The 109,422-nt window shown below is 63.0% G+C and carries 115 protein-coding genes and 2 tRNA genes (2 of these 117 running past the window's edge); 72 read left to right on the top strand and 45 right to left on the bottom strand.

All coding sequences use genetic code 11. From position 1 onward, the window contains the following. Positions 1-358: the 3' portion of a type II toxin-antitoxin system RatA family toxin gene (locus AC4FWB_RS01400; protein ID WP_491024009.1), read on the top strand. It extends 98 nt beyond the left edge of the window; the window shows 358 of its 456 coding nt (coding positions 99-456); its start codon lies beyond the left edge, outside the window; the stop codon is at positions 356-358. A 12-nt stretch (positions 359-370) separates the two neighbouring features. Here the strand turns inward: AC4FWB_RS01400 and AC4FWB_RS01395 are convergent, their stop codons facing one another. Both AC4FWB_RS01395 and AC4FWB_RS01390 read right to left on the bottom strand, forming a co-directional pair. Next, on the bottom strand, positions 371-853 hold the full coding sequence (locus AC4FWB_RS01395; protein WP_491024008.1) for a CinA family protein: 483 nt from the start codon (positions 851-853) through the stop codon (positions 371-373). Beyond that, on the bottom strand, positions 850-2,079 hold the full coding sequence (locus AC4FWB_RS01390; RefSeq protein WP_491024007.1) for a bifunctional 2-C-methyl-D-erythritol 4-phosphate cytidylyltransferase/2-C-methyl-D-erythritol 2,4-cyclodiphosphate synthase: 1,230 nt from the start codon (positions 2,077-2,079) through the stop codon (positions 850-852). Before AC4FWB_RS01390 ends, AC4FWB_RS01395 begins: the two co-directional genes overlap by 4 nt. A 139-nt stretch (positions 2,080-2,218) precedes the next feature. On the opposite strand from AC4FWB_RS01390, the gene dusB reads away from it, so the two are divergent. The 8 genes from dusB (at position 2,219) to hflX (ending at position 12,404) form a co-directional block, all read left to right on the top strand. Beyond that, on the top strand, positions 2,219-3,247 hold the full coding sequence (gene dusB, locus AC4FWB_RS01385) for a tRNA dihydrouridine synthase DusB (protein ID WP_491024006.1): 1,029 nt from the start codon (positions 2,219-2,221) through the stop codon (positions 3,245-3,247). Next, positions 3,244-4,386, top strand: coding sequence for a two-component system sensor histidine kinase NtrB (locus AC4FWB_RS01380; RefSeq protein ID WP_491024005.1), 1,143 nt, complete (start codon positions 3,244-3,246; stop codon positions 4,384-4,386). The genes dusB and AC4FWB_RS01380 overlap by 4 nt, the downstream gene beginning before the upstream one ends. Continuing rightward, positions 4,383-5,843, top strand: a complete 1,461-nt coding sequence (gene ntrC, locus AC4FWB_RS01375; protein WP_491024004.1) for a nitrogen regulation protein NR(I) — start codon at positions 4,383-4,385, stop codon at positions 5,841-5,843. The genes AC4FWB_RS01380 and ntrC overlap by 4 nt, the downstream gene beginning before the upstream one ends. 137 nt (positions 5,844-5,980) lie before the next feature. Then, positions 5,981-8,272, top strand: coding sequence for a sensor histidine kinase NtrY-like (locus tag AC4FWB_RS01370; protein ID WP_491024003.1), 2,292 nt, complete (start codon positions 5,981-5,983; stop codon positions 8,270-8,272). After that, positions 8,262-9,623 (top strand): nitrogen assimilation response regulator NtrX, encoded by a 1,362-nt coding sequence (gene ntrX / locus AC4FWB_RS01365; RefSeq protein ID WP_292302777.1) that lies wholly within the window; start codon positions 8,262-8,264, stop codon positions 9,621-9,623. The genes AC4FWB_RS01370 and ntrX overlap by 11 nt, the downstream gene beginning before the upstream one ends. A 139-nt stretch (positions 9,624-9,762) precedes the next feature. Then, positions 9,763-10,626 (top strand): D-amino-acid transaminase, encoded by an 864-nt coding sequence (locus AC4FWB_RS01360; RefSeq protein ID WP_491024002.1) that lies wholly within the window; start codon positions 9,763-9,765, stop codon positions 10,624-10,626. 143 nt (positions 10,627-10,769) lie between these two features. Next, positions 10,770-11,015 (top strand): RNA chaperone Hfq, encoded by a 246-nt coding sequence (hfq, locus tag AC4FWB_RS01355; RefSeq protein WP_006202172.1) that lies wholly within the window; start codon positions 10,770-10,772, stop codon positions 11,013-11,015. Then, positions 11,016-12,404, top strand: coding sequence for a GTPase HflX (hflX, locus tag AC4FWB_RS01350; RefSeq protein WP_491024001.1), 1,389 nt, complete (start codon positions 11,016-11,018; stop codon positions 12,402-12,404). 8 nt (positions 12,405-12,412) lie between these two features. On the opposite strand, the gene mazG is transcribed toward hflX, so the two are convergent. Both mazG and AC4FWB_RS01340 read right to left on the bottom strand, forming a co-directional pair. Then, the gene (gene mazG, locus AC4FWB_RS01345; RefSeq protein WP_491024000.1) at positions 12,413-13,237 is read right to left on the bottom strand and encodes a nucleoside triphosphate pyrophosphohydrolase; all 825 of its coding nucleotides are present in this window, start codon (positions 13,235-13,237) and stop codon (positions 12,413-12,415) included. Positions 13,238-13,322: 85 nt separating this feature from the next. Beyond that, complete coding sequence (locus tag AC4FWB_RS01340; RefSeq protein ID WP_491023999.1) at positions 13,323-14,507, bottom strand: amino acid aminotransferase; 1,185 nt, start codon at positions 14,505-14,507, stop codon at positions 13,323-13,325. A 173-nt stretch (positions 14,508-14,680) separates the two neighbouring features. Here AC4FWB_RS01340 and AC4FWB_RS01335 point away from each other — a divergent pair, with 173 nt between their 5' ends. The 5 genes from AC4FWB_RS01335 (at position 14,681) to AC4FWB_RS01315 (ending at position 18,199) form a co-directional block, all read left to right on the top strand. After that, on the top strand, positions 14,681-15,202 hold the full coding sequence (locus tag AC4FWB_RS01335) for a sigma-70 family RNA polymerase sigma factor (RefSeq protein ID WP_491023998.1): 522 nt from the start codon (positions 14,681-14,683) through the stop codon (positions 15,200-15,202). Next, positions 15,199-15,972 carry an anti-sigma factor family protein gene (locus tag AC4FWB_RS01330; RefSeq protein ID WP_491023997.1) on the top strand — a complete coding sequence of 258 codons (774 nt, stop codon included), beginning with the start codon at positions 15,199-15,201 and terminating at the stop codon, positions 15,970-15,972. Before AC4FWB_RS01335 ends, AC4FWB_RS01330 begins: the two co-directional genes overlap by 4 nt. 24 nt (positions 15,973-15,996) lie before the next feature. After that, the gene (locus tag AC4FWB_RS01325) at positions 15,997-16,713 is read left to right on the top strand and encodes a Bax inhibitor-1/YccA family protein (RefSeq protein ID WP_491023996.1); all 717 of its coding nucleotides are present in this window, start codon (positions 15,997-15,999) and stop codon (positions 16,711-16,713) included. 190 nt (positions 16,714-16,903) lie between these two features. Beyond that, positions 16,904-17,785 (top strand): aldose 1-epimerase family protein, encoded by an 882-nt coding sequence (locus AC4FWB_RS01320; protein WP_491023995.1) that lies wholly within the window; start codon positions 16,904-16,906, stop codon positions 17,783-17,785. A gap of 3 nt (positions 17,786-17,788) precedes the next feature. After that, positions 17,789-18,199 carry a hypothetical protein gene (locus tag AC4FWB_RS01315; RefSeq protein WP_491023994.1) on the top strand — a complete coding sequence of 137 codons (411 nt, stop codon included), beginning with the start codon at positions 17,789-17,791 and terminating at the stop codon, positions 18,197-18,199. A gap of 1 nt (position 18,200) precedes the next feature. Here the strand turns inward: AC4FWB_RS01315 and AC4FWB_RS01310 are convergent, their stop codons facing one another. Continuing rightward, positions 18,201-18,503 carry a class I SAM-dependent methyltransferase gene (locus AC4FWB_RS01310; RefSeq protein WP_491024328.1) on the bottom strand — a complete coding sequence of 101 codons (303 nt, stop codon included), beginning with the start codon at positions 18,501-18,503 and terminating at the stop codon, positions 18,201-18,203. 262 nt (positions 18,504-18,765) lie between these two features. Between AC4FWB_RS01310 and AC4FWB_RS01305 the strand changes: the two genes are divergently transcribed. Continuing rightward, positions 18,766-19,158 (top strand): GFA family protein, encoded by a 393-nt coding sequence (locus tag AC4FWB_RS01305; RefSeq protein WP_491023993.1) that lies wholly within the window; start codon positions 18,766-18,768, stop codon positions 19,156-19,158. Positions 19,159-19,212: 54 nt separating this feature from the next. On the opposite strand, the gene AC4FWB_RS01300 is transcribed toward AC4FWB_RS01305, so the two are convergent. Then, positions 19,213-20,730, bottom strand: coding sequence for a winged helix-turn-helix domain-containing tetratricopeptide repeat protein (locus AC4FWB_RS01300; RefSeq protein ID WP_491023992.1), 1,518 nt, complete (start codon positions 20,728-20,730; stop codon positions 19,213-19,215). A gap of 266 nt (positions 20,731-20,996) precedes the next feature. Between AC4FWB_RS01300 and AC4FWB_RS01295 the strand changes: the two genes are divergently transcribed. Further along, positions 20,997-21,233 carry a DUF1127 domain-containing protein gene (locus tag AC4FWB_RS01295; RefSeq protein ID WP_491023990.1) on the top strand — a complete coding sequence of 79 codons (237 nt, stop codon included), beginning with the start codon at positions 20,997-20,999 and terminating at the stop codon, positions 21,231-21,233. Positions 21,234-21,321: 88 nt separating this feature from the next. Here the strand turns inward: AC4FWB_RS01295 and AC4FWB_RS01290 are convergent, their stop codons facing one another. Further along, positions 21,322-22,233 (bottom strand): agmatinase, encoded by a 912-nt coding sequence (locus AC4FWB_RS01290; RefSeq protein ID WP_491023989.1) that lies wholly within the window; start codon positions 22,231-22,233, stop codon positions 21,322-21,324. 117 nt (positions 22,234-22,350) lie between these two features. On the opposite strand from AC4FWB_RS01290, the gene AC4FWB_RS01285 reads away from it, so the two are divergent. The 3 genes from AC4FWB_RS01285 to AC4FWB_RS01275 all read left to right on the top strand — a co-directional run bounded on the left by AC4FWB_RS01285 (position 22,351) and on the right by AC4FWB_RS01275 (position 23,704). Continuing rightward, complete coding sequence (locus tag AC4FWB_RS01285; protein ID WP_491023987.1) at positions 22,351-22,911, top strand: lysozyme inhibitor LprI family protein; 561 nt, start codon at positions 22,351-22,353, stop codon at positions 22,909-22,911. 64 nt (positions 22,912-22,975) lie between these two features. After that, entirely contained in the window at positions 22,976-23,407 is a 432-nt protein-coding gene (gene nudI / locus AC4FWB_RS01280) for a nucleoside triphosphatase NudI (RefSeq protein ID WP_491023986.1), read from the top strand. 72 nt (positions 23,408-23,479) lie between these two features. Then, on the top strand, positions 23,480-23,704 hold the full coding sequence (locus AC4FWB_RS01275) for a hypothetical protein (RefSeq protein WP_491024341.1): 225 nt from the start codon (positions 23,480-23,482) through the stop codon (positions 23,702-23,704). Between the two features lie 88 nt (positions 23,705-23,792). On the opposite strand, the gene AC4FWB_RS01270 is transcribed toward AC4FWB_RS01275, so the two are convergent. Beyond that, positions 23,793-24,092 carry a hypothetical protein gene (locus AC4FWB_RS01270; protein ID WP_491023985.1) on the bottom strand — a complete coding sequence of 100 codons (300 nt, stop codon included), beginning with the start codon at positions 24,090-24,092 and terminating at the stop codon, positions 23,793-23,795. A gap of 153 nt (positions 24,093-24,245) precedes the next feature. On the opposite strand from AC4FWB_RS01270, the gene AC4FWB_RS01265 reads away from it, so the two are divergent. Next, positions 24,246-24,830: a TetR/AcrR family transcriptional regulator gene (locus tag AC4FWB_RS01265; protein WP_491023984.1), complete on the top strand. Its 585-nt coding sequence runs from the start codon at positions 24,246-24,248 to the stop codon at positions 24,828-24,830. Positions 24,831-24,840: 10 nt separating this feature from the next. Here the strand turns inward: AC4FWB_RS01265 and AC4FWB_RS01260 are convergent, their stop codons facing one another. The 7 genes from AC4FWB_RS01260 to AC4FWB_RS01230 form a co-directional block, all read right to left on the bottom strand. Further along, positions 24,841-25,662, bottom strand: coding sequence for an MBL fold metallo-hydrolase (locus tag AC4FWB_RS01260; protein WP_491023983.1), 822 nt, complete (start codon positions 25,660-25,662; stop codon positions 24,841-24,843). 3 nt (positions 25,663-25,665) lie between these two features. After that, on the bottom strand, positions 25,666-26,460 hold the full coding sequence (locus tag AC4FWB_RS01255; protein ID WP_491023982.1) for a TatD family hydrolase: 795 nt from the start codon (positions 26,458-26,460) through the stop codon (positions 25,666-25,668). Beyond that, positions 26,460-28,010, bottom strand: coding sequence for a methionine--tRNA ligase (metG, locus tag AC4FWB_RS01250; RefSeq protein WP_491023980.1), 1,551 nt, complete (start codon positions 28,008-28,010; stop codon positions 26,460-26,462). The genes AC4FWB_RS01255 and metG overlap by 1 nt, the downstream gene beginning before the upstream one ends. Positions 28,011-28,137: 127 nt before the next feature. Further along, on the bottom strand, positions 28,138-29,193 hold the full coding sequence (locus tag AC4FWB_RS01245) for a DNA polymerase III subunit delta' (protein WP_491023979.1): 1,056 nt from the start codon (positions 29,191-29,193) through the stop codon (positions 28,138-28,140). Next, positions 29,190-29,864, bottom strand: coding sequence for a dTMP kinase (gene tmk, locus AC4FWB_RS01240; protein WP_491024327.1), 675 nt, complete (start codon positions 29,862-29,864; stop codon positions 29,190-29,192). Before tmk ends, AC4FWB_RS01245 begins: the two co-directional genes overlap by 4 nt. Before the next feature lie 72 nt (positions 29,865-29,936). Beyond that, the gene (locus AC4FWB_RS01235) at positions 29,937-31,118 is read right to left on the bottom strand and encodes a D-alanyl-D-alanine carboxypeptidase family protein (protein WP_491023978.1); all 1,182 of its coding nucleotides are present in this window, start codon (positions 31,116-31,118) and stop codon (positions 29,937-29,939) included. Between the two features lie 82 nt (positions 31,119-31,200). Then, the gene (locus tag AC4FWB_RS01230; RefSeq protein ID WP_491023977.1) at positions 31,201-32,466 is read right to left on the bottom strand and encodes a septal ring lytic transglycosylase RlpA family protein; all 1,266 of its coding nucleotides are present in this window, start codon (positions 32,464-32,466) and stop codon (positions 31,201-31,203) included. Between the two features lie 528 nt (positions 32,467-32,994). On the opposite strand from AC4FWB_RS01230, the gene AC4FWB_RS01225 reads away from it, so the two are divergent. The 4 genes from AC4FWB_RS01225 (at position 32,995) to AC4FWB_RS01210 (ending at position 33,945) form a co-directional block, all read left to right on the top strand. Further along, entirely contained in the window at positions 32,995-33,126 is a 132-nt protein-coding gene (locus AC4FWB_RS01225) for a hypothetical protein (RefSeq protein ID WP_491023976.1), read from the top strand. Between the two features lie 220 nt (positions 33,127-33,346). Continuing rightward, positions 33,347-33,436 (top strand) — tRNA-Ser (locus AC4FWB_RS01220). A 155-nt stretch (positions 33,437-33,591) separates the two neighbouring features. Next, positions 33,592-33,717 carry a hypothetical protein gene (locus tag AC4FWB_RS01215; RefSeq protein ID WP_491023975.1) on the top strand — a complete coding sequence of 42 codons (126 nt, stop codon included), beginning with the start codon at positions 33,592-33,594 and terminating at the stop codon, positions 33,715-33,717. Between the two features lie 18 nt (positions 33,718-33,735). After that, complete coding sequence (locus AC4FWB_RS01210; protein ID WP_491023974.1) at positions 33,736-33,945, top strand: Rap1a/Tai family immunity protein; 210 nt, start codon at positions 33,736-33,738, stop codon at positions 33,943-33,945. Positions 33,946-35,197: 1,252 nt separating this feature from the next. On the opposite strand, the gene AC4FWB_RS01205 is transcribed toward AC4FWB_RS01210, so the two are convergent. Further along, entirely contained in the window at positions 35,198-35,623 is a 426-nt protein-coding gene (locus AC4FWB_RS01205) for a hypothetical protein (protein ID WP_491023973.1), read from the bottom strand. 724 nt (positions 35,624-36,347) lie between these two features. Between AC4FWB_RS01205 and AC4FWB_RS01200 the strand changes: the two genes are divergently transcribed. From AC4FWB_RS01200 to rimO, 6 genes are all read left to right on the top strand, one after another. Further along, on the top strand, positions 36,348-36,506 hold the full coding sequence (locus tag AC4FWB_RS01200; protein WP_491023972.1) for a hypothetical protein: 159 nt from the start codon (positions 36,348-36,350) through the stop codon (positions 36,504-36,506). Between the two features lie 224 nt (positions 36,507-36,730). After that, positions 36,731-36,910 carry a hypothetical protein gene (locus AC4FWB_RS01195; RefSeq protein ID WP_491023970.1) on the top strand — a complete coding sequence of 60 codons (180 nt, stop codon included), beginning with the start codon at positions 36,731-36,733 and terminating at the stop codon, positions 36,908-36,910. A gap of 97 nt (positions 36,911-37,007) precedes the next feature. Next, positions 37,008-37,169 carry a hypothetical protein gene (locus tag AC4FWB_RS01190; RefSeq protein WP_491023969.1) on the top strand — a complete coding sequence of 54 codons (162 nt, stop codon included), beginning with the start codon at positions 37,008-37,010 and terminating at the stop codon, positions 37,167-37,169. A gap of 957 nt (positions 37,170-38,126) precedes the next feature. Beyond that, on the top strand, positions 38,127-38,534 hold the full coding sequence (locus AC4FWB_RS01185) for a DUF930 domain-containing protein (protein WP_167524373.1): 408 nt from the start codon (positions 38,127-38,129) through the stop codon (positions 38,532-38,534). A 190-nt stretch (positions 38,535-38,724) separates the two neighbouring features. After that, positions 38,725-39,384, top strand: coding sequence for a TerC family protein (locus AC4FWB_RS01180; protein ID WP_491023968.1), 660 nt, complete (start codon positions 38,725-38,727; stop codon positions 39,382-39,384). A gap of 140 nt (positions 39,385-39,524) precedes the next feature. Next, positions 39,525-40,838, top strand: coding sequence for a 30S ribosomal protein S12 methylthiotransferase RimO (rimO, locus tag AC4FWB_RS01175; protein WP_491023967.1), 1,314 nt, complete (start codon positions 39,525-39,527; stop codon positions 40,836-40,838). A 251-nt stretch (positions 40,839-41,089) separates the two neighbouring features. On the opposite strand, the gene AC4FWB_RS01170 is transcribed toward rimO, so the two are convergent. The 9 genes from AC4FWB_RS01170 to AC4FWB_RS01130 form a co-directional block, all read right to left on the bottom strand. Then, positions 41,090-41,527 (bottom strand): hypothetical protein, encoded by a 438-nt coding sequence (locus AC4FWB_RS01170; RefSeq protein ID WP_491023966.1) that lies wholly within the window; start codon positions 41,525-41,527, stop codon positions 41,090-41,092. 365 nt (positions 41,528-41,892) lie between these two features. Continuing rightward, entirely contained in the window at positions 41,893-42,960 is a 1,068-nt protein-coding gene (locus AC4FWB_RS01165; RefSeq protein ID WP_491023965.1) for a BMP family ABC transporter substrate-binding protein, read from the bottom strand. A 51-nt stretch (positions 42,961-43,011) separates the two neighbouring features. Then, positions 43,012-43,932 (bottom strand): ABC transporter permease, encoded by a 921-nt coding sequence (locus AC4FWB_RS01160; RefSeq protein WP_491023964.1) that lies wholly within the window; start codon positions 43,930-43,932, stop codon positions 43,012-43,014. Then, complete coding sequence (locus AC4FWB_RS01155; RefSeq protein ID WP_491023963.1) at positions 43,932-45,044, bottom strand: ABC transporter permease; 1,113 nt, start codon at positions 45,042-45,044, stop codon at positions 43,932-43,934. Before AC4FWB_RS01155 ends, AC4FWB_RS01160 begins: the two co-directional genes overlap by 1 nt. Then, on the bottom strand, positions 45,041-46,618 hold the full coding sequence (locus tag AC4FWB_RS01150) for an ABC transporter ATP-binding protein (RefSeq protein ID WP_491023962.1): 1,578 nt from the start codon (positions 46,616-46,618) through the stop codon (positions 45,041-45,043). The genes AC4FWB_RS01155 and AC4FWB_RS01150 overlap by 4 nt, the downstream gene beginning before the upstream one ends. Positions 46,619-46,945: 327 nt before the next feature. Next, the gene (locus AC4FWB_RS01145) at positions 46,946-47,923 is read right to left on the bottom strand and encodes a quinone oxidoreductase family protein (RefSeq protein ID WP_491023961.1); all 978 of its coding nucleotides are present in this window, start codon (positions 47,921-47,923) and stop codon (positions 46,946-46,948) included. A gap of 37 nt (positions 47,924-47,960) precedes the next feature. Beyond that, positions 47,961-48,809, bottom strand: coding sequence for a phosphatidylcholine synthase (pcsA, locus tag AC4FWB_RS01140; RefSeq protein WP_491023960.1), 849 nt, complete (start codon positions 48,807-48,809; stop codon positions 47,961-47,963). Further along, the gene (locus tag AC4FWB_RS01135) at positions 48,782-49,396 is read right to left on the bottom strand and encodes a DUF1326 domain-containing protein (RefSeq protein WP_491023959.1); all 615 of its coding nucleotides are present in this window, start codon (positions 49,394-49,396) and stop codon (positions 48,782-48,784) included. Before AC4FWB_RS01135 ends, pcsA begins: the two co-directional genes overlap by 28 nt. A 12-nt stretch (positions 49,397-49,408) precedes the next feature. Continuing rightward, complete coding sequence (locus AC4FWB_RS01130) at positions 49,409-50,302, bottom strand: DUF2182 domain-containing protein (RefSeq protein ID WP_491024326.1); 894 nt, start codon at positions 50,300-50,302, stop codon at positions 49,409-49,411. A 101-nt stretch (positions 50,303-50,403) separates the two neighbouring features. Between AC4FWB_RS01130 and AC4FWB_RS01125 the strand changes: the two genes are divergently transcribed. Both AC4FWB_RS01125 and hspQ read left to right on the top strand, forming a co-directional pair. Further along, a complete protein-coding gene (locus tag AC4FWB_RS01125; protein ID WP_491023958.1) occupies positions 50,404-51,615 on the top strand; it encodes a UbiH/UbiF family hydroxylase in 1,212 nt (403 codons plus the stop codon). Positions 51,616-51,817: 202 nt separating this feature from the next. Continuing rightward, positions 51,818-52,141, top strand: a complete 324-nt coding sequence (hspQ, locus tag AC4FWB_RS01120; protein WP_491023957.1) for a heat shock protein HspQ — start codon at positions 51,818-51,820, stop codon at positions 52,139-52,141. 73 nt (positions 52,142-52,214) lie between these two features. On the opposite strand, the gene AC4FWB_RS01115 is transcribed toward hspQ, so the two are convergent. Next, positions 52,215-52,835 carry an invasion associated locus B family protein gene (locus AC4FWB_RS01115; RefSeq protein WP_059188586.1) on the bottom strand — a complete coding sequence of 207 codons (621 nt, stop codon included), beginning with the start codon at positions 52,833-52,835 and terminating at the stop codon, positions 52,215-52,217. Positions 52,836-53,131: 296 nt separating this feature from the next. Here AC4FWB_RS01115 and AC4FWB_RS01110 point away from each other — a divergent pair, with 296 nt between their 5' ends. Next, entirely contained in the window at positions 53,132-54,952 is a 1,821-nt protein-coding gene (locus AC4FWB_RS01110; protein WP_491023956.1) for an extracellular solute-binding protein, read from the top strand. Positions 54,953-54,983: 31 nt separating this feature from the next. Next, entirely contained in the window at positions 54,984-55,664 is a 681-nt protein-coding gene (locus AC4FWB_RS01105; protein ID WP_491023955.1) for a DsbA family oxidoreductase, read from the top strand. 7 nt (positions 55,665-55,671) lie between these two features. Here AC4FWB_RS01105 and AC4FWB_RS01100 read toward each other — a convergent pair whose 3' ends face one another. After that, a complete protein-coding gene (locus AC4FWB_RS01100; protein ID WP_491023954.1) occupies positions 55,672-56,106 on the bottom strand; it encodes a hypothetical protein in 435 nt (144 codons plus the stop codon). A 603-nt stretch (positions 56,107-56,709) separates the two neighbouring features. Here AC4FWB_RS01100 and AC4FWB_RS01095 point away from each other — a divergent pair. Both AC4FWB_RS01095 and mgtE read left to right on the top strand, forming a co-directional pair. Then, the gene (locus AC4FWB_RS01095; protein ID WP_491023953.1) at positions 56,710-58,602 is read left to right on the top strand and encodes an ABC transporter ATP-binding protein/permease; all 1,893 of its coding nucleotides are present in this window, start codon (positions 56,710-56,712) and stop codon (positions 58,600-58,602) included. A 281-nt stretch (positions 58,603-58,883) separates the two neighbouring features. Further along, on the top strand, positions 58,884-60,248 hold the full coding sequence (gene mgtE, locus AC4FWB_RS01090; protein WP_491023952.1) for a magnesium transporter: 1,365 nt from the start codon (positions 58,884-58,886) through the stop codon (positions 60,246-60,248). Between the two features lie 51 nt (positions 60,249-60,299). Here mgtE and gor read toward each other — a convergent pair whose 3' ends face one another. The 3 genes from gor to rpiA form a co-directional block, all read right to left on the bottom strand. After that, entirely contained in the window at positions 60,300-61,688 is a 1,389-nt protein-coding gene (gene gor / locus AC4FWB_RS01085) for a glutathione-disulfide reductase (RefSeq protein WP_491023951.1), read from the bottom strand. 126 nt (positions 61,689-61,814) lie between these two features. Then, positions 61,815-62,414, bottom strand: a complete 600-nt coding sequence (locus tag AC4FWB_RS01080; RefSeq protein WP_491023950.1) for a DUF2059 domain-containing protein — start codon at positions 62,412-62,414, stop codon at positions 61,815-61,817. Then, a complete protein-coding gene (rpiA, locus tag AC4FWB_RS01075) occupies positions 62,401-63,132 on the bottom strand; it encodes a ribose-5-phosphate isomerase RpiA (protein WP_491023949.1) in 732 nt (243 codons plus the stop codon). Before rpiA ends, AC4FWB_RS01080 begins: the two co-directional genes overlap by 14 nt. A 153-nt stretch (positions 63,133-63,285) precedes the next feature. Between rpiA and AC4FWB_RS01070 the strand changes: the two genes are divergently transcribed. The 4 genes from AC4FWB_RS01070 to AC4FWB_RS01055 all read left to right on the top strand — a co-directional run bounded on the left by AC4FWB_RS01070 (position 63,286) and on the right by AC4FWB_RS01055 (position 65,768). Beyond that, positions 63,286-63,966 carry a phosphoglycolate phosphatase gene (locus tag AC4FWB_RS01070; protein WP_491023948.1) on the top strand — a complete coding sequence of 227 codons (681 nt, stop codon included), beginning with the start codon at positions 63,286-63,288 and terminating at the stop codon, positions 63,964-63,966. A 128-nt stretch (positions 63,967-64,094) separates the two neighbouring features. After that, positions 64,095-64,169, top strand: a tRNA-Val gene (locus tag AC4FWB_RS01065). Positions 64,170-64,402: 233 nt separating this feature from the next. Then, positions 64,403-65,569, top strand: a complete 1,167-nt coding sequence (locus AC4FWB_RS01060; RefSeq protein WP_491023947.1) for a fasciclin domain-containing protein — start codon at positions 64,403-64,405, stop codon at positions 65,567-65,569. Between the two features lie 4 nt (positions 65,570-65,573). Beyond that, positions 65,574-65,768, top strand: a complete 195-nt coding sequence (locus AC4FWB_RS01055) for a hypothetical protein (RefSeq protein WP_491023946.1) — start codon at positions 65,574-65,576, stop codon at positions 65,766-65,768. Positions 65,769-65,805: 37 nt separating this feature from the next. On the opposite strand, the gene AC4FWB_RS01050 is transcribed toward AC4FWB_RS01055, so the two are convergent. From AC4FWB_RS01050 to AC4FWB_RS01040, 3 genes are all read right to left on the bottom strand, one after another. Next, complete coding sequence (locus tag AC4FWB_RS01050) at positions 65,806-65,976, bottom strand: hypothetical protein (protein WP_320277070.1); 171 nt, start codon at positions 65,974-65,976, stop codon at positions 65,806-65,808. A gap of 140 nt (positions 65,977-66,116) precedes the next feature. Further along, positions 66,117-67,643 (bottom strand): MBL fold metallo-hydrolase, encoded by a 1,527-nt coding sequence (locus AC4FWB_RS01045; RefSeq protein ID WP_491023945.1) that lies wholly within the window; start codon positions 67,641-67,643, stop codon positions 66,117-66,119. Beyond that, entirely contained in the window at positions 67,636-71,307 is a 3,672-nt protein-coding gene (locus AC4FWB_RS01040) for a S8 family serine peptidase (protein ID WP_491023944.1), read from the bottom strand. The genes AC4FWB_RS01045 and AC4FWB_RS01040 overlap by 8 nt, the downstream gene beginning before the upstream one ends. Before the next feature lie 604 nt (positions 71,308-71,911). Between AC4FWB_RS01040 and AC4FWB_RS01035 the strand changes: the two genes are divergently transcribed. Further along, a complete protein-coding gene (locus AC4FWB_RS01035) occupies positions 71,912-72,598 on the top strand; it encodes a Crp/Fnr family transcriptional regulator (RefSeq protein WP_491023943.1) in 687 nt (228 codons plus the stop codon). 17 nt (positions 72,599-72,615) lie between these two features. Here AC4FWB_RS01035 and AC4FWB_RS01030 read toward each other — a convergent pair whose 3' ends face one another. Together AC4FWB_RS01030 and AC4FWB_RS01025 are read right to left on the bottom strand one after the other, a co-directional pair. Beyond that, positions 72,616-76,893 carry a cytochrome P450 gene (locus AC4FWB_RS01030; RefSeq protein WP_491023942.1) on the bottom strand — a complete coding sequence of 1,426 codons (4,278 nt, stop codon included), beginning with the start codon at positions 76,891-76,893 and terminating at the stop codon, positions 72,616-72,618. 119 nt (positions 76,894-77,012) lie between these two features. Next, positions 77,013-78,794, bottom strand: coding sequence for an adenylate/guanylate cyclase domain-containing protein (locus AC4FWB_RS01025; protein WP_491023941.1), 1,782 nt, complete (start codon positions 78,792-78,794; stop codon positions 77,013-77,015). A 408-nt stretch (positions 78,795-79,202) separates the two neighbouring features. Between AC4FWB_RS01025 and AC4FWB_RS01020 the strand changes: the two genes are divergently transcribed. Both AC4FWB_RS01020 and AC4FWB_RS01015 read left to right on the top strand, forming a co-directional pair. After that, positions 79,203-79,463, top strand: a complete 261-nt coding sequence (locus AC4FWB_RS01020; protein WP_491023940.1) for a PepSY domain-containing protein — start codon at positions 79,203-79,205, stop codon at positions 79,461-79,463. Between the two features lie 143 nt (positions 79,464-79,606). Further along, complete coding sequence (locus AC4FWB_RS01015) at positions 79,607-80,035, top strand: hypothetical protein (protein WP_491024325.1); 429 nt, start codon at positions 79,607-79,609, stop codon at positions 80,033-80,035. A 61-nt stretch (positions 80,036-80,096) separates the two neighbouring features. Here AC4FWB_RS01015 and AC4FWB_RS01010 read toward each other — a convergent pair whose 3' ends face one another. Further along, positions 80,097-81,965: a L,D-transpeptidase family protein gene (locus AC4FWB_RS01010; RefSeq protein WP_491023939.1), complete on the bottom strand. Its 1,869-nt coding sequence runs from the start codon at positions 81,963-81,965 to the stop codon at positions 80,097-80,099. A 301-nt stretch (positions 81,966-82,266) separates the two neighbouring features. On the opposite strand from AC4FWB_RS01010, the gene AC4FWB_RS01005 reads away from it, so the two are divergent. Then, complete coding sequence (locus AC4FWB_RS01005) at positions 82,267-82,668, top strand: rhodanese-like domain-containing protein (RefSeq protein WP_491023938.1); 402 nt, start codon at positions 82,267-82,269, stop codon at positions 82,666-82,668. Between the two features lie 31 nt (positions 82,669-82,699). Here the strand turns inward: AC4FWB_RS01005 and AC4FWB_RS01000 are convergent, their stop codons facing one another. Further along, positions 82,700-83,608 carry an alpha/beta fold hydrolase gene (locus tag AC4FWB_RS01000; protein ID WP_491023937.1) on the bottom strand — a complete coding sequence of 303 codons (909 nt, stop codon included), beginning with the start codon at positions 83,606-83,608 and terminating at the stop codon, positions 82,700-82,702. Between the two features lie 47 nt (positions 83,609-83,655). Here AC4FWB_RS01000 and AC4FWB_RS00995 point away from each other — a divergent pair, with 47 nt between their 5' ends. Further along, positions 83,656-84,108 (top strand): MarR family winged helix-turn-helix transcriptional regulator, encoded by a 453-nt coding sequence (locus tag AC4FWB_RS00995; protein WP_491023936.1) that lies wholly within the window; start codon positions 83,656-83,658, stop codon positions 84,106-84,108. A gap of 57 nt (positions 84,109-84,165) precedes the next feature. Here AC4FWB_RS00995 and AC4FWB_RS00990 read toward each other — a convergent pair whose 3' ends face one another. Together AC4FWB_RS00990 and AC4FWB_RS00985 are read right to left on the bottom strand one after the other, a co-directional pair. Then, the gene (locus tag AC4FWB_RS00990) at positions 84,166-84,777 is read right to left on the bottom strand and encodes a pyridoxamine 5'-phosphate oxidase family protein (RefSeq protein WP_491023935.1); all 612 of its coding nucleotides are present in this window, start codon (positions 84,775-84,777) and stop codon (positions 84,166-84,168) included. Positions 84,778-84,870: 93 nt separating this feature from the next. Further along, positions 84,871-85,224, bottom strand: a complete 354-nt coding sequence (locus tag AC4FWB_RS00985) for a gamma-butyrobetaine hydroxylase family protein (RefSeq protein WP_491023934.1) — start codon at positions 85,222-85,224, stop codon at positions 84,871-84,873. A gap of 195 nt (positions 85,225-85,419) precedes the next feature. Here AC4FWB_RS00985 and moaA point away from each other — a divergent pair, with 195 nt between their 5' ends. From moaA to AC4FWB_RS00920, 13 genes are all read left to right on the top strand, one after another. Next, positions 85,420-86,415 (top strand): GTP 3',8-cyclase MoaA, encoded by a 996-nt coding sequence (moaA, locus tag AC4FWB_RS00980; protein WP_491023933.1) that lies wholly within the window; start codon positions 85,420-85,422, stop codon positions 86,413-86,415. 53 nt (positions 86,416-86,468) lie between these two features. Then, entirely contained in the window at positions 86,469-86,963 is a 495-nt protein-coding gene (locus tag AC4FWB_RS00975) for a hypothetical protein (RefSeq protein WP_491023932.1), read from the top strand. A gap of 112 nt (positions 86,964-87,075) precedes the next feature. Then, the gene (locus tag AC4FWB_RS00970) at positions 87,076-87,432 is read left to right on the top strand and encodes a hypothetical protein (protein WP_491023931.1); all 357 of its coding nucleotides are present in this window, start codon (positions 87,076-87,078) and stop codon (positions 87,430-87,432) included. Between the two features lie 120 nt (positions 87,433-87,552). Beyond that, a complete protein-coding gene (locus AC4FWB_RS00965; RefSeq protein ID WP_491023930.1) occupies positions 87,553-88,473 on the top strand; it encodes a DMT family transporter in 921 nt (306 codons plus the stop codon). A 5-nt stretch (positions 88,474-88,478) separates the two neighbouring features. Further along, entirely contained in the window at positions 88,479-89,111 is a 633-nt protein-coding gene (mobA, locus tag AC4FWB_RS00960; RefSeq protein WP_491023929.1) for a molybdenum cofactor guanylyltransferase MobA, read from the top strand. After that, positions 89,108-89,623, top strand: a complete 516-nt coding sequence (gene mobB, locus AC4FWB_RS00955; protein WP_491023928.1) for a molybdopterin-guanine dinucleotide biosynthesis protein B — start codon at positions 89,108-89,110, stop codon at positions 89,621-89,623. Before mobA ends, mobB begins: the two co-directional genes overlap by 4 nt. Before the next feature lie 148 nt (positions 89,624-89,771). Next, positions 89,772-90,557, top strand: coding sequence for an ABC transporter substrate-binding protein (locus AC4FWB_RS00950; RefSeq protein ID WP_491023927.1), 786 nt, complete (start codon positions 89,772-89,774; stop codon positions 90,555-90,557). A gap of 78 nt (positions 90,558-90,635) precedes the next feature. Further along, positions 90,636-91,352, top strand: coding sequence for an ABC transporter permease (locus AC4FWB_RS00945; RefSeq protein WP_491023926.1), 717 nt, complete (start codon positions 90,636-90,638; stop codon positions 91,350-91,352). After that, positions 91,349-92,176: an ABC transporter permease gene (locus AC4FWB_RS00940; RefSeq protein WP_491023925.1), complete on the top strand. Its 828-nt coding sequence runs from the start codon at positions 91,349-91,351 to the stop codon at positions 92,174-92,176. Before AC4FWB_RS00945 ends, AC4FWB_RS00940 begins: the two co-directional genes overlap by 4 nt. Positions 92,177-92,289: 113 nt before the next feature. Next, complete coding sequence (locus AC4FWB_RS00935) at positions 92,290-93,159, top strand: NAD(P)-dependent oxidoreductase (protein ID WP_491023924.1); 870 nt, start codon at positions 92,290-92,292, stop codon at positions 93,157-93,159. Between the two features lie 6 nt (positions 93,160-93,165). After that, a complete protein-coding gene (locus AC4FWB_RS00930) occupies positions 93,166-93,870 on the top strand; it encodes a DNA alkylation repair protein (protein WP_491023923.1) in 705 nt (234 codons plus the stop codon). Continuing rightward, positions 93,830-94,408 (top strand): GNAT family N-acetyltransferase, encoded by a 579-nt coding sequence (locus AC4FWB_RS00925; protein WP_491023922.1) that lies wholly within the window; start codon positions 93,830-93,832, stop codon positions 94,406-94,408. The genes AC4FWB_RS00930 and AC4FWB_RS00925 overlap by 41 nt, the downstream gene beginning before the upstream one ends. A 63-nt stretch (positions 94,409-94,471) precedes the next feature. After that, entirely contained in the window at positions 94,472-95,044 is a 573-nt protein-coding gene (locus tag AC4FWB_RS00920; RefSeq protein ID WP_491023921.1) for a DUF3299 domain-containing protein, read from the top strand. 44 nt (positions 95,045-95,088) lie between these two features. Here AC4FWB_RS00920 and AC4FWB_RS00915 read toward each other — a convergent pair whose 3' ends face one another. The 4 genes from AC4FWB_RS00915 to AC4FWB_RS00900 all read right to left on the bottom strand — a co-directional run bounded on the left by AC4FWB_RS00915 (position 95,089) and on the right by AC4FWB_RS00900 (position 97,685). Further along, entirely contained in the window at positions 95,089-95,580 is a 492-nt protein-coding gene (locus AC4FWB_RS00915; protein WP_126100371.1) for an Lrp/AsnC family transcriptional regulator, read from the bottom strand. Between the two features lie 108 nt (positions 95,581-95,688). After that, a complete protein-coding gene (locus AC4FWB_RS00910) occupies positions 95,689-96,393 on the bottom strand; it encodes a uracil-DNA glycosylase family protein (protein WP_491023920.1) in 705 nt (234 codons plus the stop codon). Continuing rightward, positions 96,333-96,944, bottom strand: a complete 612-nt coding sequence (locus AC4FWB_RS00905; RefSeq protein ID WP_491023919.1) for a glutathione S-transferase — start codon at positions 96,942-96,944, stop codon at positions 96,333-96,335. Before AC4FWB_RS00905 ends, AC4FWB_RS00910 begins: the two co-directional genes overlap by 61 nt. 117 nt (positions 96,945-97,061) lie before the next feature. Beyond that, on the bottom strand, positions 97,062-97,685 hold the full coding sequence (locus AC4FWB_RS00900; RefSeq protein WP_491023918.1) for a thermonuclease family protein: 624 nt from the start codon (positions 97,683-97,685) through the stop codon (positions 97,062-97,064). A 76-nt stretch (positions 97,686-97,761) separates the two neighbouring features. Between AC4FWB_RS00900 and AC4FWB_RS00895 the strand changes: the two genes are divergently transcribed. Together AC4FWB_RS00895 and AC4FWB_RS00890 are read left to right on the top strand one after the other, a co-directional pair. Further along, positions 97,762-99,282, top strand: coding sequence for a sensor histidine kinase (locus tag AC4FWB_RS00895; RefSeq protein ID WP_491023917.1), 1,521 nt, complete (start codon positions 97,762-97,764; stop codon positions 99,280-99,282). Between the two features lie 32 nt (positions 99,283-99,314). Then, on the top strand, positions 99,315-99,845 hold the full coding sequence (locus AC4FWB_RS00890; protein ID WP_491023916.1) for a GNAT family N-acetyltransferase: 531 nt from the start codon (positions 99,315-99,317) through the stop codon (positions 99,843-99,845). Between the two features lie 132 nt (positions 99,846-99,977). Here the strand turns inward: AC4FWB_RS00890 and AC4FWB_RS00885 are convergent, their stop codons facing one another. Further along, positions 99,978-100,973, bottom strand: a complete 996-nt coding sequence (locus AC4FWB_RS00885; protein ID WP_491023915.1) for a nicotinate-nucleotide--dimethylbenzimidazole phosphoribosyltransferase — start codon at positions 100,971-100,973, stop codon at positions 99,978-99,980. A 156-nt stretch (positions 100,974-101,129) separates the two neighbouring features. Between AC4FWB_RS00885 and AC4FWB_RS00880 the strand changes: the two genes are divergently transcribed. From AC4FWB_RS00880 to AC4FWB_RS00830, 11 genes are all read left to right on the top strand, one after another. Next, positions 101,130-101,360 carry a DUF1289 domain-containing protein gene (locus AC4FWB_RS00880; RefSeq protein ID WP_491023914.1) on the top strand — a complete coding sequence of 77 codons (231 nt, stop codon included), beginning with the start codon at positions 101,130-101,132 and terminating at the stop codon, positions 101,358-101,360. A 24-nt stretch (positions 101,361-101,384) separates the two neighbouring features. After that, positions 101,385-102,089, top strand: a complete 705-nt coding sequence (locus AC4FWB_RS00875; protein ID WP_491023913.1) for a TIGR02281 family clan AA aspartic protease — start codon at positions 101,385-101,387, stop codon at positions 102,087-102,089. 225 nt (positions 102,090-102,314) lie between these two features. Then, positions 102,315-102,647 (top strand): BufA1 family periplasmic bufferin-type metallophore, encoded by a 333-nt coding sequence (locus tag AC4FWB_RS00870; protein WP_491023912.1) that lies wholly within the window; start codon positions 102,315-102,317, stop codon positions 102,645-102,647. A gap of 67 nt (positions 102,648-102,714) precedes the next feature. After that, positions 102,715-103,578: an MNIO family bufferin maturase gene (bufB, locus tag AC4FWB_RS00865; RefSeq protein WP_491023911.1), complete on the top strand. Its 864-nt coding sequence runs from the start codon at positions 102,715-102,717 to the stop codon at positions 103,576-103,578. After that, positions 103,562-104,356 (top strand): HvfC/BufC N-terminal domain-containing protein, encoded by a 795-nt coding sequence (locus AC4FWB_RS00860; protein WP_491023910.1) that lies wholly within the window; start codon positions 103,562-103,564, stop codon positions 104,354-104,356. The genes bufB and AC4FWB_RS00860 overlap by 17 nt, the downstream gene beginning before the upstream one ends. Next, on the top strand, positions 104,353-104,835 hold the full coding sequence (locus AC4FWB_RS00855) for a DoxX family protein (protein ID WP_491023909.1): 483 nt from the start codon (positions 104,353-104,355) through the stop codon (positions 104,833-104,835). Before AC4FWB_RS00860 ends, AC4FWB_RS00855 begins: the two co-directional genes overlap by 4 nt. Further along, entirely contained in the window at positions 104,832-105,437 is a 606-nt protein-coding gene (locus AC4FWB_RS00850) for a sigma-70 family RNA polymerase sigma factor (RefSeq protein WP_491023908.1), read from the top strand. The genes AC4FWB_RS00855 and AC4FWB_RS00850 overlap by 4 nt, the downstream gene beginning before the upstream one ends. Continuing rightward, the gene (locus AC4FWB_RS00845) at positions 105,434-106,090 is read left to right on the top strand and encodes an NrsF family protein (protein WP_491023907.1); all 657 of its coding nucleotides are present in this window, start codon (positions 105,434-105,436) and stop codon (positions 106,088-106,090) included. Before AC4FWB_RS00850 ends, AC4FWB_RS00845 begins: the two co-directional genes overlap by 4 nt. Beyond that, on the top strand, positions 106,087-106,467 hold the full coding sequence (locus tag AC4FWB_RS00840; protein ID WP_491023906.1) for a mercuric transporter MerT family protein: 381 nt from the start codon (positions 106,087-106,089) through the stop codon (positions 106,465-106,467). The genes AC4FWB_RS00845 and AC4FWB_RS00840 overlap by 4 nt, the downstream gene beginning before the upstream one ends. A gap of 11 nt (positions 106,468-106,478) precedes the next feature. After that, entirely contained in the window at positions 106,479-106,760 is a 282-nt protein-coding gene (locus AC4FWB_RS00835) for a cation transporter (RefSeq protein WP_491023905.1), read from the top strand. Next, entirely contained in the window at positions 106,760-106,984 is a 225-nt protein-coding gene (locus tag AC4FWB_RS00830; RefSeq protein WP_491024324.1) for a GDCCVxC domain-containing (seleno)protein, read from the top strand. Before AC4FWB_RS00835 ends, AC4FWB_RS00830 begins: the two co-directional genes overlap by 1 nt. Before the next feature lie 56 nt (positions 106,985-107,040). Here AC4FWB_RS00830 and dusA read toward each other — a convergent pair whose 3' ends face one another. Continuing rightward, positions 107,041-108,027: a tRNA dihydrouridine(20/20a) synthase DusA gene (gene dusA, locus AC4FWB_RS00825; RefSeq protein WP_491023904.1), complete on the bottom strand. Its 987-nt coding sequence runs from the start codon at positions 108,025-108,027 to the stop codon at positions 107,041-107,043. Positions 108,028-108,558: 531 nt separating this feature from the next. On the opposite strand from dusA, the gene AC4FWB_RS00820 reads away from it, so the two are divergent. Next, positions 108,559-109,422 carry the 5' end (the start) of a T1SS-143 repeat domain-containing protein gene (locus AC4FWB_RS00820; protein WP_491023903.1) on the top strand. 2,577 nt of this gene lie beyond the right edge of the window, so the window shows 864 of its 3,441 coding nt (coding positions 1-864); it begins with the start codon at positions 108,559-108,561; its stop codon lies beyond the right edge, outside the window.

The raw sequence follows: 109,422 nt of genomic DNA, 5'->3' as shown, positions 1-109,422 counted from the left end.
TTGCGAGGCGCTGACGGTGCGCTCGCGCAAGGAGCGCGACGGCCGCACCATCCTCATCGCCGATATGAGCATCGGCTACAAGGCGATCCGCGAGACTTTTACCACCCAGGTGCTGCTGAAGCCCGACGAGAACGCCATCGACGTCAAATACATCGATGGCCCGTTCAAATATCTAAGCAATATCTGGCGCTTCGACCCGGCCGTTGGCGGCTGCGAAGTCCACTTCTTCATCGATTACGAGTTCAAGAGCCGCATCCTCGGCGCGCTGATGGGCACGATGTTCGACCGTGCCTTCCGCATGTTCTCCGAAGCCTTCGAGAAACGGGCGGACGTGATCTACGGCGCCAAGATGGCCTGATCCCTTGATAGTCTAAGCGAGGGCGCGCAGCCCGAGCTGCAACGCGTGCCTAACCGTCTCGTGGCGGATGAACTCCCTGCCCTTGTGGCCAAACAGCTGGCGCTCGGCGACGACCGGCCGGCCGGCCAGCGCAACGCCGAACCAGACGAGGCCGACCGGCTTTTCCGCCGACCCGCCGCTCGGGCCGGCGATGCCGGTGACGGCAAGGGAGAGGCTCGCGCGCGAATGCGCCAGCGCGCCGGCCGCCATCTCGAGCACCGTCTCGCGCGAGACTGCGCCATGCGCATCGAGCGTTGCGGCGGAGACGCCAAGCATCTCCATCTTGGCTTCGTTGGAATAGGTGATGAAGCCGCGGTCGACCACGGCGGAAGAGCCGGCAATGTCGGTCAGTGCCGCGATGATCATGCCGCCGGTGCAGCTTTCGGCCGTCGCCAGCATGATGCCGCGTTGCTGGCAGGCCTGGAGCAAGGCGTCGGCGAGTTCGGCGTTGCTCATTCAGGCACCTCTCCCGGATAGACGACGCTGGCGGTGGCAATCGCCGCTATGCCTTCGCCGCGCCCGACAAAGCCGAGCTTTTCGTTGGTCGTCGCCTTGATCGAAATACGCTCCGGCGCAATGCCGAGCATCGCCGCGAGCGCCGCCGTCATCGCCGCGCGGTGCGGCCCGACGCGGGGCGCCTCGCAGATCAGCGTGACATCGGCATTGGCTATGCGGCCGCCGCGCTCGCGCACCAGCCTGGCCGCATGCTCGACGAAGATATTCGAGGCAACGCCCTTCCACTGTGGATCCGACGGCGGGAAATGCGTGCCGATATCGCCGGCGCCGCAGGTGGCGAGCAGCGCGTCTGTAAGCGCATGGAGTCCGACATCGGCGTCCGAATGGCCGGAGAGTTTTCGGTCATACGGAATGGCGACGCCGCACAGCGTGACATGGTCGCCGGGCTCGAAGGCGTGCACATCGTAACCATTGCCGGTGCGGATGTCCGGAAAGCGCGGCAGTCCGCTGGAAAGCCGCTGGTCGGCCATCGCAATATCCCTTGCCCAGGTGAGTTTGATGTTGTCCGGCGAGCCGGTGACGATCTTGACCGGAATATGCGCCCATTCGGCGATGGCCGCATCGTCGGTGAATTCGGTCTTGCCCAGATGATGTGCTTTCTCGTGGGCGGCGAGCAGCGGCCAGAACGGAAAGCCCTGCGGCGTTTGCGCGGCGTGAAGGCCTGCCCTCGACACCGTCTCCTCGATCGTGCCGTCGACCGATTCCCGTTTGAGCGTGTCGGCGACGGGCAGCGCGGGCAGCGCGCCCTGGCGCTCGCTAATGGCTTCGATGGTGCGATCGATCAGTCCGTCGTCGACGAAGGGGCGTACTGCGTCATGCACCAGCACTTTTGCCGGCGCCTGCTCCCTGAGCGCCAGGAGCCCGAGCCGGACGGAAGCCTGGCGGGACGCGCCGCCGGTGACCGCGACGACGCGCCCGGCATTGGCTCCCACCGCGCGTTCGAACAGCTCGCGGTCATCGGCATGGATCGCCACGACCACCGGCCCGACACTGGGATGCGACAGGAATCTCTCCAGCGTATGCGCGATGACGGCACGGCCGCCGATGCGCTGATACTGCTTCGGTCCATCGGCCTGCCCGGCGCGCGCGCCGCGACCGGCCGCGACGATGACCACGCCGACCTGGCCTTCCGTACCCGAACCCTGATCTTCACTTGCGTTAGTCATGGCGAGAGGCTTAGTCGGGGCTCGAAGGGAAGGCCAGCATTTTCCAAAATGCGCCTTAATGTGACGTCATTGCGCGTTGCACAATGGGTTGCATCTGGCTAGAGAATGTGCAGCAATCGAACATGCTTGGTTTTTGTGCATGCCTGAATTGACCACATTGGCTTCGCCACTTGATGTCGGCAGCGTGAGGATCCGCAACCGCGTGTTCCTTGCGCCGATGTCGGGCATCACCGACGAGCCGTTTCGGCAGCGCGCCCATGCGCATGGCGCCGGGCTGGTCGTCTCGGAAATGGTGGCGAGCGGTGAACTGGCCAAGGGCAGGGCAGGCTGCGACTTGCGCATCCGCCATTCCGGGCTGCCCGTCCACATGGTCCAACTTGCCGGCCGCGAGGCCGCGCATATGGCCGAAGGTGCGCGAATCGCAGCGGGCGAGGGCGCCGACATCATCGACATCAACATGGGCTGCCCGGCAAAGAAGGTAACGGGCGGCTATGCCGGCTCGGCGCTGATGCGCGATCTCGACCATGCGCTGTCGCTGATCGAAGCGGTGGTGGGCGTCGTTTCAGTGCCGGTGACCGTCAAGATGCGGCTCGGCTGGGACGAAAGCGCGCTCAATGCGCCGATGCTGGCGCGCCGCGCCGAAGAGGCCGGCGTCAAGATGGTGACCGTGCATGGCCGCACGCGCTGCCAGTTCTACCAGGGTAAGGCCGACTGGCGCGCGATCGCGCGCGTCAGGCAAGCGGTCTCGATCCCGGTGGTGGCCAATGGCGATGTCAGCTCCCCGCAAGAGGCAGCCGCAATCCTGGAGCAGTCGGGCGCCGACGCGGTTATGATCGGCCGCGCCCATTACGGCGCGCCGTGGACCGCGGGCGGCGTCGCGACCGCCGCCGCTGGCATATCTGCGCCAGGCATTCCCGAAACGCCGCAAGCGATCGCCGACTACGTCGTTGCGCATTACGAAGATATGCTTTCGCTCTACGGCATCGAAAGCGGGCTGCGCCAGGCGCGCAAGCATCTCGGCTGGTATCTCGACCGACACGCGGCCGGTGTTTCGGCGGAGCAGCGCAAGCGCGTCCTCACCTCTTTCGAGCCGGCTGAAGTCATCCGTGGATTGCGCGAGGCCCTTGCCGACATTGGCCTGTCGACTGAACTCCGGAGCGCTGCATGAAGGCCAGTGTCCCACAAGAGGCCGATATGGCGGACGCGGCCAACATCGTGTTGAACACGATCCGCCGGCCGGTAATCATGGTCGATCCCGACGGGTTCATCACCTTCGCCAACGCGGACGCCGAAGATTTCTTCCGCTCCAGCGCCACCATGCTTGCCCGCAACACGCTCTCCAAGCTGGTGCCCTTCGGCAGTCCGCTGCTGACGCTGGTCGATCAGGTGCGCGAGCGCCGCGCGCCGGTCAACGAATACCGTGTCGATGTCTCGTCGCCGCGCCTCGGCATCGAGAAGATGGTCGACCTCTATGTCGCGCCGGTGCCGGAGTTCCCAGGCTCGGTCGTGGTTATGTTCCAGGAACGGTCGATGGCCGACAAGATCGACCGCCAGATGACGCATCGGGGTGCTGCCCGTTCCGTCACCGGCCTGGCCGCCATGCTGGCGCATGAGATCAAGAACCCGCTCTCCGGCATCCGCGGCGCCGCCCAGTTGCTCGAGCTCTCAGCCTCCGACGAGGACCGCGCGCTCACCCGGCTGATCACCGACGAGACCGACCGCATCGTGTCGCTGGTCGACCGCATGGAGGTGTTTTCCGACGAGCGGCCGATCGAGCGCTTCCCCGTCAACATCCATGTCGTGCTCGATCATGTAAAGGCGATCGCCAAGAACGGTTTTGCCAGGCGGATCAAGATGTTGGAGGAATATGATCCATCGCTTCCTCCGGTCTTCGCCAATCGCGACCAGCTGATCCAGGTGTTCCTCAACCTGGTGAAAAACGCTGCCGAGGCGATCGGCGCCGACCCGCAGGGCGAGATCGTGCTGTCGACGGCCTTCCGGCCCGGCATCCGCGTTTCCGTGCCGGGGACGCAGGACCGCGTCTCGCTGCCGCTGGAATTCTGCGTGCACGACAACGGCCCCGGTGTTTCCGAGGACATCCTGCCGATCCTGTTCGACCCGTTCATCACCACCAAGCCGAACGGCTCGGGCCTCGGACTGGCGCTGGTCGCCAAGATCGTCGGCGAGCACGGCGGCATCATCGAATGCGATTCGACGCCGCGCGGAACCACGTTCCGCGTCCTGATGCCGGCCTGGAAGGAGACTTCGCCCGGCGCCGGCGACGAAGCAGAAGGAGACCGCAAATGACCGTTCGCGGCAATATTCTCGTCGCCGACGACGATGCGGCCATCCGCACCGTGCTCAACCAGGCGCTGTCGCGCGTCGGCCACGAGGTGCGTGTGACCTCGAACGCCTCGACGCTGTGGCGCTGGGTGGCGGCGGGCGAGGGCGATCTCGTCATCACCGACGTGGTGATGCCGGATGAAAACGCCTTCGACATGCTGCCGCGCATCAAGAAGGCGCGGCCGGAACTGCCGGTCATCGTCATGAGCGCGCAGAACACTTTCATGACCGCCATCCGCGCTTCAGAAACGGGCGCTTACGAGTATCTGCCGAAGCCCTTCGACCTCACCGAACTGCTCAACATCGTCAACCGGGCGCTGGCCGAGCCGAAGCGGCCGAAGCTCGATTCGCGCGCCGACGAGCAGCCGGAGACGATGCCCTTGGTCGGCCGCTCGGCCGCCATGCAGGACATCTACCGCATGCTGGCGCGCATGATGCAGACCGACCTGACGGTGATGATCAGCGGCGAGTCAGGCACCGGCAAGGAGCTGGTGGCGCGCGCGCTGCATGAATATGGCCGCCGCCGCGGCGGGCCGTTCGTGGCGATCAACATGGCGGCGATCCCGCGCGACCTGATCGAATCGGAGCTGTTCGGCCATGAGAAGGGCGCCTTCACCGGCGCCCAGAACCGCTCCACCGGCCGCTTCGAGCAGGCCGAAGGCGGCACGCTGTTCCTCGACGAGATCGGCGACATGCCGATGGAGGCGCAAACGCGACTGCTGCGCGTGCTGCAGCAGGGCGAATATACGACGGTCGGCGGCCGCACGCCGATCAAGACCGACGTGCGCATCGTCGCCGCCACCAACAAGGATTTGCGGACGCTGATCAACCAGGGCCTGTTCCGCGAAGACCTGTTCTACCGCCTGAACGTCGTGCCGCTGAGGCTGCCGGCGTTGCGCGAGCGCTCTGAAGACGTTCCCGACCTGGTGCGGCATTTCTTCAAGCAGGGCGCCAGCGAAGGCCTGCAGACCAAGCGCATTTCCGCGGGCGGCATCGAGCTGATGAAGCGCTACCCGTGGCCCGGCAATGTGCGCGAGCTGGAAAACCTGGTGCGCAGGCTCGCCGCGCTCTATTCGCAGGACGAGATTTCGGCCGAGATCATCGAGACGGAGCTCAAGACCGGCGAAAGGCCCGTTGTGCCGGGCGCCGGACCGCTCATCCCCGACGATCTGTCGATCAGCCAGGCGGTCGAGCATTTCCTGCAGCGTTATTTTGCTTCCTTCGCCGGCGAACTGCCGCCATCGGGGCTTTACCAGCGCATCCTCGCCGAGGTCGAATACCCGCTGGTGCTGGCCTCGATGACGGCGACGCGCGGCAACCAGATCAAGGCGGCCGAGCTTTTGGGCCTCAACCGCAACACCCTGCGCAAGAAGATCCGCGAGCTTGGCGTCAACGTCTATAAGGCTGCCAGGCAGCCCTAATTCAGCGTAACGCGCTTTGTTGGGCTTCACCTTTTGGGGATGAGCCGGGGAAAGATTTCCGTCGCGGCCACACTTGTTGCATAATCGCCACAATGCGTTGCATACATCCGACGCAATGACCGACTCTAGACGGCGATATGGCTGCTGAGGCTCCAACACTGAACCAACCGCTTTTCAGCCGGGCCGGCGTTCGCGACGGTCGCCGGTTGCTGGCGCTGCCCGGCGTGGTCGCGATCGTGGGCGCCATGATCACGGCTGCGATCTCGTTCGCGATCCTGGTCGGCGCGACGCCGATCGCTCCGAACGCCAATACGACGTGGGCGCTGATCGCGCTCAATGCTGTCTTCGTCCTGTTCCTAATCGCGCTGGTCGCCCGCGAGGTGCGTCGCATCGTCATGGCCCGGCGGCACGGCAGGGCTGCCTCGCGGCTGCATGTGCGCATTGTCGCCATGTTCGCGCTGGTCGCCGCCATCCCGGCGATCATGGTGGCGATCATCGCCTCGATAACGCTCGATATCGGCCTCGACCGCTGGTTCGAGATCCGCACCAAGACCATCGTCAATTCGTCGCTGTCGATCGCGGACGCCTATGTCCAGGAAAATGCGCGCAACCTGCAGGGCACGACCCTGTCGATGGCCTATGATCTCGACGCCTCGCGCACGCTCTATGGCCTCGACCGCACCGGGTTCCTCGACCTCATGAACAAGGAAGCCGTCGGCCGCGGGTTGGCGCATGCGGCGCTGATCAAGCCCGACGGTTCTTTCGTCATGAGCGCCAAGACCGACACTGATTTCGCCATGCCCGAACCGCCGCCGGGCGCTGTCGAAACCGCCGCCGACGGCAAGCCGGTGCTGATCGAGCCGCGCACCCGCAACATCATGGGCGCTATCGTCAAGCTGCGCGAGATCGAGGGCCTTTACCTCTATACCATCCGGCTGGTCGACCCCGAGGTGATCAGGGCGCGCCAGATCGTCAAATCCAACACCGACGAATACCGCAATCTCGAAGACAACCGCCGCACCTCCCAGGTGGCCTTCGCGCTGCCTTACCTGTCGCTGACGCTGATCATCATCCTGTCGGCGATCTGGACCGGCATTGCGGTCGCCGACCGGCTGGTGCGGCCGATCCGCCAGCTGATCGGCGCGGCGGACGAAGTGGCGACCGGCAATCTCGACGTCGCTGTTCCCGTGCGTCAGTCCGACGGCGACGTCGCCTCGCTTGGCGAAACCTTCAACAACATGATCCTCGAGCTCAAGTCGCAGCGCAACGAGCTTCTCTCGGCCAAGGATCTGATCGACGAGCGGCGGCGCTTCTCGGAAGCTGTGCTTGCCGGCGTCACGGCCGGCGTCATCGGCGTCGATCCCTACGGCATCATCACCATCGTCAATCGCTCGGCCGAAACCATGCTCGCGATCTCGGCAAGCGCGGCACTCGGGCAGAATCTTTCGACGATCCTGCCGCATGTCGGCCGCGTCTTCGAGATCGGCCGCCAATCCGGCAAACCGGTCTATCGCGAGCAGGTGACGTTCTTCCGCACCGGCATGGAACGGACGTTCAATGTCCAGATCACCGTCGAGGCCGGAGACGACGGCTCGGAAGAGAAATCCTATGTCGTTACCGTCGACGACATCACCGATCTGGTCCAGGCGCAGCGCTCGTCGGCCTGGGCGGACGTAGCGCGGCGCATCGCTCACGAGATCAAGAATCCGCTGACGCCGATCCAGCTCTCGGCGGAGCGCATCAGGCGCCGCTACGGCAAGGTCATCACCGAGGACCGCGAGGTCTTCGATCAGTGCACCGACACCATCATCCGCCAGGTCGAGGACATCGGCCGCATGGTCGACGAATTCTCGGCCTTCGCCCGCATGCCGAAGCCGGAGATGAAAGTCATCGATCTGCGCGAATCGCTGCGCGAGGCATCGTTCCTGGTGGAAGTCAGCCGCTCCGACATTGCCTTCCAGCGCGATTTCGGCAATGAGCCGCTCAAGGGCACCTTCGACAGCCGCCTGATGGCGCAGGCCTTCGGCAACGTCATCAAGAACGCCGCCGAGGCCATTGACGGACTTGATGCGAAAGACCGTTCCGACGGCACAATCCGGATTCAAGCCGGGCGCCAAGATGGCGCCATAAGAATCGACGTTATCGACAACGGCAAAGGGCTGCCGCGCGAGAATCGGCAGAGGCTGCTCGAGCCCTATATGACGACGCGCGAAAAAGGCACCGGCCTTGGCCTCGCTATCGTCAAGAAGATCGTGGAGGACCATGGCGGCCGGCTCGAATTGCACGACGCGCCGCCGGATTTCCACGGTGGCCGGGGCGCGATGATCTCGATCATCCTGCCGCCGGCGGCGGTCGTTGCCGCGCCGCCACGCGGCGAAGGCCGCAACGAACACGAACGAGAAACTGAAAAGGTCGGTAATGGCGTCTGACATTCTCATCGTCGATGACGAGGAAGACATCCGCGAACTCGTCGCCGGTATCCTGAGCGACGAAGGTCATGAAACCCGCACGGCACACGATGCCGACAGCGCGCTTGCAGCAATTGCTGATAGGGCGCCGCGGTTGATTTTCCTCGATATCTGGCTGCAGGGCTCGCGCCTCGATGGCCTGGCGCTGCTCGACGAGATCAAGACGATGCATCCGAACATGCCGGTGGTGATGATCTCCGGCCATGGCAACATCGAAACGGCGGTCTCGGCCATCCGGCGCGGCGCCTATGATTTCATCGAGAAGCCGTTCAAGGCCGATCGCCTCATCCTGATCGCCGAACGCGCGCTGGAGACATCCAAACTGCGGCGCGAGGTCTCCGACCTCAAGCTGCGCAGCGGCGAGACTTTCGACCTGATCGGCATGTCGTCGGCGATGAGCCAGTTGCGGCAGACCATCGAGCGCGTCGCGCCGACCAACAGCCGCGTCATGATCATCGGTCCGTCCGGCTCCGGCAAGGAACTGACGGCGCGCGCCATCCACACACTGTCGGCGCGCAAGGCAGGACCGTTCGTGACGCTGAGCGCCGCGACCATCACGCCCGAGCGCATGGAGATCGAGCTGTTCGGCACCGAATCGAACGGTACCGAGCGCAAGGTGGGCGCGCTGGAAGAAGCGCATCGCGGCATCCTCTACATCGATGAAGTCGCCGACATGCCGCGCGAGACGCAGAACAAGATCCTGCGCGTCCTGGTCGAGCAGCAGTTCGAGCGGGTAGGGGGTACCAAGCGGGTCAAGGTCGACGTCCGCATCATCTCCTCGACGGCGCAGAACCTGGAGGCGATGATCGCCGACGGCCGCTTCCGCGAGGACCTCTATCATCGCCTGGCGGTGGTTCCGGTGACGGTGCCGGGCCTTGCCGAGCGGCGCGAGGATATCCCGTATCTCGTCGACAATTTCATGAAGCAGATCGCGCGCCAGGCCGGCATCAAGCCGCGCCGCATCGGCGATGACGCTTTAGCCGTGCTGCAGGCGCATAACTGGCCCGGCAACGTCCGCCAACTCCGCAACAATGTCGAGCGGCTGATGATCCTGGCGCGCGGCGGCGACGCGGATGCGCCGATCACCGCCGACCTTCTGCCCTCCGAGATCGGCGACGTCATGCCGCGCACGCCCAACCAGTCGGACCAGCACATCATGGCGCTGCCGCTGCGCGAGGCGCGCGAACAGTTCGAGAAGGATTATCTGATCGCCCAGATCAACCGCTTCGGCGGCAACATTTCAAAGACCGCCGAGTTCATCGGCATGGAGCGCTCGGCCTTGCACCGCAAGCTGAAGTCGCTGGGCGTCTAAAGCAATTCCAGGAAAAGTGCGCAGCGGTTTTCCGTCCGGAATTGCGTAAAGACTCCAGCGACTATTGGTCCACCCGATTGTTCATTACGGCAGCGGCGGAATCGCCTAAGAAAGCCGGACATTTCCCCTGAGGTGTTCCATGCCGCGCATTGCCTATGTCAACGGGCGCTACGTCGCCCATGCTGAAGCCCGCGTCCATATCGAGGATCGGGGTTACCAGTTCGCCGACGGCGTCTATGAGGTCTGCGAGGTGGCGCGCGGCTTTATCGTCGACATGCCGCGCCATCTTGCCCGTCTCAAGCGCTCGCTGAAGGAGCTGTCAATTGCCTGGCCGGTCTCGGAAGGCGTCCTGCCGATGCTTCTGCGCGAGGTAGTTCGCCGCAACCATGTCGTCAACGGCCTCGTCTATGTCCAGGTGACGCGCGGCGTCGCCAGCCGTGAATTCGTCTTCCCGGCAGCCGGTATCAGGTCAGCCCTGGTGATAACCGCCCGGAAAGCCGATCCCGCCGCCGCTGCCACGCGTGTCGAGACCGGCATCAAGGTCATCACTGTCCCTGAGAATCGCTGGGACCGCGTCGACATCAAGAGCACCGGCCTCTTGCCCAATGTGCTCGCCAAGCAGAAGGCCAAGGAGGCCGGCGCGCAGGAGGCCTGGTTCGTCGATACGGATGGCACAGTCAAGGAAGGCGGTTCGTCCAACGCCTGGATCATCACCGGGGACGGCGTTCTGGTGACGCGGCCGGCCGAGCACGGCATCCTGCGCGGCATCACCCGCACGACGCTGTTCGATGTCGCCGCCAAGCTCGGTCTGAAGATCGAGGAACGCGGGTTTTCGGTCGCCGAAGCCAAGGCCGCACGCGAGGCTTTCATCAGCTCCGCGACGACGATCGCCATGCCGGTGGTCGAGATCGACGGCGCGCCGATCGCAAACGGCCACCCCGGCTCCATGACACTTTCGTTGCGGCAGGCATTTTTTGACATTGCGGAAAAAAGTCCAGCCTGATAACCGCAAAGGTGGAATGAACCTCAACTATCTCGTTCTGCTTGTCGTTTAGGCGGCAAGAGGGGGTTTGCGCGCTTGACAGTCGCCGCGTAATTTGGCGCATTGGCCTGCAGACCGAAGGGGATCGGCGAAAGACAAAAACAATGGCGGAACGATCGCAAAATCTTCAGGACCTGTTCCTGAATTCAGTTCGCAAGAGCAAAAATCCACTTACCATCTTCCTCATCAACGGCGTGAAGCTGACCGGCGTCGTCACTTCGTTCGACAATTTCTGTGTGTTGTTGCGGCGCGACGGGCATTCCCAGCTCGTCTACAAGCACGCCATTTCCACGATCATGCCGAGCCAGCCGGTTCAGATGTTCGATGGCGAGGAAAGCCAGGGCGCCTGATTGGCACGTGAGAAGGACGCGGACCGCAGCGTTCGCGGGAAACAAGGACACCAGCTCGGGCCGGAAGCCAAGGATCCGACCCGGGCCGTTGTCATTGTGCCTGTGCTTGCCCGCCAGCCGCGCGGCGATGACGATTTGAGTCGTCCGCGCCTAAGCCGCTCGGCCGATGCCCGCCACGACGAGGCGGTCGGCCTTGCCAGCGCCATCGACCTCGATCCGGTGCACACGGCTGTGGTGACGGTCGCCGATCCACGCCCGGCAACGCTGCTCGGCAGCGGCAAGGTGGCGGAGTTCGCCGACATCGTGAAGGAGCGCAAGGCGGAGCTGGTCATCGTCGACCATCCGTTGACGCCGGTGCAGCAGCGCAATCTCGAGAAGGAACTGAACGCCAAGGTGCTCGACCGCACCGGGCTGATTCTCGAGATCTTCGGCGAGCGCGCCAGGACCAAGGAAGGCACGCTCCAGGTCGAGCTGGCGCATCTCAACTACCAGAAGGGCCGGCTGGTTCGCAGCTGGACCCACCTCGAACGGCAACGCGGCGGCGCCGGTTTCCTCGGCGGTCCCGGCGAGACGCAGATCGAATCGGACCGGCGCATCCTCCAGGACAAGATCACCAAGCTGAAGCATGAGCTGGAGACGGTTCGGCGCACGCGCGACCTGCACCGCGCCAAGCGCAAGAAGGTGCCATTCCCAGTGGTGGCGATCGTCGGCTACACCAATGCCGGCAAGTCGACGCTGTTCAACCGGCTGACCGGGGCAGGGGTGCTGGCCGAGGACATGCTGTTCGCGACGCTCGACCCGACTTTGCGCCGCGTGCGGCTGCCGCATGGCACGCCGGTCATCCTGTCGGACACGGTCGGTTTCATCTCCGACCTGCCGACGCATCTGGTCGCGGCTTTCCGGGCGACGCTGGAAGAGGTCGTCGAGGCCGATCTCGTGCTGCATCTGCGCGACATTTCCGATCCCGACACCGCCGCCCAGGCGGAGGATGTCGAGCGCATCCTTGGCGATCTCGGCGTCGATGCCGCCGACACCGGCCGCGTGATCGAGGTGTGGAACAAGATCGACCTGCTCGACGAAGGCAATCGCGAGCGCCTGCTTGCCGAGAGCGCCGGCGGCAAGGCACCGCCGATCGCGATATCGGCGGCGACCGGCGAGGGTATCGACGCGTTGAAGGCGCTCATCGAAACCAGGGTTTCCGGCGAGCTTGAAACGATGACTGTCACGCTGAGCCCTGCCCAGCTTGGCCAGGTCGACTGGCTTTACCGCAATGGCGACGTCGTCTCGCGAGCCGACAATGAGGATGGCAGCGTCACCATCTCGTTGACCGCAACGCACAGCGCGAGGCAGGAAATCGAGAGCCGGCTCCACCGCAAGACAGGCAGCTAAGCCGCTGCTTATTTTTCGCTTTTGGCCTGCTGCCAGAGCGCTTCCATCTCGTCCAGCGTCGCCTTTTCCAAAGAACTGCCGGAAGCCTCCAATGCCCTCTCGACATAGTGGAATCGCGAGCGGAATTTCTCATTGGTGCCGCTGAGCGCGGCTTCGGCGTCGAGCTTCAGATGGCGGCCGAGATTGACGACGGCAAACAGCATGTCGCCGAATTCGTCCTTGATCGGTGCCGCATCGCCAGTGGCGAGCGCCTCGCGCAACTCGCCGATCTCTTCCTCTATTTTGTCGAGGATAGGTGCTGCCTCGCTCCAGTCGAAACCGACGCGAGCTGCCTTCTCCTGCAGCTTGAGCGCGCGGGTCAGGGCAGGGAGCGCAACCGGCACGCTGTCGAGAAAACCCTTGCCGTGATCTTCCGGATCGAGGCCGCGCGCGATGCGGGCGTTGCGCTTATCGGCCTTCTCAGTCGCCTTGATCTTCTCCCACATGCCCTTGGCCATGCCGGCGCTGCGCGCCTTCTCTTCGCCGAAGACATGCGGGTGGCGGCGGATCATCTTGGTGGTGATGGCCTCGACGACGTCGCCGAACGCGAACTCGCCGGCCTCTTCAGCCATCTGCGCGTGGTAGACGACCTGCAGCAGCAGATCGCCCAGTTCCTCGCGCAGATCGTCGAGGTCGCCGCGCGCAATGGCGTCAGCGACCTCGTAAGCTTCCTCGACCGTATAAGGCGCGATGGTCGAAAAATTCTGCTCGATGTCCCATGGACAGCCGGTCTTCGGCGCCCTGAGCGCGGCCATGATCTCGATCAGCCGGGAAATGTCTTTCGAGGGTTTCATGCCGTAAACCCTAGCGCGCATAGCGGCGGGCGACCAATCCCGCCGGCTGGCAAAAGCCTATTGTCCACAGCCGCGCGGGCTGTTCTCAGTCGAGCACCGAGACGATCGCCTTGGCGAGATCGTCCATGCCGTCCTCCGGCAGGCCGGCCACGTTGATGCGGCTGTCGCCCACCATATAGACGGCGTGCTCGGTGCGCAGGCGCTCGACCTGTGCCTCCGTCAGCCCCAGGCGTGAAAACATACCGCGATGGCTGGCGACGAAATCGAAGCGGTCGGAGTTGGACTGCCGGCGCAGCGCCTCGGCGAAGGCGACGCGCAGCCTGAGCATCCGCAGCCGCATCTCTTCGAGTTCCGTCTCCCAATCCTTCTTCAGGCCGGCGTCTTCGAGCACCATGCGCACGGCCGCCGCGCCATGGTCCGGCGGCATCGAATAAAGCGCGCGCGCCGCGGCCAGCATCTGGCTCATCGCTACATCCGCCTGCGCGCCGTCCTTGGCCACGATCATCGCGGCGCCGACGCGGTCGCGATAGACGGCAAAATTCTTCGAGCAGCTCGAGGCGACGACCATTTCCGGGACTTTGTCGGCAAGCAGCCGCAGGCCGGCGGCGTCGGCATCGAGGCCTTCGCCAAAGCCCTGATAGGCGATGTCGACGAAGGGCAGCAGGCCGCGTTCCAAGAGGACGTCGGCCACCTTGGCCCATTGCGCGGCATCGAGGTTGGCGCCGGTCGGATTGTGGCAGCAGCCATGTAGCAGCACGACATCGCCGCTGTTGGCGGTTTTCAGCGCGGCCAGCATGTCGTCGAAGCGGACGGCGCCGGAAACGGCGTCGAAATAAGGATAATCGCGCACCTGCAGGCCGGCGGCGCGCATTACCGGCAGATGGTTCGGCCAGGTCGGGTCGGAGAGCCACACCGTCGCGCCGGCACGCGTGCGCTGCAGAAGCTCGGCCACAAGCCGGAGCGCGCCCGATCCGCCAGGCGCCTGCGCTGCGCGAATGCGCGAAAGGTCGGCCCTCTCGCCGAAGGCAAGCTTGATCATTGCGGCGTTGAAGCCCGTATCGCCGGCAAGGCCGAGATAGGTCTTGGTGTCCTGGCTTGCAAGCAGCCGCTTCTCCGCCTCGCGCACCGCGCGCATCACCGGCGTCCTGCCGTCGCGATCCTTGTAGACGCCGACGCCAAGGTCGACCTTGCCGGGGCGCGTGTCGGCGCGATAGAGGCCGATCAAGGCGAGGATCTTGTCGGCGGGCGCGGGCTGCAGGGTTTCGAACATCGATCAGGCTCCAATGGCGGCGGAGTGATACGCAAATCGGCCGTGGTGCGCCAGCGGTTTCCTTCCGGCAGCCGGCACTAGACGCAAAGAGCGAGGGCTTGCCGCCGCAGAAAACTACCTGTCGTCGGGATTAAAACCTTGCCCGGCTCCGTAAACAGGGCATGAAACGGTCGATGGCACGCTTCGATATCGTCGGGCAGTTGGGGTCGCTGAGGCGCTATGCGCGCTCCCTGACGCGCGACGGCGCCGACGCCGAGGATCTGGTGCACGATGCGCTGGTGCGCGCCTATGAGCGCCGCGCAACCTTTCGCACCGGCGGCAACCCGCGCGCCTGGCTGCTGGCGATCGTGCACAACATCTTCATCGACCGCATGCGCTCGCGCCGGTCGGAAGCGGCTCGCATCGAGCAGGCCGGCCATCTCGCCGATCAGAGCGTAGCGGCATCCCAGGACCATTCGGTGCGCTTGGCGCAGGTGCGGGAAGCCTTCCTGGCGCTGCCGGAAGAACAGCGTTCCGCCCTGCATCTCGTCGCAATCGAAGGCCTGAGCTACGCAGAGGCCGCCGAGGTCAGCGGTGTGCCGCTTGGAACCCTGATGTCGCGCATCGGCCGCGCGCGTGCTGCGCTGCGCGAGATGGAGGAGGGCGCTCCCGCGCGCGGCAAAAATCACTTGAGGATCGTGGGAGGTGAATCATGACCGCTATCGTCGATCCCGTGACCGATGCGGATATCGATGCCTATGTCGACGATCAGCTCGACGTCGCCCGCCGCATAGAGGTCGAGGCCTTTCTTTCCACGCGCCCGGAAGTGGCGGCCCGCGTGATGTCCGATCTCAGGACGCGTGACGAGCTGCGGGTGGCGCTTGCGAGCCCCGTTGGCATGGCGCGCCCGGCAACGACCGAGGCTGCGCGGCGGCTGGAGAGGGCGCTTGCCAGGGATCGTGTCTTTTCCGTGCTGCAGCGCGCCGCGGCCGCCGCCGTGCTGGTGGCGGCGGGTTGGCTTGCGAACGGCGTCTTCGGGCCGATCGCCGTCACCAAGGTGGTCGCCTCGACGCAGCCGCCCGCCTATGTCGAGGAAGCGGTGAGCGCGCACCGGACGACGCTGGTGCGCGAGACGATGCCATCGCAGACAGAAGCCCCGGGCTACAATGCCGACGAAATCCGCGCCGCGACGGCAATCGTCATGCCTTCATTGCCCGACGATTGGAAGATCCGCGACGTGCAGGTCTATCCGTCGCGGTTTGGGCCGAGCGTCGAGATGGCGGTCGAAACGAAGGATCTCGGCCTGGTGTCGCTGTTTGCGATCAGGCCGGGCACGTTCGACGTGGTGAAGCCCACCGTCGCCCCCTCTGGCGACATCTCATCCGCCTATTTCCAGATCGGCGAGGTCGCTTACGCCGTCGTCGGACGAAGCGATGCCGGCGATCTCGATCGTGCCGCCGAAAAGCTGGCCCGGACGCTTTACTGAGACATCCAACCAAGGAGAACCCGAATGAACAGCCCCAATCTCGGATACCGAATGGGCACCGGCGTCCAGGCCGGAGCGGTCTATGACGAGGGCCTGCGCAAGCACATGCTGCGCGTCTACAACTATATGGGCCTCGGCCTTGTCGTTACCGGCCTTGTCGCCCTTTTCGTGGCCTCGACGCCGGCGCTCTATGTGCCGATCTTCTCCAGCCCGTTGAAATGGGTGGTGATGCTGGCGCCGCTCGCCTTCGTCATGCTCTTCTCGTTCAAGATGCAGACGATGTCGGCGGCGAGCGCGCAGGCCATGTTCTGGGCCTTCTGCGCCGTCATGGGCCTGTCGCTCGCTTCGGTGTTCCTGGTCTTCACCGGCACCAGCATCGCGCGCACCTTCTTCATCGCCGCGACGATGTTCGGCGCCACCAGCCTCTACGGCTACACGACCAGGCGCGACCTGACGCAGTTCTCGTCCTTCCTGATCATGGGCCTGATCGGCGTGGTGATCGCCAGCCTGGTCAACCTGTTCCTCGGCTCGACCGCGCTGCAGTTCGCCATCTCGGTGATCGGCATCGCCGTCTTCATCGGCCTGACCGCCTGGGACACGCAGACGATCAAGGAGCAGTATGCCGAGAACTTCGACGCGGAATCGCAGCAGAAGCTTGCCGTCTTCGGCGCCTTCTCGCTCTATCTGAACTTCATCAACATCTTCCAGCTGCTGCTGAATTTCACCGGCGAGCGCGAATAGTCCGGACCGTAGCAGGCAACACTGCCGACCTTGACGTGGCTGGAGGGAAACCTCCGGCCACTTTTTTCGTTCGAGACAACAACTCAAGGCAAGGATTACCCCGTTTGAAGCGTGGCATGGCCTGCCGCTCTTGAGTTCACACAAAGCCATTTGCTAGCCTGCCGTCCACACAGCCAGCCGCGAGGACCCCATGGAACAGGAAAGCCTCACTCTTCACGGCGAAGGCATCTCCGCGACCATCGTCGGGCAGGGGGCCGAGTTGGTCTCGCTGCGCGACGCCGACGGGACCGAGCTTTTGTGGCAGGCAGGGCCCGCCTGGCGGCGCCATTCGCCGGTCCTGTTTCCGATCGTCGGCCGGCTCAAGGGCGACCAGTTGCGCCATCGCGGCCAAAACTATCCGATGACGCAGCACGGTTTCGCCCGCGACAGGCGTTTTGACTGGGCGGAGCAGGGGCCTTCCTCCTGCACCCTGGTCTTGACCGACGACGCGGACAGTCGTGTCCGCTACCCGTTCGCTTTCCGCCTGGCCATACGCTACAGCCTCGCACTTCGGCAGCTTGGCGTGACCTTCGAGGTTACCAACACAGGCGACGAGGTGATGCCGGCCTCGATCGGCGCTCACCCGGCCTTCAACTGGCCGCTGCTGCCGGAACTGCCCAAGGAAGCGTATCGGTTGACCTTTGCCGGCAATGAGACCGCGCCGATCCGCCGCCTGAAAGACGGGCTCATGCTGCCACAGCCGCAACCCACGCCGATCGAAGGCAAGACGCTCGCGCTCTCCGAGCGGCTGTTCGACGACGACGCCGTCATTCTGGACCGGCCGTCCAGCACCAGCGTGCGCTATGCCGCCGAGCACGGGCCCGCGATCGAAATGTCGTGGCAGGGTTTCAACGAGTTGGGCATCTGGTCCAAGCCGGGCGGCGCGCCGTTCCTGTGCATCGAGCCCTGGCATGGCATCGCCAGCCCGGTCGATTTTGACGGCGAATTTGCCGACAAGCCGGGCGTGATGCTGGTCGAGCCGAGCGCGACGCGCACGCTGACCTACCGGATCGCCATCGACCGGGAGCCGTAAGGCATGGCCTTTGCGATCAAGGCCGAGGTCAAGGATCCGCGCGCGGAGACGTTTTCATTCGCCGCCCAGAAAACCATGTATGGCGGCAAGCATATCGCCGATGGCGACGCGATCTTCGTGTTCGCCAGCGAAAACGAAGGCGGGCAGGGGCTTGTCGCGCGTGGCATCGTCACGTCGTCCGAGGCCGTTCCCAGAAGGCTCGATCTCGAACGGCAGACGCCACGCGTCAGCGTTTCGATCCGTCGCACCGCATTGGCCGCGCGGCGATTGGGCCGAGACGAGCTCAAGCGATTCAAGGACTGGAAGGATAGCCGGCCGGAGACCGAGCTCAACTTCAAATTCTATCGCCAGGCGACGAACAAGATCGTCGGCATCTCGGACGAGACGGCTGCGTTTCTCAACGGATTTTTCTAGACTAGGACGGCAAGTCACGGCCCAAATCGATCTCCTTCAACGGGTCGCCGCCGTCGATGAAGAGCCTGCCGCCTGCTTTCAGGGCCGCGTTGATGCGCGTCAACGCCGCCCGGCCAGCCTCGGGGTGACGCCCGTCGAGCGCGCCGACCCGCATGGCAAAGGCGATGTCAAAGAAGGCATCGCCGGAACTCAATGCAAAGTCCTCGATTGCCACGTGCCTGAAATCAAGACTGCCCAAAGCCATCTCATCGGCCGAACCCGCTCGCGCCAATCGGATTGCCTTTTCCGAACGGTCGATCGCCAGAACGAAGCCGTTGCCGATACGGCGAGCAACAGCGCGAGCGGCAACGCCGGGGCCCGCAGCCGATCTCCAGGACGCGAAGTCCCGGTTTCAACGGTAGCGCTTCGACGAAGGCGGATATCCGCTCGGAGATCCCGGCAGCCATGAGATGCGTTATGCATCTCGGTTCGTGGGCAAGGCAAGCGAGGTTGACGCAGCTTTCATGGACGGCCCGGCGCGGTTCGTTGTAAACATCCGGCCCGCCTGATCTTGGAGGAGACGCAACATGGACCGATTCACCGGTGGTTGCCTGTGCGGCGACGTCCGGATTGTGGCGTCGGGTCGCCCGTACCGGGTCGGCATTTGCCACTGTCTCGACTGCCGCAAGCATCATGGCGCCCTTTTTTATGCTTCGGCGATATTCCCCCAGGATGCGGTGACGATCGATGGCGAAACACGCGACTATGCCGGGCGGTTTTTCTGCCCGCGCTGCGGCTCGTCCGTTTTCGCGCGCACCGGGGACGAAATCGAAGTGCATCTTGGCTCCCTGGACGCCCCTGACCAGCTGAAGCCGACTTATGAAAGCTGGATTATCCGTCGCGAGTCCTGGCTGCCGCCATTTCCGCTCACGAGACGATACGAGCGCGATCGTGAGGCCGAGGGCCGCTTCGAGGAGTAGCGTGCGACCATCCGCTTCCGGATCGAATGCCCACTTGGAAGTTTGCGCCGGCCGTCAATCCGGAAGGCCGGCTTTGTGGAAGCCGTCGACGAAATGCTCGAGCGTCGCGTTGTCTCGGAACGGCTCGGTCCAGACCCAATGGCGGGTCGTGAAATGCGGATTGCTGACGAGGAACAGCTCGACCTCCGCGCGCGCCTCGTCGAACCGGCCGAGCTGGGCAAGGCTCGCCGCCAGGAAACGACGCGAGCTTGTGCGATAGGTCTCGTCCCGGCGCAGCGTCTCGACGGCGGCCTCGTAATCGCCGGCGGCATATTGCGCCTGGCCGAGCGTCAGATAGTACCAGCTTGTCGGATAAGGGTTCAGCCGAAACGCCTTGCGAATGTGCTCGAGGCCTTCCTCGATCCGCCCGGCCAGGACCTCGATGTCGGACAATGTCGCCCAGGCGTCGGCGTCGTTCGGATCGAGCTCGAACGCCTTGGCGAATTCCGCATCGGCCTCGTCGAAGCGGCGCTCATAGGCAAGCAGGTTGGCCAGCACCCAGTGGCAGCCGGCATCGTTGGGGTCGATCGCCACGGCTTTGCGGGCCAGTTCCAAGGCAAGGTTGCGGTTGGGTTCGATGGGTTCGCCCCAATGCACCCATCCCATCCAGTGGTTCATGGCGAGCCAGCGATAGGCCTCGGCGTATTCCGGATCGAGCGAAACCGCGCGCGTCAGCATCAGATGCGCTTCTCGCGCCGTCTGCGGCGAGTCGTCTATAAGCTTGCGCGCCCGTACGCAGAGATCGTAGGCCTCGATATTCTTCGGCCGATTGCGCGGCGGCGGTGTGCGCAGCCGGCCGAGCAGCGCCTCCACGATCTTGGCCGTCACCTCGTCCTGAACGGCGAAGATATCTTCCAGGCTGCGATCGAAGCGTTCCGCCCACAAATGCTCGCCGGTCACCGCGTCGACCAACTGGGCGTTGATGCGCACGCGCCCGGCGGCGCGCCTTGCGCTTCCCTCCAGAAGGTAGCGCACGCCAAGATCCTGCGCGATCTCGCGCACATCCATCGCCTTTCCCTTGTAGGCAAAGACCGAGTTGCGCGCGATGACGAACAGGCCAGCGTTCCTGGACAGATCGGTGATCAGGTCCTCGGTCAGCCCATCCGCGAAGGAGTCCTGCTCGGGATCGTTGCTGAAATTGACGAAGGGCAGCACGGCGATCGACGGTTTGCCGGGCAGCGGCAAAGGTTTTCGCTTCGCCTCGCCGAGCTGTTCGATAACCCCCGTGAAGCGGTAGCCGACGCGCGGAACGGTGGCGATCCATTCACCGCCGTCGGCGGCCGGGCCGAGCAGTTTGCGCAACTGCGCGATCTGGACGGTGAGGTTGCCTTCCTCGACAGCCGTGCCCGGCCATGCTGCGTCCATCAGCTCGGCTTTGCCGAGGATTTCACCCGGACGTCCGACGAGCGCCGCAAGCAGCTTTGTCCCGCGGTAGCCGACGGAAACGGGGACATCGTCCCGAAGCAGCGTTCCCGCAGCCGGATCAAGCACGAACGGACCAAAGGCAAAGCGCGATCCCTGCATGCGGCGCATCTATAGAGCAATTCCAGGAAAAGTGTGAAACGGTTTGGCGCGGCGACTTCGCCGTAGCCTCCGTCCGGATTGCGTCAAACAAAGAGATAGAGCGGTTCGTCGTTCTCCTCAAACCGATGAACTGCTCGAACCCATTTGGAAGTTTTGAGAACTATTTGGGCGGGCTTAATTACGGCGCTCTCCGCGTCCTGCAGAATTCAACCTCTTTCAGGTCGACGGGTCCCAACTCCCAACGATGTGGACCCTCAACCCATATGGAGGTTGCGATGAACAAGACCCTTGCATCAGCCCCGCATCAGGCAGTGCGGCCAGGGCGGACATCGCCTCGGCGCTACAGCCTGGCGACCCTGCAAAACACAATCGCGGCATGGCGCGAGCAGACACGCTTTCGCTGGGATATCAAGCGAATGTCGGAGGCAAGTCCGCATCTGATCGACGATATCGGCCTGACGAGAAGGCAGGCCGAGGAAGAGATCGCCAAGTTGCCCTTCTGGCAACGATAGGGCGAGTGTTGCCACGTCCACATCGGTGCCGATGGCGTCGAGTTATCGAACGATTCCAAAAGGGTAGGGGTTGCCTACCAGACAGGGCTCAAGCCTGTCGGACGATGGTGCCGATCGCATTGACGAGAAGCCGGGCGGCGGTCAGCGCCGACAGGCCGTCAATGTCGGCGGGAGGATAGAGTTCGACAAGATCGAATCCCGCGATCCTGGCCCGCTTGCCGAGGCCCGCGATCAGATCGATCGCCTGCGTGTAAGTGAGGCCGCCGGGTGTGCGCGCCGCCACGCCTGGCATGATGCTGGGGTCGAGGCTGTCGCAGTCGAGGGTGACGACGACCCGCGCACCTTCCGGTATATGGCTCAGGGCGGCTTCGACGCCCTGGGCGTGAACCTCGCGCGCGGTCACGAAGCGGCTGCCATAGCGCTTTGCCGCTTCGATTTCGGTAAGGCGCGCGCTGCCGACGCTGCGGAGGCCAACCTGCACCATGCCGGCGACATGCGGCATCTCACTCGCCCGGCGCATCGGGCTCGAATAGCCGTAGCGTTCTCCGTTCACCTCGTCGCGCCAGTCGATATGGGCGTCGATCTGCAGGATCCAGACCGGCTGGTGATCGGCAAAACCGGCAAGGAAGGGGATGACCACGGAATCGTCGCCGCCAAGCAGGATCGGCACGGCCGGCAGCGCCAAGACCTCGCGCGTCTTCGCTTCGACCCGGGCCCGGTTGGCGGCATTGTCATGCATGATGGTCAACACCTCGCCTGCGTCGACACAGCAGACCGGCTTGCCGTCGAACAGCGGCCCGCCGAGGTCGAAATCCCAATGCTCGACCAGCGGAGCGTCGTCCTGGCTCGCGGCCCGGATGGCGTCTGCGGCCAGGACATAGCCGCCGCTGTCCTTGCCCGGATAGGTGCTGCCGTGACCGGCGCCGAAGATCACCGCACGCGGGATGCGCTCGTCGGCGAGGCGATCGGGAAAGCCGAGAAAGGATGGCGAGGCGGTCATTTTCTGGATGCCTTCATTGTTGCGTCCCAGCCCGACGGCAGCTTGGGGCAGGGTAGTTACTTCAGCCCGGAGTTTTGCGACAATTCGCGTCTCGGGCAACAAAATGGGGCTACAGCGATGAAGAGTGTTCTAATGCTGGCGGTTTGTGGTTTGCTCTTCGCCACCTTGTCGTCTGCGGTGGCCGAAGAGAAAGTACGTGCCTCAGACAAGGCGGCGCTTGCCGAATGCCTGAAATATGTCAGCGATTTTCCTGGCGACGTTCCCGGAGTGAACGATAAGCCGACGCCGGCCGTCCATATCGACAACGCTATCAAGCTCGCCGGACACGAGCCCGCCTCGTGCATCAACTACGTGACCGAGATTTGCTCTTTTGAAAGCGACGACGGCCAGTCACAGCTAGGGTTGATCGATTGCGCCAACCGTGAGGTAAGTGTGTGGGAGGATCGTCTCAACACGACCTATGAGGCGCTGATGGCCAAGGCCGCACCCAAGGCACGGGAAAGCTATCGCAAGATGCAGCGCGCTTGGATCGCCTACCGCGATGCGCGATGCGCGGCAGAAGCATCCGCCGAAACCATCAATACCGATCGTCAGAGCAATATCATCGTCAGCTGCGCGCTCGATGCGACGGCCCGGCAGGCACTCATCCTCGATGACGAGCTATCGGATTTGCAGTGATCCGGTCGCCTTGACGCATTGAGCTTGCTAGAGTGGGCAATCGTCAGAAATTCCGGGGACCGCAATGAAGCAGAGGATTATCGTCTGTTCGCTTATCGAGAATGACGGCGCATATCTGCTTTGCAAAATGCCGAGCGACCGTGGCGTGTTTCCCGGCCAATGGGCTCTGTCCGGTGGCGGAATGGAAGCCGGCGAGAACATAGAAGACGCGCTTCGCCGCGAGATACGTGAGGAACTTGGCGAGAAGCTCGAGATCGCGCAGGCCACCCCCTGGACCTTTCGCGACGATATCCGAGTCAAGACCTATGCGGATGGGTCGACCGAAGAGATCTACATGATCTACCTCATCTTCGACTGCCGTGCCGCCAACCGGATGGTGGAACTCAACGATGAATTCGAGGACCACGCCTGGGTCCGGGCAGGCGAGTTCGGTTCTTACGACCTGAACGCGGCCACACGGATAACGTTGGCGGCAAAGGGCCTGATCCAAGCCTGATTCCTTGGCCGGTGTCGGACGCCCATTTGCCACAAGCAGTTTGGCTGGCGGATAAGTCGCATAAGATAGATTATGGAACTAATGCGGCAGGCTGGCGCCATCATTCCGTCGCGCGACTATGTAGCCAAGGCCCTTGGTTCCGACGTCGCCTTGCTCAAGGATGACGAATCCGGATTTGGCGAGATCGGCTGCGATCTTGTCCAGATCGACATGGCCATGGCGGTGGAGCCGGAACCTGCGCGACTGGCGCGGGGGTTTTGCAAAGTCGACAACGAGCCAACGACCGCCCGGCTTTAGGACGCGGAAACTTTCCCGGCCGAACTCTTTGCGGCCTGCCTTCGGCAGATGATGGAACATCAGCGTACTGAGGATGACGTCGAACTCCTCATCCTTGTAAGGCACTGGCCGAGTGAAGCAGGATGCCGATATGGGGTGTCTTCGGCCGGTCCTTCTCCGGCTTCTGGGTTTTGGCGGATATGGAACGGTGCGCGCTTTGCCATATCATCAGGCCCACAATGGCCGCCAACCCGGCAACATGAATCAGCACAATGGGAATCCCTAGGGAAAACAAGGCATTGGCGTTTGCGAGCAAGATGAGAGCCACGAGCATGAGCGCCAACTTGGCGGCTATGAGCGCGGGCGCGGCGCGCTTTCCGTGAAGCGTTGCGAGAGGACCTCGGTGCATTGCAGATTCTCCCTGTCAGCCAGTCTCGACTGAGACCGTCGTTGGAGCATAGATATTGGACAGGGTGTCCAGTATCGCTTTTGGTAGCCGCGACATGCAGTTGCGTCCGCTACTGGACGCTGGTCCGTCACTTGACCAGGAAAGGATGCAGCCATGGCTGCCGGATCGATTGATCGCCGTGTCGCCAGGACGCGCCGGCTCTTGCAGGAGGCGCTTGTCGAACTGACTGCGGAAAAAGGATATGCGCCGGTCACGGTCGAGGAAATTTGCAGCCGAGCGGATGTTGGCCGCTCGACCTTTTATACGCACTACCCCGACAAGGACTGCCTGAGAAAGGCGGCGATCGAGGAGCATCTCGACGCCATACGCAGGCAAAATCCGCGACCGAACGCCGCTGGCTTCGCATTCAGCGGGTTCGCATTCGCGCACGCTGCCGCCACCCGGAACATGCACCGCGCGCTGCTGGGTGGCAACCAGCGCGAAATACCGGCGGAGATCCGTGATTGGATCGGCAGACAGGTTCGGCGTGAACTGGCGGAAATCGCCGGCGGAGACGGGGGGCGGCTTGAGCTTGCTACCCGCTTCATGACCGGCGCATTCTTCGAGGTGATGCACTGGTGGCTCGAAGCGGATACCGGGCTTCCTCCGGAGGAGGTCGACAGGCTGTTTCAGATGCTCGCCAGCGACGGAGTGAAGAAGACATTGGTGGCGCCGCAAGGACGACCGCCGACGCTTTAGCAATTCGCGGTCAAGCCATTGAAAGATCTGCGACTTCAATCACCATGCCATCATAAGCCGGCACTACGTGGTCCGGCGTCTCGCGCATCACCGTGGCATAATCCAGCGGCACATGCATATGCGTCAGCACGGCGCTTTTCGGCGCCAGCTTCTCGATCCAGGCCAGAGCCTCACCGAGCGACAGATGGCTGGGATGCGTGTTGTACTGCAGCGCGTCGATCACCAGCACGTCGAGGTCGCGCAGCCGCTCGGCGGTGGCGGGCGGAAAGTCGCTGATGTCGGGGCAATACGCCAGGCTGCCGACACGGAAACCCAGCGAGATGATGTCGCCATGGATCTGTGGCAGCGGCTCAAGGGTGAGGGGACCCCCCTCGCCTTCGATCACCACCGGCCTGGCATGGTCGATGAGATGCGGCTTGACGATCGGCGGATAGGAACTGCCGGGCGGCGTCTCGAAGCAATAACCGAACGCCTGGCGCAGCCGTCCCATCGTCGGCTCGTCGGCATGGATGTCGATGCGGTGGCGCTGTTCGTGCACATAGCCGCGCAGATCGTCGATGCCGTGGATGTGGTCGGCATGCGGATGCGTGTAGACGACCGCGTCGATGCGCCTGACCGAGGCGAGCAGCATCTGCTCGCGGAAATCCGGTCCGGTGTCGATGACGACCGTGGTGCGGGCGCCATTGGCGGCAATCCGCTCCACGAGGGCCGCCGTGCGCATGCGCCGGTTCCTCGGATTGGTCGGGTCGCAATTGCCCCAGTCGCCGGTGATGCGCGGCGTGCCGGGCGATGAGCCGCAGCCGAGAATGGTAAGGCGCAGCCGGTCGGGCATATCTCAGTTGGTCGCCACGTCTGGACGCGGCATCTTGGTGAACAGCCGGAAGACGTTTTCGGTGGTGATGTCGGCAATCTCCGTCTCGCTGACGCCGATGGTTTCGGCCAGCACCTTCGCCGTGTTCGCAACATAGGCGGGCTCGTTGCGCTTGCCGCGGAACGGGATCGGCGCAAGGTAGGGCGCGTCGGTCTCGACCAGTAGCCGGTCGTGCGGCACGTCGGCGGCGACGGCGCGCAATTCGGCCGAGTTCTTGAAGGTCAGGATACCCGAGAAAGAGACATAGCCGCCCAGCGCCACGCCGACCTCGGCCAGCCTGCGCCCGGACGAAAAACAATGCAGAATGAAGGGGAAGGCGCCCTTCCCTGTCTCATCCTCGAGGATCGCCGCCATGTCATCGTCGGCGTCGCGCGAATGGATGACCAGCGGCAGGCCCGTCCGGCGTGCTGCCGCGATGTGGGTGCGAAACCCTTGTGCCTGCGCCTCGCGCGGCGCGCGGTCATAGAAATAGTCGAGCCCGGCTTCGCCGATCGCCACTACCTTGGGATGGCCTGAAAGCCGCACCAGCTCGTCCGCGGTCACGTCAAGTTCTTCCTCCGCATTGTGCGGATGGGTACCAACCGAGCAATAGACCTCGTTGAAAGTTTCAGAGATTTCAAGGATTTGCTGAAAGCGCTTCACACGCGTCGAGATCGTCACCATGCGGCCGATCCCGGCAGCGAGGGCGCGGGCGACGATGGCCGCCCGCTCCTCGGCGAAGTCTGGAAAGTCGAGATGGCAGTGGCTGTCGACGAGCATCAGGCTTTGGTGTCCTGCTCGACGTAACGCGGAAACACGCCCTCGGGCGCCGGCAGTGCTGTACCGGGCACCAGCGCGTGCTCCGCGTGGACATGCGCGAAATTGCGCTTGTCCGTGGGCACGGCCAGGAGATCGAGCAGCTTTGCGGCCGATCCCGGAATGAAGGGCTGGCAGAGCACCGTCACCCGCCGCACGACTTCGGCGGTCGTCCACAGCACCGTCTCCATGCGCTCCGGATTGGTCTTCCTGAGCGCCCAAGGCTCTTGCGACGCGAAGTAGCGGTCGGCTTCGGCCACCACGCCGAAGATTGCCGCCAACGCCAGATGGATGCCCTGCTCCGCCATTGCCTTGCGGGAAACGGCAAGCGCTTCCACCGTCTGGTCGAGGATTGCCTTGTCGGCTTCCGCCAGTTCGCCGCGCTGCGGCACCGCGCCGCCGCAGTTCTTGGCGATCATCGACAGCGAGCGCTGCGCCAGATTGCCCAGGCCGTTGGCGAGATCGGCGTTGGTGCGGTTGACGATCGCTTCATGGCTGTAATTGCCGTCCTGGCCGAACGGCACCTCGCGCAGGAAGAAATAGCGCACCTGGTCGACGCCGTAATGCTCCACCATGGTGAACGGGTCGATGACGTTGCCGACCGACTTCGACATCTTCTCGCCGCGGTTGAACAGGAAGCCGTGGCCGAAGACGCGCTTCGGCAGCGGGATCCCCGCCGACATCAGGAAGGCCGGCCAATAGATGGCATGGAAGCGCACGATGTCCTTGCCGATGATGTGCGCGTCCGCAGGCCAGAAGCGCCATTTCTCAGCATTTTCATCGGGATAGCCGATACCGGTGATGTAGTTGGTCAAGGCGTCGACCCACACATACATCACATGCTTCTCATCACCGGGAACGGGCACGCCCCAATCAAAGGTGGTGCGTGAGATCGACAGGTCCTTCAGGCCCGACTTGACGAATTTCATCACCTCGTTGCGGCGCTCGGCCGGGCCGATGAAATCGGGCTGGCTTTCGTAGAGCGCGACAAGCTTGTCCTGATAGGCCGAAAGCCGGAAGAAATAGCTCTCTTCCTCGACCCACTCGACCGGCGTTCCCTGCGGCCCGTAGCGGACATTGTCGGCCCGGACCTCGGTTTCCTCCTCGCCGTAATAGGCTTCGTCGCGCACCGAATACCAGCCGGCATAACCGCCCTTGTAGATGTCGCCATTGGCGGCCATCGCCTTCCAGATCGCCTGCGAGGACGCGTAGTGCCGCTCTTCGGTGGTGCGGATGAAGTCGTCGTTCGAGGCGTTGAGCGCGCTCGCCATGCGCTTGAACTCGGCCGCGTTGCGGTCGGCGAGCTCGCGCGGCGAAATCCCATCCTTGCGCGCCGTCTGCAGCATCTTGATGCCATGCTCGTCGGTGCCGGTCAGGAAGAAGACGTCCTTGCCATCCAGCCGCTGGAAGCGAGCAAGCGCGTCGGTGGCGATCAGCTCGTAGGCATGGCCGATATGCGGCTTGCCGTTCGGGTAGGAGATCGCGGTCGTTATGTAGAATGTGTCGCGTGACATGAATGAACCGTCATGAATATCTGAATGTGAGTTGTGGCGGTGGATATCGCATCGGAACGTCGATTGCCATCCCGAGGCCAATGCATGCCGCCCAAAAGTGGGCCAACTGCATGCACCAGAGAAGCCGTCACATTCGCATCGCAGAATTCAGGCGGTCGATCATGGTCAGGGCGTGCTGCTTCTTGTCGAGATTGTAGGTCTCGGCCTCAGATATCGTGTTCAGCGCCTCGTGCCAAGCCTCGGACAGCGTTTTGGCCCTGGCGAGATCACCGGCTAAAGCCGCTTCGCTGGCCGCCGCCGACAAAAGATCGAGCGCGCGGCGGTTGAAGATATCGAACTGGATCGCCTGGTCGCGGCCGGCGACGGCTTCGGCCAGGCGGTGCGCGCTGGCAATATCCGGCTTGCTCGCTGCCACCAGGGCATCGAGCGCGCCGGCAATCTCCAGCCCGCCATACTGGGTAAGCAGGATCGCGTTGCGGGCGCTGCCCCCTGCCCGCTCGGCCAGTGCCGCGCGCGCCGCCGGATCGTCGGGCGGCGGTGGCTCGACATTTTCCAGCACGGCCATCAGCTCGTCAGGCGCAAGAGGCGTCAGCCGCACCATCTGGCAGCGCGAGCGGATCGTCGGCAAAAGGCTACCCGGCGCATGCACGATGAGGATGAACAGGGTGTGCGCCGGCGGCTCCTCGAGATTCTTGAGCAAGGCATTGGCGGCGTTGGTGTTCATGTCGTCAGCCGGGTCGACGATGACGACGCGGTAACTGCCATCGTGCGAGGTCATCGACAGGAAGCGGCTGACCTTGCGGATCTCATCGACGGTGAGCACCGTCTTGAAGCTCTTGGTCTTGTCGTTGGCGGGACGCGTGAGATGCAGCACCGAAGGATGCGCGCCGGTGGCGATCTGGCGAAACAGCGACGACGCCGGATCGGGGACCGCGAGCGTTTCGGGCGCGGCCGCGAAGTCCGGATGTTTGAGAAGGTGATGCGCCAGGTGGAAGGCAAGCGTCGCCTTGCCGATGCCGTGCGGCCCGGCGAGGATCAGCGCGTGCGGCAGCTTGCCGGCGCGGTAGGCGGAGGCAAGCATGCCTGCCGCCTGCGCATGGCCGATAAGCCGCGGCGTTTCCGATGGCTCGGGAACGCCGTCCAGCGTGTCGTGCTGTTCGGGAGCGATGCGTTCGAAGATCATGCCGGCGCCGTCTGCCTGCTTTGCGTCGGCATCCGCTTTTCCAGCACCGCGAACACGGCCGCGGTGACGACGTTTTCAACCGTTTCGGGATCGGCCGACGCATCGACAACGATGCAGCGATCCGGTTCTGCCTCGGCGATCGCCAAAAAGGCCTCGCGCCGGCGCCGGTGGACGGCGAGCGTCTCCTTCTCGAAGCGGTCGGCGCTGTCGCCGGCGCCGCGACGTGCCGCCGCGCGCTTCAGGCCTTCGGCCGGATCGATATCGAAGATCAGCGTCATGTCGGGAACCATACCGTTGATGGCGACTGCCTCCAGTGCTTCCATGAAATCCGGATCGAGCCCTCCGGTAACGCCTTGATAGACGCGGGAGGAATCGATGAACCGGTCGCAAAGCACGATCGAGCCGCGCTCGACCGCCGGCCGGATCACCTGCTCGACATGGTCGGATCGTGCGGCGGCGAACAGGATTGCTTCCATCTTGGGGCCGAACGGTTCGGCCGCGCCCGACAAAAGCACATGTCTCACCGCCTCGGCGCCCGGCGAGCCGCCCGGCTCGCGCGTCACCAGAACCTCGTATTTCTTGGCGCGCATGCGCCGCGCCAGCCGCTCGATCTGCGTCGACTTGCCCGCTCCTTCGCCGCCTTCGAAGGTGATGAAAAATCCGCTCGCCAATCGAGAATGCCTTTGCCCGCGCTGGCCGCTGTCATAGCTGTCGTCCGACAAAAGGTCCACGCGCCTGCCCGATCACAAATGCTTCTGACGCAGCCAGCCGACAGCCAGTTCCTTGGCGGCGTCGAGCGCGCGCTGCGGCAGCGTGCCCACTTTCACCGACTCCGCGGCGAACAGCGGCGTTCGCTGGCTCAGCGTGTCGCCTATCCAAACGCGCAACTCCCCGACCGGTTGCCCCTCCTCCACCGGCGCCGCCACCGGACCTTCATAGACGATCCTGGCGGTCAGCTTGTCGCGATTGGCTATCGGCAGAAAGATGTCCACCGGACCCTTGGCTTTCAAGGCCACGCCGGATTTGGCGCCGCCAAAAACCTGGGCTTCGCCGACCACCTCGTCCTTGGCGAATATCTCCGTCTTCTGGAATGACCGCGACCCCCAATCGAGCAGCTTGCGCGCCTCTTCGGAGCGTTCGCGATCGCTGGCCAGCCCGCTCAGGGCGGCGATCACGCGGATGCCGTTGTGGCTGACCGTGCCGACGATGCCGAAGCCGGCGGATTCGCTTGCGCCTGCCACAAAGCCGTCGGCATCGATGCCCATGGCCAGCAGCGGGTTGCGGTTCCTCTGCGAGATCTTGTTCCAGGTGAAATCCGGCTGGCCGTAATAATGGAAGAACTCCGGATAGTCGCGCCAGACATGCAGCGCCAGCATCGTCAACTCGCGCACCGTGGTCTGCTGGCCGTCAGCCGGCAGTCCGGTCGAGTTGACGAAGGTCGATTTCGCGAGGCCGATCTCGCGGGCACGCTCGGTCATCTGCGCGGCGAAATTCGCTTCCGAGCCCGCCATGCCTTCGGCGAGCACGATGCAGCCGTCATTGGCGGCCTGCACCGTCACGCCCTGGATCAGATCCTCGACGCGGACCGCTGACTTGAGCTTGGCGAACATGGTCGAGGTGCCGGACGGCGCGCCGCCGGTGCGCCAGGCGTTCTCGCTGACCACGAAAGTGTCGTCGAGCGTGATCCGCTTCGACTTGATGGCGTTGAACACCACTTCCATCGTCATCAGCTTGGCCATGGAAGCCGGCGGGATCGGCTCGTCGGCATCCTTGGCAAACAGCACCGTGCCGGTATCGGCGTCGATCATGAAGGCCTGGGCGGCTTTGGTCTCGAAAAGCTGAGCGCTCGCCGGTACGGCGCAAAGCAGCATCAACGCCAACCCCAGAAGAAGTCCGGCGAAAGGCGGAAGAGCGCGGAACTGCATGAAATATCGACCCGTTAGCCGCATTGGCCCGGTCAAGCTATCAGGGTTTTTTCGGCCGGATCAACGGCGCGCTCGAAATTGATCAGTTTCGCACAACCAATGCATCCGGCGCCCCGTGCGACCATGCCGCCTGCAGCAGGTCGTCGATGCTGCCATGGCCATCCGGATAGACGTTGACGGCATACCAGTCGTTGCCGTCGAGCTCGGTCCGCTGGATTTCAGTCTTGCCGAACGGCTCCAGTGCCGTCGCCACGCGCTTTGCCTCGGCGGCGTCGTCGAAGGAGCCGGCCGCGACATAGTCCAAGGCCGACGTCTGTTCCTGCCGGTTCGATTTCTTCCACGACTGCAGGATGTCGGCCGGCGACATGCCGCTACCATCGAGCGCGGCAAAGACGTCGGCGCGATTGACGCGCTCATCCGCGTAGGACAGCGAGGCCATGGCAAAAGGCGAGTTCGGCGGCAGCCTGAACTCCGGCCGCTCCGGCACAATCGGCCCGAAATCCGGCAATGTGACGTCGCTGGCGCCCGGCGCCTGCGCCGACATCGCCGGTTGCGCGGTCGGCTGCTCCGACAGACCCGGCTGCGCGGTGAACGCCTGGCCCGAATTGGTCAACTGGCCAGGGAACGGCACGGCGGCTGGAGGCGCGTCCGTCTGCATGCTGGGCGACGGGCCATTCATGGCGACCATAACGCCGGTCGGCAGGCCGTCGGACGGATCAGGCCGCCGATTGCCCGGATGGTAGGAGGCCATCAGATACTGGTCGTCATTGCCATCGAGCGGTGCCCGGCCGACATATTCGACCTTCACCTCTGCGGTGCCGACCTTGTCATAGTCGAGCATTTGTGCGGCTCGCTCCGAGACGTCGATGATACGGCCCTCATGATATGGGCCGCGGTCGTTGACGCGCACGATGACCGAGCTGCCGGTGTCGAGGTTGGTAACGCGGGCGTAGCTCGGCAGCGGCATGGTCGGATGCGCCGCCGTGAGCTGGGCCGTGTCATAGACTTCACCATTGGCGGTCAGCCGGCCATGGAAGGCATCGCCATACCAGGAGGCCAGGCCGACCTTGGCGTAGCGCTTGTCTTCCTTCGGGTAATACCACTTGCCGCGCACCTGATACGGCTTGCCGAGCTGATCACGGCCACCGCCGCGCCGCATGAAGTTGACGCGCGGGCTCGCCTTCACGCCATATTCGGATTCGGCGAAATATTCCTTGGAGCGCGGCCGCTTGTCGACCATCGCCTTAGGTTGCGGCGTGGAGGTGCAGGCGGCAAGCAGCACCGCCGACAGGGCGCACAGCACAAAAGCAGGAGCGCGACGAAGACGCGGGCGCGCCGAGGTCTGCATGTTTTCGATTGTCCCCTACAGTCTTGCCGCCACCAGTCGGGGCCAAAGCGCCCGCGAATGCCAGCAACACCTTGATCCCCAATCCCTTTGTGCACAGGAATTGTTTATCACGATGTTAATCGATTATGGCCGGAACCCGGCGAGATTATGGCGAGACCTGCCAGCGCGGAACGAACCCTGCATGGATGAGCGCCGGATGGAGGGGCAGCTTTTTGGAGGGGGGACTTCCTTTTTCCAACCGGCGCTCATGGCGCTGGAATTCCCCGCGCCGAGCAAGAGCCTAGCACGAGCCTGCGCAGGGATTTCCTAGATCGAACGGATAATTCGGCTCATCTATATTAGCTATCGCTTTGATAATCCATAAGCCGCGCGGCGTTGCGTCGGCCAAGCCGCGCTTCCAGCGTTCCGTGCAGCTCACGGCGTCCCAAGGTTGGCTTGCGCATTATATTAGCAATAGCTTGTATTTGAAGCGAAGCAGGATCATATTGAAGGTTCAATGTATCGGGAACCTCTGAGGGAGGGCTTTCGATGCGCACGATCATGTTCCTGATCGCGCTGGCGGCCTGCTTCGCCGTATGGGATCGTTTGGCGAACGACGGCGCCTACACCGCGGCAATGGAGCATAGCATCCAGGGCGCGGCACAGCGGCTCCCGGGGTGATTGGCTCCGTCAGCAAACATCCTTCTCGATCCCGCGGAAACATTTACGCACATCTTCTGCCCGGACAGCAGGAAGGCGCCGCCGCGATGGTTGACGCAGCCCTGACCGCCGCACTACAGGAGAAGCGCGAACCGGTCGGGAACGCCTCCGGCGCCAACTCGGCGCCAACCATTTGAGATCGACCGATAGCGATAGTCCTAAGTGGTTGAAATACCACGATGGAGGGATGGCCGAGCGGTTTAAGGCACCGGTCTTGAAAACCGGCGTGGGCGCAAGTTCACCGTGGGTTCGAATCCCACTCCCTCCGCCACAATGGCAATAAATTCAAATACTTAAGTTCTGCTTTAGGGCCGTGACATAACTTTTGCCCTTCCCCAAAAAACACCGGTAGCTGAACCAGTCGGGCCAATTGCAGCGCCAACGCTTTCCTGCAACTATCAATGGATGAAGGACAGGGGGGAAGGAATGGCGAAATGGCAATTGGCCTTTGCCCTCATAGCTGCATCGAGTCCTGCGGCACAGGCCGGTTTCTTCAGCGGAAATGAACTCTATGGCTTCTGCACGGAAAGCCCGGAGGTCGCGCTCGGCTAAGTTATGGGCGTCGGCGACATGGAAGGGCTCAACATGGGCGTGATCGACGCGCAAAGCGGCAGGAGCGTCATGCCAAAGCAGTTCATTTGTATTCCCGAGCACGCGACCGGTCGTCAGATCAAAGACCTAGCTTGCAAATACCTTACGGATCACTCTGGGGAGCGACAAATGCAGGCGGTCATTCTCGTCTACAAAGCGATGCTCGATGCATGGCGGTGTTCGTCGTAGAAAAGGCCCGGAAGCCCGAAGCCGCTGTTGAACTTGCTTTTGAGGATCGCTGATTGCGTGAAAGCGCCCGCTACGTTGCCGCAACGGGCGCTTCCAGTGGCCTCGCTCTGCCCCCCCTCGCCGACAAGACGGTAGGCCTCGCCTTGCTGGACAATAAGCACGCGTCAGTTGAGACGCTGCATATTCGAGTTGCGTGATCTTTCTGCCACAGAGACAAAAAGGGCCCGGAAGCCGAAGGCGCCGACGGGAATGTGAGCTGTCTGACATACATTGCGACCTCATCCTGATTGGGTTTCGGAATGGGGGTTGAAGCAATGCACAATCAATCGTGGAAGACATCCGTTGAACTCGACCACGTCGGGGATGCGGCGTTCGTGCGCGTCATCGAGGACGGGGTTGTAAGGATCAAGACATTCAAGTCAGAAACAGAAGCCAAAGCGTTCGCCAACAGTGAAAAGGTTCGGCTGGGCCTAGCTTCCGATAAACGCTAAAAAGCCCGGCCACCTGAGCAGCCGAGACCGAGCCGAGATATTTTAGAGACCACTAACCAATGTGAGTTTTGTCACAGACGCATCGACGCATCGGTCTAGCTTGCAGCGTCTAGTTCCTGCAGCGGTGAAGGAAAGGAGTAACTCCGATGCTCGTGAACCTTCCTATGCTTATGAACCTTCCTCTTGTCGTAGCTGGTCCCCTTGTCGATTGGCTCGGTCGCCGAGCCGATCAGAAGGCGCTGTTGAAGGCAATGGACGAGCTGAGCGGGTCACCGGCCGACATGCTCAGCGACATCGGGATTTCCCGTGACGACATTGAGACCGCGCGCGGGCGGTCCAGCCGGAGGGTGGGCTAATTAAAAAGGCCCGGAAGCCGAAGCCTCAGAGCCCATTTTCAAATCGCAAATTTGCGACTTGGTCAGCGCCTCAACACCGCGACGTGCCCGACCTCGTGATTGATCAGGACTTGGAATTCCGCGCCATGGATGGCTTGCATCTTCTCAGTAAGGATGCGGGCCTGCGCAGCCAGATCATCTATGACTAAGCGCAGAGCAGGTTCGTCCTTTTGGATGCGTTACGAGCATATTAGCAATGGCGTATATTTAGCGTCAGGCCGGTTCTTGGCGTTCTCCTTCCAAGTCCCGCCCGGTCAGGCCCGGTGGCAGCCCACCCGAAAGCTAGCTGCCGGGCCGCTCCCATTCATGGACATGTCCAACGCCGCTTGTGGCCTGGGCAAGCGCTAACTCCCGCGGCGTGTGACTTTATGCGACCCTCAGGTTAATGACGCGCATCACTGCGACCACTGTTCCGTTGTTCGTAGCAGCCTCTTTCGTACTGCCCTTGCCGCAGCTCCAAACGTCGCCTTCCTTGGCCGTGAACTTCATATCGCCGGCCGTAACTTCCAGCTCGCCTTCAGTGACCGTGCAGACCATGTCGTCGGTCATCACATCCCCCAGCGGGCTAGTTCCTTTTGGCTGATAAATCACGTCTTCCATGACGATTTTCTTGTACCCCTTGATATGGGAGTCGCGTGTCCCCCGTTCGACTAGCCGAACGCCAGGAAAAATCTCTTTGCCCTCGGTCGGGCCGTAGGTCTTGGCCGCTACCGGAGTGGACTTTGCGGCCAATAGCGGGACGGCCAACGAGGTGGCACCAAGGGCGAGAGCATTACGTCGATTCATCTTCATAACATCCTCCCTGAGTTAGTCCGCCCGGCTGGGCGAACCTGATATTTTACGCGCCTGAGAAACCAAACAGTCAAAGCACAATTGAACAGGCCGCCCGGTTCGTTTACCGCCGCCAACGAGATTAAGGCGCAGGGCTACCTTAGACAGCACCTCAGCTCACGCCGGCCTGCAGGCTATCGGTTTAGTGGGTCCTCGGCCATGACGTGGTAGAGGAGCAGGTACGCTAGCAGGGACACGAAGCCGCCTAATAGGTCCTGGCCCGTCAGACCGAAATTGTACGCGAGATCAAATGCCAGCACCGCCATTTGCTCCGCCTATCTCCGATGGAAATAGAACCGTTAGACAGAGCTAATGTTCCCATAGGTGGCCTCGGACAGAAGGCCCTGCGGCACGGTCCGCACATCCGGCAGGATGGCCGATGCCAATATTCATGATTGCTAATTTAACGAATCGTTGACCGCGCTGTCTCATATTAGGACAGCGCGGTCCTAGCCACCCACTGGCCCGCGCAGGCGGCTCCGGCGCCTCTGCCGCAACGCCCCAAGTCGGAGCCGCCACCTTTCGCCTATATACCAGCAATGGTTGAATGAACGGTTACGACACGTGCTTTCTAATACGCTTTCCCGATCGCTCGACTTTGATGGATTGCTCTGAGCGAAGGGGATTCACAACTTGCGAGATCTGATTTACTCTATGAGCAATCAATGATCGCAAGGTGGCAACCGTGGAAGCGATTTTCGATGACATCGCCAGCGCTTTGAAGGCCCAACAGACAAGCCTGCGAGATCGCTACGGAACCTTTGCCACGCGCCTGCTTGAACATGCAGCGTTAGGCGTCGCAATCGGCTTTGGCATCGCGTTGGGCCGTCTGCTGACCGGCTAAGAGCCCGCTCTGTCTCATTTCAGGACTGCAATGCTGGCACCGGTCTTGCATCGACGAGTTTGCCGGCTGGTCCCGGCCCCGGTCGCATTCCCAATCGGGTTGCAAATTCGTCGGGCTTGAGGTGGCGGGGCCTCGCCTGGCGGGTTTGCCATTACATTAGCGATTGCTTGTAAAGCGAACGAAGTAGGCGGATAATTGCACCGGGACTTAAGGGGAAGGTTCCGATGCGCATGATCCTGCTTCTGATCGCCGTCGCCGCCTGCTTTTTTCTATGGGACCACTACGCAAACGATGGGCGTTATACAGGTGACGTCGAGCGCAGCTTCAGGCAGGCTGCAGCCGATCTGCCAACTGGCGGCCGCCCTCCTGCCATCACCTTCAACCGCAATCTGCTAAAGCGCTGACTCTGCTGGAACCAGATTCCCGCGATTGAGACCGAGACGTCCCTGGTGGACAAGGCAACGTGACGGCCATACTCTCACTCCGAGGGAGTGAAGGGCGATGCAACTCAACATCGGTGCCGACGACGCTGATCGTTGGCGGAAAAATCTGAAGCGGGCGCGCAGGCGCCGCTGGCGCCTGACGAGTAATGCAATGATATGGGCCTTGATCGTCATGGCGATGGCGATCTCGATCACCCTGTTAGCGCTGAAGGCTCTCTAAAAGCCCGTCTTCCCTGACATGGTTGGGGGCGGCGCGCCACTTCGTCGTCCGTCGGTGTCGGTGATTCTGTTTTGCCCATCCCACTACCCAAATCGAAAGTTTCGCATGGTCATATCCGATACGAGGCCGTCGGCCGCTGCATCTATTGTGCAGACACGAACATATAGTCCCAGAAGGCCTTGGGGGGACATGGATTCTTGAAAAGGCCAGTTGCCCAAAGTGCCAGAAAGAGACCTGCAACTTTGAGGGCGTCGTTCAAGGCCACATGATGGGGAACTATCGGGTCTACGTTGGCCTCTCCAAATCTAAGAAGAAACAAGAAACCATAAGGGTTATTTCCCTCGACAAGGATAAAAACGAAATCGAAGTCGACCTTTCGAAGTCGGAGGCACCTGTTGGCCTATCTCTGCCTGTGTTTCACCCGGCTGATGCCGGCGCGGCAACGTTAATTAGCAACCACTGAATTCCACAAGGTTGGCACCAGCCAGCCGTGTTAAATGGCGGCGGTCATCCACCTGGAGCGCAGTCATGACTTCTCCCATTGGAAACCAGCACGGCGCTGGCGCCGTGCAGCGTACGACCAAGCTTCCGACATCACCCGAGGCAACCTTTCCCGGCAAGAGCGCCGAGAGCGTTGGTCATCTTGCAAAAGCCTCTGTTTTGGAGACGGGAGACAGTGAGCCAGGCGCTCAAGGTCGGGCAGCATCGAGAATCGCCCGGATGGACGTCACGGTGCTTCCCTCGCCCGGTTCGGAGGATAGCCAGGCGCCGGACACCGGAACCGGCAGCGATGGGCCGACGGACCAGAGTGCCGGTGAGAATGCCCTGGAATAGCCCGGCAGTCGGTGCAATCGCTGGCCGCGCCGACCCCGACTATGGCGCCGAACAAATGCTGGTGAGCTGAAGTCGGCGCCAATCTCACAAGCGCGTGCGGTTGGTTGATTTCTCAGACAAGATATGCTGCTTGTCGCGCCCATGAAAAAGCTCTGCCTGATGGCTCTGGCGTCCCTGACGCTGGCCTGGCCGGCCAAGGCGATGGACAACGCACTGCGCGCCGGCCTGCTGAAACTCGATCCGCAGACTCGTCTCGAGCAGCGTTGCGATGCGGAAGTGCTCGACCGGATCAGCCATGACGACCGCAACTACAAGGCCGACCGCGTCGTGGCCTACGCCTTCGCCACGCCGCAGATGAGCGCCGATGCGATCAGGAGTCCCGGCGCCGCCTTTCGCAGCAAAGGTCAATGGTACCGGCTGAAGTTCAAATGCCAGACCGCGCCCGACCACATGCAGGTGCTGCAGTTCCGCTACAAGATCGGCGACGAAATCCCGGAAACCGACTGGGCAAAATACAATCTTTACGACTGACGGATTGCCGTCGGTAGGCTGCGCCAAAGTCAGCCTTTTCGGCTGCAGACTCCATATGGATTCCGGTGGAACAACACGATGCGCAAGCGCTTGCTCCGGCTGGTTCTCTTGACGTGCGGGAACGATACACGTTAGGGCGTCGGCATATTCGACGACCGGCACTCGGCGAACAGCAAAGGGCTTCCAGACGATGGACATTTTCAGCGCCGCAAGCCTGAGCGCCCTTCTTCAGGTCATCGCGATCGACCTGGTGCTTGCCGGCGACAATGCCATCGTCATCGGGCTCGCCGCTGCCGGACTGCCCTCCGACCAGCGCAAGAAGGCGATCCTCGTCGGTGTCCTTGCAGCGACCGTGCTGCGCATCCTGTTTGCCGCTGTCACCGTCAAGCTGCTCGCCATCGTCGGCCTGTTGCTGGCAGGCGGCATCCTGCTGTTGTGGGTCTGCTGGAAGATGTATCGCGAGCTTCGCACCTCGCATGCGGACGAGGAGGAGGCCACGGAAGCGCTGGCCAACTCCGACCTCAATATGGACAAGGCAATCGCCGGCAAGGCGCCGCGCAAGACGCTCGGCCAGGCGGCGCTGCAGATCGTCATTGCCGACGTGTCGATGTCGCTCGACAACGTGCTGGCCGTCGCCGGCGCGGCGCGGGATCATTTCTGGGTGCTGATCATCGGGCTCGTGCTGTCGATCGGCTTGATGGGCCTTGCCGCGAGCTTCATTGCCCGGCTGCTGCACCGTTACCGCTGGATTGCCTATATCGGCTTGCTGATCATCCTCTACGTCGCGCTCGACATGGTCTACCGCGGTGCGATGGAGGTCTGGCCGCATGTCAACAATGCGGTGAGCTGACACCGCCTCCTGGCGCGGGCTCCAACTGGCCGACGACCCGGCTCTTCGCACTGCGTTTTGCCGCAGCAACGGCCAGCCCATACCAATGCCGCAATTAGTGTGGTATGGCGCCGCCGATCCCGAAAAACCCGGAAAACCTTATGTCTGCCCCTCGTGTCAGTTTCGTCAGTCTTGGATGCCCGAAGGCGCTCGTCGATTCCGAGCGCATCATCACGCGGCTGCGCGCCGAAGGTTACGAGATCGCCCGCAAGCATGACGGCGCCGACCTCGTCGTTGTCAACACTTGCGGCTTCCTCGATTCGGCACGTGACGAGTCGCTCAACGCCATCGGCTCCGCCCTTTCGGAAAACGGCCGCGTCATCGTCACCGGCTGCCTCGGCGCCGAGCCGGAGGTGATCCGCGAGAAACATCCCAACGTGCTGGCGATCACCGGTCCGCAAGCCTATGAGAGCGTAATGGCGGCGGTGCATGAGGCCGCTCCTCCCAGCCACGACCCCTACATCGACCTCCTGCCGCCGCAGGGCGTGAAGCTCACGCCGCGGCACTACGCCTATCTGAAGATTTCGGAAGGCTGCAACAACCGCTGCACCTTCTGCATCATCCCGGCGCTGCGCGGCGACCTCGTCTCGCGGCCGGCGGCGGACGTGCTGCGCGAGGCCGAGAAGCTGGCCAGGGCCGGCGTCAAGGAGATCCTCGTCATCTCGCAGGACACCAGCGCCTACGGCATCGACATCAAATACCAGACGAGCCTGTTCGGCGAGCGCGAGGTGCGGGCAAAATTCCTCGACCTCGCCGAGGAGCTCGGCAAGCTCGGCATCTGGATACGCATGCATTATGTGTACCCTTACCCGCATGTCGCCGACGTCATTCCGCTGATGGCGGAGGGAAAAATCCTCCCCTATCTCGACATCCCGTTCCAGCACGCCTCGCCGCAGGTGCTGAAGAACATGCGGCGACCCGCCCATGGCGAAAAGACACTGGAGCGCATCCGCGGCTGGCGCGAGGTCTGCCCGGATCTTGCCATCCGTTCGACCTTCATCGTCGGCTTCCCAGGTGAGACCGAAGACGATTTCCAGATGCTGCTCGACTGGCTGGACGAGGCCAAGATCGACCGCGCCGGCTGCTTCAAATACGAACCGGTCAAGGGCGCGCGCTCCAACGATCTCGGCCTCGATCAGGTGCCGCAGGAGATCAAGGAAGCCCGCTGGCATCGCTTCATGCAGCGCCAGCAGAAGATCTCGGCAACGCAGTTGGCCAAGAAAGTCGGCAAGCGTTTGCCGGTGCTGATCGACGAGGCGCACGGCACGTCTGCCAAGGGCCGCACCAAGTACGACGCGCCCGAGATCGACGGTTCGGTGCACATCCAGTCGCGCCGCCCGCTGCGCGCCGGCGAGATCGTCACCGTCAAGGTCGACCGCGCCGACGCTTACGATCTCTACGGCTCCGCGGTTTAGATTCAAAACATCTTCGAAAGACCAACACCCGGCCTGGCAGGCAGGGCCGGTCCGGTTTCACCACATCCCGGCGGGATCGCAAGTCGCAGAAAGGGCGCCATGCGGCGCCCTCCTGCCGTCGACAGCCCCTAGAGCAATTCCAGGAAAAGTGTGAAACGGTTTTCCGTCCGGAATTGCGTCAAAACAAAGAGATAGAGCGGTTCGGCGTTTCCGTGAAACGATGAACCGCTCTTAGGGCTCTGGCAGCGTCGTCAGAGCCTCACTGCCTCGATTGCAGCCAGGGAACGGTCGATCACCTTGTCGAGGGTCTCATCGAGGCGCGTGCCGGTAGAGCCGATTGCGACCACCGACAGCCGTGCGGCAAATCCCAGGTGGTAGTCCACGAACCACTCGGGGTGCGGCTCCGGAAACGGTCCCCACCACGGAGGAAGCTTCGGTATCTTCGGTCGCGTCGGGCACCAATCGTCAAGGTCGCTCAACAGCGCTTTCATATCCAGCCCGCCTCGCTCGGCCACCCACGCGTAGCGGACAAATTCGTCGGCGACTGCGGCGCCCAGTTCATGCGGCGGCAGCGGCTGAGGATTGAGTGCGACCCGCATAAGCTGACCCTGCGGCCCGTGCGGAATGACATCGTAAATCGCAGGAATGCGTTTCCCGATGATTGCCAAAAGTTTTTTATTCAATTGCATAAGACCTCCTTCTACGGGCGCTTGTCACGCCAGTTGATTTCGTCCGAACTGCATGAGCAGCATGGAAGTAGAGGTGATTGGTGTATGTGAAAGCAGTCACGAAACTGGTCGCAGATATTGCGCCGGTCACGTGATAGCGTTGAATTCAGAAGATCTAGAGCGAGGTTTACCCTCAAACACTTGGCGCAAAGTCCGCCGAACGTTCGTTAGCCGACTGGTAAAGCCAGATACAGCCTCAGCCTGAGCCAGTAGAGTCTTGCCAATCCATCTTGCAAGCGAAACGAACATCCGCCCCAAATCAGGCGGGGTGGTCAGCAGTATGAGGGCGCCACGCGGCGCCCTCCGGGTTCGAAGTGCGCCGCAGCTTACTGCGGCAGCTTGTCGTCGATGCCTTTGACATAGAAATTCATGCCGAGCAGCGTGCCGTCGTCGGCAACCTCGCCGTCCTTCAACCAGGGCGATCCGTCCTGCTTGGACACCGGGCCGGTGAAGGGGTTCCAGCCGTCGGCAATCTTCTTCGCGGTGGCCTCGGCCATCGCCTTGACGTCGTCGGGCATGTTGGTGAAGGGCGCGAGCTTGACGGCGCCGTCCTTGATGCCGAGCCACACATTGTCCGGCTTCCAGGTGCCATCGAGTGCCGCCTGCACGCGGCTGATGTAGTACGGGCCCCACTCGTCGGTCAGAGAGGTCAAGGCGGCGTTCGGCGCGAACTTGATCATGTCCGACGACTGGCCGAAGCCATGCAGCTTGCGCTCCTCGGCGACCTGCAGGGCGGCAGTGGAGTCGGTGTGCTGGACGATGATGTCGGCGCCCTGGTCGAACAGCGCCTTGGCGGCGTCGGCTTCCTTGCCCGGATCGAACCAGGAGTTCACCCACACGATCTTGACCTTGAAGTCGGGATTGATCGACTGCGCGCCGAGGATGAAGGAGTTGATGCCCATCACCACTTCCGGAATCGGGAAGGAGACGATGTAGCCGGCTAGGCCCTTCTTCGATTCCTTGGCCGCGATCTGGCCGAGCACATAGCGGCCCTCGTAGAAGCGTGCGTTGTAGATGCCGAGATTGTCGCCGGTCTTGTAGCCGGTGGCATGCTCGAACATCACCTTCGGAAACTTCTTGGCGACCTTCACCTCGGCGTCCATGAAGCCGAAGGAAGTGCCGAAGATGATCTTGCACTTCTCGCGCGCCAGGCGCTCGAAGGCGCGGTCGGCGTCCGGGCCTTCCGAGACGTTCTCGAGATAGGCGGTCTCGACCTTGTCGCCGAGCGCCTTCTCCACCTCGAGGCGGCCCTGGTCGTGCTGGTAGGAATAGCCGAAGTCGCCGATCGGACCCGTATAGACCCAGCAGGCCTTGAGCTTGTCGGCCGCCTCGGCGGTCGCCGCCAGCGACAGGGCCGCGGTCGTGGTCATAAGCGCAATGAGCAGTTTTTTCATCGTGTTACCTCTCTGAATTAAGCCTTGGAGCTTCCCGTCTTTTTGTTGTCGTCAACGATCCGGAACGAATGGCTGCCCCAACGAAGCCGGCGTGTTCATCATCGTCAGCCGCTTGTTGCGCGAGATTAGAACGAGAACCACGATGGTTGCCAGATAGGGCAGCGAAGAAAGAAACTGCGAAGGCACCGGAATGCCAAAAGCCTGTGCATGAAGCTGGCCGATCCACACCGCGCCGAAGATATAGGCGCCGGCCAGCACCCGCCACGGACGCCAGGATGCGAACACCACCAGCGCCAGTGCGATCCAGCCGCGGCCCGCGCTCATGTTCTCGACCCATTGCGGCGTATAGACCAGCGACAGATGCCCCCCGGCAAGGCCGGCGCAGGCGCCGCCGAAGATGACCGCGAGATAGCGGTAGCGGATGACCTTGATGCCGAGCGCATGCGCCGAGCCGTGGCTGTCGCCGATTGAGCGGAGCGTCAGGCCCGTGCGCGTCCTGAACAGGAACCACATCACCGCGGCGGTCAGCGCGATCGAGACGTAGAACAACGGATCCTGGCCGAAGATCAGCCTGCCGACGACCGGGATCGAGCTCAGGCCGGGAATGTCGAGGTTAGGCAGCCTGACGCCGGGCTGGCCGACGAAGCTGGTGCCGATCATGCCGGAGAGGCCGAGGCCGAGCAGCGTGAGCGACAGGCCGGTGGCCACCTGGTTGGTGGCCAGGGACAGCGTCATCACTGCGAAGAGCAGCGAAAACAGCGCCCCGACGATGATCGCGGCAAGCAGGCCGATCCAGGGCGAGCCGGTGAGATAGCCGGCGCCGAAGCCGCCGACCGCGCCCATGATCATCATGCCCTCGACGCCGAGGTTCAGCACGCCGGAGCGCTCGACCACAAGTTCGCCGATCGCGGCGATCAAGAGCGGCGTCGCCGCGGTGGCGATGGTCAAAAGGATGTTGACGGTGATGTCCATCAGCGGGCCTCCTCCAGCTTGGGCGCGGCCTCGAGTTTCGGCGCGGCAAAGCCGATCAGACGAATGCGGTAGTGAATGAGCGTGTCGCAGCCGAGCACGAAGAACAGAAGCATGCCCTGAAACACCCGCGCCACCTTGTCGGAGATGCCGAGTGCGCTCTGCACAGCCTCGCCTCCGAGATAGGTCAGCGCCAGCACCAGGCCCGCGGCGACGATGCCCAACGGATTGAGCCGGCCGAGGAAGGCGACAATGATGGCGGTGAAGCCGTAACCGGGCGAGATCACCGGCTGCAGCTGGCCGATGGCGCCGGAGACTTCCGAGATGCCGGCAAGGCCAGCCAGCGCGCCGGACAAAAGAAAAGTGAAAAAGACCATCTTGTTGAAACCGAAGCCGGCGAAACGCCCTGCCCTCGGGCTCGAGCCCAGCACGCGGACCTCAAAGCCCTTCAGCATGCGGCTCATCATCAGCCAGACCGCTACGGCCGCGACCAGCGCGAAGACGAAACCCCAATTGGCGCGACCGGCATCCGGCATCAGCTCCGGCAGGATGGCCGAGTCGCCGAACTGGATGGTCTGTGGGAAGCCGTGACCCTGCGGATCGCGCCAGGGTCCGCGCACCAGCCAGTCGAGGAAGAGCTGTGCCACATAGACCAGCATCAGGCTGGTCAGGATTTCGTTGGTGCTGAAGCGGGTCTTCAAAAGCGCGGGGATCGCCGCGTAGAGCGCACCGCCGACCATGCCGAGCAAGAGCATCAGCGGCAGGACAAGAGGCCCTTCGAATTGAGGAAACAGCACCGGGATGATCGAGCCGAAGATGCCGCCCAGAATGAACTGGCCCTCGGCGCCGATGTTCCAGATGTTGGCCTTGTAGCAGACCGACAGGCCGACGGCGATCAGGATGAGCGGCGCCGCCTTGATGGCCAGCTCGTGCAACTGCCAGACCTCGCTGATCGGCTGAACGAAGTAGACATTGAAGGCGTTGAACGGATTGACGCCAAGCAACGCGAACATGATGGCGCCGGCAATCACCGTCAGCGCGAAGGCAATGAAAGGCGAGAGCACCGAAAACAGCGCCGAGCGCTGCGGGCGTTTGACCAGTTCGAGGCGCATCATGCCGTCTCCATGGTGTGTTCGGCGTGGCCGGGCTCGGCGCCGCCCATCAACAGGCCGATCTTTTCGAAGGTGGCTTCAGCGATGGGCAGCGGCGCCGACAATTCGCCGTTGTGCATGACCGCGATCGCGTCCGACAGCTCGAACAATTCGTCGAGGTCCTGGCTGATGACGAGAACCGCCGAGCCGCTGCGGGCGAGCTCGATCAGCGCCTGGCGGATATGGGCGGCAGCACCCGCATCGACACCCCAGGTCGGCTGGTTGACCACCATCACGCTCGGCTTGCGGTCGAGCTCGCGGCCGACGATGAATTTCTGCAGATTGCCGCCGGAGAGCGCCGCCGCCTCAGGATCGGGCGCGCTCTTGCGCACGTCCATCGCGGCGATGATGCGTTGGGCGGCGCCGTAGACCGAAGCGTTCTTGACCATGCCGCCTGAGCCGACGAAGGACTTGCCGTCGGTGGCGTGGCGCGACAGCAGCAGGTTCTCCGAGAGCTTCATACGGGGCGCCGCGCCATGGCCGAGGCGTTCTTCCGGCACGAAGGCCGCCCCCATCAGTCGCCGGCCGGTGATCGAAAGCGCGCCGGCATCCTTGCCGCGGATGCGCACGGAGCCGGCATCCTGCTGCAGCACTTCGCCGGAGACGGATTCGAAGAATTCGCCCTGACCGTTGCCGGCGACACCGGCAATGCCGATCACCTCGCCGGCGCGCACGCTGAGGTTGATGTTCTTGAGTGGAACGGCGAAGGGCGTCGCCGGCTTGCGGGTAAGCCCGCGGACTTCGAGCAGCGCCGGCGCGGTCTCGATGCCTTCGGCCGGTGCGCGCACCACCGCCTTGACCTCATTGCCGACCATCATGCGGGCAAGCGATGCGGCCGTCTCCTGGCGCGGGTTGCAATGGCCGACCACCTTGCCGTGACGCAGCACGGTGGCGCGGTCGCAGATGCGTTTGACCTCTTCCAGCCGGTGCGAAATATAGAGGATCGACTTGCCTTCGGAGCGTAGCCTCTCCAGCGTCTCGAACAGCTTGTCGGCTTCCTGCGGCGTCAGCACCGAGGTCGGCTCGTCGAGAATGATGAGCTGCGGCGTCTGTAGGAGGCAGCGGATGATCTCGATGCGCTGGCGCTCGCCGACGGAAAGATCGCCGACCAGCGATTCCGGATCGAGCGGCAGGCCGTAGCTGTAGGAGAGCGCCCTCGCCTTTGCGGCAATGGTGCTGATCGGCGAGCCGTCGTTGAGCGACAGCGCGATGTTCTCGGCCGCCGTCAGCGCCTCAAACAGCGAGAAATGCTGAAACACCATGCCGATGCCGAGCTTCTTCGCCACGCCGGGGCTGGTGATCTGAACGGCCTGGCCGTCCCAGAAGATCTCGCCCGAATTCGGCTCGAGCGAGCCGAACAGCATCTTGACCAGCGTCGACTTGCCGGCGCCGTTCTCGCCGAGCAAGGCGTGGATCTCGCCCTTCGCGATGTTGAGGTCGACATGGTCGCACGCCGTCAGCGTGCCGAAAATCTTCGTAAGGCCGCGAACCTCCAGCAGGTTCGCCCTGTCATGATTTGCACTCACAGTGCCTCCCATCCAGTTTCCCGGATATGTTCTGTGTTCCCGAAAGCATGGTATGCGCGGCCAGCTCCCATCGGAAAGCAGCACCCAACTTGAAAGAGCTTCAAGAATTCCAGCGGAAACTCAAGGGGTAAGATAAGCCTGTTGCGGGCCCGAGAAAACCGGCAAAGCTTTTCAGGCCAACCGTGCCTTCGCGTACGGCAAGGCGCTGAAAAACAAGGCATCCGGCCAGAGCATGATGCCGAAAAGTGTGAAGCGGTTTTTGGGCGACATCATGCTCTATCTCTTTGACTTAGAACCGGATTCAGATTTCAGGTCGGTTCGACCTGAAATCGTCCGGCTCTAGGGAATGAGGATGGTTGTGCCCGTCGTCTTGCGGCCCTCGAGATCCGATTGCGCTTGGGCCGCGTCCTTCAGCGCATAGCGCTGGTTGATCTTGATCTCGACGGCGCCGCTCAGCACGACATCGAAGAGCGCCTCGGCCGACGCCACCAGATCCTCGCGCTTGGCATTGTAGACGAAGATCGTCGGCCGGGTGGCGAAGAGCGAGCCCTTCTGCGCCAGCAACGATATGCTGAAGGGTGGGATCGGCCCCGACGACTGGCCGAAGCTGACGAACATGCCGAGCGGTCTCAGGCAATCGAGCGAGCCGGGAAAAGTATCGTTGCCAACGGAATCATAGACGACATCGCATTTCCGGCCAGCAGTGATGGCCGCGACGTCGGCGACGAAATCCTGCTCCTTGTAGTTGATGACATGGTCGAAACCATGCGCTTTCGCGAGCTCGATCTTGTCGGCGGAACTCGCCGTGCCGATCACGGTCGCGCCGAGATGCTTTGCCCACTGGCCGAGGATGAGGCCGACGCCGCCGGCCGCGGCATGGTAGAGGATCGTGTCGCCGGCCTTCACCTTATAAGTGCGGCGCAGCAGATATTCCGCCGTCATTCCCTTCAGCATCATGGCGGCTGCCTGCTCGTCGCTGATGCCGTCCGGCACCTTGACCACGCGGTCGGCGGTAATCACACGTTGCTCGGAATAAGCGCCGACATTGACGGCATAGGCGACGCGGTCGCCGGGCTTCAGCCAGTCGACGCCGGCGCCGACGGCCAGCACCACGCCGGCCGCCTCGCCGCCGGGGATCAGCGGGAACCCACCGGGCGGCGGATAAAGGCCCGAGCGATGATAGACATCGATGAAGTTGAGGCCGATCGCGGTGTGCCTGATCAGGATCTGCCCGGCGCCCGGCTGGCCGGGATCGGCATCCTCATAGGCCAGGACTTCGGGACCGCCATGGGCGTGAATACGGATTGCCTTGGACATCGCTCAGCTCTCTCGGGACAGGAAATAGGAATAGGATCTAGGGTTGGGATTTCTTGGCGCCAAGATTGGGGAACATCTGCATGATGCCTCCGATGCAGGCGAGATAGAGCCCGGTGATGCTGATGCCGATCTTGGTGAAGTCGCTAACCTGCTCACCCAGGACGCCGATCTGGTTGTAGAAGCTGGCGAGGGCGGCCTGTGCCAGCGCCAGCGCGCCGAAGGCGCACCACAAAAGGATCATGCCGAGATTGAGCGACCTGAGCCGGACCACCCGCACCGGATGGATGAAGTTGATCGGCAGGAAGGTGAGGATACCGGCGACGACGACCACGGCAAACGAAACCCACGGTCCCGGCTCGATGACGAAGAGCGTGAACACCACCATGTTCCAGACGACCGGGAATCCCTTGAAGAAGTTCTCCTTCGTCTTCATGCCGGTGTCGGCATAGTAGATCGCGCTCGACACCACGATGATGGCCGCCGACAGGAACGACAGGTTCTCCCCCATGAAGCCGCGCTGGTAGAGCGCAAAGGCCGGGATGAGCACATAGGTCACGTAGTCGATGATGTTGTCGAGCACTTCCCCCGACCATGTCGGCAGGATCTCCTTGACCTCCAGCTTCCTGGCGATCGGGCCATCGATGCCGTCGACGAAGAGCGCCAGCCCCAGCCACCAGAACATCGCCGTCCAGCGCTCCTCGCTGGCCGCCACCAGCGACAGGAAGGCCAGGAAGGAGCCTGACGCGGTCAGCAGATGCACCGAAAAAGCCCGCGCCTGCGGCCAGGTCACTTTCTTCTTCGGTCGCGGGATCCGCTCCGCAATCTTCTTGGCCGCTTTCCGGGCCGCTGTGTTCTTGCTCACGGGCCTCGCCAATCCAGCTTGCATATCTCGGCCGAGCGGCCGGCGAAATTCCAGTTGCGGCCGAAGGCGCGCATCTTGCTCTTGTCGGACTTCGCCACGATGATTTCCGGCGCAATCCAATATTCGGAATTGGTGATTACCGTATCCTTCTCACGATCCTTGCCGGGTATCGGCGTCACCGCGCCGTCGATGACCTTCGGTATCTGGAAGACGCGTGTCCTGTCGCGCGTCTCGTAGGTGATCGGCACCTGCTCGACGCCGAGGAATTTGCCGACCAGGATCGACAGCAGCGATGTGGTGCCGCCGGCCCTGCCGGTGAAGATTTTTGTAAGCGCCTTCACCGCATAGACCGAGGCACGCTTGTCGATGAACAGGCCGGCGGTCCAGTTGCCGCGGCTCATATAGCCCGGGATTTCCATGATCAGGCCAAGATTGAGGCCGGAGAGGTCGACCTCGCCGAAATGGCCGGCATCGATGCGGAATCCCGCCCAGGTCTGGCAATAGCCCTCGGTCGGCGGGTGGCTGCCGAGCGACAGCACGCAAGGGCAGAAAACCGTGCAATTGCAGGAGAGTACCAGCTCTCCCTTCATCGCCCAGCTTTGATCGGTCATCGAATTCTCCACTCACGCCGAAACTAATAGCAGGGCGGCAGCCCACACAAGCAGTATCGCACCGGCTACCCGGCTTGCCACCCTGCCGGTGGTCTGTTTTTCGATCAGGGTGAACAGGCCGATCAGCGCCATCCAGAAGATGTTCATCGCACCAACGGCGAACATCACCAGCATCAGCGCCCAGCAGCAGCCGAGGCACCAGACGCCCTGCTCCATCCCCAGGCGAAAGATGCGCCCCGGCTCCGCGCTCCAGTTGGCGAACAGGATCGAGAACGGGTTGCGGCATTTCTTCAGGCACGCCTGCTTCAGGCCGCTGAACTGATAGAGGCCTGCAATCGCCAGGGCCACGGCTCCGGCAAGCCCGACGACAGGATCGAGCACCTGCCCCGCGGCGGCGAAGCTATAGACCGCGAGCGTCAGCGCGGCGAATGCCACCGAGGCGGCGAGCCAGGCCGCGAGGTATCCCGCGACCAGAACAAGCGGATGGACGACGGGCTCGCGCTTGATCCGAGCCGTGTCGGCAATCTCGCAATAGGTGCGGATCATCGGCGCCGCCGAAGGCAGCATTGCCGCCACTGCCATCAGGAACCACATCAGGACGAGCGCCAGCGCCTGCGCACCCACGGAGCCCGCAAGCGGCGCCGGCGCAAGGCACAGGGCGAAAAAGCGGTCAATGAATTCCGGCAGCGGCAATCGCGGCAGGTCTTTGAGCAGCGCATCGCCCGGAGCGCCGCCGGCAAGTCGGCTTTCGGCGCCGCGGATCGCCATGGCAGCGAGGATGAACCAGGCAAGCGCGATGCCCGCGCCAATGGTGAACGTCACGGCAAGGCGCGGGCTGCGCGCAAGTCCCGCCGTGGCGCGGCCAGCGCGGTCGAGATGACTGAAATCGTGCTCCTGGCCGGTCATGGCAATCGAATGGGCCGAATCGCCGCGTTGATCAAGCCCGCCGATCTGCCCTATATCCGGTGATAGGTCCGACGGGCCGCCCATCACTGTGGAAGCCTGGCGTGGAACAGAACGACAAAGCCCGCATATTGGTTGCCGGCAGCGGCCCGGCCGGTCTGATCGCAGCGCTCGGCTTTGCCGAGGCAGGCTTTGCCGTGACGCTGGCAGGCCCCGAGGCCACCAGCAGCGATGGCCGCACCACAGCGCTCATGAACCCTGCCCTGAAAGTGTTCGACCGGCTGGGCGTACTTGCCGAGCTCAGGCCGCAGGCGGCGCCGCTCAAGGTGATGCGCATCGTCGACGCGACGCGCCGGCTGATCCGCAGCCCGACCGTGACCTTTCGCGCCAGCGAGATCGGCGAGGAGCAGTTCGGGCTCAATCTGCCGAACAAGGTCCTGATCCCGGTGCTTGCCAAGGCGGTTGCCGCTCACGCCGGTATCGAATGGCGAAAGTCGATGGTCGAGACATGGCGGCTCGACGCTAACCAGGCACATGCGATCCTCGCAGACGGCAGCGAGATCTCCGCGTCGCTGGCGGTCGCCGCTGACGGGCGCCTGTCGCCAGCACGGGAAGCCGCGGGCATAAGGGCGTCCGCACGGCCCTATCCCCAGTCGGCGCTTGTTCTCAATTTCAGCCATCGCAGCGAGCATGGCTTCATCTCGACCGAATTCCACACCGAGACCGGACCGTTCACGCAGGTTCCGCTGCCGGGCAAGCGCTCGAGCCTCGTCTGGGTGGTGAAGCCGGAGACGGCGAAGGAACTCGCGGCACTCGACGATGCTACCCTGTCCGTCCGGGTCGAGGAGCAAATGCAGTCGATGCTCGGCCGGGTTTCGGTCGAGCCCGGCCGCCAGGTCTATCCGCTGTCGGCGGCCTCGCCCGGCCGCTTCGCGCAAAACCGCGTGGCGCTCGTCGGTGAAGCCGCCCATGTCTTTCCGCCGATCGGCGCGCAAGGCCTCAATCTCGGCATCAGGGATATTGACGATCTGATTGGAATCGCCAGCGAAAATCGCGACGATCCGGGATCTAGGCTAAGTCTTGCCGCCTATGACACAAGGCGCCGTCCCGACATTTTTGCGCGCAGCAGCGCGGTGAACCTGCTCAACATGTCGCTGCTGTCCGACATGCTGCCGGCGCAGCTGGCGCGCAGCGCCGGCCTCAACGTGCTGGGCAGCTTCGCGCCGTTGCGCGCCTTCTTCATGCGCGAAGGCCTGAGGCCCGGCAGCGGCTTTCGCGCGCTCGCCGGCGGCTTCAGGAAACAGGCCGCGCGCTGAGCGATACATTTGGACCTTGCGCTTTCCGAAACCATTGCATTCGCCGGCAGCGCTGCGGCATGGAATTGCGGCAATGTCTACGCCAATGGTACCAAGCCGAAAGTCGGGGTCGATTTTTGGCGGCGTGATGTGTAAATTCAAGACCTTAGGCGCCTTGTGCGCAAGCCACTGACGGCGCCTCGGGTCCTAGGTGGTGAGTGCGATGAAGACGGCCAAATTCGCGATCGGGCAAGTGGTTCGCCATCGGCTGTTTCCGTTCCGTGGCGTGATCTTCGATGTCGATCCGCAGTTCGCCAACAGCGAGGAATGGTACGAAGCCATTCCCGTGGACATGCGTCCGCATAAGGACCAGCCTTTCTACCACCTTCTCGCCGAGAATTCCGAGACCGAGTACATCGCCTATGTGTCCGAGCAGAACCTGCTCGAGGACCGGTCGGGCGAGCCGGTGCGACATCCGCAGATCGGCGAGATGTTCGACAAGCTGCCCGACGGGCGCTACGAGCCGAAACGCCACTCGAAGCACTGAAGGCTGAAGCGGCGGCAACAAAAAAGCGGGGCGCTTGCCCCGCTTTTTGCATGCTGGAGAAACGCTCCGGCGATCAGTTGGCGGTCTTCGCCTTGTCCTGCTCTTCCTTGAGCTTCTTGGCGAAGTCCTGGTTGTTCTTGGCGACGAAGTCCTGCAGCTTCTTCTGCCGATCCTCGATGTCCGACTGCTGCAGCGGCGGGCCGTCATAAGCGCCGCTGAAGCCGGTCAGCGCGACCTTGATCGGGTTCGGCTGATTCTGGAAATTGATCGAGGTGAGCGAGATCGCCTGGCCCTTCTTGAAGGAGGCGACCAGCTGGTCGGTCAGCGGCACTTCGGCGACGCAGCGATCCGGGAAACAGATGACATAGTCGAGCTTCTGCGCCTTGCCGGCATCAATCTGCAGGCCGATGCCCGGGGGAATGAGACGGCCGGTCGGAACCGTCACCTGGAAAACCTTGCGGTTCACCTTGCCCTTGAGCTCGATCAGGCTGACGCCGGTGACGAGCTGGCCATTGCCGGCGGTGACGATGTTCTGCACGTTGCAGATGTCGACGTCTTCCTGCTTCGTGCAGGCCTTGAACCAGCCCTGCGGAATCTGCGGCTGTTGCTGTGCCGAGGCGGTGAAAAGCCCGGCGCCCAGAACGCCGACCACGCCTGCGGCCAGCACCGAAAGGCGATACGCGTTGCTCGTCATATGGTGCACTTTCCTCTCAAATGATCCCGGGGACCGGCTTCTTCGTGCCGTGCGGTCCCGCTACCTGTTGCCCAAATGAGGCAACAGCATGACTTCGGAGCGCGTGTTACACTGCCAGCGGCGCCGAATCCAGCCCGGTTTCCGCGATTTCTTCCTGGTTTCGTGTCGCTTGACGAACCCCTGGTTGGCGATGGACCGGCTGAGCCCAATTCCCATTGGCGCACCGATTCAATCGGGGGGCGAAATGCTCTAGGGTGCGTGTCGAATCACCAAAGCCGCCCGGCAAGGAGACGGTCATGGACCGCGTTCTCGTTCGGCTGATCGCCGCGACCTCGTTTCTGGCCCTTTCGCCGCTTCCGGCCTTGTCGGAGCCGAAGCACGGCATCGCCATGCAGAGCGAGCCGGCGCTGCCTGCGGACTATCAGCATTTCGACTATGTCAATCCCGATGCGCCGAAGGGCGGCAGCGTCACCTATTGCGTCGTCGGCAGCTTCGACAATCTCAACCCGTTCATCCTGAAGAGCCTGCGCACCACCGCCCGCGGCATGATCGATACGGTCTACGGCAATCTCGTCTTCGAGCCGTTGATGCAGCGCAACTACAACGAGCCTTTCAGCCTCTACGGCCTTCTCGCCGACAGCGCCGACATGGATCCGGAGCGCAAGAGCATCGAGTTCCATTTGAATCCCAATGCCAAATGGTCGGATGGCCAGCCGGTCACGCCGGAGGACGTGCTGTTCACCTACGACGTTTTCACCGACAAGGGCCGCCCGCCTTACAGCGACCGTATGAGCATGATCGCCAAGCTGGAGAAGACCGGCGACCACAGCGTGAAATTCACCTTCAACGACAAGGCCAACCGCGAATTTCCGCTGATCGTCGCGCTGACGCCGATCATCCCCAAGCACGCCTTCGACAAGGACAGCTTCGACAAGACCACGCTGAAGCCGCTGATCGGCAGCGGCCCCTACAGGGTTGATAAGGTGCAGCCCGGCCAGCGCATCGTCTTCAAGCGCAATCCCGATTATTGGGGCAAGGACATCCCCTCGAAGCGCGGCTTCGACAATTTCGACCAGATCACCATTGAGTATTTCTTGAACGCCAACGCCAAGACGGAAGCCTTCAAGAAGGGCATATGCGCTCTCGATGACGAGACCGATCCGGTCAAGCGCGACCGCGATGTCGACTTCCCGGCCTTTCGCAAGGGTGAGGTGAAGCAGGAATATTTCGACACCGGCATTCCGCCTGTGGTGACGGGTTTCCTGTTCAACACCAGGCTGCCGAAATTTGCCGATCCGGTCGTGCGGCGCGCGCTCGGCATGCTCTACGACTTCGAATGGGCGAACAAGAACCTCTTCGCCGGCAAGTTCAACCGCACAATGAGCTTTTGGCAGAATTCCGAGCTGTCGGCGCTCGGCCATCCGGCCGACGAGCGGGAGAAGGCGCTGCTTGCCCCCTACCCCGGCCGCGTGCCTGCCGAGGTGATGGACGGCACCTGGCGGCCGCCGGTCACCGACGGCTCCGGCCAGGACCGCAAGGTGCTGCGAGCGGCTTTCGAAATGCTGAAAGGCGCCGGCTATCACGTAGAGGATGGCCGGATGCTCGATCCGCAGGGAAATCCCTTCGGCTTCGAAATAATGACGTCATCGCAGGATGAGGAGCGGCTTGCGGCGCTCTATCAACGCACGCTGGAGAAGATCGGCATCGATGTTACCATCCGCAGCCTCGACGGCGACCAGATCCAGTCACGCAAGCAGCGGTTCGACTTCGAGGTTCTGATTGGGACGAGCGGCTTCAACAATTCGCTGTCGCCCGGCAGCGAGCAACTTGGGCGCTGGGGATCGGTCGCTGCCAAGCAGGAAGGTTCGTTCAACCTCGCCGGTGTCGCCGATCCCGCGGTCGACGCCGCGATCAACGCCCTGCTGAATGCTCGCGCCAAGGAGGATTATATCGCCGCGGTGCGCGTGCTCGACCGGCTGTTGATCTCCGGCAACTACATCGTGCCCATGCAATACAACACCCAGCAGTGGCTGGCTTACTGGAGCTACCTGGAACATCCGCAAAAGACCCCCATATTCGGCTATCAGCTGCCGACATGGTGGCGAAAGCCCAACTGACACCCCGACCGACATGAAGAGGGAGACGACCATGAGCGCCGAGAACTCGATCACCGTCGATGTGGTGTCCGATGTCGTCTGCCCTTGGTGTTTCATCGGCCAGAAGCGGCTGGACAAGGCGATTGCCGCAGTCGGCGATGTCGACGTGCAGGTGCGCTGGCGGCCCTTCCAGCTCGATCCGACCATTCCGCAGGGAGGCATGGATCGCCGCGAATACATGCTGGGCAAATTCGGCAGCGAGGAGCGCATCCGCCAGATCCATGCGCGCATCGAACCGCTCGGCGAAGCGGAAGGCATCCGTTTCGCGTTCGGCGCCATCAAGGTCGCGCCCAACACGCTGGACGCCCATCGCGTCATCCGTTGGGCGGGCGCCGCCGGCGAGGACGTGCAGAACCGGCTGGTGCGCCGCCTCTTCCAGCTGAATTTCGAGGAAGGCGCCAATCTCGGCGACTATGCCGTTCTGGCCGAGGCCGCGCGCGAGGCGGGCATGGACGCTTCGGTCGTCGAGACGCTGTTGCCGACGGACGCCGATGTCGATGCCGTTCGCAACGAAATCGCTACCGCCTCGCGCATGGGCATCACCGGCGTGCCCTGCTTCCTGCTCGAAGGCAAATATGCCGTGATGGGCGCGCAGGACGCCGACACGCTTGCCGACGCCATTCGCCAGGTCGCCCAGGCCAAGGCGCGCGGCGAGCTGGAAACCGCGGGCTGAGCCGACGTTATTTTGCCGTCACCTTCGCCTTGCTGACGAAGAAACCGTGGCCGCTGCTGCTCGTGCAGGTCAATCCTTTCGTCGACGACAGGCAAGTGAATGACCCTTTGCTCCAGCTGTTGCCGTAGCCAAGCTTGGTCGCGTCGCTGCAGCAGCCCTGCTCGCCGGGGTTCTTGATAAGCGTCGCCGGTCCCTTCGGTCCCAAAATCACCGTCACGTAGCTCGGCTCGACGCGGGAGCAGGAAAGCTCCGGCCCGCCATCCTGCGGCTGGTACGTGCTCGTGCCGCCCTTCGGCGTGTAGATACAGCCGATATTGCCGGACGGCGTGTTGAATTCGATCTGGCCTTCGGCGCTCGCCGGGATCGTCTGATTGCCGGCGTGTGCCTGCGGCAGCCAGGCGAAGGCCGCGAGCACCGCGGCCGAAAATATCCGTACAGACATTCGCTGATCCCCCTCGATGCGAAGCAATCGCCGCGCAGATTCGACTCCTGAGGGACAAAATTGTCAACGCTCGCCGATCGCGCAGTTTGGACCAGTCCACTTCAGCAACGGCGTGGCAATCGACAATGCCTCTTCGCCATCAAGCCCATTTCCGAAAGTTTCGCGAGCCATGCAAGGGCGATTCAGGCGAGCCGGAAGAGAGGGAGAGCGTCGGTTTTTCCATCTTTCGGTCACCGCCCGGCAGCGAAACCGGGCGACCGGCAAGTCATTTCCATTCACAAAACTGTGTTTTTGCTTTCCCTAGGGGAAAGTCATAACGCCTGCGGACTCCTTCATCCAACTCGCTGAAATAAAACGTAAAATCCGCACCCGCAGAGCCTGGCCGGCGCGACCTTTCTGTTGCCCTCATGCCACTGCGGGTAACCCTGTTCACATTCGGGGGCAGAAAATTAATGGAAAATGATCAATTGGTGTTACCATATGTAACAAAACAAGAAAGGTTTGGGCGGGATCGTGATTCGGGTCGGCAGACCGCGACGTTCAGTACCGGCAAAACTACCCAGCGAGGCGGCAAAGCCCTCGCCCCTGACGCCGGTATCGTCGATGCGTACCTTCTGGGGGCTGATGCGAGCCTACTGGTTCTCCGACCGCTGGAAGGAAGCCTGGACCCTCACCCTCGTGATTGCGCTGCTGACAGCGCTCTCCAGCAAGGCAGGCGTGTGGTTCGCCATGGCATCGGGCGAGCTGGTGAATTCGATCGCCTTCTTCCACGACGCCGCCAACACCAATCCGTTGCAGGCGCTTCTCACCAATGCCGGCATATTGGTGCTGCTGGTCGTGCTCAAGGATGCCGGCTTCACCGGCGTGCGCAACCTCGTTTCGACGACCCTGCATCGCAAATGGCGCGGCTGGCTGAACAGCCAGTTCAACCAAGCGCTGCTCGACGGCAACCATACCCATTTCCATGCCCAGCATGGTTCCGTGGCCGGCGGCATCGTCGCCCCCGACAACATCGACCAGCGCATCCAGGAATCGATCAAGGACATGACGGGCGGCGCAATCGGCCTCGCCATGGGCGTGCTGGGTGTCGCGACCTCGCTCTATTTCGTCGGCGAGAATCTCATTGGAGCCTCGGTGGAGGTCAAAGGGCTGGAGTTTCTCGGCAGCTATGGCAGCGCCGTGCTGGCCTTCCTGGCGGTTGCCACCTACGTGCCGCTCAACACCTGGATTGCGGTCAAGCTCGGCGGCATGCTCGAACGCCTCAACATACGCATGCAGCAGGCTGAGGGTAGCTATCGCGGCGAGCTGACGACGTTCCTGCGCCGCAGCTTCCACGTCGCCGCCTCGCATGGCGAGGATGTGCAGAAGTCGATGCACGACAAACTCTATGTCGACATCGACAAGACCTGGGGACGGCTGAACGTCGTCAACACCAGCTACACATCATTCGAGCTGATCTACAATTTCATCGGCGCCCGTATCGTTGCCTACGGACCCGGTCTCGTGCCGTTCATTCACAACGGCTTCGACCTCAAGGGCTACATCACCGGCTCCGAGATGGTCGCCCAGCTGATCAGCCAGTGTTCGTGGTTCATCCACGTGATGCCGGCGATCGCGACGCTCAGAGCCAACAGCCAGCGCGTGACCCAACTCGCCAATGCCATCGAGAACGTCCAGCAGCCGCAGGAATTCTATCGCCAGACTGGTCGCTCCGATTTCAGTTACGCCACGCAAAACCCTGTCTTCGGCCTAACCATCCAGAAGCTCGAGCTGGCGCATCAGGGCGAGGACGCGACGCCTTTCCTCAGCGCCGCCAACCTGCGCTTCCGCCGCGGTGAATGGACCTTCCTCAAGGGCGAGTCCGGCTGCGGCAAGACCTCGCTGATCAAGGCGATCAACGGTCTCTGGCCCTACGGCCGCGGCACCATCGTGTTCCCTGAAGGGGTGACGAGCTTCTACGCTGCCCAGGAAGTGAAGCTGCAGCACGTCTCGCTGAAGCAGCTCGTCTGCCTGCCGGGGTCGGAGAACGACCACAGCGACATGCAGGTGGCGGCCGCCCTGCACAAAGCCGGTCTCGGCGAATTCATCGAGCACCTGACTGACGAGAGCCGCGAGGGCAAGATCTGGGATCAGGTCCTGTCCGGCGGCCAGAAGCAGAAACTGGTGGTCGCCCGCATCATCCTGCAGCAGCCCGGGTTGCTGTTCCTCGACGAGGCGACCGGCGCGCTCGACCCCGAAGGCAAGATCGCCTTCCACGAGGCGATCAAGGCCAACTGCCCCGACGTCACGGTGATCAGCGTGATGCACGAGGCCGTGCCGCCGCGGTCGCTCTCGGGCGAGGAATTCTACCACAGCGTCGTGGCGATCACCGATGGCGTCGCGACCAAGAAGCCGCTGGTCCCCACCCTGCCGCGCGAGCTCACCACCATCCTTGCCCAGCCGCCGCGGCCTGCCGAGGACAAATGGCTGCGCTTCCGTCGGCTGAAGCAGAAATAGCAGTCATACCAAGCCTTTGACCGGCCGCCGCGGTGTGGCGACGGCAGCCGTCGATCACAGTCTCGCGAGCCGGCGTCCCTTCGCTCATTTTCCGAGCTTTCCGCAATTGACTCGGCAATACGCGCCCCTATGTTGCGCCCGCTCGCAGAATTCCCAACCCGAAACCCGCGAGCAGAAAGGTCAACCCGCCATGCCTGGCGACAGTCACAGTCGAACGCAACCGCCGTCCGCCTTGACGTGACCTGACGGCTCACGTCCTGCCGGACGGCAAGGAGTGAGCCATGAACGAATTCGCACCCGTATTGGACGACGAAGCGATCGCCGTCGCCCGTGTTCTTGCCAACGATCACGTCGCCGACGTCGTCGAAGCCCTCAACCGCGAACCCCGTGAGACGGCCATCGAGCTGCTCTGCGCGGTGCCGTTCGAGCGGCTGGTCGAGATTTTCGACCAGCCGGAACTCGAAGCAGCTCCGGAGCTTGCCGAGGCCCTGCCGCGCGCCAAGGCGAGCAAGCTGTTGACCGCCATGTCGGTCGACCGCGCGGCCGACATCCTGCGCGAGCTTGACGAGCCGGCCCGTTCCGAGCTGCTCGGCGCGCTTGCCCCGCCGCTGCGCGCCACGCTGCTTTCCATTCTAGGATATCCCGAAGGCAGCGCCGCCTCGATCATGACGACGGAATTCGTCAGCGTTCCTTCGGACTGGACCGTCGGCCGCACGCTCGACTACATCCGCAAGGTCGAGCGGACGCGCGAGACGGTCTATGCGATCTACATCGTCGATCCGGAAACGCAGCTCCTGCTGCGGGCGACCGGCTTGCGCCGGCTGATCACCGGCGAGCCGGAGGACTTGATCCTGTCGGTGGCGCCGGATCGCATTCCGGTGACGGTCACGCCGCTCACGGATCGCGAAACGCTGGCGCAGACCATCTCCAAATACGATCTGCTTGCCTTGCCGGTTGTGGATCACGGCAGGATCCTTGGCATCGTCACCGTCGACGACATCATCGACACGATGGTCGAGGAGACGACCGAGGATGTGCATCGTTTCGGCGGCATGGAGGCGCTGGACGAGCCCTATATGAAGATGGGCTTCCTCGCCATGATCCAGAAGCGCGCCGGCTGGCTCTGCGCGCTGTTCCTCAGCGAGATGCTGACGGCCAACGCCATGCAAAGCTACGAAGGTGAGCTGGAAAAGGCGATCGTGCTCACGCTCTTCATCCCGCTGATCATGAGCTCAGGCGGCAATTCCGGCTCGCAGGCCACCTCGCTGGTCATCCGTGCGCTGGCGCTGCGCGAGATCGACCTCCGCGACTGGTGGCGAGTGGCGTTGCGCGAGCTGCCGACCGGGCTGGTGCTGGGCTCCATCCTTGGCGTCGTCGGCATCTGCCGCATCATGCTCTGGCAGTATCTCGGCCTCTACGACTACGGTCCGCACTGGATGCTGATCGCGGCAACGGTGGGCGCCGCGCTGGTCGGTATCGTCACCTTCGGCTCGCTGTCGGGATCGATGCTGCCTTTCGCGCTAAAAAGGATCGGCTTCGATCCTGCCAGCGCCTCGGCGCCGTTCGTCGCCACGCTGGTCGACGTCACCGGGCTGGTGATCTACTTCTCAGTGGCGCTGGTGATCCTGCGCGGCACCCTGCTTTGAACTTGGGCGCCACCGCCGCCGGCCTTGCCGGCGGCGACTCCAATCCACGGCTCAGACACGCTCGCCGTTCTTCACGCGATAGGTCGGCTTGTACATGGTGACGAGTTCCTCGGCCGCGGTCGGGTGGACGGCCATCGTGCGGTCGAAATCGTCCTTGGTCAGCCCCGCCTTCAACGGAATGCCGAGCAACTGCGCCATCTCGCCGGCGTCGGGGCCGAGAATATGGGCTCCGAGCACTTTCCTCGATACGCCGTCGACCACCAGCTTCATCAGCATCTTCTCGTCGCGGCCCGACAGCGTATGCCGCATCGGACGGAAGGAGGCGCGATAGATCTCGATATCGGGGAAGCGCTTGACCGCCTCGTCCTCGGACAGGCCGACGGTGCCGATTTCGGGCTGCGAGAACACGGCCGTCGGGATGGTGTCGTGGTCAGGCGATGTCGGGTTGCCCTTGAAGGCGGTCTCGATGAAGCACATCGCTTCGTGAATGGCCACCGGCGTCAGTTGCACGCGGTGGGTGACGTCGCCGATCGCCCAGATGTTGTCGATACTGGTGCGGGAATATTCATCGACGACGATCGCGCCCGTCTTGCCGAGCTCCAGGCCGACGCCCTCAAGCCCCATATTCTCCGTGTTGGGAATGCGGCCGATCGCCAGCATGACCTGGTCGACGGTCAGCGTCTGGCCGCTGGAGAGCAGCACGTCCAGCCTGCCTTGCGGGTTCTTGCGTACCCATTCGGAAACCGCATGGCAGAGGATCCTGATCCCCTTCTTCTCCATCGTCTCGTGCAGCGCGCGGCGAAGGTCCATGTCGAAGCGCGACAGTATCTCCTGACCGCGGTAGACGAGTGTGGTCTCCACGCCCAAGCCATGGAAAATGTTGGCGAATTCGACGGCGATATAACCACCGCCCTCGATCATGATCGCCTTCGGCAATTCCTTGAGGTCGAAGGCCTCGTTGGAGAAGATGCAGTATTCGTGGCCGGAAAGCGCGGGATGCGGCGCCGGACGGCCGCCGGTGGCGATCAGGATCTGGTCGGCGCTGACGGTGCGGTCTTCGGCAGCGAGATAAACAGAATGCGGATCGACCAGCACGGCGCGCGAATGGAAGGTCTCGCCGCCCGCGCCCTCGACATTCTTCCTGTAGATCGCCTCCAGCCTGGCGATCTCCTTGTCCTTGTTGGCGACCAGGGTCGGCCAGTCGAAGCTTGCTTCGGGCACTGTCCAGCCATAGCCGGCGGCGTCGGCGAAATGCTCGGGAAACTGCGAGGCATAGACATAGAGCTTCTTCGGCACGCAGCCGCGGATGACGCAGGTGCCGCCGTAGCGATATTCCTCGGCGATTGCGACGCGCTTGCCGAGGGATGCCGCCATACGGGCCGCCCTCACCCCGCCGGAACCACCGCCGACGACGAAAAGATCATAGTCGTAACCGGCCATCGGATGGGCTCCTGGGAAATGAAAAAGGGTGCGCCAGAGGTAGGCTGCCAAGCGCCAAAAGAAAAGCCCGGGAAACCCGGGCTCTTCTGATCCAGCCGCTGTGACCGGCTGTAGTGGCTGTGCGGATCAGTTCTGCGAATTGTCGGCAGGAGCCGATCCGTCAGCCGGAGCGGAGCCGTCGGCGGGAGCAGTCGCATCCTGCGCAGGCTTGGCCGGGGCCGCGGCCTTGGCGGCGGCGGCGAGCGTCTCGCCGACCTGTTGGGCGAGGTCGCGGGCGACGCCGTTCTGCCAGATGTCGGCCGCCTTCACCAGGTCGCGCGTCACCGCCGGGCCGCTGTCGAGCAGCTTCTTGCCGGCATCGGAGCTGTAGAAGGCGGCGATATCGTTGAGGTCCTTCTCGGAGAACACCTTGGCGTAGGCAAGCGCCGCTTCCTTCTCGAGGTCGGCGCGCCGCGAGGCCAGGCCGATCGCTTTCTCGGTGACGGTCTTGCCGATCAGCTCCTGCATGTCGGGGTTCTTCTGGATCAGCTGGTTTTCAAGCGCGGCGGCTGCCTGCGGCAGGATATTGTCGAACGGGTCGGTGGCGTGGATAGCCACAACCGCGGCCCGCGCGGCCTTGAGATGCGATTCGCTGATATCCTGCGAGAACGCCGGCGAGGACAGCGCAAGCACCGCTGAGGCGGCCAGAAGCGTCGAAAGGCGGCGAACCCGTTTATGCAACATCATGGTTGGTAGAACTCCCTGGTTTTCGGGCGGCATGGACGGTTTGGATGCCGTCGCCGCCGGCGATGATGGCCGCTGACGCCAGCCCGATGAAAAGACCGTGCTCGACAACGCCTGGAATGGCGAAGAGAGCATTCGAAAGCGCTCTTGTATCCGGAATGCGGCCAAAAGATGCATCGAGGATAAAGTGGCCGCCGTCTGTAACAAATGGCTGCTCCCCCGTCATCCTCAATGTAACCGGGCCGGCAAGGCCGAGGCTTGCCGCCGCCGCGCCGACCGCGATCTCGGTGGCTCGCAGGCCGAATTTGTTGACCTCGATCGGCAGCGGGAAGCGGCCAAGTGTCTCGACCATTTTGGATTGGTCGGCAATCACGATCATGCGCTTGGACGCCGCCGCGACGATCTTTTCGCGCAACAGCGCTCCGCCGCCGCCCTTGATCAGCGTCAACGCCGCGTCGATCTCGTCGGCGCCGTCGATTGTGAGGTCGAGTTCAGGCGTCTCTTCCAGCGTCGACAGCGGCACGCCGAGTTCGCGGCAGAGTGCCGCAGTGCGCTCGGATGTGGGCACGCCGATGACGGTGAGGCCGGTCGCGACTTTTTCGGCGAGCAGCCGGACGAACTCGTCGGCGGTCGTGCCGGTGCCGATGCCGAGCCGCATGCCGTCACCGACATGGGCAAGGGCCGCGCGCGCGGCTTCGACCTTCAACTGCCTTGCATCCATGCCGCTCTTGTCCCGATTTCCGCGATTTGGCGCGCGTCCTACCATTTTTGCCTGTCCCGTCAAAGGCTCTGCCTGTGGACCGATAGAGGCTGCTTGCTTGACCACCGCGCAGCTTGTATCGGCTGCGGCACATCAATCGCTCCAGGACTGGCCATGACCCGACCGATCATCGTGTTCGACCTCGACGGGACGCTGGTCGACACCGCGCCGGACCTGCTCGACAGCCTTAACCACAGCCTGGCGGCCGGCGAACTCGCAGCGGTCGACGAGGCCGGCTTCAGGCGCTTCGTCGGCCATGGCGGCCGCGTCATGATCGAACGCGCGCATGCCGCGCAGAACAAAGCACTGGTGGCGGAAGAGCACGATAGGCTGCTAAAACTCTTCCTCGACCATTACACGATCAACATTCCGGGCAAGTCGCGCCCCTACCCCGGCGTCGTCGCGGCCCTCGACCGCTTCCGGGCCGCCGGCTACCTGATGGCGGTCTGCACCAACAAATACGAAGCGAATTCGGTGGCGCTGATCGGCGCGCTTGGCTTGGAAAACTACTTCGCGGCGATCTGCGGCCAGGACACGTTTGCCTTCCGCAAGCCCGACCCGCGCCACCTGAGCGAGACCATCAGGCTGGCCGGCGGCGATCCGCATAACGCTGTGATGGTCGGTGATTCGCAGACCGATATCGACACCGCCAAGGCAGCCGGCATCCCGGTGGTGGCGGTCGATTTCGGTTACACGGACCGCCACGTGCGCGAATTCGAACCGACGCTGGTGATCTCGCATTTCGACACGCTGACGCCGGTTCTTGCCGAAAGGCTGATCGCAGCAGCGCGCTGAATTTCTGCCCCAGCCGGGGCCGCCCGGAGCCGCGAAATCAATCCCCAGGAGATCGTCGGCACATCACCTTGACTTCGCGCACCCGCCTCCCTTATATCGCGGCTCGCTTTGGCCTTCGGGCCGCAGGCGGGCGATTAGCTCAGCGGGAGAGCACACCCTTCACACGGGTGGGGTCGCAGGTTCAATCCCTGCATCGCCCACCATCTGCCTTGACAAAAAAGCAGAAGCTCAATCAGTGCGACTGCGAGGCGATGGCTAATGTGCTCTGCACTTTTGGGTTTGTTCCCATTTGCCTTAGTAGGACCTGTTACTCCGAAGTGCGGCCGAGAATTGCCCGCCAGACGCGCAGCATTAACTTAAAGAATCCGTTCGCCGGGTCACTTATCAAAACCCATTGATGTGCTAAATTCGCTGACCAAAGGGGGCGGAGGCTGATATGGGGCGTCGCGTACTTGCTGTTGTTTTATGCTTAATTCTATTGAGCGGAAAGGTGATAGCTCAAATAGAAACTGCAGTTGGAGGCGGTAAAACTCACTCAAACAAAAGCATTTTTGACAATGCTTTAGCTTCACAAGACCACTCGACTTTGGCTGCCGCCTTGAAGGCTGCCGGTTTGGACAGTACCCTAGAAGGACCCGGGCCATACACGGTGTTCGCTCCGACCAACGAAGCGTTCACAGAGCTTCCCGCGGGCACGGTACAGGCTCTTTTCAAACCAGACGTGAAGGAAAAATTGAACAAGATACTTAGATGCCACGTGGTTTCTGGAGGCTACACATCTGAAGAACTTCTTGCCAAGGTAAACGCCAACAACGGCGCGCTGATATTGGATACAATCGGAGGATGCCCCTTAACAATCCGAGCCACTGGCTCGGATTTGTCGGTGAGTGACAATTCGGGTGACGTCGCAAGTGTTACGGTAGCGGACGTTCACCAATCCAATGGTATGGTATTTGTCGTCAACAAGGTGCTTGCTTCAACCAGCTCGGATACGTCCCACGAGATACATGCGTCACGGATTTTCGCCGGACCAAACGAATACCCGCCCACGAATTTCGCAGCCTATGGAATCATCGCATTTCGTTCGAAAATCTCTTCATACGACCAAGACCGACAAAAGATGCTCTGCGAAGCTTTCGTCAATGCGGTACTGCCTTCATCTACGCTCACCGTCCCTACCTCTAGTCAGATGGTAACAGTATGGCCGATGGATAGCGCCGATCATGCACGGGCTACCACCAAAGCAGATATCTCCAAGACCTGCGAAAGCGCGCTTCATAATTACGGTTTGGCGACCTCGTTGAAGGCAATCAAAGACGCCGCCGCAAGTGGTGTTGAAATGAACGGCGATGGCCCTTTTTTGATAGCTTGGGCGCCTCCGACCGAGATGGGCAAGCCAGGCGCAGTGGTTCTAAAAGCCGATCTGACCGGGGTAGAAAATTATAAAGTAGCCAGCGACATTATGCATCGTTGGGTAGTTGAGATTGAGAACAAACCGGAGCTGTGGAAATCTGGGGCATTTGATAGAAGCCTGATAGCGACAGCTCGCGACTGGGCCGATCATTATGGGTCAATGATTCTATCAGTGATCGGAGTAGAATAAGATCATGATAGATCTTATTACCAACTTTGGAGTCTCGGCTCTGGCCGGCCTGCTACTCGGCCTTGTCGGAGTAACAATTATTGCGCCAAATACTAATGGTGGCGCATTCCTAATCGTCGTCATTGGAATTGCCATCGGGGTGATCCTCGGGGCAATCTACAAGGCGTTTCGCCCCTCGAAGGCGACGAAGAACGATTAACTTTCGTCCTAGATGTCGATCCGAAGACGAACTGTGCTCAGATCAGCCCTCGCCGCACGCTCAAATGCGTCACCGCCGTCACCAGGATGGCGCCGGTCATGAAATAGAGCGTGGCCACAATGTTGCCGTGGTGGAAATGAATCCCCGCGAACAGCAGGGCCATCACCACGGCAAGAAATGCAATTATGCGCGAGAATTCATCGGGCATGGGGCGACCTATGGAAACGAGATGATTATGGCCGCCCTCAATCAGCCAAGCGCTCAATAGAGCGATTTTTCGATTTCCGCAATCGCCTGGCATGCACCCTGACGACGCGCCGCGCGTGTGCGCATCGCGTTGCCGGTTCTCTAAACCAAATCCACCTCGACCCACAGCCCACCTGCCCCACGAGCAGCATCACGCGGCGCGCTGCGCACGGCCATGATTGAGCCGGAGGGCGAAGCGAAAGCCGGCTTTCCACCCGCGCCGGCCAGCCAGGGATCGTCGGCGCGAATGACGCGGCCCTTGGTCTTTGCTTCGAGCGCGGTCAGGATCGCATCATAGGGCATCTCGCCCCAATGCACCTTGACCGCATCCAGCTTGTTGGTCGGAATGAAGGCCGAAAGGTCCGGGCTCGTCATCAGGTCGAGCCCCTGTTTCTGCGGCGTGGCGTTCTGGCTGCCGTGGTGCGCGACCTTCAGGTAGACGGTGCGCGCCAGCAGGTCAGCGGTGGTGACGGTCGCCTGCCCGACCGGCCATTTCAGGTCCTTCCAGCTCAGCCAGTTGCCGATCTGGGCGTCGCCCGGGAACAGGAACACCCGTCCGCTGTCGATGAGTTCGAAGGCGAGCACCAGGCTGGTGTTGTTGACGCCGCGGTCAAGCTGCATGGCGAGGTCGGCGGCGATCCCCATCCAGTCGGCGTCGATGCGGCGCCACGACTGGTCGCGGTCCTCCATGGGGGCCGCGCCGGAGACCGGCCCGCAATAGTGCTTGCGTGTAAAGGCGCCGATATCGATGGCCGGATCGCTGCCCTTGTCGCCGTTCAGCGCTGTCGAGAGCGGCGTGCCGATATTGTGTTCGAAGGGGCTGAGCTCGTCAATGTAGGTCGAATCGTCGGCCTGGTTCATCTTGAGCCCGGATGCGAGCGCCCGCGCGAACGGCCCGCCGCTGGCGAGCGGGAACATCTCGCTCGCCTTTTCCTCCATCCGAAGCGCCGCCTTGTCGCGGGGCGGCCCGAGCACATAGATCCGAAGATTGGGGAGTTCCGCGATCGATTGCGGTGCCGCGCCGGGCTCGAAATAGGTGGGCGTTGGTTTTGCCGACAGCTTTGCCGCGGCGTTGCGCGCCGAACGCACCCGCTCCCCGGCGGCGCCGAACTGGAAGCCGAGCACGGCCTGAAGACCGTCGCGGACACGTTCCATGTAAGGATTGAGCCCTTGCATGCCGTCGAGCTTCTGGCTGGCGCCCTGCAATGCGGCCAGCGCCTGGCCCTTGAATTTGTCGAGCTCGATAGCTCCAGGGTCGGCTGGGTTTTCTGTCCAGGCCATCCAGACATCGCCGACGGAAAAATCCTTGAACAGGTCCTTCGAAGTCAGGAATCCCGAAACATGGTCCCAGTGCTCATGGGTGACGACGAGCACATCGATCTTGCCGCCCGTCTCCTTCTTGAGGTCGGCGACGATGTCGGCGACCAGCGCCGGACCTCCCGTGATCGAGACGTGGATGCCGCAATCGATCAGCATGCGGAACGGCGCTCCGTCGGCTTTCGTGAAGGTGAGCAGATGGCAGTCGCCGATGCCCTGGCAAAAGTGCCGGACCGTGACGGAAGGAACGCGCGCTGTTGCGGAGGTCGCGGCTCTGCGAGGCCGCCTTGTTGCTACCGGCTTCCTAGACATGATCGCCGTCTCCGTCGCTGGCATGCAGCATGGCGAAGGGCTCAGAGACCTCGCCGCCGAAATAGAGCGCCCGCAGCGGCGACAGATAGTTCGCTGTCACGGTCTCAGCCTGGCGCTTCTGCCGGTCCGCGCTGCCGGTGTTTTTGATGATGGCGTAGCGGATCTCCTCAAAGCCTTCGCGCGGGTCGATGATGATCGTGGCGCCGCCACGGAACCAGAAGAAGCCGTCGCCCTTGTTGACGCCTTGCGGCGCCGGCGTGCCGTCGAAGGTGACGGGAAGCCGCTGCTGGATGACGGCGACAACCTCGACACGGAACGAGCCGTCCGGCTCGACGCGCCGCGTCGGGCGAACGCTGTAAATGTCGAACGTCGTTTCGCCCTTTTTCGGCTGGTGCATGACCGTGCCGTCGTCATTGTAGCGCGGCAGATCGGGAAGCAGGCCGAACTGCTTGTAGAGGTCGGGATCGGATGCGAAAGCCTTGTGCATCGCCTTCCAAAGCGCATAGCGGTTCTTGTCGTTGAGGGCGAAGATCTCAGAGCGTTTCAGCTTCTGGTTCCAGCCGAGGTCGATCCTGCTCAGCAAGCCCTTCAGCCAGGATGGCGAAGGATCCTCCGGTGCGCTCCAGGCGAGCGTCTCTTCCGAAATGGTGCGCACGTCGCGCGGCAGAAGCTTCCATTTGCGGAAGGATTCCAGGAACGCCAGGCGATAGTGTAGAGGATCGTCTGGATAGGCGTCGCGGTCGGCTGTGATCAGCGCCCGGAGATATTCGCCGAAGGTGATGTCGACGGCGGGGCAATAATCGAGCGCGCGGATGCACATGGTCAGCATCTGACTGGCGGTCTTGGCGACCTCGTCGGTAAGGCGCTCGATCAGGCTCGGATGCAACGTGCCCGCCGGCAGGATGCCGGTGCCGCCGGTGGCAAGCTGGATCAGATCGTCGGTGCGGCGATCGGCGATGGCGATGAATGCCTGGTAGACGGCGAAGACGAGGATGGAGCCACGGTCGTGCGCCTCGACGGTCTTGTCGTAATCGAGGTCGGCCATGCCGGCGCCGCCATATTCGCGCAAAGGTCCGGCCCTGCCGCTGCCCTCGCCGAACTGCTTGGCGATGCCAGAGAGCAGCGAGGCCGCCGACAACTCACCCCTCGCCTTGCCGATCTCGAAATTCACCAACTCCTTCAACGTAAAATGCTGGAACAGCGCAACGATGTCGGCAAAGGCCTCGTGGAACGCCGGAACATCCGGATTCGACGCCTCCTGGAAGCGGCGATGCAGCCCGTCGAGCAGCGCATGCGACATTTCATGAGCGATGATGTCGCTGGAGAGGCACGAAAACACCGTCGTCCCGGGCGTGGTGACGTCTCCTTCATTTCCGGTTGCCGGGAAATAGCCGAACAGCAGTGCCTTCTTCTCCGGGCTGTAATAGGCGTTCTCTGCGCGCAGCGCGTGCGGGTAGATGCGCAGGCGCGGCACATAATGCGCCTTCACCGTCATGTCGCCGGCGCGGCCCGGGCTCTGCGAATAGTGCGGCGCCCATAGCGCCCGCCGCCCCAGCGCGCGTTCGAAATGGCCGATCGTGGTCATGGCGACCGCGTAGACCATCTGCTGGTGGAATTTTGGATTGCCTTCCGAGGGCGGCAGGCCGTCCTGCGCCAGGAGCGTCTTGTCGTTGAGGTCGACCGGATCGTAGATGCGGTTCGATGCCGGATCGACATCGACCACTTCGAGATATTCGCCGATCGGGCCCGGCAGCAACGGCTTGTCGGCCGACGGTTCGTCGTCCCAGGGAACCTGGAGCGTTGCCTGGTAGACCGACACCGAGTCCAATCGCTTGGCGACCGAAGGGTCGAGCGCGTAGATGCGCAGGCGCCGCTGTGGCGGCGGCAACGGACGCGGCTTGCGCTTGATCGGCGCCAGGCTTGCTGCCGGAGCGGCGGCCGGCACCGGCTTGGTCCCCGCCCTGCCCAGCACTCCCTCGAGAAAAGCTCTGAGCGGCTTCGACGGATTGCCCTCGTCGAGAGCGGCTTCGAGATAGCGGTTGCGCGCCGCGGCCGAGATGGCGGCCGGGTCGCCGTCCGGATCGGCGATCGCCTGGTCGACGGCGGCCGTGCTTTGCGCCATCTGCATCAGCTCCAGCGCCAGCATCCTTTGCCGTTGCGACGCCGCGGGCGACTGCGCGGCAAGCGAATTGCCGCCGGTCAAGAAATCGAGCCAGCTCCAGGTATAGGTCGCCGGCGGCAGTTTCCGGAGCTGGTTCTCCGCCGGCGGGGCGACCGCCAATGCGTCGAAGGCGCGCACTACCCCCTGCCCGATCTTCTCCAGCGTCTCGGCGGCGTTCATCTTCGGCGTCGATTTCTGCGCCGCCTTGAACAGCGCGAAGCGCGCCGCCTCGATGCGCATCCACGGCTGCGAATAGGTCTTCACGGCGTCCCAGTGCTCGGCCAGCCAAAGCGCTGCGGCAGCCGCGACCTGCGGCGTCGCCGCCGAGGTGCCGTTGCCGTCCATGTCGACAACCTTGGCGCAGTCGATCTCGGCCCACGGCACGTTGGGCGTGTAGGCGCCGAGCGCCGTCTTCATCTTCGATGGCGGGCCGTAATTGCCCTGCATGGTGCCGAAGTCGAGCCCGGCATAGGCGCGGCCGTCGCCCATCACGCCGCATGCGGCCAAGACCCGGTTGTAGCGGGCTGGATAGACGATGCTGCGCGGCGTGATGGCAAGATTGTTGCCGGCCGCGGTGACCATCACCAGGCCATGGTCGTAGGCGAGATTGACGGCGTCGACCAGGGCCTGTGAGGTAAGACCACCCATGCTCATCGACAGCACTTGCGCGCCCTGCTGGCGCGCATAGTCGATGCCTTGCACCATCGTGCCCGTCGTCAGCCGCACCACCCAGTCGGCGATCCGCACCGGCATGATCTTGGTCTGCGGAGCGCCGCCGACGAAATCGGTGAAGCCCGGCCAGTGCGGCGACGTGCCGTCGAGCTTGTTGCCGGCAAGCAGGCTGAGCGTGCCGGTGCCGTGACCGCGATTGCTGGTGAGCGTGCCGGCAGGCGCATGATCGGTCGCATTGTCCGGCCCGGTGCCGTCGTCGACGAAATTGCGCCGCTTTGCCGTGAGAAGCCCCGCCGGCAAGGTGCTGTGGCCCGGATCGAAGCCGGTATCGAGATGCGCAATGATGATGTTGGCCTGCTTCGCGCCGACCTTGCTGCGGGCAGTGGCGAATTGGCTGAAGTTCGGCCCGGCGTTCCAGGCGACGCCGTCCTGGACGACCGCTTGGCCGCCATGGGAATCCTGGTCGTCGAAGGTGCAGGCAGGGCTGGCGCTCGCCGCCATGCCACGATCGCCACTGCTGTTCTTGTAATCCCATTGTTGAACGATGTCGGGCTCGATCGCCAGGATATCGGCGCCGGCAATCGCGACATCTCCGCCCCGAGTCACCAGTTCGTGGGCGTCGTCCCAGGGATTGTCCGTGTCCGTGGCCTTAGCGGAAAGCCGCAGCCAGGTCGCGCCGCGGTCCGTTGCAGCGCCGAAGTCAGCGCCGGAAGTACCCGGCGGCACGGTCAGGATCGGTTCGGCGTCGATCCCTCCGATGCCAAGCGACCGGCTACGGGCAACAAACCCGGCGCCGTCGCCGCGAACCTTGACAAGGAGTCCCCGCACCATGGCATGCCCCTCCTCGGAAGTGGAAACCATGGCGTGAGCTGCCAATCCCAGTCAAGCCAAGTCCCAAACCATGCTTCGATCGTTCTGTTTGCCAACTAGGAAACCGGCCGATTCAGCTCGGCTTCGGCACACTATGCTCGGTGTCTGAAACATACATGCGACAAATGACAATCGCGCCGGCCGGCAGGCGCTTCTGTGACCGCCTTCACATACGCCGCGCGAGCTTCACGCACAGATATCGCACCGGGTGGCACTGGCTTCTGCTTCAACGCACGGGCTCGAATGGCTTCCGGGCCTGAAAATGGGTCGGTCCTCGGCAGGGAATTTCGATCACCTAGCCATTTTCAGATTTGCTGTCCGCGCGCGTCGGTCACCTCCCGCCACGCGCGCGGACGGCGTTCAAAGATCGGTCCGTGTCCGCCAGCACGCTCCGATCCCGTCGCAGGGAAAGTTGCCGGCTAATTTGATGCCGGCAGCACATGTCTGGCGCTCGATCTCACCAAGGCCGTCGTGTGTTGCCGTAATCGCCACGAAAGGAGACCAGGCCTTGATCGAGCACGCACTTGTCATACAATTTCCGCTCAACGAGAGGCGGAATCGCATCATGTCGACAGCCGGCGTAGACGACCGGGGCGCCGTGCCGCGCCTGGCGCGGATCGATCCGCGTCAGTTCGATCTGCTGTTCGGCGGTTGCAAGATCGAACGCTATGCCGCGGGTCAGCACCTGTTCGTGCAGGAGGACGCGTCCGACCGCATCTACGGCGTGATGAACGGCACTGTCGAAATCTCGCTCTATTCGCCGGGCGGACAGAAGCTCGTGGCCAATATCGAGCTCTCGCGCAGCCTTGTCGGCGAGATCGGCGCCTTGGACGGACGCCCGCGAACGGCAACCGCGATCTGCCTCACCGCATGCGAGCTGGTTTCTCTCAGCAGAACGCAACTCTTTGATCGCATTGAAAAAAATCCGCCGTTGGCGCGTGCCATGATCGAACTCCTGTGCACGCGGCTGCGCTGGGTCAGCGGCGAGCTCGGCGACCAGGCCTTCTTTGGCATCGAGGCCCGGCTGGCGAAGCGGCTGGTGTTCCTCAGCGGCGTCATGGCCGATGCGACCGGCTGGATCCCGATCTCGCAATCGGAGCTCGGCGAGTTCCTCGGCGCGACTCGCGAATCCGTCAACAAGACGCTCAACGACTGGCGCAACCGGCATATGATCGCCATCAGGCGCGGCGGGCTGCGCGTCACCAACGCCGCCGCGCTGAACCAGATCGCCGAATCGCAGGACGACGGCTGAGCGATTTTTGACCCGAATCAGAGCCGCGAAATCAGGTAGCGCAGCGCGGACCGGCTCGGCATGAAGAAGTAGCCGCCGCCCTTCGTGGTAACGAATTGTGGCATGTCCTTAAGCACCGTGACCTTTTCCCAGGACGGGATCGAGAACCGGCCGCCGCCGTCGCGCGCGCCGATCGTCGGATCCTTTTCGCCGACAAGGCCCTGGAACGAGCTCGACGACACCCAGGTCTGCTGGATGAACTCGTACTGACGTTCGATGTCGGCGTTGAGGCACATGAAGAGAAGCCCCTTCTCGACCTTCCCGCTCCGGCCCTTCTTCTCGTAGGTGCGGCCGACGCGCAGGATGCGATGGCGCTTGCCGATCCTGATCTGCGTCTCGCGGTCCTCGCCAAGCGAATCGCGCGGATTGGAGCGGCGTATGTGCGAGCCGAGCGGACAGCGATGCCCTTGCGGGTCCTCGGCGCCAAGCGCGAAATCGTTGTCGACGCCGCGGCCCGGGCGGCCATCGGGGTTGCGCACCAGCGAGCTGCCATCCTGCCAGCGCCCGAGCATCTTGGCCGCCACCCAGCGCGGCGTGATGGCGTCGTCGCCGGTCTCGCGCGCTGCCCGCGCGGCAGCGTGCTTGCAGTAGTCGTCGAACAACTCGACATGCTGCTCGAACTGGCGCACGACGAGGAAAGAGCCGTTGCGGCCAAAGTCGCGCGGCGGCGGAGGCTGACCGGGTATCTGCCGGTTGCGCCGCACCTGCGACAGGATGCCGGTGCGATCCTGCGCCGCCTCGACGGAGGGCGAGGCTGGATAGAACCCGTGCTCGTCGCGATAGCCGAACAGGAACTCGCCGGGCGCGACCAGATGCATCGGCGCGGCGCCCTTGTTGGCGCGCGAGGTACCCCTGACGATCGGCTGCGAGACACCGTCGGCGAAGCCGAAATGCTCATAGGCGCGCGATCGCTCCGGCTTACCGTTGTTGCCGGCATGCTGGGATTTGGCGCCGTCCTTTTTCGGCTCGCGGTTCACGACGAGCGGCAACTCGGCGACGATTTTCATCCCGGCGCCCGTCGTCTTCCGCTTCGCCGTCGTGACCTCTGCCTTGAGCGCCGCCGGCTCTCCAGCGTAGCAGATGATGACCGCGTCGACCGGCGTCTTGGCCGAGCCCCACTGCCATTTGTCAGCCGCGTCCGGGCCGCTATCGTCGAGGATGCGGCTGCGCTCCGGATTGCCCATGCCGTGGCGAAAGGCGGCTGGAAATGTGCCCAGCGGATCGTCGTCGACGCCACCCTCCAGCCCGAGACGGCGAAGGCCCTCGGGACCGAAGGCCACCGTCATGGCTCGTCCGGCAGGCACGCCGTCGCCGAAACTCGTTTTGTCGATGACGAAGTCCAGCCATGCTTTGCGTTGCATTGCCGGCAGATCTTCAGGCACCCGGATCGCCAGCATATGCGCGTGGCCGAGCGCGCCGAACGGACCGAAGAAGATCGATTGGATCTCGCCCGCTTCCAGCTCTTCGAGAGGCGAAGGCGCCGGTTCACGGCTGGCGATTTCCGCCGGCCTTGCCTGCGGCCGCTGCAACGAGCCGAACAGGCTCACCCAGTCGCGCGCCTCGTTGCCGGTGGCCGAAGCGATGCCGCGCCTGATCCTGGAGTTGATGCGGATGCGCGTAGTGTTGAGATGCGGATAGGCGGAATACCAGAACAGCGTCGGCACCTGCTGGCGCCGCGCCCAGCGCTTGAAGCGGTCGCCGTCGCGCGCGCCGTCGAGGAAGAGCCAGCGCGTGCGCGGATAACCGTCCGTGTTGCTCCACACTCCGGTAAGGCCTTCGGAAGCCTTGGCGATGAAGTCCTCCAGATAGCTTTCCCAGCTACCGCCGTAGTTGGAGAAGAACATGAGCTTGTCGGTGCCCGGCAGCAGCACCCAGCGGGCGAAGTGGATGGTGTTGATGGTGGCGAGGAACCCCGGCTTGAACACTTTCTGCGCCGATATCGAGATCAGGTAGAAGGAAAGCCTCAGCGCCAGCCGCCGCAAGGTGCCGGTCTTCATCGTCGAGATCGCGGTGAGATGGTTCTGCGCGCAGTGATCCTCATTGGCGAGGATCCTGTCCAGGGCGCCAATGTCGACCGGCGTGTTCTGCGGCCGGTCCTTGTCCTCGATGCGCCGCAGGCCGAGGAAGCACAAGCCGACGAACAGCATTGCGATAGCCAGCAGCCCCAGCACCGCCAGCAGAAGCGCGGCGCCGGCAATTGCTATGTTGGTGAAGGTGATGCCGTGCGGGTTGCCGAACACAAGCACATAGGTCATGCGCCAGAAGGCAAGCACGACGATCGCGACTGTGGCGAGCATCGCCGGCGCGAGCAGCGTCGTCGTCAAGGCCCGCCACCAACGGCCCGGCGGCTGCTCCAGCAGGCTTTCGGCCGGCTCGAAGGCCCAGCCGAACTGCCCCATCGACTGGGCGTGCCGGCGCGCCTCGGTAAGGACCGCAAGGGCGTTGCCGGTACCGGCGCGCGGCTTTTCGACGATCTCGCGCACACTGTCGGCAAGCTCGGCCTCGGCCAGGATGCGGCGCACCGAATGGCCAGGCGTGCCCGAAAAAACCAACCCTGCCGTGCTGCCGAAGGACGGCGATATTTCGATGTGATGCTTCTTCAGGAAGCCGTCCAGCGAGCCGCCGTCGGACAGACCGCAAACGTCCCTGAAGATCGGCCGCAACCGGTGGCCTATGGCTTGCGTGACGGCGCCGATGACATCGTCGGCGCTGCCGTCGCCGGAGATTTCGAACACGAGCGCCCCGATCTCGAGGCCCGATTTCTCGTCCTTTCCGGTGACGGCGACCGCCAGGCTGGTGAAATGGATCGAGCCGACCTTGTCGAGCGCGCCGCCCACCTCGCCGATTGCCGGATTGCCGAGGGCGCCGACCTTGTCGCGCACGGCATCCAACGGCACCGCGCGCCTGATCGGGCAAACCACGGTGACCATCGACTGGTCGACGGTGCGGCAAAGCGGCGAGCGCTCGAAATCGACCTTGAGGTTCGCCGGATAGGCGCCGACATAGGCCAATTTGCCGGCCCTGCCCCGGACGCGATCGAGCTTGGGCTTGCTGAACAGCGCGCGAACGCATTCGCCGATCTGGATGCGGGCGATCTCGGCGCCGATGCACAGGTGGATACCGTGGCCGAAAACCATGTAGTCGCGGTGCGGACGCGAGGTGTCGAATTCATCTGGCCTTTGCACGATTTCCGGATCGAACATGGCCGACAGCGTCGCCGGCATCACCACCGTTCCAGCCTTCACCAGGCGCTCGCGGCGCGTGCCCTTGCCGATGGTCGCATCGCGGGCGGTGTAGCGCCACGGGCCGACCCAGATCGGCTTGAAGCGCATGGCTTCCAGGATCGCCCGATCGAGCTTGCCGGTATCGCCTGCTGCAATGGCCGCGTCGACAGCCTGGCGGGCATCGGATCTCGACAGGATGACGTCCAGGCAATTGCCGCCGGCAAGCACGTTGGTCGGCACGAAGCCGGCAATCATGCCGAGCATGATCGAATGGATGTCGGGCCGCGACAGGCGCCCCTGATCCATGAGCGCGACGAGGCGGGCCAGCGGCCGGCCGTCCTTCCCTCCCTTGTCCCTGACCGCGGCGATCGAGCGCTCGATGACCTTGATCAGGCGATCGCCGCCGACGACCGCGAGCTGGCGCGTTGTCGGGTTTGCGGCCGGGTCGGAAAAGAACAGCGCGCTCAGCGCGATCGACCAATCGGCAAACTCGGTTTCGTCGTCGATCTCAAGACCGAAATAGTCGCGGCAGATTCGCACCGGCACAATTTTCATCAGCCCGGCGATGGCGTCGAAGCCGGGGCTGGCTCTGGTCATGATGTCGCGTGAATGACGCTCCGCGATCGGCCTGACGGCGGCTTCGACTTCCGCTGGTGGAAAGGCGCTCAGCACGGCCGACTTCATCTGCCGGTAGGCAGCCCCGTCTTGCATGCCGAGGATGAAGTTCGAGCCCCTGGCCAGTTCCGCCATTTCCGGACCGTAGGGCGTTTCGAACTCGTCGCCCCGCTCCAGTATGTCGCGCACGTCGACGCCCTTGGTGACGAGCAGGAAATTGCCGAAGGCCAGGTTCGGCCAAAAACGGCGCAGCAGCGCCAGCAGCCAGCGCGGATCGCTTAGAAAGAACCCGGCGATGCGGGAGGCAATACCATCCTTGGCGCGAAGCCGGTTGATATCGAACGGCGGCATCTCGACGACAGGGCGCTGGCTCTTCTGAGCCGCGCGGACAGCAGCGAAATACTTCAACTTGATCATGCGCGTTCGAGCCCCCCGGCTGTTCAAGTCGATGCGATGCCGGCAACCTAATGGCCTAGGTTTGCATCGGTCCGGCGTATGTGATTTTTTTCACAGTCGTCTGTCTTCGGTTCCAGTGATCATGCAATGGACTTGGCCTGGTCGAAATTCGCGATCAGGAAGTTGTTCTTCGCCGAATCGACGAACGGTATCCAGCGAATCCTCTGTTCGGAAAAGTCGGGATGTCTGGTCGCGAAAATGGCGAGCTCGCGCTCGGCCTCGTCGCGGCGGCCGCTCCGCATCAAGGCGCCGATTTTCAGGAACCTGGCGTAGAAATAGCCCGGCGAAAGGTTGAGCGAGCGGTCGGCAACGGCAATTGCCGCCGGCCAGTCCTCGACGAAGCAGTATGCGGCGGCCAGTTCCCCAAGATTGTGGAAGCGGTAGAGGTCGAACGGGCTCAGCCGTTCGGTATCCAGGAAGAACGGGATCGCGCCGGCGGCATCGCCGAGCAAAAGGCGCGCGCTGCCCATCGCCGAGCGGGCGAAGGCAAAGCTCGGGTTGATATGGATCGCCTCGGTGAGATGCTCCGCGGCCGATGCCGGCCGGCCGCGCATGATGTCGGCCGCGCCGAGATTGGCATGCGGCCGCGCGTCGAGGCTGTCCATCAGAAGCGCCTTGCGCGCGAACGCCTCGACCTTGTCCAGGTCGTCGCTGTCGCCGAAGCGCAGCCACGCGCGCCAGAAATACCACCATGACAGCTCGTTCAGCACGGCGCTGGAATTCGGATCTTCCTGGTAGGCCTTGTCGAAGAATTCGAGCGCGATTTCGGTGTCGCTGCGCGTGCGCCTGTTCATGTGCCAGCGGCCCCGCCGCACCAACTGCCAGGTCTCGAGGCTTTCCCACGGCACCTGGAAGGTCCGCACCTGCTCGGCCCGGTCGACTTCCTTGTCGAGGATCGAAACGATCTCACTGCCGATCTGGTCGCGAAGGCTGAAGATGTCGACGAGGTCGCGGTCGAAGCGTTGCGACCAGACGAGACGCCCGTTCGACGTATCGGTGAGCGAGGCGTTGAGGCGGATCTGCCCGCTGTAGCGTGCCAGCGTGCCGCCGACGATATAGCGCGCGCCAAGCGCATTGCCGATGAGCCTGGTTCCGAGGCTGTCGTCGCGGAACTGGAAGCTGGAGCCCTTGGCGATCACCGAAAGCCAGCGGGTGTTGGAGAGGCCATAGATGATGTCTTCGGCAATGCCGTCGGCCATGTAGCCGACATCGGGCTCGCTTCCGTCGCCATGGAACGGCAGCACCGCGATTGCCGGCGGTCCCTTGGCGAAGGGCCTGTAGTGACCGGGAGCTGTGGGAATGGCGGCCAAGGGAGCCGCCATCGTGGCGCCGTTGCCGCCGCGCCCGGCTATCAGGACGCGCACCGGCAAGGCGATGTTCTTCAGCATGAACTCGCCGAGGTCGGTAAAGACCGCCGCGGTCTTGTCCTTTACGTGGTGCCAGGTTGTCTCCGAAATGGCGAGGCCGTCATGGGGAGCGAATTCCTGGAGGCGGGCGGCTATGTTGACATCGTCGCCATAGAGCCGGCCCTCGCGGACGATGACGTCGCCGGTGTTGATCCCGGCCCGAAACGGCATGCGCATCTCCTCGTCCACCGAGGCATTGAGCGCCATGATCCGATCCTGGAAATCAAAGGCCGCGCGCAAGGCTTCGATCGGATTGCCGAACTCGGCCATGATGCTGTCGCCGGCAACGCCAAAGGTGCGGCCGCCAAAGGCGCCGCAGCTGTCGGTGATGATATCGCGCCTTTCCTCGAAGGCAGCGACGGCCAGCTCGTCGTCGATGCCCATCAGCCGCGAAAAGCCCACGGCATCGATAGAAATGATTGTCGCCAGCTGACGGGTATAGTTCCGTTCAGCCATGATAGAGCCCCCGGTCCCTGTTTTCGGTCCAGAACAGGCGACTTCCGCTCTCAAAACACTTCGCCGTTTGCCGACGGAAAATCCCCGGCAGGCTCGGCGCGCCGTTGCCACCCTGTCAGTCTGGAACTCTAACAGGGTCTTGCCAAAAGCTCTACCACGAACAGCTAATAGAGCGCGCCTTCGGCCCGACCCATGGTTAGCCGTTTGTTACCTGAAGCACCAGATCGTGGAAACTTGCTTACATATTGGAATCCCGAGGCTTTGTTTACTTCCGCTTCTGTGAATCAAGGCGGCGCCAGTCGTAGCGGGCCGACCCGTGGAGCAAGGCGTTGTTGCCCGTGGCGGAACCAACAGGCCGGGATTCGAGTTTTCCAGCGCACTCACGCCTACACGAGATTGAGGGCAGTCATGCGCGCTGTTGTTGTTTTGGCAAGCGGTATTGCGTTCTTCCTTATCGGCGGCTCGGCTTTCGCGGCAGACCAGCAAGCGATGCCGCCGCAAAATGCCAAGAAGCTCTCGGAAATCGTCGCCAAGGTCGAGAAGCGGAACGACTTCCAATATGTGAAGGGGGTCGACTGGAGCAGCGACGGTTATACCGTCACCTACTACACGACCGACAAGGCCAAGGTCCAAATCACCTATGATCCGGTGACTGGAGAGTCGAAGTAGGCTCTGAAGACGGCCGCGCATCGGTAGGCAGCACCCTACCCATCCGAGTCTTGCGTCGACGCGTGTTTGATGGCTGACTGCGCGCCACGATTGCGGGCACGGGGTGAATTGCAGTGGTTGGCTACGTCCTGAAGCGCGTCCTGATGGTGCTCGCGGGCTATCTGGTCGCGGTGCTCGTCGGGTTGATCGCGCTGGTCGTGATCTACGTGGTGCTGAGCTCGCTGCCCAGCGCACCAGGCTATTTCGAGCTGATGCAGTTCACGCCTGTCGCTGTGCTCGTGGTGCCGCCTCTCGGCAGGTTCGTCTATTTCCTGACCATCGTGGTCACCGGCACGCAGACCCTGGTCTTTGCCCTGATTGCCGAGTTCTTTTCGCTGCGGAGCTTCTGGTTGCACATGCTGTTCGGCGCCGCCGCGGCGGCTGCCGGCTTCATGCTGCTCTGGCCAGACGCACCGGATGATCCGGAGCGCTGGGCCGACATGGGCATCATCGCGGGCGCCGGTCTCGTCGCCGGCCTGATCTACTGGCTGATCGCCGGGCGAGACGCCGGCTTCCGCCGCCCGCTCGTCTAAGCAATTCCAGGAAAAGTGTTGAGCGGTTTTCTGTCCGGAATTGCGTAGAAATAAGCAGCGCTCAGCTTGACGGCGTGCGCACCGCTTCGGTCGCGTCCAGCGCCTGCATCAGCTTTGAATCGCGATCGTAGACGTCGTCGAAATATTCGACCTTGCCGGACATGTCAGGCCAAGCGGTGAAATAGGCGACATAGACCGGGATGACGCGCGTGACGTTTTCGGTTGAATGGCCATGCTTCAGCTTCTCGGCGACATAGTCGACCGAGGTGCCGAGCACGGCAGCCGCCATGCCGCGCGGATCCTGCAGGCGGATGCAGCCGTGGCTCAATGCACGCATGTCGCGCTCGAAAAACGACTTCTGCGGCGTGTCGTGCATGTAGATGGCGTGCTTGTTGGGGAAGAGAATCTTCAATTCGCCGAGCGCGTTGGCTTCGCTTGGCTGCTGGCGCACGCTGAATGGGATTTTGGAGCCATAGGCACCCCAGTCGACCGCCGAGGACGGGATTTGCCTGCCGCGTGAATCCGTCACCTCATAGCCGGCGCGGTCGAGATAGCCCGGATCGCTGCGCAGCCGCGGCAGCATCTCATTGACGATGATCGACTGCGGCACGCCCCAATAGGGGTGATAGTCGACCTGCTTGATCTGGTTGTAGAAGAAGGCGGTCTGGTTGGTGACCTTGCCGATGACCGCGCGGGTCTTCAGCTTCTCCTCGCCATTGTCGATATAGCTCGCCGTGAAGGCCGGTTGGTTGATGAAGACGCGCGGGCTGCCAAGGTCGGAGGGGAGCCAGCGCAGCTCTTCGAGCGCGACCCTGACCTTCTCAATCTTGTCGGCCTTGGAGGTTCCCGCAAGCGAGGCAACCGTGCGCGGGCCGATGACGCCGTCGCCCTTCATGCCGGCTCGCTGCTGCACCGCCTTGATCACCGACACCAGTTCGGGATCGTAAACCTCGCTTTTGCCCAGCCTGGCGAGAACCTCGCCATAGTCGCCGCCCATCTCGTCATCGAGATTGCGGGCAATGAGCGTCATAAGCTTGGGCAGCTCAGGGCTGCTTTCGCCGGGCTTGAGTAGCAGATTCGGATCGACGACGATATCGTTCTCCTCGCTCGCCTGGAGCGATTCCAGTTCGACACGCAGCGCCTGGTATTCCGGGTTCTGCGGGTGTCGCGATTCGAGATAGGTGCGCACTTCCTGTGTATGCGCCAGCGTTTTCAACACGCCCTCGAGATCGAGCGGCTTGGCCGGGAAATCGTAATATCCGGTCATACGGTTCGGGTCGATGCGGCCGCTCTGGGCGTCATGGGCATAGCGCAGCACGCGCGCCGACAGCGCCATCTCGAAGCGGACCAGTTCCTTCGTCCGCTCTACCGGCGTGGCGGCAGTCGTGACGACAGGAATATCGACGGAGTAGTCGGCGGGCGTCAGGCCGTAGCTTGCGGCTTCGCCAAGCACCCGCACGGCATCCTGCGCCCTGCTGTTGGGTGCATCCCCGGTCACCCAGATGAAATCCGGATTGGCCGAGTAGTAGGCGATCAGCGCCTTGGCGATATCGGGTTCGGCAAAGAGCTCATAGTCGCTCAGGCTCGTGAGTGCATCGCGAAAAGCGCTTCCGGTCACGGACGGCACAAAGGCTGCGTCCTGCGCGGTCGCGGGTTGGGGAGCCGGCAGCAGCGACTTGAAGTCGACGCGCACCAGTTTATCGGCCCTGTAGGTGTTGTAGGTCGGACTGCTAATCCTGACGCCGCCGGCGTTGGGCTGAACCTTGCGGGTTTTGGGCGGCGGCGGAAATTCACCTTGGGGATTGTGCCGGATGCCGCCACCGAACAGCATGTCGAACAGCCCTTGGGCGCTGGCCTGCGACATGCCGATAGCAAGCGTTGCGGCGATCGCAACTGGCAGCACGGCTTGTCTTTTTCCGAGGAATTTCATGAATCACCCGCTCCGGTTGTCACCGGTTCCCGTTCCGCGCCGCTAAAACGATCTCGCCCACCGCATGGCGGATGTAAGGCGCAACTATACTGATTCATACCGATTTCGTTAAGCTTCCATAAATTTCGATGGGTCTGTTGCAGAACGGTTTCACATCATCGTGACGGCCGCTGTGACCCCGCCAGTTCCCGCCATGCTTGCGTTGCTGCGCCAGACCGTGGCGGAACTGGCGGTGGCGTGACAAGCTGCGAGGATTATGCTCGAAATCCGAATGGCCAGTGCGAGGCCCGGAGGACGTGTCGTGAAGAAGGGATATCGCGAACTTCTCGATGAGGCGAATGCCGAGATCGAGGTGGTGTCGCCCGAAGAGGCGGCCGGGCTGCTGGAGGATGACGACACGATCTTCGTCGATCTGCGCGACCCTCGCGAAGTCGAGCGCGACGGCAAGATCCCCGGTGCAAGGCATGTCACGCGCGGCATGCTCGAATTCTGGATCGATCCGGAAAGCCCCTACCACAAGCCGTTCTTCGCCTCGGGCAAGACCTTCGTCTTCTTCTGCGCCGGCGGCTGGCGCTCGGCGCTCGCCACCAAGACGGCGCAGGACATGGGTCTCACCCCGGTCAAGCACATCCTGGGCGGCTACACCGCCTGGAAAGCCGCCGGCCTGCCGGTCGAGCCAGGTCAAAAGAAGAAAGCCGACTGACCGGGTGCAGCACGCTTTCGCCGCAACTATTTCAATGCAGTGTCGATTCGCCTTCCCCGGTGACGAAGCGGACCGCGCGCGCGACGACATCCTTGTCGGCAAGGATGCGGCGGTGGCCAAGCCCATCGGCCCAATGCAGGCGGACATGATTGCCGGCGCCCGCATAGCGCTTGGCATGATCGGCGTGGACTTCGCGATCGTCCGGCGCATGGATGATCAGCGTCGGCACCGGCGCCTCGGCAAGCTGGCGGTCGCCGGTGAATTCGCTGAGCGGCCGACCCGACAGATGCTTCACCCGGTCCGCCATGGCGATCCGGGAGCGCGGCCCGACGTTCATCATGCGGCTGAAGTCGTCGAAAATTGCCGGCAGCGAGCTCGGCGCCGCGATCAACACCAGTTTTTCGGCCGCAAGCGGCGGCATGCCTCTGACCGACGCCGCAACGGCGTTGGCGGCGATCGCGCCGCCGAAGGAATGGCCGACGGCAGCGACAAACGGTCCGAACCATTCGCCGGCGACTCGCGCCGCGTCGACCGCGGTCACCATGTTGAGATGTCTGCCGAGCGAATGGCCGTGCCCCGGCAGGTCGAGCGAGACGACCTTGTAGCCGGCCCCGCGAAATCCTTCGATCAGCGCGCGCATATATTCGGTGCGCGAGCGCCAGCCATGGATGACGAGCACTGTGCCGCAAGAGTCCCTACCCGGCTCTGCCCGGAACTCATGCACCGCAACGCAGTCCGTCTTGGTTTTCAGCCGGTGGTGGCGCGCCTCGGCCATGAAACCGGCAGCGCGCTCGACGGCGCGGCGCTCGCCATCGCTCAACGCCTTGACGTTGGGTGTGCGGCAAAACAATTCGAACGCGGCGCGGCCGCTGAGACGCGGAACGACATGCTCGGCCGCACCGAACACGCCCCGGATGACCTTCAATCCAAATGATGCCATAGTTGCGGTCCATCCATTCGTTCAAGCATGAACATAATAGTTCAAACATGAACATTAAGCAAGAGCTGCCCTGGGACAATCCGCGCTTTCGCAACTGGGTTGCGGTGGCGCGCGCCTGCCATGTGCTGGAGCGAACGCTGGCGACTAAACTCACTCCGCTCGATCTCAAGCCGGCGCAGCTCGACGTGCTGATGAACCTCTACCGCCACCCCGGCATGTCGCAGCACGACCTTGCCCGCAAGCTCCTGGTCGGCCGTTCCAACATCACCATGCTGTTGCCGCAGCTCGAAGCGCGCGGTCTGCTGCGCCGCGAAGGCGACGAGAAGGACAAGCGGGTGCTGCGGCTAAACCTCACCGAAGCCGGCGAGGCGTTGCTGATGCGGGCGCTGAAAGTGCACATGGCGTTGATCGAGAAGGCGATGAGCCAGTCGACGCCGGAACAGTGCGACATGATCGGCGAGCAGATGCGCAAGATCGCCGACGTGCTGAAGGAAGCCTGAGCAACGGCACGCCTATGTTCAGGTCAGGCCGAGTTTGCAGGCCTCACCTGAACATCCTCACCACATCGTCTTCTTCGCCCGCTCCGGCCATTCCCTGTCGTAAGTCTCACCGTCGATGTTCTTGCGGCTGGTGATCTCGAGGATCTGGCCGGGCGTCGGCAGCGACTTCGGGTCGACATGCCTTGCGGGATTCCAGAGTTCCGAGCGGACGATGGCGCGGGCGCACTGGAAATAGACCGTTTCGACCGAAATCACGGTGACCGACCGGGCCGGTTTGCCGTCGACCGTGAAGGAGGCGCAAAGCTCGGCATCGGTGGTGATCTGGGCGCGGCCGTTGACGCGGAGCGTCGTGCCGGAGCCCGGCACCAGGAACAGCAGCCCGACGCGCGGATTGCGAATAATGTTCTTCAGCGAATCGGCGCGGTTGTTGCCGCGCCTGTCGGGCATCATCAGCGTCTTTTCGTCGACGAGGCGCACGAAGCCGGCAAGATCGCCGCGCGGCGAGCAATCCAGCCCTTCCGGCCCGCTGGTCGCCAGCGCCACGAAGGGAGAGGCTTCGATGAAGGCGGCATATTCGGGAATCACATGGTCGAGTTCCTTGACGATCGAGGCCTCGCCGGGCAACCCGTAAAGGGTTTCGAGCTGTTCGACCGATGTGATGAGCGACATCTCTTTCGCCTCCTGACCTTTTGCCGGCGCTACTCTATGTCCATGACGCTTTGACGACGGCCCAGCACCGAAGTTGAACTTCCAAGCGCCAGGCTAGCGATCGCGGCTTAGTCCCTTCTTGGCAAGCTCGGCGAGATAGGCGTTCCAACGTTCCTCCTTCTCGTGGCCGAGCGTGTGCAGATAGTTCCAGGTGAAGATGCCGGTGTCGTGGAAATCATCGAAGGTGATCCGCACCGCATAGTTGCCGACCGGTTCGATCTTGAGGATCGCGACGTTGCGCTTGCCGGGCACGGTTACCCGCTGTTCAGGCGAATGGCCTTGCACCTCGGCCGAGGGCGAGGCGACGCGCAAAAACTCCGCCGGCAGCTCGAATGGCTGGTGATCCGGAAAGGTCACAGTGAGCAGCTTGCGGTCTTTCGAGACCCTGAGTTCCTTCGGCGCCGTCATGTTTGGTCCTGCGTGAGTGGAACCCTTCCCTACGCCGCTTCGTGCGATGCGGGAAGGTCATCGGAGGCAGCCGACATGCAATGTCGGTCGGGGACTGTTACCAAAGATCAAGACCTTCTATCTTGAATACCGGCCCGGATCGTATCACATAGCCGTATATAACGAGCCCGTTCACGGCCACGGAAGCGCTTGAACATGGACATGATCGACCCATTCGGTCGCACGATCACCTACCTTCGCGTGTCGGTCACCGACCGCTGCGACTTCCGCTGCACCTATTGCATGGCCGAAGACATGACATTCCTGCCGAAGAAGGATCTGCTGTCGCTCGAGGAACTCGACCGGCTCTGCACCGTCTTCATCGAAAAGGGTGTCAGGAAACTCAGGCTGACCGGCGGCGAGCCGCTGGTGCGCAAGAACATCATGCATCTGGTGCGCCAGTTGTCGCGCCACCTGAAGAGCGGCGCCCTTGAGGAGCTGACGCTCACCACCAACGGCTCGCAGCTGTCGCGCTTTGCCGCCGAACTCGCAGATTGCGGGGTGAAGCGCATCAACGTCTCGCTCGACACGCTGGATGCCGACAAATTCCGCCAGATCACTCGTTGGGGCAATCTCGGCAAGGTCATGGAGGGCATCGATGCCGCGCAGGCCGCGGGCCTGAAGGTCAAGCTCAATGCCGTGGCGCTGCGCGACTTCAACGACGCCGAAATCCCCGAGATGCTGCGCTGGGCGCATGGCCGCGGCATGGACCTGACCGTCATCGAAACCATGCCGATGGGCGAGATCGACGCCGACCGCACCGACCAATACCTGCCGCTGTCGCTGCTGCGCGCCTCGCTGGAGCGCCAGTTCACGCTGACCGACATCCCTTACAAGACCGGCGGCCCTGCCCGCTATGTCCAGATCGCCGAGACCGGCGGACGACTCGGCTTCATAACGCCGATGACGCATAATTTCTGCGAAAGCTGCAATCGCGTGAGGCTGACCTGCACCGGCACGCTTTATATGTGCCTCGGTCAGGAGGACGCCGCGGACCTCAGGGCGCCGTTGCGTGCGTCCGAAGGCAACGAACTGGTCGGCGAGGCCATAGACGAGGCGATCGGACGCAAGCCGAAGGGGCACGATTTCATCATCGACCGCCGCACCAGCCGTCCATCGGTGTCGCGCCATATGAGCGTCACCGGCGGCTGATTTTTCCCCAGGATTGGTGCAAGATCGCCTTCGGTCACTGACTTGGGGGCAATATGAAGCGTCTTCACCTTATCCAGGGTGCGCCTTTGGCGATCGCCTTGTCGTTTCTCCCGGTCGTGACGGCAACGGCCATCGCGAGGCCATTCACCTACGTCAATGCGCGCTTCGGCACCGCGTGCACCTTCCCCGACGAGATTTTCAGCGACCGCTTGCCCGAGCCCGAAAATGGCGATGGCCAACAATGGCTCAGCGCCGACGGCGCCAGCCTGACCTGCTCCGGCATCTACAACATCGACGACGACACGCCAAAAACCTTCGTCGCCGGCGAAAAGCAAAACACTGGACCAGGCTACAAGGTGACCTACAGCAAGACCGGCAAGAATTGGGCGGTGCTGTCCGGCGTCAAAGGCGACAAGGTCTTTTACGAGCGGCGCCTGTTCGGAAAGGACGGCGTCATTCGCACCGTCTGGATCGAATATCCTTCATCGCTCAAGACGAAATACGATCCGCTTGCCGGGGCCATCGCGAAGAGCCTGCGCGGTCCGTGAGGCAAGCCAGCCTCCATAGAAAATGACCTTCCGCGTGGGCTTCCGCCGGATTTACCGCTGACCCGTTCCGGCCTAGCCTCCAGAGGCGATTTTCGCACCAGGGGGAATTCTCATGCGCACATTCATGCTTTCGCTTGCAATGCTTGGTGTTGCTTCCATACCGGCGGCGGCCCAGTCGATCGGCGGCACCCACACCGTCGCCGGCACCAATTTCGACGGCTCGAAATATAGCGGCGAGGCGACCATCACGCTGACCAGCGACACCACCTGCACGATCCATTGGGAAACCGGCGGCTCGACCTCCGACGGCATCTGTATGCGCAACGACAATGCCTTTTCTGCCGGCTACGCGATGGGCAAGGAAATCGGCCTCGTCGTCTACAAGGTCGAGAAAGACGGCTCGCTGCACGGGCTGTGGACCATCGCCGGCCAGAACGGCAACGGCACCGAAGTGCTGACGCCCAAGTAAGCGTAGCGTTCGCAAATCGATCGTTCGGGCCGCGGAGAAATTCGTGGCCCATTTCTTTGGCGTTGCTGTTTTCCGGTTGCCTGCTACAGGCTTGACCCCAAATAGAATCCGGAAACGCCCTTGCCTCTCTCGCCCAATCTGCGCGGCGCGCTGTTCATGGTCGTGGCCATGATCGGCTTCACCCTCAACGACGCGATCACCAAATTCTCGTCGGAATCGATGAACATGGCGCAGGTCATGCTGGTGCGCGGGGCGTTCGCGTCGCTCTTCGTCGGCGTGCTCGCCTGGCGGCGCGGCGCGCTGGCCAATCCGGCAGCGATGCTGCAGCCGATGGTGGCGGTGCGCGTCGCTGGCGAAGCCGGCGCCACCGTGTCGTTCCTGATCGCCCTTGCCCATCTGCCGATCGCCAATGTCTCGGCCGTGCTGCAGGCGCTGCCGCTTGCCGTGACGATGGGCGCGGCACTGTTCTTCGGCGAAGGCGTCGGCTGGCGGCGCTGGCTGGCCATTGCCGTCGGCTTTGCCGGCGTACTGATCATCGTGCGGCCGGGTTTCGAGGGCTTCAGCGTCTATTCGCTGCTGGCGCTCACAAGCGTTGCCTGCTGCGCCGTGCGCGACCTCGCCACCAAGCGCATCCCGCAGACGATCCCGACCATGCTGGTGTCGACGGCGACGGCGCTGGCCATGACTGTGCTGGGCGCGCTGCTGCTGTCGCCGATGGGTGGCTGGACGCCGATGAGCGGCAAGGCGACCGCGCTGCTGGCGCTGGCGGCGGTGCTGGTGCTCATCGGCTATCAGTTCATCATCATGGCGATGCGCTCGGGCGACATCTCCTTCATCGCGCCGTTCCGTTACACGGCGCTGCTCTGGTCGATCCTGCTCGGTCTCGTCATCTTCGGCGACGTCCCCGACCTGCCGATGAGCTTCGGCGCCACGATCATCATCGGTTCCGGCCTCTACGCGCTCTACCGCGAGCGCGTCGTCGGCAGGCTGCAGCCCGCCGCCGAAAGCGCTGGACCCGACATGGCGCCGGACGGCATATAGGCCCGATGGATCGAAGCGTTGCGGGAATCATCCTGGCAGGCGGCCAGTCGCGCCGGATGGGCGGCGGCGACAAGCCCCTGCTTTCGCTGGGCAAAGGCAGGCTGATCGACCATGTCGCCGCGCGTCTCGCACCGCAGGTCGGCTCGCTGGCGCTCAATGCCAATGGCGACCCCACGCGGTTTGCCGGCACGGACCTTCCGGTGCTTGCCGACACGGTGCCCGGCTATGCCGGCCCGTTGGCCGGCATCCTGACCGGCCTCGAATGGGCGGCAACGAACACGGCTTGCCGGTCGCTTGTCAGCGCGGCCGGCGACACGCCGTTCTTCCCCGGCGTTCTTGTCGAACGATTGGCCGCAGCGGCCCACCAACGGCCAGGCGCGATCGCCGTCGCCAGTTCCGATGGCCGATTGCACCCCACTTTCGCGCTGTGGCCTCTTGGCCTGTGCGATGCGCTGCGCCATTTCCTGGTCGACGAGGACAATCGCCGGGTTTCCGCCTTCATCGAGCGGCACGGTTTTGTCCAGGTGGAGTTTCCGATGATCGAAGCCGAAGGCCGGCGGATCGACCCGTTCTTCAACATCAACACGCCGGACGATCTTGCGGAGGCCGAACGTCTGTTGCAAAGCCTCCAGCCATGAGACGCGTATTCGGCATCACCGGGTGGAAGAATTCCGGCAAGACGACACTGACCGAGAAGCTGGTCGCCGAACTGGTCCGGCGTGGCTGGACGGTCTCGACGGTCAAGCATGCCCATCATGACTTCGACATCGACAAGCCGGGCGCAGACTCCTTTCGCCATCGCCAGGCGGGCGCCACGGAGGTCGCGGTCGTCTCCGACCGGCGCTGGGCGCTGATGCACGAGCTGCGCGACGAGGACGAGCCGTCGCTGGACGACATCCTGTCGCGGCTGGCGCCGTCGGACATCGTGCTCGTCGAAGGCTACAAGCGCGAGGCGCACCGGAAGATCGAGGCGAGACGGCTGGAGGCCAAGGACCGGACGCCGCTTGCGGCCAACGATCCGAACATCGTCGCTGTCGCCGCCGACTTTGCGGTCGAGGGCGAGAGCCCGCCAGTTTTCGACCTCAATGACACGAAATCGATAGCCGACTTCATCGAGCGCGCGACCGGTCTCGTTGCTCAGACCAAGTAACGCAGCGGCACTCGGCGATTGTCGTTTGCTGTTGTTTTGCGGTTGCTTTTCTCGGAAAGAGTGGGAGTATCCGGCCAGCGGGCGGACAAGTAGCTCCGTCCACAAGAGCCGCATGGGACAGCGGCCATGACAATATGAGAGGATTATCATGCGTATTGCACTGCGTATTGCGCTCGCCGCTTCGGCCGCGCTGCTGACACTTGGCGTCGCCCAGGCTCAGGAAGAGACCCTGAGGATCGGCACCGAAGGCGCGTACCCGCCCTTCAACAACTTGACCTCGGACGGCCAGCTGGTCGGCTTCGACATCGACATCGCCAAGGCCCTTTGCGACGAAATGAAGGTGAAATGCACCTTCGTCGCGCAGGATTGGGACGGCATCATCCCGGCGCTCCAGGCCGGCAAGTTCGACGCCATCGTCGCCTCGATGTCGATCACGCCCGAGCGCCAGGAAAAGGTCGACTTCACCCACAAATACTACAACACGCCCTCGGCGATCGCGGTGCCGAAGGATTCGCCGCTCAAGGGCGTGACCAAGGAAGACCTTGCCGGCAAGAATATCGGCGTCGCCACCACGACGACGCATTTCAACTATGCCTCGAAGACCTATACCGACAGCACCATCAAGGGCTATCCGAGCAGTCCCGAGGAGCAGGCAGATCTCGCCAACGGCCGTCTCGACGCCATCGAGGACGACATCGTAGTGCTGCAGCAGTGGCTGGATTCGCCCGACGGCGCCTGCTGCAAGATCCTTGGCCAGCCCTCGCCGCAACCGGTCGAGATCTTTGGACCGGGCGCCGGCATTGCCGTGCGCAAGGGCGAGACCGATCTGGTCAACAAGCTGAATGCCGCGATTGACGCCATCCGCGCCAACGGAAAGTACAAGGAAATCAACGACAAGTACTTCAAGTTCGACGTTTTCGGCGCCGAATCCTGATCATTGCGCTCAGGGCGGTGAGGACGTCCTCACCGCCCTTCTTTCGTTCCGGGATCGCCACGGAGACACGCCCCGCCAATGCCGGCCCAGAGCATTTGGACACTTCTCAGTTGGGGGCCCGATGGCTGGAGTGACGATATCGCCTCTGGCGTGCTGGTCACGATTGCGCTGGCGCTCGCCACGCTCCCCATCGGCCTGGTGATCGGTTTTTTCGTCGCCTTCGCCAAACAGTCGCAAGAACCGTCGCTTCGGCTCGCGGCCAATATCTACACGACGGTCTTTCGCGGCCTGCCCGAACTGGTGACGCTGTTCCTGTTCTTCTTCGGCATGCCGCTGCTGCTGCAGTACGTCGTCCGGCTGTTCAATCCGGACGCCACGATCGACGTGAACAGCTTCATTGCCGGCATGATCGTGCTGTCGCTGATCTTCTCGTCCTACGCCAGCGAGGTTTTTCTTTCCGCCTTTCGCGCCATTCCCAAGGGCCAGTATGAAGGCGGCTACGCCATTGGCCTTTCGAAATGGCAGACGATGCGCCTGGTGATCCTGCCGCAGTTGCTGCGCATCGCTTTTCCGGGCCTCGAGAATTGCTGGCTGAGCCTGCTCAAGGACACGTCGCTGGTCTCCGTCGTCAACCTCGCCGAAACCCTGCGCAATGCCGGCGTCGCGGCGCGCGTCACCAAGCATTCGTTCCTCTTCTACAGCGTCGCGGCGCTGGTCTTCCTTGTGCTGGCCATCCTGTCATCGATCGCCACGGCCTATATCCTGCGCTCGCTCGGGCGGAGAGAGGCACGATGAGCGTCAGCCAGGCTATTGCCGTCGACAGGCCGCCGCCCCAGGCTCGCGGCTGGCCGCGCGCCCGCATCATAGGCTACGCGCTGGTCGGCGTGTGGATCCTCTTCGGCCTCGGCATCGTGGCTTATCTGGTCCACGCCTGGCAGGGTGGCACATTCTTTGACAGATACGCGCCGGCCTACCTGCGGGGACTTGGCACCACTTTGGCGCTGGTGGGCATCTCGATGGTCACCGGTGCGATCCTGTCGCTCCCCGTTGCCTATGGCCGCATGTCAAAGAACCGGATCCTGTCCGGACTTGCCTATTGCTACGTCTATTTCTTCCGCGGCACGCCGCTGCTCGTGCAGACCTATCTGGTCTATTACGGCATCGGCTCGTTCAGGCCGGAACTGCAATCCGTCGGTCTCTGGTGGTTCTTCCGCGAAGCTTTCTATTGCGGGGTGTTTGCCTTTTCGCTCAACACCGCCGCCTACCAGGCCGAAATCCTGCGCGGCGCGATCGAGAGCGTTCCCCGAGGCCAATGGGAGGGCGCAGCCTCGCTCGGGCTGCATAAGCTTCAGACGCTGCGCAAGGTAATCCTGCCGCAGGCGATCATCGTCGCGCTACGGCCCTACGGCAACGAGCTCGTTTTGATGATCAAGGCCTCGGCCATCGTTGCCATCATCACCGTCTACGACCTGATGGGCAACGCCAAGCTCGCCTACGCCAACTCCTTCGACATCCAAGCCTATATCTGGGTGGCGATCGTCTATCTGGTGATGGTCGAGATCCTGCGCCACGGCGTCGAATGGATCGAGCGCCGGATCACCATTCACCTCAAGCGATAGAGCGCCGCGTTCCAGTCTGCACCAGTCGATGCGGCTCTGCGTGCCTTGACGAATTTTTCGCATGGCCTAGACCTTCCGCCACTGAAATCTCTCTTTTGTTGGAAGGCAGGTCTATGGCATCGGTTGCATTTCTCGGTCTTGGCGTCATGGGCTATCCGATGGCCGGCCACCTCAGGAACAAGGGCGGCCACGACGTCACCGTCTACAATCGCACCACGGCCAGGGCCGAGCAGTGGGTCGCCCAACATGGCGGCAGGCTGGCGCTGACGCCGGCCGAAGCGGCCGAAGGCAAGGATTTCGTGTTCTCCTGCGTCGGCAATGACGACGACCTGCGCTCGGTGACGACCGGCGCCAAGGGCGCCTTCGCCGCGATGAAGAAAGGCTCCGTCTTCATCGACAACACCACAGCCTCGGCCGAGGTCGCGCGCGAACTGGCCGAAGCCGCCGAAAAGGCCGGTTTCTGCTTCCTCGACGCGCCGGTGTCGGGCGGTCAGGCGGGCGCCGAGAACGGCGTGCTGACCGTCATGGTTGGCGGCGAGCAGGCCGCCTTCGACAGCGCCAGGCCTGTCATCGACGCCTTTGCCCGCATGGTCGGGCTGATGGGGTCGGCGGGCGCCGGCCAGCTCACCAAGATGATCAACCAGATCGCCATTGCCGGTCTCGTCCAGGGGCTGGCCGAAGGCATCCATTTCGGCAAGAAAGCCGGGCTCGACATCGAGAAGGTCATCGACGTGATCTCCAAGGGCGCTGCCGGTTCCTGGCAGATGGAGAACCGGCACAAGACGATGAACGCCGGAAAATATGATTTCGGCTTTGCCGTCGACTGGATGCGCAAGGATCTCGGCATCTGCCTGGCGGAGGCCAACCGCAACGGCGCCAGGCTGCCGGTGACGGCGCTGGTCGACCAGTTCTACAAGGACGTGCAGGACATGGGCGGCAAGCGCTGGGACACGTCCTCTCTGCTTGCGCGCTTGGAAAGATAGGCGGCGATGGCCCTGCCCGATCCGAGCTGGAGCGTCGACGATATCGTCGCTCATTTGCGCTCGATCGGCACCGAGGAGAACCGCGCCGGCATGGCGCGGTTCGGCATCAACACGAGAGCCGCGCTCGGGGTCGGTAATTCCGATCTGCGGCCGCTGGCGCGCAAACTGAAGAAGAACCAGGAGCGGGCGCTGCTTCTGTGGGACACCGGCATCCGCGAGGCGCGTTTGATGGCCGCCTTCACCGGCGAGCCGAAAAAGCTCGACATCGACCAATGCCGGCGCTGGGCCGTCGATTTCGACAGCTGGGAAATCGTCGACACCGTTGCCGACCTGTTTGCCGAAACGCCGTTCTGGCCTGAGCTGATCGAGGAATTCGCCAAAGACGAGCGCGAATTCGTGCGTCGCACAGCCTTTGCCATGCTGGCCTGGGGCGCGGTGCATCTCAAGAAGGAGCCAGACGCGACCTTTCTTGCCTATCTGCCGCTGATCGAGAAGCATGCCGGCGATCCACGCAACTTCGTTCGCAAGGCGGTGAACTGGGCGCTGCGGCAGATCGGCAAGCGATCCATCACATTGCACGCCCCTGCCCTTGCGCTCGCGGAGAAGCTTGCGGCATCGTCCGAGAGGACGGCGCGCTGGATCGGCAAGGATGCGGTCAAGGAACTGACGGATGCCAAACAGCTCGAACGGCTCGCAGTCGGAAAGGCTTGATCCCGGCCGCATCCGTTTCATCGAGGTGACGCGGGAGACGCGCGGCCGCTTCGAGGAACTGTTCGAGCAGCCCGGCGCGCCAAAATATTGCTGGTGCATGGCCTGGCGCCACTCCAGCCGCGAGCACATCCAGAACGACGAGAAGAAGCGCATGATGATGGCGCTGATCAAGGAAGGCACGCCGGTCGGCATCCTCGCCCAGCTCGACGGCAAGATGGTCGGCTGGTGCTCGGTCGCGCCGCGCGAAACCTATCGCAAGCTGTCGAAGCAGCAGGACGACAGCGAGACCGGCATCTGGTCGATCGTCTGCTTTTACGTGCCGAGAGCATTGCGCGGCGGCGGCCTCGCCTCCGCCCTGCTCGATGCAGCAATCGAGCATGCCTTCGCCAAGGGCGCGCGCACGATCGAGGCCTATCCGGTCGACGAGGCCGCGCCGAGCTATCGCTTCATGGGTTTTCGCGACATGTTCATCGCGCGCGGCTTTGAGGAGGTAGGCACTGCCGGCACGCGCCGGCACGTGGTGCGGCTAAGCCGTTGATCCGGAGCAGTCACAACGCTTTTACTCGATTCCGGAGATGGACTGGCGGAGGATAGAGCGACCATGAAAAACCATGTCATATCATCTGCGGTGCTGGCGGCTGCGCTCGTGCTCGCCGCCACCGGAGCCAATGCCGCAGCCGACGCCGCGCATATCTTCTGGAAGGATCTGCGCCCCGCAACGCAGGCGGTCGCCGAAGACGCCAACCTGCCGATGATCGCGGCGAAACTGCCCGATCACGGCGAGACGCTGTCGCTCGATCTGCAGGACAAGACCATTCAGTTATCCGGCTACGCATTGCCGGTCGATCGCGACGGCGACCTCGTCTACCAGTTCCTGCTGGTGCCGTGGACGGGCGCCTGCAGCCACATGCCGACGCCGCCGCCCAACCAGATCGTGCTGGTGACGCCGGCGCATCCCTACAAAATGTCGGAGGCCTACCAGCCGGTCTCCGTCACCGGCGTTCTGGAGCCCGGCATGGAGAAGAGCCAGCTCTTCATCCTCGACGGCGTCTTGATCGTCCAATCCGGCTACACCGTGCGCAAGGCCGACGTGGCAAGCGTCGACAGCGTGCCGGATGCGGTCACCCTTCCGGTTAACTCGCCGTGGAATTTCCTCAACAAAAAGAAGAACTAAATCTCGCCGCTTCGCGCATAGTGGAAAGCGGCGAGCGCCAAAGATCAGGCCGCGTTGGCGCCCGATTCCTTGTCGAGCACCATATAGTCGAGCGGAATCTCCGTCGTGTACTTGATCTGCTCCATGGCGAAGGACGACGACACGTCGCGGATTTCGATCTTGGCGATCAGCCGCTTGTAGAAGGCGTCGTAGGCGGCGATGTCGGGCACCACCACGCGCAGCAGATAGTCGACGTCGCCGCTCATGCGGTAGAACTCGACCACTTCCGGAAATTCCTGGATGACCTCGGAGAAACGTCGCAGCCATTCATGGCTGTGCGAATTGGTGCGGATCGACACGAAGACGGTGACGCGCACATTGACCTTCTCGTGGTCGAGAATGGCGACGCGCCGCTGGATGACGCCCTCTTCCTCGAGCTTCTGGATGCGCCGCCAGCACGGCGTGGTCGACAGGCCGACTTTCTTGGCGACATCGGCGACCGCGAGCGTCGCGTCCTCCTGCAGGAGGCGGAGAATTTTTCGGTCAAGGCGGTCCATCGGGAGACTCCAGGGGAATAGTTTCGCTATATTCCCCTTTATCGGGGCCATTCACAAGAAAGAAATTCTGCCAATGGCAGCAAAAGCGAGTGATATCTTGCCGAATGCCTAATCGAGGCGATAGCGGATTTGCGACCGCAGGAAAGGCAGCAAATCCATTTCAAACCAGGGATTCTTCTTCAGCCAGCCGGTGTTTCGCCATGACGGATGCGGCAGCGGCAGCACTTTCGGGCTGGCCGCCGCATCCCAGATGGCGCGCCAGTTCCTTACCGTCTCGGTCAATGAAGCACCCCGCGCGGCGCCCATGTGCCAGGACTGCGCATAGCCGCCGATCGTCAGCACCAGATCGATCTGCGGCATCAGCGCCATGAGATCAGCGCGCCAGGCCGGCGCGCATTCACGGCGCGGCGGCAGGTCGGCGCCCTTGGCATCCTGGCCCGGAAAGCAGAAACCCATCGGCACGATGGCGAATTTTTTCGTGTCGTAGAACTCGTCACTGCTGACGCCGAGCCAGCTTCTGAGGCGATCCCCGGAAGCATCGGTGAACGGCATGCCCGACATGTGCACCTTGGTGCCCGGCGCCTGGCTGGCGAGCAGGATGCGCGCGCTCGACGACGGCCTCAGCACCGGGCGCGGCTCATGCGGCAGGGACCGGCCACGCGGCTGCTCGACGCAGATGCGGCAGGCCCGCACCCTGGCGGTGAGGCTTTCCAGCGCTGGGGTCATGCTCGGCAAGTCGTCCAAATGCGGCCTCAGGCAGCGGCGCTTGGCCGGCTGGAGAGCGCCGCGTGCCAGCGCAGCACATTCACGCACTCCTCGGGCACCTTGATACGCGCCGGCTTCATGAAATCGATGGCGATCAGCCCGGTGATGTCGGCGACCGAATAGGTGTCGCCGGCGGCGAATTCCCTGTCCGCCAGCTCGCGATCGAGGAGATGCAGGAATTCGATGGCCTTGGGCTTGTTGGCCTCACCCCATTCCGGGATCTGCGGCACCTCCCAGTCCTTCATCGCCGGGTGGATGTGCCGGAAGGCGGCGGCGACGCAGCTTAGGAGATTGAACTCCATACGCCTTTGCCACATCTCCACCATGGCCTTGCCGAGCGCGCCTTTGCCGAACAAGGCGGGCTCCGGATGCAATTCCTCGAAATAGCGGCAGATGGCGATGGATTCGGTGATGATGGTGCCGTCGTCCAATTCGAGAACCGGCAGCCGCCGCAGCGCGTTGCGCGACGCCACCGGCTCCTCGCGATGCTCCAGCGCGCCCATATCGACAGGCACCAGCGGGACGGAGAGTCCCTTTTCCGCCAGGAAAACCCGGACCCGCCTGGGGTTGGGCGCGCGGCCGCCATCGAACAGCTTCATTCCATTCTCCGATCTTTCGCCTCGATCATAGGGCGCGCTTCAATGCATGTCGCCCAAAAGTGCGCAGCGGTTTTGGGGAGACGACATGCATCGAACAGAGCATCGCCAGAAGCGGCATCACCAGAAGCGGAAAAGCTCGCGCAGCGCGTCGCCAAGCGAAGCCAGCGCGCCATGCTTCCTTTCGACCGGCTGATCGTGATGGCTGTTGCGCCAGTCCCGCGGCTCCTCGAACGAGCCGGCCCAAATGCCGACCTTGGCGACCCGCGCAACGGCCTCCTCGGTTTCGAAGTCGCCGAAGGCGACGGCCCATCCGGCCTGCACTTGAGCACGGTTGAGGTCCGTGTCGCCTGACTTGCAGTCGCCGAGCAGCCTGCCGTAGCGATCGCGCTGCCAGCCGCTGCAGGACACCGGCCTGTTCGCGATCAGCCTCACCAGCGACTGCCGCGCAAGCCTGCCGCAAGGGTAGTCGGCGCCGTCCTTGCGGCACGTCTGTGTGTATTCCGGAGCGTCGATGCCGCGCATGCGGATGCGCTCGGTGCCCAGCGTAAGCGAATCGCCGTCATTGACGATCGCCGTGCCTTGCTCCCTGCGCGTCTCGAAACGGTCGAGGCGCGCCGCCACCAGGATGAACAGGCCAAGCACGATCGCGGTCAGCCCGTAATCCAGCAGCCTGCGCAAGAGGCTTCGCGGAGGCCGCGGAGCGTATCGCGGGCGCGGTCCTCGCGACCAGGAACGGCTCATATGGCAAACAGTCTCTTAATCATTCGAACGTAGCTTAACGAACTAAAAATCGCTGCGCGCAGAAATTGAACTTCGCATGCCTTTGCTACGCTCGGACACAGCGGACAAATTCATAGTGGACCGCAGGAGACCGCATCGCAACAGCGATGTGGCGCGCGCGGTGCGCAGGACGCGTGACCGCCTTTCGCAGCAGGCCGGCAGTCTCGACTTCGACCGCGAACTGTTGAAGCTGCACGCGCGCGCCATGGTGGTCAGCGCGGCGGTGATACCACTGCTGGTGCTTGCCGTGGCGGCGATCGGCCGCCTTTCCGGCGTTGGCAATCTGGTTGCCATCTGGGCCCTGTTCACGCTGCTTTGCTACACCATCGTCACCTTCATGGCGCGACGAGTCGAGCGCACCGAGGCGGCCGAGCTCGATCCGGTACGGACGCGCCGCGACTTCCTAATCGGCCATTCGCTGTGCGGCCTCGGCTGGGCCTGGTTCGCCTGGCTCGGCTGCGACACATGCCAGGTCGACCAGTTCCAGGTCGTCAAGGCCATGGTGCTTCTGGTTGCCATGGCGACGACAGCGGTCATGGCGTCGTCGCTGGGCGGCGCCCTGCTCGCGACCTTCGCCATCCCCGTGGCGGTCTATGTCTATGCCGTCCTGCGCCTTTGGATGCCGATCGAAGGGATCATGGCGGCACTTCTGGTCGCCGCCCTGCCCTTCTTCGGCTATGTCGCGCGCCACCTCAACCAAGCTTCGTGGATGGTGCTCTCCTTCCGTTCCGAAAAGGACGCGCTGATCGCCGAGGTGGAGACGGCTAAATCGATGTCCGACGAAGCAAGGCGGCGCGCCGAGGACGCCAATCTGGCGAAGTCGCGCTTTCTCGCCTCGATGAGCCATGAGCTCCGAACGCCGCTCAACGCCATCCTTGGCTTCTCCGAAGTGATGGCCAACGAAGTGCTCGGGCCGATGAACAACCCGACCTATCGCGACTACGCGCACGATGTGCACGATTCCGGCCAGCACCTGCTCGACCTGATCAACGAGATCCTCGACCTGTCGCGCATCGAGGCCGGCCGCTACCAACTCAACGAGGAGCCGGTGGGGCTGGTGACGATCGTCGAGGATTGCTGTCACATGATGGAGCTCAGGGCCCGCAACAAAGACATCCGCGTCATCCAGGAGTTCGAGACGACCTTGCCGCGCCTGTTCGGCGACGAGCGGGCCATCCGGCAGATCACGCTCAACCTGTTGTCCAATGCGATCAAGTTCACCGCGTCGGGAGGCGAAGTCCGCGTGCGCGTCGGCTGGACAGCGGGCGGCGGTCAGTACATCTCGGTCAAGGACAACGGCCCGGGCATTCCGGAAGAGGAAATCCCGGTGGTGCTTTCCGCCTTCGGCCAGGGCTCGATCGCCATCAAGAGCGCCGAACAGGGAACCGGCCTCGGTCTGCCGATCGTGCAGGGGCTGCTCGACATGCATGGCGGCGAGTTCGAGCTTCACTCCAAGCTGCGCGAAGGCACCGAAGCGATCGCCATTTTCCCGCTGAGCCGGGTGATGGAGGAATTGCCGGCGCTGCCGACCAAGGCGGTTGCGGCGCGCCGGCGCTGAGCCTCTGTCGTTACGGGAGATTGCCCGCTGCTATGAATACCACTGACTGGGATGCAGATAGCATCGAGATCAAATCGGAGCGCCTCTCACTCAAGCTGTTCACGGCCGATGACGCCGAGGACGTCTTCGCCTGCATCACGCCGGCAATAACCCGCTTCATGCAGTGGGAGCCGCCTCGATCGCCAGCCGCCTTCGCCGAGGTATGGCAATACTGGCTGGAGCCGATCTTTGACGGGTCGGACCTGCATTTCGTCGCGCGTTCTTCGCAGGATGGTTGCTGCCTTGGACTTGTCGGCTTGCATGCTGCTCGAACGCCGTGCCCGGAACTTGGAATCTGGATAAGGGAAGAAGCTCAGGGAAAGGGCATCGGCAAGGAGGCCATCGCCGCCGTGGCGGTGTGGGCGTCCGAGAAACTGGGGTCCGATGGTTTCGAATACCCCGTGGCGGAAGAAAACGTCGCCAGCAGAAGAATTGCGAAAGGCCTCGGAGGTTCGGTGGTCGGCAGCCGATCCAATCCAAAATACATCTCGGTAGTGTATCATATTCCCAAGCTTCGCCGCTGACGGCCCACAGCCGATTCCTGTCCTCCTGCCCTAAAGCAGGTCGCGCGAAAAAGGATTCACGCGACCTGCTTTAAGTTTTTGATTTTAAGCATGTCTTTGTCCCGAAACCGGACCACTTTCGGGAGACATGCTTTAGCCGCGCACTGCTACCGCCATACCGGAACTGGTGAGCGCCGCCGCCTTGATGAGACCCGCGGCAAGCCCGGCCCCTACCCCTTCGCCATGAACAAGGCCGAGGTCGAGCAGAGGCAACATAGCGAGCTGCTCGGCGACCTTGGCATGGCCGGGCTCTGGCGACAGGCTGGCGAGCAGGCAATGGTCCAGCGCGCTGGGATTGGCCCTATGCAGAACCGCGGCGGCAGCCGTCGCGACGAATCCGTCGAGCAACACCGGGATCTTCTGCATGCGGGCCGCGAGAATGGCGCCGCAGATCGCCGCGAACTCGCGGCCGCCGACCCGGCGCAACGCTTCGAGCGGATCGCCGAGGCTGGCACCGTGGAAGGCCAGCGCCCGGTCGACCGCTTCCGCCTTGCGCGCCATCATTGCCGCATCCGCGCCCGATCCCGGCCCGACCCAGTCAGCGCCCTTGCCGCCGAACAGCGCCGCGCACAAGGCAGCCGCAATCGTGGAATTGCCGACGCCGAGGTCGCCCAGGCAAAGAAGGTCGGCGCCGCCGGCGACGGCTTCCATGCCGAAGGCCATGGTGGCGGCACAGCCGCGCTCGTCGAGCGCCGCTTCTTCCGTGATGTCCCCGGTCGGAATGTCGAGGGCCAGATCGAAGACTTTCAGGCCGAGATCGTTGGCGATGCAGACCTGGTTGATTGCCGCACCGCCGGCGGCGCAGAGTTCAACGGCACTGGCGGTCGCCGAAACCGGCCGCGGCGAGATCGCATGCCGGACAGCGCCGTGGTTGCCGGCAAAGATAGCCACGAGCGGCCGGTTTACCGCCGGCGGCGCACGCCCGCTCCAGGCGGCGAGCCAGGTCGCGATATCCTCGATGCGGCCAAGCGAGGCCTTTGGCTTGTCGGTCTTGGCGAACAGCGTGCGGACGCGGGTTTCGGCGGCGGCGTTCGCCGTCGGCAGGCTCGTCAGGAGGGTGCGGAAATCATCGAAAGGCTTGGCGGTCATGTCGGTCTCTTTGCAGGAACAGGCAGCGGCATAGCCGCCTTCGCTGCCCGGCACAACCGCCCGGCAATGCCACGAAAGCGTCGGTCGGCGGCGCATTGCGGAGGGCTTGCATTGGCTTTGCGGTTGCACCATGTGGAGTGAAAGCAAGAGAACAGCATGACCGCCATCGAGTCTCCCTGCATACTCGTCTGCTCGATCGACATGAAAACCGGCTTCTGCTTCGGCTGCGGGCGCACGCGCGATGAAATCGCGACCTGGCTCACGATGACGCCGGAAATCCGGCGGACGGTGATGGCCGAGTTGCCGGCGCGGCTGGAGACGGTCGAACGCCGGCCCCGCCGCGAAACGCGGCGCACCCGCATGGCGCGCGAGCGTGGTATGTTGTGAGCAAGGACTGAGAAAGGGCCGGCCATGAACCGCCTGTTCTGGATCGTCATGCTGGTGATCGGCGCCGGTGTGATCCTGTTGATGATGAACGATTCCGCCGGCCGCACCTTCGGCATCGAGAACCACGATTTCAGCCGGCTGATCTGGGTCGGCGTCCTGGTGACGGTGATTGGCGCCAGCCTCGTTCGCTCGGGCCGGCCGCTCGGCGACATGGCGCGCAATATCGGCGTCTGGGCGGCAATCGTGCTGGCGCTGATCGCCGGCTACCAATACCGCTACGAGCTGCAGGACGTTGTCAGCCGCGTCACGGCCGGCCTTGTTCCGGGAAGCCCGCTGGCGCTGGGCGTCGACAATGGCCGCGCTACCGTCACGCTCGACAAGGCCGACAACGGCCATTTCGAAGCGCGAATCCTGGTCAACGGCGCGCCGATCCGGACCGTGGTCGATACCGGCGCGACCAGCACGGTGCTGACGGCTGAGGACGCCCAGGCGGCCGGGTTCAACCCGGCGGCGCTCAGCTTCACCGTGGACGTGTCGACCGCCAACGGCATGGCGCGCGCTGCAACCGTGAGGACCGATGAAATGGCGATCGGCGGCATCGTGCGCAAGGATATGCCGGTCATGGTCGCGGCGCCCGGCATGCTCGAGCAAAGCCTGCTCGGCATGAACTTTATCAGCTCGCTGTCGGGTTTTGACGTGCGCGGCGACCGAATGATCCTGCGCGACTAGACCTTCAAGCCGCTTCGGCTGCCGCCTTGCTGAGGCCGACTGCTTTACGGCTGTGCTTCAAGTGCGTCGTTCTTTGCCGACTATTCCTGAGCCCAACTACACGAATTCGTGAACGAGGGGATCTGAACCGCCGTAACCTCCGCAGGCGCCGCTGCGAACCTCCAGAAGAACCTGCCGCTTCCAGCATCGCCGGGGAGAAGGTTCGTCCAACAATGGAGGATAAGCATGTCAAACCGCCTGATTTCCGCCGTCGTCGCCAGTGCCTTTGCCGGAGCCATTGGCGCCGCCGCCATCAGCCCCGCAATCGCCGCGATGAGCGAGGCAGAGATGATGAAAATGCGGGAGATGACCAAGAAAGAGGTCGCTTCCGGCAAGATGGAGAAGTGTTTCGGTGTGGCGCTGAAGGGCCACAACGACTGCTACGCCGGCGCTGGGACCACTTGTGCGGGCACGGCCACCAAGGACTATCAGGGCAATGCCTTCAAGCTGGTGGCGAAAGGGACCTGCACCGCCATGAGCACCCCCAAAGGTCACGGCTCGCTGAAGCCGATCACCTGATTTCTCAGGAAACCTCGGCGGGTGGCTTTGCCATCCGCCACATCCTCAGCCTTTCCGGGAGCTCATCATGAATATTCCTTCACGCGCCGGAGTGGGACTTAAGCCGCAGCACTATCGCGAGATCCTGGAAACTGTGCCGGACATCGGCTTTTTCGAGGTTCACGCCGAAAACTATATGGGGGCTGGCGGTCCGCCGCACCGCTACCTTGCTGCTATCCGCGCGCTCTACCCCTTATCGTTGCACGGCGTCGGCCTGTCGATCGGCGCGGCCACCCCCCTTGACCAAGACCATTTGAGGCGCCTGAAGGAGCTGATCGCCCGTTACCAGCCAGGCCTTTTTTCCGAGCACCTTGCATGGTCGAGCCATGGCGATGCGTTCCTGAATGATCTCCTGCCGACGCCCTACACGACTGAAACGCTCCAGCGCATCGCCTCGCACATCGATGAGGTGCAGGAAACACTCGGCCGCCAGATGCTGCTGGAAAATCCTTCCACCTACGTCGCCTTTGCCGAAAGCACCTATGCCGAGCCTGATTTCATCACCGAAGTGCAACGACGCACCGGCTGCGGACTGCTGCTGGATGTCAGCAACGTCCATGTCGCTTCGACCAATCAGCAGTGGGATCCTTTCGCCTATATCGATGCCTACCCGCTCGGCGCAGTACAGGAAATACACCTAGCCGGCTTCACCCCGGAAACTGACGAGAAACACAGGCCGCTGCTCATCGATACGCACAACCGGCCGGTCGATCCGTTGGTTTGGCAGCTCTACGCCTACGCGATCGACAAAATCGGTCCCACGCCGACGCTAATCGAATGGGATGCTGATTTGCCAGCATGGAGCGATCTGCACGCCGAGGCCATGCGGGCCGAAGCGTATATGACGTCTCACGCGCCTGGGCAGGAGATACACCTTGCAAGGACTGGCTGAACGGCAACAGGATTTCGCACTGGCCCTGCTTGATGCTACCCGCACCACGCCGCGCGGCCTTTTGGGACCTGACGGCTTACCAAGTCCGCGTCGCTTTGCGGTCTATCGCAACAATGTCGTGGCCGGCCTGATCGAGACGCTGAAGGAAAATTACCCAGCGGTTAATCGCATCGTCGGGGGTGAATTCTTCCGCGCGATGGCGGGTCGTTTTGTAATCGCCCATCCGCCGCGGTCTCCCATCATGCTGAGCTACGGCGAAGGCTTCCCTGAATTCATTGACGCGTTCGAGCCCGCGACAGCGCTCCCCTACCTCGCCGACGTGGCGAGAATCGAGCGCGCATGGAATGAGGCCTATCACGCGGCCGACGCGGAGCCGCTTTCCGCCAACGACCTCCTAGCCATAGATCAGGACGACCTGGCCGGGGTCCGGCTGGCGCTCCATCCTTCGCTCCGGGTGACGCAATCGCGGTTTCCCGCTCTCACCATCTGGCGCATGAACATTGAGGGCGGCGAGCCCGCAGCGATCGATCTCGAAGGCGGTGGCGAGGATGCACTCATCATCCGCCCGAGCGCAGAAGTTCTGGTGCATCAACTGCCGATAGGAGCAGCGGCCCTCGTCAGGACCCTGGGCGCCGGCAAGCCCGTTGTGGCCGCCGCGATCGCCGCACTCAACGTCACAACGTGCTTCGATCTCAGAGCGATACTGGCAGGGCTGATTGAAGCCGGCGCTTTCATCGGTTGGAGCCTTGGACCCGATACCGGAGGTGGGCCGTCATGACGTCAGCTCCGGAACTGATCCGTACACTGACAAGGTGGCTTTCCTCGATTGCCATGGCTGTGGCGCCCCTGTTTCTGCGAGCAGCACTTGCGGTGCCGTTTTTCCGCTCCGGGCTCACCCGCTGGGATGGCTTTCTGCAGCTCTCGGACAGCACTATCTATCTGTTCGAGGAGGAGTTCAAATTGCATATCTTCGGCGCCGAGTATGGTTTCCCCATGCCAGATGCCGTGGCCTATCTGGTCGCGACAGCCGAACTCACTTTGCCGGTGCTGCTGGTTCTGGGCCTCGCCACCCGCTTTGCCGCGCTGGCGATGCTCGTCATGACCGGTGTCATCCAGCTTGTGGTGCCCGATGGCTGGGCCAACTTCCACCTGCCCTGGGCCGCCATGGCGATCTCCATCATCGCCCTGGGCGCAGGGCCCGTTTCCGTCGATCGGCTGATCGCGCGACGATTTGCGTCGGAGGTGTATCGGCAATGACCACCTCTCCCGTGCTGAAGATTGTGAGAGGAGGAGCGGTCCCTTCGCCCCAGGTACGGGAGCTGGATTGGTCGATCCTCATGGCCAGGGCTCAGGACGGTGACGCCGATGCCTACCGGCGGCTTCTGGAGAGCATCACTCCATATCTCCGCGCTCACGCGGCACGCTGGCACCGCAATCCCAGCGATGTCGAGGATGCGGTGCAAGATATACTGCTCAGCCTGCATACCGTGCGCCGGACCTATGATCCGGCGCGGCCGTTCGGTCCCTGGCTTACGGCCATTGCGCGGCGCAGGCTGATTGACCGCCTGCGCCGCCAGAGCCGCCGCCGGGCCTTCGAAACGGAATTTGAACCTGCTCACGAAACCTTTGCCGATCCACCCGCGAACCTTGAGGGCATGAAGAATATCCATGAGATTGCGGCGGCCCTCGACCGCCTTCCTGCCGGACAGCGCGAAGCCGTCCGGCTCACCAAGATCGAAGGGCTGTCGCTGAAGGAAGCCTCGGCGGTGAGTGGTGCGAGCGTGGCGGCGCTCAAAATCGCCACTCACCGCGCCATCCAGCGTCTGCGGCGATTCTTCCATGGCGGGAGTGAAACATGATCCTCACGGATGATCTCATTTCCGCGCTTGCGGCCAATCTGAGACCGGTCAGGCGGCTCCGCCCGCCGCTGCTGCGCGCCACCGGTTTCCTGCTTCTGGCCGCATTGATCCTCACCATGATCGCCGCTGCCCATGGCTGGCGGCCAGGACTCCTTGTTCGCCTGGCCGACATCCGCTTCGCCTTGAGCCTCACAGGGGCTGTCCTCACCGGCATCCTTGCCGCGGTCGCGGCGTTCTTCATCAGCCTTCCCGGCCGTTCACGTCATTGGCTGTGGCTGCCGCTTCCGGCGCTTGCCTTGTGGCTTTTCTCGATCGGCTATCAGTGCCTGCGCTTCTGGACCCCGATGGTTCCGGGCAGCGCGGCTCCCGGGGAGACGGCTTCTTGCATCGCCACCTTGGTGCTGACCAGCCTGCCGTTGTCGCTCGCCCTGAGCCTCATGCTTCGCCATGCCGCCAGTTTCAACCCGGCGCCGGTGATCTTCGCTGCAAGTCTTTCCGTCGCTGGGATCACGGCAGCGGCGCTGACCCTGTTTCATCCAATCGACGCCAGCATCGAGATTCTGACGTTCAATCTTGGTACCGGTTTGCTGATCATGTTGTCGGGCGGCGCCATCAACCTGTTCGTGTCGAGCCGCCGGGAGATGCCGGAATGAGCGGACCATTGCCCGTCAGCAACCCAACGACATCGCGGACTGGCCTGTCGCTCGCTCTTGGTGGGCTCTCGGCAGGTCTCCTGGCCTCTGCCTGCTGCATCCTTCCCCTTGCCTTCGCCGTCGCGGGGATCAGTGGCGCCTGGATCGCGCGTCTCACCGCGCTGGCGCCCTATCAGCCGTATTTCCTCGCGCTCGCAGCCGTCTCCATCGCTCTCGGATACTGGCGCTACCGCCGCAGCGAAGCGGCCGCCTGCCTTCCAGGCTCCCTCTGCGCCAACCCCGTCTATCGCCGCTCCACCCGATGGATCCTGTTGGCCGCGAGCCTGATTGCAGCGTCGGCGGCCGCCGTCGATGTCTTCAGCCGGCTCAATTTGTAGGAGATCCCGCCATGCGCACCGCCCTGGTAATTGTCGTATCGCTCCTGGCAACCGTGCCCGTTGCCGCGGCACAGCGCACCGCCACGTTCTCAGTGCCCGGCATGACCTGTGCGCTTTGCCCAATCACCGTTGCGACCGCAATCAGGCGCCTCGACGGCATTGTCTCCGTTTCAACCGACGTCAATGCCAAGACTGCAACGGTTGTCTTCGACGATGGCAAGACGAGTACCGCCGCGATCGCCGATGCTTCCGCCAACGCCGGCTATGCAGCGACACTGGTGAAAGAGCAATGATCGAGCTCACCAGCACCATCACCTGTCCAGCCTGCGGTCACCGCAGGACCGAGACAATGCCTACCGATGCCTGCCAATATTTTTACGAATGCGAAAGCTGCGGGACTCTCCTCAAGCCTCTGCCGGGAGATTGCTGCGTATTCTGCTCTTACGGTGACCATCTCTGTCCGCCGAGACAGGAAGAGCGGCAGTCCGGCGTTGTGGGCCGGCATCGTTGCTGCTGAGGTCCATGGCGCTCATACGGACCGTATGGTCGAGACCTGAGCGCCGCTCAGCTTCCCTAGGCTGCCTCGGCTTCCGCCGCCGCGAAGTCTATTGCCGCGAAGGCCGTCTTCAGCACTTCAGGCCCGGCGCCGGGTCTATTGGCATCGGTGGAGAGTATCTGCCGGTAGCGGCGCGCGCCCGGCAGCCCGTGGAACAGTCCAACCATATGGCGCGTGACATGGCCGAGCCGCCCGCCCCTTTCGATATGGCGCGCGGCATAGCCGGCCATGGCGTCCATCAGCGCCGCATAATCGAAGGCAGCCGTTGGCTCGCCGTAGAATGCGGCATCGATCCCGGTGAGAATGCCCGGTGTGTGATAGGCCGCACGGCCAAGCATGGCGCCGTCGACATGGCCGAGATGTTCCGACACCTCGTCGAGCGATTGAATACCGCCGTTGATGCCGATGAATTCGTTCGGCTTTCTGGCCTTCAGCCGATAGACGCGCGAATAATCGAGCGGTGGGATATCGCGGTTTTCCTTAGGGCTCAGCCCCTCCAGCCACGCCTTGCGGGCATGCACCCAGAGGGCATCGGCACCGGCCGCGAGCACACCGTCGGCCAGCGTATCGAGAGCGGGTTCGGGGTCCTGCTCGTCGACGCCGATGCGGCATTTGACGGTAACGGGGACCTTTACCGCCGCCTTCATCGCCGCGACGCATTCCGCCACCAGCAGCGGCGTCATCATCAGGCAGGCGCCGAACGTGCCCGACTGGACCCGATCGGACGGACAGCCGACATTGAGATTGACCTCGTCGTAACCGAACGCCTCGCCGATTGCCGCCGCCTCGGCGAGCTTGCGCGGATCCGAACCGCCGAGCTGCAGGGCAACCGGATGTTCGGTATCGTCGAAGCCAAGCAGGCGCTCGCGCGCGCCATGGATGACGGCGTCCGCCACCACCATCTCGGTATAGAGTAGCGCCCGGCGCGTCAGCTGACGGTGGAAAAACCGGCAATGCCGGTCTGTCCAGTCCATCATTGGTGCTACTGCAAGTTTGGATCGCATCGCCTTTTTTAGTACTCCTGACCGCCTCACAGTACAAATTGGACAATAAGTATCATCCAAATTCGCTATTATTTTCAAACAGTTCAAATTGCGAGGGACAAAGGTCCCACTCGCGGCGGGGCTATTTCTGATTCACACTTTTTGTTAAAAAGCAATAGTTAGACTTCAAATTTCCACAAATAAGAGTAAAGTTTTTGTGCTCATGTTCTGAGCAGGAGGCGTACAGGCAGTCAATGCCTGGTGAAGAGGGTTGAGTATGCCCTCATTGTCGATCCTTGGCGCCCGCCGTTGGTGGGTTGCCGATGCGCATAGGACGCATCCCCCGAGAAATGCCTGACGGGGCATGGAGCGGAGGGGAAGCGGCGGCTCCTCCCAACACCCTCTACCCCGGTAAGTCAACTCACTGCTCCAGTTTCTTTTAACGATGGCGCGTGGCGCCGGCCCTGCCGGCGGATGCGCGCCCATGCGGCCGGTTGCCAGCGTTGGGGCTGATATCGCGCCTGTCGCATTGAAACCAGGGAGAATTTTGCAATGACGATCAGCTTCATTCTCAACGACGAGGCCGTCAACGATCAGACCGCTGGTTTGCAAACCGGCGACAGCGGCGACGGCTTTACCGATACCGATGTGGCGTACTCCAGTCTGCCGGCTTCGTTCCGGACCTATCTGGAGACCACTCTCGGGTTGAACTCCGCGTTCCCGACCAATGTGGGCGTCGCGACCAAGACGAACTCGGTCACCGTCAACGCCACCGCCGGTTCCCAGCTCGCTGGCACCACCTTTACGGACGGTAGCGGCGGCGCCCTCGACGGCGACGACAGCTTGCTCAAGACCGTCGATGGCAAGGAAATCTTCCTCTTCGCCGACGGAAACGACACCGTGATCGGCAAATATGACAGCGATGGCAACGGCAGCGCCGATGCGATCGCCTTCGTCATCTTCAAGCAGGACGTCGTGAACGTCGGCGCGACCAGCGACCAGGTAACGTTCAATATCGTCACCTATGTGCCGATCTTCCATGGCGACACCGGCGACCCGGATGACGCGGTCAATCTCGGCAATACCCTCAAGCTCGCAGCGACCGAGACGCTCAACTTCGGCTTTGCCGGGGCACCCTCGGGCAGCAACCTGTTCATGACCTTCGGTGATCCAAACTCCACCCAGATCGTGGTGATCGGCAAAGACCCGCTGAATCAATCCGAAGGCGGGAACATCACGACCAAGGATGTGCTCAACATCAGCCAGGCCGGCAGCACCACCTCGTTCGGCGTCAACGGCAACCAGATCAACCCCGATGAGGGCGCGTTCATCACCTACGTTTCGGGCACGAACACGAATTTCCTCGTGCCCAATCTGGACCAAAACGAGGCCGACATCGAGGCCAACATCGCCTTC

This window comes from Mesorhizobium sp. LEGMi-168a (assembly GCF_058312955.1).
The sequence above is the reverse complement of the archived record's forward strand: the minus strand, read 5'-3'. Positions and strand labels throughout refer to the sequence as shown.

Excerpts from the sequence above, each read along its gene's own strand:
- AC4FWB_RS01395 (WP_491024008.1), bottom strand. The coding sequence starts at position 853 with ATGAGCAACGCCGAACTCGCCGACGCCTTGCTCCAGGCCTGCCAGCAA.
- AC4FWB_RS01390 (WP_491024007.1), bottom strand. The coding sequence starts at position 2,079 with ATGACTAACGCAAGTGAAGATCAGGGTTCGGGTACGGAAGGCCAGGTC.
- dusB (WP_491024006.1), top strand. The coding sequence starts at position 2,219 with ATGCCTGAATTGACCACATTGGCTTCGCCACTTGATGTCGGCAGCGTG.
- AC4FWB_RS01380 (WP_491024005.1), top strand. The coding sequence starts at position 3,244 with ATGAAGGCCAGTGTCCCACAAGAGGCCGATATGGCGGACGCGGCCAAC.
- ntrC (WP_491024004.1), top strand. The coding sequence starts at position 4,383 with ATGACCGTTCGCGGCAATATTCTCGTCGCCGACGACGATGCGGCCATC.
- AC4FWB_RS01370 (WP_491024003.1), top strand. The coding sequence starts at position 5,981 with ATGGCTGCTGAGGCTCCAACACTGAACCAACCGCTTTTCAGCCGGGCC.
- ntrX (WP_292302777.1), top strand. The coding sequence starts at position 8,262 with ATGGCGTCTGACATTCTCATCGTCGATGACGAGGAAGACATCCGCGAA.
- AC4FWB_RS01360 (WP_491024002.1), top strand. The coding sequence starts at position 9,763 with ATGCCGCGCATTGCCTATGTCAACGGGCGCTACGTCGCCCATGCTGAA.
- hfq (WP_006202172.1), top strand. The coding sequence starts at position 10,770 with ATGGCGGAACGATCGCAAAATCTTCAGGACCTGTTCCTGAATTCAGTT.
- mazG (WP_491024000.1), bottom strand. The coding sequence starts at position 13,237 with ATGAAACCCTCGAAAGACATTTCCCGGCTGATCGAGATCATGGCCGCG.
- AC4FWB_RS01340 (WP_491023999.1), bottom strand. The coding sequence starts at position 14,507 with ATGTTCGAAACCCTGCAGCCCGCGCCCGCCGACAAGATCCTCGCCTTG.
- AC4FWB_RS01335 (WP_491023998.1), top strand. The coding sequence starts at position 14,681 with ATGGCACGCTTCGATATCGTCGGGCAGTTGGGGTCGCTGAGGCGCTAT.
- AC4FWB_RS01330 (WP_491023997.1), top strand. The coding sequence starts at position 15,199 with ATGACCGCTATCGTCGATCCCGTGACCGATGCGGATATCGATGCCTAT.
- AC4FWB_RS01325 (WP_491023996.1), top strand. The coding sequence starts at position 15,997 with ATGAACAGCCCCAATCTCGGATACCGAATGGGCACCGGCGTCCAGGCC.
- AC4FWB_RS01320 (WP_491023995.1), top strand. The coding sequence starts at position 16,904 with ATGGAACAGGAAAGCCTCACTCTTCACGGCGAAGGCATCTCCGCGACC.
- AC4FWB_RS01315 (WP_491023994.1), top strand. The coding sequence starts at position 17,789 with ATGGCCTTTGCGATCAAGGCCGAGGTCAAGGATCCGCGCGCGGAGACG.
- AC4FWB_RS01305 (WP_491023993.1), top strand. The coding sequence starts at position 18,766 with ATGGACCGATTCACCGGTGGTTGCCTGTGCGGCGACGTCCGGATTGTG.
- AC4FWB_RS01300 (WP_491023992.1), bottom strand. The coding sequence starts at position 20,730 with ATGCGCCGCATGCAGGGATCGCGCTTTGCCTTTGGTCCGTTCGTGCTT.
- AC4FWB_RS01295 (WP_491023990.1), top strand. The coding sequence starts at position 20,997 with ATGAACAAGACCCTTGCATCAGCCCCGCATCAGGCAGTGCGGCCAGGG.
- AC4FWB_RS01290 (WP_491023989.1), bottom strand. The coding sequence starts at position 22,233 with ATGACCGCCTCGCCATCCTTTCTCGGCTTTCCCGATCGCCTCGCCGAC.
- AC4FWB_RS01285 (WP_491023987.1), top strand. The coding sequence starts at position 22,351 with ATGAAGAGTGTTCTAATGCTGGCGGTTTGTGGTTTGCTCTTCGCCACC.
- nudI (WP_491023986.1), top strand. The coding sequence starts at position 22,976 with ATGAAGCAGAGGATTATCGTCTGTTCGCTTATCGAGAATGACGGCGCA.
- AC4FWB_RS01275 (WP_491024341.1), top strand. The coding sequence starts at position 23,480 with ATGGAACTAATGCGGCAGGCTGGCGCCATCATTCCGTCGCGCGACTAT.
- AC4FWB_RS01270 (WP_491023985.1), bottom strand. The coding sequence starts at position 24,092 with ATGCACCGAGGTCCTCTCGCAACGCTTCACGGAAAGCGCGCCGCGCCC.
- AC4FWB_RS01265 (WP_491023984.1), top strand. The coding sequence starts at position 24,246 with ATGGCTGCCGGATCGATTGATCGCCGTGTCGCCAGGACGCGCCGGCTC.
- AC4FWB_RS01260 (WP_491023983.1), bottom strand. The coding sequence starts at position 25,662 with ATGCCCGACCGGCTGCGCCTTACCATTCTCGGCTGCGGCTCATCGCCC.
- AC4FWB_RS01255 (WP_491023982.1), bottom strand. The coding sequence starts at position 26,460 with ATGCTCGTCGACAGCCACTGCCATCTCGACTTTCCAGACTTCGCCGAG.
- metG (WP_491023980.1), bottom strand. The coding sequence starts at position 28,010 with ATGTCACGCGACACATTCTACATAACGACCGCGATCTCCTACCCGAAC.
- AC4FWB_RS01245 (WP_491023979.1), bottom strand. The coding sequence starts at position 29,193 with ATGATCTTCGAACGCATCGCTCCCGAACAGCACGACACGCTGGACGGC.
- AC4FWB_RS01235 (WP_491023978.1), bottom strand. The coding sequence starts at position 31,118 with ATGCAGTTCCGCGCTCTTCCGCCTTTCGCCGGACTTCTTCTGGGGTTG.
- AC4FWB_RS01230 (WP_491023977.1), bottom strand. The coding sequence starts at position 32,466 with ATGCAGACCTCGGCGCGCCCGCGTCTTCGTCGCGCTCCTGCTTTTGTG.
- AC4FWB_RS01225 (WP_491023976.1), top strand. The coding sequence starts at position 32,995 with ATGCGCACGATCATGTTCCTGATCGCGCTGGCGGCCTGCTTCGCCGTA.
- AC4FWB_RS01215 (WP_491023975.1), top strand. The coding sequence starts at position 33,592 with ATGGCGAAATGGCAATTGGCCTTTGCCCTCATAGCTGCATCGAGTCCT.
- AC4FWB_RS01210 (WP_491023974.1), top strand. The coding sequence starts at position 33,736 with ATGGAAGGGCTCAACATGGGCGTGATCGACGCGCAAAGCGGCAGGAGC.
- AC4FWB_RS01205 (WP_491023973.1), bottom strand. The coding sequence starts at position 35,623 with ATGAAGATGAATCGACGTAATGCTCTCGCCCTTGGTGCCACCTCGTTG.
- AC4FWB_RS01195 (WP_491023970.1), top strand. The coding sequence starts at position 36,731 with ATGCGCATGATCCTGCTTCTGATCGCCGTCGCCGCCTGCTTTTTTCTA.
- AC4FWB_RS01190 (WP_491023969.1), top strand. The coding sequence starts at position 37,008 with ATGCAACTCAACATCGGTGCCGACGACGCTGATCGTTGGCGGAAAAAT.
- AC4FWB_RS01185 (WP_167524373.1), top strand. The coding sequence starts at position 38,127 with ATGCTGCTTGTCGCGCCCATGAAAAAGCTCTGCCTGATGGCTCTGGCG.
- AC4FWB_RS01180 (WP_491023968.1), top strand. The coding sequence starts at position 38,725 with ATGGACATTTTCAGCGCCGCAAGCCTGAGCGCCCTTCTTCAGGTCATC.
- rimO (WP_491023967.1), top strand. The coding sequence starts at position 39,525 with ATGTCTGCCCCTCGTGTCAGTTTCGTCAGTCTTGGATGCCCGAAGGCG.
- AC4FWB_RS01170 (WP_491023966.1), bottom strand. The coding sequence starts at position 41,527 with ATGCAATTGAATAAAAAACTTTTGGCAATCATCGGGAAACGCATTCCT.
- AC4FWB_RS01165 (WP_491023965.1), bottom strand. The coding sequence starts at position 42,960 with ATGAAAAAACTGCTCATTGCGCTTATGACCACGACCGCGGCCCTGTCG.
- AC4FWB_RS01160 (WP_491023964.1), bottom strand. The coding sequence starts at position 43,932 with ATGGACATCACCGTCAACATCCTTTTGACCATCGCCACCGCGGCGACG.
- AC4FWB_RS01155 (WP_491023963.1), bottom strand. The coding sequence starts at position 45,044 with ATGATGCGCCTCGAACTGGTCAAACGCCCGCAGCGCTCGGCGCTGTTT.
- AC4FWB_RS01150 (WP_491023962.1), bottom strand. The coding sequence starts at position 46,618 with ATGGGAGGCACTGTGAGTGCAAATCATGACAGGGCGAACCTGCTGGAG.
- AC4FWB_RS01145 (WP_491023961.1), bottom strand. The coding sequence starts at position 47,923 with ATGTCCAAGGCAATCCGTATTCACGCCCATGGCGGTCCCGAAGTCCTG.
- pcsA (WP_491023960.1), bottom strand. The coding sequence starts at position 48,809 with ATGCAAGCTGGATTGGCGAGGCCCGTGAGCAAGAACACAGCGGCCCGG.
- AC4FWB_RS01135 (WP_491023959.1), bottom strand. The coding sequence starts at position 49,396 with ATGACCGATCAAAGCTGGGCGATGAAGGGAGAGCTGGTACTCTCCTGC.
- AC4FWB_RS01130 (WP_491024326.1), bottom strand. The coding sequence starts at position 50,302 with ATGACCGGCCAGGAGCACGATTTCAGTCATCTCGACCGCGCTGGCCGC.
- hspQ (WP_491023957.1), top strand. The coding sequence starts at position 51,818 with ATGAAGACGGCCAAATTCGCGATCGGGCAAGTGGTTCGCCATCGGCTG.
- AC4FWB_RS01115 (WP_059188586.1), bottom strand. The coding sequence starts at position 52,835 with ATGACGAGCAACGCGTATCGCCTTTCGGTGCTGGCCGCAGGCGTGGTC.
- AC4FWB_RS01110 (WP_491023956.1), top strand. The coding sequence starts at position 53,132 with ATGGACCGCGTTCTCGTTCGGCTGATCGCCGCGACCTCGTTTCTGGCC.
- AC4FWB_RS01105 (WP_491023955.1), top strand. The coding sequence starts at position 54,984 with ATGAGCGCCGAGAACTCGATCACCGTCGATGTGGTGTCCGATGTCGTC.
- AC4FWB_RS01100 (WP_491023954.1), bottom strand. The coding sequence starts at position 56,106 with ATGTCTGTACGGATATTTTCGGCCGCGGTGCTCGCGGCCTTCGCCTGG.
- AC4FWB_RS01095 (WP_491023953.1), top strand. The coding sequence starts at position 56,710 with ATGCGTACCTTCTGGGGGCTGATGCGAGCCTACTGGTTCTCCGACCGC.
- mgtE (WP_491023952.1), top strand. The coding sequence starts at position 58,884 with ATGAACGAATTCGCACCCGTATTGGACGACGAAGCGATCGCCGTCGCC.
- gor (WP_491023951.1), bottom strand. The coding sequence starts at position 61,688 with ATGGCCGGTTACGACTATGATCTTTTCGTCGTCGGCGGTGGTTCCGGC.
- AC4FWB_RS01080 (WP_491023950.1), bottom strand. The coding sequence starts at position 62,414 with ATGATGTTGCATAAACGGGTTCGCCGCCTTTCGACGCTTCTGGCCGCC.
- rpiA (WP_491023949.1), bottom strand. The coding sequence starts at position 63,132 with ATGGATGCAAGGCAGTTGAAGGTCGAAGCCGCGCGCGCGGCCCTTGCC.
- AC4FWB_RS01070 (WP_491023948.1), top strand. The coding sequence starts at position 63,286 with ATGACCCGACCGATCATCGTGTTCGACCTCGACGGGACGCTGGTCGAC.
- AC4FWB_RS01060 (WP_491023947.1), top strand. The coding sequence starts at position 64,403 with ATGGGGCGTCGCGTACTTGCTGTTGTTTTATGCTTAATTCTATTGAGC.
- AC4FWB_RS01055 (WP_491023946.1), top strand. The coding sequence starts at position 65,574 with ATGATAGATCTTATTACCAACTTTGGAGTCTCGGCTCTGGCCGGCCTG.
- AC4FWB_RS01050 (WP_320277070.1), bottom strand. The coding sequence starts at position 65,976 with ATGCCCGATGAATTCTCGCGCATAATTGCATTTCTTGCCGTGGTGATG.
- AC4FWB_RS01045 (WP_491023945.1), bottom strand. The coding sequence starts at position 67,643 with ATGTCTAGGAAGCCGGTAGCAACAAGGCGGCCTCGCAGAGCCGCGACC.
- AC4FWB_RS01040 (WP_491023944.1), bottom strand. The coding sequence starts at position 71,307 with ATGGTGCGGGGACTCCTTGTCAAGGTTCGCGGCGACGGCGCCGGGTTT.
- AC4FWB_RS01035 (WP_491023943.1), top strand. The coding sequence starts at position 71,912 with ATGTCGACAGCCGGCGTAGACGACCGGGGCGCCGTGCCGCGCCTGGCG.
- AC4FWB_RS01030 (WP_491023942.1), bottom strand. The coding sequence starts at position 76,893 with ATGATCAAGTTGAAGTATTTCGCTGCTGTCCGCGCGGCTCAGAAGAGC.
- AC4FWB_RS01025 (WP_491023941.1), bottom strand. The coding sequence starts at position 78,794 with ATGGCTGAACGGAACTATACCCGTCAGCTGGCGACAATCATTTCTATC.
- AC4FWB_RS01020 (WP_491023940.1), top strand. The coding sequence starts at position 79,203 with ATGCGCGCTGTTGTTGTTTTGGCAAGCGGTATTGCGTTCTTCCTTATC.
- AC4FWB_RS01015 (WP_491024325.1), top strand. The coding sequence starts at position 79,607 with ATGGTGCTCGCGGGCTATCTGGTCGCGGTGCTCGTCGGGTTGATCGCG.
- AC4FWB_RS01010 (WP_491023939.1), bottom strand. The coding sequence starts at position 81,965 with ATGAAATTCCTCGGAAAAAGACAAGCCGTGCTGCCAGTTGCGATCGCC.
- AC4FWB_RS01000 (WP_491023937.1), bottom strand. The coding sequence starts at position 83,608 with ATGGCATCATTTGGATTGAAGGTCATCCGGGGCGTGTTCGGTGCGGCC.
- AC4FWB_RS00995 (WP_491023936.1), top strand. The coding sequence starts at position 83,656 with ATGAACATTAAGCAAGAGCTGCCCTGGGACAATCCGCGCTTTCGCAAC.
- AC4FWB_RS00990 (WP_491023935.1), bottom strand. The coding sequence starts at position 84,777 with ATGTCGCTCATCACATCGGTCGAACAGCTCGAAACCCTTTACGGGTTG.
- AC4FWB_RS00985 (WP_491023934.1), bottom strand. The coding sequence starts at position 85,224 with ATGACGGCGCCGAAGGAACTCAGGGTCTCGAAAGACCGCAAGCTGCTC.
- moaA (WP_491023933.1), top strand. The coding sequence starts at position 85,420 with ATGGACATGATCGACCCATTCGGTCGCACGATCACCTACCTTCGCGTG.
- AC4FWB_RS00975 (WP_491023932.1), top strand. The coding sequence starts at position 86,469 with ATGAAGCGTCTTCACCTTATCCAGGGTGCGCCTTTGGCGATCGCCTTG.
- AC4FWB_RS00970 (WP_491023931.1), top strand. The coding sequence starts at position 87,076 with ATGCGCACATTCATGCTTTCGCTTGCAATGCTTGGTGTTGCTTCCATA.
- mobA (WP_491023929.1), top strand. The coding sequence starts at position 88,479 with ATGGATCGAAGCGTTGCGGGAATCATCCTGGCAGGCGGCCAGTCGCGC.
- mobB (WP_491023928.1), top strand. The coding sequence starts at position 89,108 with ATGAGACGCGTATTCGGCATCACCGGGTGGAAGAATTCCGGCAAGACG.
- AC4FWB_RS00950 (WP_491023927.1), top strand. The coding sequence starts at position 89,772 with ATGCGTATTGCACTGCGTATTGCGCTCGCCGCTTCGGCCGCGCTGCTG.
- AC4FWB_RS00945 (WP_491023926.1), top strand. The coding sequence starts at position 90,636 with ATGCCGGCCCAGAGCATTTGGACACTTCTCAGTTGGGGGCCCGATGGC.
- AC4FWB_RS00940 (WP_491023925.1), top strand. The coding sequence starts at position 91,349 with ATGAGCGTCAGCCAGGCTATTGCCGTCGACAGGCCGCCGCCCCAGGCT.
- AC4FWB_RS00935 (WP_491023924.1), top strand. The coding sequence starts at position 92,290 with ATGGCATCGGTTGCATTTCTCGGTCTTGGCGTCATGGGCTATCCGATG.
- AC4FWB_RS00930 (WP_491023923.1), top strand. The coding sequence starts at position 93,166 with ATGGCCCTGCCCGATCCGAGCTGGAGCGTCGACGATATCGTCGCTCAT.
- AC4FWB_RS00925 (WP_491023922.1), top strand. The coding sequence starts at position 93,830 with ATGCCAAACAGCTCGAACGGCTCGCAGTCGGAAAGGCTTGATCCCGGC.
- AC4FWB_RS00920 (WP_491023921.1), top strand. The coding sequence starts at position 94,472 with ATGAAAAACCATGTCATATCATCTGCGGTGCTGGCGGCTGCGCTCGTG.
- AC4FWB_RS00915 (WP_126100371.1), bottom strand. The coding sequence starts at position 95,580 with ATGGACCGCCTTGACCGAAAAATTCTCCGCCTCCTGCAGGAGGACGCG.
- AC4FWB_RS00905 (WP_491023919.1), bottom strand. The coding sequence starts at position 96,944 with ATGAAGCTGTTCGATGGCGGCCGCGCGCCCAACCCCAGGCGGGTCCGG.
- AC4FWB_RS00900 (WP_491023918.1), bottom strand. The coding sequence starts at position 97,685 with ATGAGCCGTTCCTGGTCGCGAGGACCGCGCCCGCGATACGCTCCGCGG.
- AC4FWB_RS00895 (WP_491023917.1), top strand. The coding sequence starts at position 97,762 with ATGCCTTTGCTACGCTCGGACACAGCGGACAAATTCATAGTGGACCGC.
- AC4FWB_RS00890 (WP_491023916.1), top strand. The coding sequence starts at position 99,315 with ATGAATACCACTGACTGGGATGCAGATAGCATCGAGATCAAATCGGAG.
- AC4FWB_RS00885 (WP_491023915.1), bottom strand. The coding sequence starts at position 100,973 with ATGACCGCCAAGCCTTTCGATGATTTCCGCACCCTCCTGACGAGCCTG.
- AC4FWB_RS00880 (WP_491023914.1), top strand. The coding sequence starts at position 101,130 with ATGACCGCCATCGAGTCTCCCTGCATACTCGTCTGCTCGATCGACATG.
- AC4FWB_RS00875 (WP_491023913.1), top strand. The coding sequence starts at position 101,385 with ATGAACCGCCTGTTCTGGATCGTCATGCTGGTGATCGGCGCCGGTGTG.
- AC4FWB_RS00870 (WP_491023912.1), top strand. The coding sequence starts at position 102,315 with ATGTCAAACCGCCTGATTTCCGCCGTCGTCGCCAGTGCCTTTGCCGGA.
- bufB (WP_491023911.1), top strand. The coding sequence starts at position 102,715 with ATGAATATTCCTTCACGCGCCGGAGTGGGACTTAAGCCGCAGCACTAT.
- AC4FWB_RS00855 (WP_491023909.1), top strand. The coding sequence starts at position 104,353 with ATGACGTCAGCTCCGGAACTGATCCGTACACTGACAAGGTGGCTTTCC.
- AC4FWB_RS00850 (WP_491023908.1), top strand. The coding sequence starts at position 104,832 with ATGACCACCTCTCCCGTGCTGAAGATTGTGAGAGGAGGAGCGGTCCCT.
- AC4FWB_RS00845 (WP_491023907.1), top strand. The coding sequence starts at position 105,434 with ATGATCCTCACGGATGATCTCATTTCCGCGCTTGCGGCCAATCTGAGA.
- AC4FWB_RS00840 (WP_491023906.1), top strand. The coding sequence starts at position 106,087 with ATGAGCGGACCATTGCCCGTCAGCAACCCAACGACATCGCGGACTGGC.
- AC4FWB_RS00835 (WP_491023905.1), top strand. The coding sequence starts at position 106,479 with ATGCGCACCGCCCTGGTAATTGTCGTATCGCTCCTGGCAACCGTGCCC.
- dusA (WP_491023904.1), bottom strand. The coding sequence starts at position 108,027 with ATGCGATCCAAACTTGCAGTAGCACCAATGATGGACTGGACAGACCGG.